General features: G+C 60.7%; 98 protein-coding genes and 1 tRNA gene (1 of these 99 running past the window's edge). 48 read left to right on the top strand and 51 right to left on the bottom strand.

Translation table 11 applies throughout. From position 1 onward, the window contains the following. The 6 genes from R3F07_19560 to leuS form a co-directional block, all read right to left on the bottom strand. On the bottom strand, positions 1-936 hold the 5' portion of the coding sequence (locus tag R3F07_19560) for a sialidase family protein (protein ID MEZ5278589.1). 189 nt of this gene lie to the left of the window's left edge; the window shows 936 of its 1,125 coding nt (coding positions 1-936); its start codon is at positions 934-936; its stop codon lies beyond the left edge, outside the window. 124 nt (positions 937-1,060) lie between these two features. Continuing rightward, positions 1,061-2,305, bottom strand: a complete 1,245-nt coding sequence (locus R3F07_19555) for a Gfo/Idh/MocA family oxidoreductase (protein ID MEZ5278588.1) — start codon at positions 2,303-2,305, stop codon at positions 1,061-1,063. Positions 2,306-2,328: 23 nt separating this feature from the next. Further along, positions 2,329-2,784: a bifunctional nuclease family protein gene (locus tag R3F07_19550; GenBank protein ID MEZ5278587.1), complete on the bottom strand. Its 456-nt coding sequence runs from the start codon at positions 2,782-2,784 to the stop codon at positions 2,329-2,331. A 69-nt stretch (positions 2,785-2,853) separates the two neighbouring features. Beyond that, a complete protein-coding gene (gene lpxI / locus R3F07_19545; GenBank protein MEZ5278586.1) occupies positions 2,854-3,708 on the bottom strand; it encodes a UDP-2,3-diacylglucosamine diphosphatase LpxI in 855 nt (284 codons plus the stop codon). 122 nt (positions 3,709-3,830) lie between these two features. Beyond that, positions 3,831-5,138 carry an O-acetylhomoserine aminocarboxypropyltransferase/cysteine synthase gene (locus R3F07_19540; GenBank protein MEZ5278585.1) on the bottom strand — a complete coding sequence of 436 codons (1,308 nt, stop codon included), beginning with the start codon at positions 5,136-5,138 and terminating at the stop codon, positions 3,831-3,833. 167 nt (positions 5,139-5,305) lie between these two features. After that, the gene (gene leuS, locus R3F07_19535) at positions 5,306-8,050 is read right to left on the bottom strand and encodes a leucine--tRNA ligase (protein ID MEZ5278584.1); all 2,745 of its coding nucleotides are present in this window, start codon (positions 8,048-8,050) and stop codon (positions 5,306-5,308) included. A gap of 17 nt (positions 8,051-8,067) precedes the next feature. Between leuS and R3F07_19530 the strand changes: the two genes are divergently transcribed. The 5 genes from R3F07_19530 (at position 8,068) to R3F07_19510 (ending at position 14,904) form a co-directional block, all read left to right on the top strand. Continuing rightward, positions 8,068-9,462, top strand: a complete 1,395-nt coding sequence (locus R3F07_19530; GenBank protein MEZ5278583.1) for a trypsin-like peptidase domain-containing protein — start codon at positions 8,068-8,070, stop codon at positions 9,460-9,462. Next, positions 9,459-10,850: a PDZ domain-containing protein gene (locus tag R3F07_19525; GenBank protein ID MEZ5278582.1), complete on the top strand. Its 1,392-nt coding sequence runs from the start codon at positions 9,459-9,461 to the stop codon at positions 10,848-10,850. Before R3F07_19530 ends, R3F07_19525 begins: the two co-directional genes overlap by 4 nt. 57 nt (positions 10,851-10,907) lie before the next feature. Then, the gene (locus R3F07_19520) at positions 10,908-11,546 is read left to right on the top strand and encodes an exopolysaccharide biosynthesis protein (protein ID MEZ5278581.1); all 639 of its coding nucleotides are present in this window, start codon (positions 10,908-10,910) and stop codon (positions 11,544-11,546) included. A gap of 255 nt (positions 11,547-11,801) precedes the next feature. Next, complete coding sequence (glpK, locus tag R3F07_19515; protein MEZ5278580.1) at positions 11,802-13,301, top strand: glycerol kinase GlpK; 1,500 nt, start codon at positions 11,802-11,804, stop codon at positions 13,299-13,301. Between the two features lie 7 nt (positions 13,302-13,308). Beyond that, positions 13,309-14,904 carry a glycerol-3-phosphate dehydrogenase/oxidase gene (locus R3F07_19510; protein MEZ5278579.1) on the top strand — a complete coding sequence of 532 codons (1,596 nt, stop codon included), beginning with the start codon at positions 13,309-13,311 and terminating at the stop codon, positions 14,902-14,904. On the opposite strand, the gene R3F07_19505 is transcribed toward R3F07_19510, so the two are convergent. Both R3F07_19505 and R3F07_19500 read right to left on the bottom strand, forming a co-directional pair. Further along, the gene (locus R3F07_19505; protein ID MEZ5278578.1) at positions 14,878-15,534 is read right to left on the bottom strand and encodes a methyltransferase domain-containing protein; all 657 of its coding nucleotides are present in this window, start codon (positions 15,532-15,534) and stop codon (positions 14,878-14,880) included. The two genes, R3F07_19510 and R3F07_19505, sit on opposite strands and share 27 nt — an antisense overlap. Further along, a complete protein-coding gene (locus R3F07_19500) occupies positions 15,534-16,427 on the bottom strand; it encodes a hypothetical protein (GenBank protein ID MEZ5278577.1) in 894 nt (297 codons plus the stop codon). Before R3F07_19500 ends, R3F07_19505 begins: the two co-directional genes overlap by 1 nt. An 81-nt stretch (positions 16,428-16,508) precedes the next feature. Here R3F07_19500 and R3F07_19495 point away from each other — a divergent pair, with 81 nt between their 5' ends. The 3 genes from R3F07_19495 to feoB are packed head-to-tail and all read left to right on the top strand — an operon-like array spanning position 16,509 to position 19,162. Beyond that, the gene (locus R3F07_19495; GenBank protein MEZ5278576.1) at positions 16,509-16,757 is read left to right on the top strand and encodes a FeoA family protein; all 249 of its coding nucleotides are present in this window, start codon (positions 16,509-16,511) and stop codon (positions 16,755-16,757) included. Positions 16,758-16,781: 24 nt separating this feature from the next. After that, positions 16,782-17,027 (top strand): FeoA family protein, encoded by a 246-nt coding sequence (locus R3F07_19490; GenBank protein MEZ5278575.1) that lies wholly within the window; start codon positions 16,782-16,784, stop codon positions 17,025-17,027. After that, the gene (gene feoB, locus R3F07_19485; protein ID MEZ5278574.1) at positions 17,024-19,162 is read left to right on the top strand and encodes a ferrous iron transport protein B; all 2,139 of its coding nucleotides are present in this window, start codon (positions 17,024-17,026) and stop codon (positions 19,160-19,162) included. Before R3F07_19490 ends, feoB begins: the two co-directional genes overlap by 4 nt. Before the next feature lie 251 nt (positions 19,163-19,413). On the opposite strand, the gene R3F07_19480 is transcribed toward feoB, so the two are convergent. The 3 genes from R3F07_19480 to R3F07_19470 are packed head-to-tail and all read right to left on the bottom strand — an operon-like array spanning position 19,414 to position 22,962. Beyond that, the gene (locus R3F07_19480) at positions 19,414-20,589 is read right to left on the bottom strand and encodes a carbohydrate ABC transporter permease (protein MEZ5278573.1); all 1,176 of its coding nucleotides are present in this window, start codon (positions 20,587-20,589) and stop codon (positions 19,414-19,416) included. A 13-nt stretch (positions 20,590-20,602) separates the two neighbouring features. Continuing rightward, entirely contained in the window at positions 20,603-21,502 is a 900-nt protein-coding gene (locus R3F07_19475) for a sugar ABC transporter permease (GenBank protein MEZ5278572.1), read from the bottom strand. Next, positions 21,499-22,962 (bottom strand): ABC transporter substrate-binding protein, encoded by a 1,464-nt coding sequence (locus tag R3F07_19470; GenBank protein ID MEZ5278571.1) that lies wholly within the window; start codon positions 22,960-22,962, stop codon positions 21,499-21,501. The genes R3F07_19475 and R3F07_19470 overlap by 4 nt, the downstream gene beginning before the upstream one ends. 528 nt (positions 22,963-23,490) lie before the next feature. On the opposite strand from R3F07_19470, the gene R3F07_19465 reads away from it, so the two are divergent. Both R3F07_19465 and R3F07_19460 read left to right on the top strand, forming a co-directional pair. Further along, positions 23,491-24,081 carry a hypothetical protein gene (locus R3F07_19465; protein MEZ5278570.1) on the top strand — a complete coding sequence of 197 codons (591 nt, stop codon included), beginning with the start codon at positions 23,491-23,493 and terminating at the stop codon, positions 24,079-24,081. A gap of 75 nt (positions 24,082-24,156) precedes the next feature. Beyond that, positions 24,157-24,834, top strand: a complete 678-nt coding sequence (locus R3F07_19460; protein ID MEZ5278569.1) for a hypothetical protein — start codon at positions 24,157-24,159, stop codon at positions 24,832-24,834. A 30-nt stretch (positions 24,835-24,864) separates the two neighbouring features. On the opposite strand, the gene R3F07_19455 is transcribed toward R3F07_19460, so the two are convergent. The 3 genes from R3F07_19455 to leuB are packed head-to-tail and all read right to left on the bottom strand — an operon-like array spanning position 24,865 to position 29,004. Further along, the gene (locus tag R3F07_19455) at positions 24,865-25,128 is read right to left on the bottom strand and encodes a hypothetical protein (protein ID MEZ5278568.1); all 264 of its coding nucleotides are present in this window, start codon (positions 25,126-25,128) and stop codon (positions 24,865-24,867) included. 16 nt (positions 25,129-25,144) lie between these two features. Next, positions 25,145-27,871 (bottom strand): alanine--tRNA ligase, encoded by a 2,727-nt coding sequence (alaS, locus tag R3F07_19450; GenBank protein ID MEZ5278567.1) that lies wholly within the window; start codon positions 27,869-27,871, stop codon positions 25,145-25,147. A gap of 29 nt (positions 27,872-27,900) precedes the next feature. After that, on the bottom strand, positions 27,901-29,004 hold the full coding sequence (leuB, locus tag R3F07_19445; GenBank protein ID MEZ5278566.1) for a 3-isopropylmalate dehydrogenase: 1,104 nt from the start codon (positions 29,002-29,004) through the stop codon (positions 27,901-27,903). Positions 29,005-29,283: 279 nt separating this feature from the next. Here leuB and R3F07_19440 point away from each other — a divergent pair, with 279 nt between their 5' ends. From R3F07_19440 to rdgB, 3 genes are read left to right on the top strand one after another with little or no spacing between them, the layout of a single operon-like run. Next, positions 29,284-29,919: an MBL fold metallo-hydrolase gene (locus tag R3F07_19440; GenBank protein ID MEZ5278565.1), complete on the top strand. Its 636-nt coding sequence runs from the start codon at positions 29,284-29,286 to the stop codon at positions 29,917-29,919. After that, a complete protein-coding gene (gene ribD / locus R3F07_19435; protein ID MEZ5278564.1) occupies positions 29,916-31,076 on the top strand; it encodes a bifunctional diaminohydroxyphosphoribosylaminopyrimidine deaminase/5-amino-6-(5-phosphoribosylamino)uracil reductase RibD in 1,161 nt (386 codons plus the stop codon). The genes R3F07_19440 and ribD overlap by 4 nt, the downstream gene beginning before the upstream one ends. Then, entirely contained in the window at positions 31,051-31,674 is a 624-nt protein-coding gene (gene rdgB / locus R3F07_19430) for an RdgB/HAM1 family non-canonical purine NTP pyrophosphatase (GenBank protein MEZ5278563.1), read from the top strand. Before ribD ends, rdgB begins: the two co-directional genes overlap by 26 nt. A 126-nt stretch (positions 31,675-31,800) precedes the next feature. On the opposite strand, the gene R3F07_19425 is transcribed toward rdgB, so the two are convergent. The 7 genes from R3F07_19425 to R3F07_19395 all read right to left on the bottom strand — a co-directional run bounded on the left by R3F07_19425 (position 31,801) and on the right by R3F07_19395 (position 39,524). Then, positions 31,801-33,519, bottom strand: coding sequence for a PQQ-binding-like beta-propeller repeat protein (locus R3F07_19425; protein ID MEZ5278562.1), 1,719 nt, complete (start codon positions 33,517-33,519; stop codon positions 31,801-31,803). A gap of 318 nt (positions 33,520-33,837) precedes the next feature. Then, the gene (locus tag R3F07_19420; GenBank protein MEZ5278561.1) at positions 33,838-34,695 is read right to left on the bottom strand and encodes an ATP-binding cassette domain-containing protein; all 858 of its coding nucleotides are present in this window, start codon (positions 34,693-34,695) and stop codon (positions 33,838-33,840) included. Further along, positions 34,692-35,501: an ABC transporter ATP-binding protein gene (locus tag R3F07_19415; GenBank protein MEZ5278560.1), complete on the bottom strand. Its 810-nt coding sequence runs from the start codon at positions 35,499-35,501 to the stop codon at positions 34,692-34,694. Before R3F07_19415 ends, R3F07_19420 begins: the two co-directional genes overlap by 4 nt. 40 nt (positions 35,502-35,541) lie before the next feature. Continuing rightward, positions 35,542-36,195, bottom strand: coding sequence for a hypothetical protein (locus R3F07_19410; protein ID MEZ5278559.1), 654 nt, complete (start codon positions 36,193-36,195; stop codon positions 35,542-35,544). Further along, positions 36,192-38,294, bottom strand: coding sequence for a hypothetical protein (locus R3F07_19405; GenBank protein ID MEZ5278558.1), 2,103 nt, complete (start codon positions 38,292-38,294; stop codon positions 36,192-36,194). Before R3F07_19405 ends, R3F07_19410 begins: the two co-directional genes overlap by 4 nt. 2 nt (positions 38,295-38,296) lie before the next feature. Next, the gene (locus R3F07_19400; protein ID MEZ5278557.1) at positions 38,297-38,974 is read right to left on the bottom strand and encodes a type II secretion system protein; all 678 of its coding nucleotides are present in this window, start codon (positions 38,972-38,974) and stop codon (positions 38,297-38,299) included. Between the two features lies 1 nt (position 38,975). Beyond that, positions 38,976-39,524, bottom strand: coding sequence for a type II secretion system protein (locus tag R3F07_19395; protein ID MEZ5278556.1), 549 nt, complete (start codon positions 39,522-39,524; stop codon positions 38,976-38,978). A gap of 271 nt (positions 39,525-39,795) precedes the next feature. Here R3F07_19395 and metG point away from each other — a divergent pair, with 271 nt between their 5' ends. The 4 genes from metG to menB are packed head-to-tail and all read left to right on the top strand — an operon-like array spanning position 39,796 to position 45,516. Then, positions 39,796-41,340, top strand: a complete 1,545-nt coding sequence (metG, locus tag R3F07_19390) for a methionine--tRNA ligase (GenBank protein MEZ5278555.1) — start codon at positions 39,796-39,798, stop codon at positions 41,338-41,340. A 39-nt stretch (positions 41,341-41,379) separates the two neighbouring features. Next, positions 41,380-42,828, top strand: coding sequence for an isochorismate synthase (locus R3F07_19385; protein MEZ5278554.1), 1,449 nt, complete (start codon positions 41,380-41,382; stop codon positions 42,826-42,828). A 40-nt stretch (positions 42,829-42,868) separates the two neighbouring features. Continuing rightward, the gene (gene menD / locus R3F07_19380; protein ID MEZ5278553.1) at positions 42,869-44,629 is read left to right on the top strand and encodes a 2-succinyl-5-enolpyruvyl-6-hydroxy-3-cyclohexene-1-carboxylic-acid synthase; all 1,761 of its coding nucleotides are present in this window, start codon (positions 42,869-42,871) and stop codon (positions 44,627-44,629) included. 53 nt (positions 44,630-44,682) lie between these two features. Continuing rightward, positions 44,683-45,516 carry a 1,4-dihydroxy-2-naphthoyl-CoA synthase gene (gene menB / locus R3F07_19375; protein ID MEZ5278552.1) on the top strand — a complete coding sequence of 278 codons (834 nt, stop codon included), beginning with the start codon at positions 44,683-44,685 and terminating at the stop codon, positions 45,514-45,516. A 13-nt stretch (positions 45,517-45,529) separates the two neighbouring features. Here the strand turns inward: menB and R3F07_19370 are convergent, their stop codons facing one another. The 3 genes from R3F07_19370 to R3F07_19360 all read right to left on the bottom strand — a co-directional run bounded on the left by R3F07_19370 (position 45,530) and on the right by R3F07_19360 (position 49,591). Beyond that, positions 45,530-48,064 (bottom strand): DNA topoisomerase 3, encoded by a 2,535-nt coding sequence (locus tag R3F07_19370; GenBank protein MEZ5278551.1) that lies wholly within the window; start codon positions 48,062-48,064, stop codon positions 45,530-45,532. An 88-nt stretch (positions 48,065-48,152) separates the two neighbouring features. Continuing rightward, positions 48,153-49,181: an alanine--glyoxylate aminotransferase family protein gene (locus R3F07_19365; GenBank protein MEZ5278550.1), complete on the bottom strand. Its 1,029-nt coding sequence runs from the start codon at positions 49,179-49,181 to the stop codon at positions 48,153-48,155. 56 nt (positions 49,182-49,237) lie between these two features. Continuing rightward, positions 49,238-49,591 carry an aspartate 1-decarboxylase gene (locus tag R3F07_19360; GenBank protein MEZ5278549.1) on the bottom strand — a complete coding sequence of 118 codons (354 nt, stop codon included), beginning with the start codon at positions 49,589-49,591 and terminating at the stop codon, positions 49,238-49,240. A 223-nt stretch (positions 49,592-49,814) separates the two neighbouring features. Here R3F07_19360 and lpxK point away from each other — a divergent pair, with 223 nt between their 5' ends. The 4 genes from lpxK to R3F07_19340 all read left to right on the top strand — a co-directional run bounded on the left by lpxK (position 49,815) and on the right by R3F07_19340 (position 54,314). Continuing rightward, positions 49,815-51,026 carry a tetraacyldisaccharide 4'-kinase gene (gene lpxK / locus R3F07_19355; protein ID MEZ5278548.1) on the top strand — a complete coding sequence of 404 codons (1,212 nt, stop codon included), beginning with the start codon at positions 49,815-49,817 and terminating at the stop codon, positions 51,024-51,026. 52 nt (positions 51,027-51,078) lie between these two features. Next, positions 51,079-52,191, top strand: a complete 1,113-nt coding sequence (locus tag R3F07_19350; GenBank protein ID MEZ5278547.1) for an aminopeptidase — start codon at positions 51,079-51,081, stop codon at positions 52,189-52,191. Between the two features lie 161 nt (positions 52,192-52,352). Then, the gene (locus tag R3F07_19345; protein MEZ5278546.1) at positions 52,353-53,327 is read left to right on the top strand and encodes an adenosine deaminase; all 975 of its coding nucleotides are present in this window, start codon (positions 52,353-52,355) and stop codon (positions 53,325-53,327) included. Then, positions 53,328-54,314 carry an RluA family pseudouridine synthase gene (locus tag R3F07_19340; GenBank protein ID MEZ5278545.1) on the top strand — a complete coding sequence of 329 codons (987 nt, stop codon included), beginning with the start codon at positions 53,328-53,330 and terminating at the stop codon, positions 54,312-54,314. 4 nt (positions 54,315-54,318) lie between these two features. Here the strand turns inward: R3F07_19340 and R3F07_19335 are convergent, their stop codons facing one another. The 5 genes from R3F07_19335 to ilvD form a co-directional block, all read right to left on the bottom strand. Beyond that, positions 54,319-55,266: a phosphatase gene (locus tag R3F07_19335; GenBank protein ID MEZ5278544.1), complete on the bottom strand. Its 948-nt coding sequence runs from the start codon at positions 55,264-55,266 to the stop codon at positions 54,319-54,321. Beyond that, entirely contained in the window at positions 55,263-55,973 is a 711-nt protein-coding gene (gene rsmI / locus R3F07_19330) for a 16S rRNA (cytidine(1402)-2'-O)-methyltransferase (GenBank protein MEZ5278543.1), read from the bottom strand. The genes R3F07_19335 and rsmI overlap by 4 nt, the downstream gene beginning before the upstream one ends. Positions 55,974-56,014: 41 nt before the next feature. Continuing rightward, on the bottom strand, positions 56,015-56,170 hold the full coding sequence (locus R3F07_19325; protein ID MEZ5278542.1) for a hypothetical protein: 156 nt from the start codon (positions 56,168-56,170) through the stop codon (positions 56,015-56,017). A gap of 6 nt (positions 56,171-56,176) precedes the next feature. After that, positions 56,177-56,947, bottom strand: a complete 771-nt coding sequence (locus R3F07_19320; protein MEZ5278541.1) for a hypothetical protein — start codon at positions 56,945-56,947, stop codon at positions 56,177-56,179. Between the two features lie 134 nt (positions 56,948-57,081). Then, positions 57,082-58,779 carry a dihydroxy-acid dehydratase gene (gene ilvD / locus R3F07_19315; GenBank protein MEZ5278540.1) on the bottom strand — a complete coding sequence of 566 codons (1,698 nt, stop codon included), beginning with the start codon at positions 58,777-58,779 and terminating at the stop codon, positions 57,082-57,084. A gap of 129 nt (positions 58,780-58,908) precedes the next feature. Here ilvD and scpB point away from each other — a divergent pair, with 129 nt between their 5' ends. The 4 genes from scpB to R3F07_19295 all read left to right on the top strand — a co-directional run bounded on the left by scpB (position 58,909) and on the right by R3F07_19295 (position 62,686). Continuing rightward, positions 58,909-59,733, top strand: coding sequence for an SMC-Scp complex subunit ScpB (gene scpB / locus R3F07_19310; protein MEZ5278539.1), 825 nt, complete (start codon positions 58,909-58,911; stop codon positions 59,731-59,733). Then, on the top strand, positions 59,730-60,797 hold the full coding sequence (gene pheA / locus R3F07_19305; GenBank protein MEZ5278538.1) for a prephenate dehydratase: 1,068 nt from the start codon (positions 59,730-59,732) through the stop codon (positions 60,795-60,797). Before scpB ends, pheA begins: the two co-directional genes overlap by 4 nt. 117 nt (positions 60,798-60,914) lie before the next feature. Beyond that, a complete protein-coding gene (locus R3F07_19300) occupies positions 60,915-61,553 on the top strand; it encodes a protein-L-isoaspartate(D-aspartate) O-methyltransferase (protein ID MEZ5278537.1) in 639 nt (212 codons plus the stop codon). A 62-nt stretch (positions 61,554-61,615) separates the two neighbouring features. Continuing rightward, positions 61,616-62,686 carry a Gfo/Idh/MocA family oxidoreductase gene (locus R3F07_19295; GenBank protein MEZ5278536.1) on the top strand — a complete coding sequence of 357 codons (1,071 nt, stop codon included), beginning with the start codon at positions 61,616-61,618 and terminating at the stop codon, positions 62,684-62,686. A 19-nt stretch (positions 62,687-62,705) separates the two neighbouring features. Here R3F07_19295 and R3F07_19290 read toward each other — a convergent pair whose 3' ends face one another. Further along, entirely contained in the window at positions 62,706-63,848 is a 1,143-nt protein-coding gene (locus R3F07_19290; protein MEZ5278535.1) for a mandelate racemase/muconate lactonizing enzyme family protein, read from the bottom strand. Between the two features lie 92 nt (positions 63,849-63,940). On the opposite strand from R3F07_19290, the gene R3F07_19285 reads away from it, so the two are divergent. After that, entirely contained in the window at positions 63,941-64,900 is a 960-nt protein-coding gene (locus R3F07_19285; GenBank protein ID MEZ5278534.1) for a ThuA domain-containing protein, read from the top strand. A gap of 1 nt (position 64,901) precedes the next feature. Here the strand turns inward: R3F07_19285 and R3F07_19280 are convergent, their stop codons facing one another. Next, positions 64,902-65,210 carry a hypothetical protein gene (locus R3F07_19280; protein MEZ5278533.1) on the bottom strand — a complete coding sequence of 103 codons (309 nt, stop codon included), beginning with the start codon at positions 65,208-65,210 and terminating at the stop codon, positions 64,902-64,904. A 154-nt stretch (positions 65,211-65,364) separates the two neighbouring features. Here R3F07_19280 and R3F07_19275 point away from each other — a divergent pair, with 154 nt between their 5' ends. From R3F07_19275 to R3F07_19265, 3 genes are read left to right on the top strand one after another with little or no spacing between them, the layout of a single operon-like run. Further along, positions 65,365-66,411: a Gfo/Idh/MocA family oxidoreductase gene (locus R3F07_19275; protein ID MEZ5278532.1), complete on the top strand. Its 1,047-nt coding sequence runs from the start codon at positions 65,365-65,367 to the stop codon at positions 66,409-66,411. A 39-nt stretch (positions 66,412-66,450) separates the two neighbouring features. Continuing rightward, complete coding sequence (locus R3F07_19270; protein MEZ5278531.1) at positions 66,451-67,188, top strand: hypothetical protein; 738 nt, start codon at positions 66,451-66,453, stop codon at positions 67,186-67,188. Between the two features lie 32 nt (positions 67,189-67,220). Next, complete coding sequence (locus R3F07_19265) at positions 67,221-68,612, top strand: c-type cytochrome (GenBank protein ID MEZ5278530.1); 1,392 nt, start codon at positions 67,221-67,223, stop codon at positions 68,610-68,612. Between the two features lie 10 nt (positions 68,613-68,622). On the opposite strand, the gene R3F07_19260 is transcribed toward R3F07_19265, so the two are convergent. From R3F07_19260 to R3F07_19240, 5 genes are all read right to left on the bottom strand, one after another. After that, positions 68,623-69,102, bottom strand: a complete 480-nt coding sequence (locus R3F07_19260; GenBank protein ID MEZ5278529.1) for a GNAT family N-acetyltransferase — start codon at positions 69,100-69,102, stop codon at positions 68,623-68,625. Beyond that, positions 69,099-70,232, bottom strand: coding sequence for a uroporphyrinogen decarboxylase family protein (locus R3F07_19255; protein MEZ5278528.1), 1,134 nt, complete (start codon positions 70,230-70,232; stop codon positions 69,099-69,101). Before R3F07_19255 ends, R3F07_19260 begins: the two co-directional genes overlap by 4 nt. A gap of 113 nt (positions 70,233-70,345) precedes the next feature. After that, positions 70,346-72,193, bottom strand: coding sequence for a hypothetical protein (locus R3F07_19250; protein ID MEZ5278527.1), 1,848 nt, complete (start codon positions 72,191-72,193; stop codon positions 70,346-70,348). A gap of 86 nt (positions 72,194-72,279) precedes the next feature. Beyond that, complete coding sequence (locus tag R3F07_19245; GenBank protein ID MEZ5278526.1) at positions 72,280-73,071, bottom strand: phytanoyl-CoA dioxygenase family protein; 792 nt, start codon at positions 73,069-73,071, stop codon at positions 72,280-72,282. Between the two features lie 94 nt (positions 73,072-73,165). Continuing rightward, positions 73,166-73,981 carry an alpha/beta hydrolase gene (locus R3F07_19240; GenBank protein ID MEZ5278525.1) on the bottom strand — a complete coding sequence of 272 codons (816 nt, stop codon included), beginning with the start codon at positions 73,979-73,981 and terminating at the stop codon, positions 73,166-73,168. A gap of 187 nt (positions 73,982-74,168) precedes the next feature. Here R3F07_19240 and R3F07_19235 point away from each other — a divergent pair, with 187 nt between their 5' ends. The 4 genes from R3F07_19235 to R3F07_19220 all read left to right on the top strand — a co-directional run bounded on the left by R3F07_19235 (position 74,169) and on the right by R3F07_19220 (position 80,407). Beyond that, positions 74,169-75,170, top strand: a complete 1,002-nt coding sequence (locus tag R3F07_19235; GenBank protein ID MEZ5278524.1) for an aminopeptidase — start codon at positions 74,169-74,171, stop codon at positions 75,168-75,170. A gap of 183 nt (positions 75,171-75,353) precedes the next feature. After that, positions 75,354-76,376 carry a right-handed parallel beta-helix repeat-containing protein gene (locus tag R3F07_19230; GenBank protein MEZ5278523.1) on the top strand — a complete coding sequence of 341 codons (1,023 nt, stop codon included), beginning with the start codon at positions 75,354-75,356 and terminating at the stop codon, positions 76,374-76,376. A gap of 282 nt (positions 76,377-76,658) precedes the next feature. Further along, positions 76,659-77,756 (top strand): 23S rRNA (adenine(2503)-C(2))-methyltransferase RlmN, encoded by a 1,098-nt coding sequence (gene rlmN, locus R3F07_19225; GenBank protein MEZ5278522.1) that lies wholly within the window; start codon positions 76,659-76,661, stop codon positions 77,754-77,756. A gap of 32 nt (positions 77,757-77,788) precedes the next feature. After that, positions 77,789-80,407: a heparinase II/III family protein gene (locus R3F07_19220; protein MEZ5278521.1), complete on the top strand. Its 2,619-nt coding sequence runs from the start codon at positions 77,789-77,791 to the stop codon at positions 80,405-80,407. 98 nt (positions 80,408-80,505) lie between these two features. On the opposite strand, the gene R3F07_19215 is transcribed toward R3F07_19220, so the two are convergent. From R3F07_19215 to rplU, 3 genes are all read right to left on the bottom strand, one after another. Continuing rightward, positions 80,506-80,838, bottom strand: coding sequence for a hypothetical protein (locus tag R3F07_19215; protein MEZ5278520.1), 333 nt, complete (start codon positions 80,836-80,838; stop codon positions 80,506-80,508). Between the two features lie 135 nt (positions 80,839-80,973). Next, on the bottom strand, positions 80,974-81,228 hold the full coding sequence (gene rpmA, locus R3F07_19210) for a 50S ribosomal protein L27 (GenBank protein MEZ5278519.1): 255 nt from the start codon (positions 81,226-81,228) through the stop codon (positions 80,974-80,976). A 32-nt stretch (positions 81,229-81,260) separates the two neighbouring features. After that, positions 81,261-81,575 (bottom strand): 50S ribosomal protein L21, encoded by a 315-nt coding sequence (rplU, locus tag R3F07_19205; protein MEZ5278518.1) that lies wholly within the window; start codon positions 81,573-81,575, stop codon positions 81,261-81,263. A 75-nt stretch (positions 81,576-81,650) separates the two neighbouring features. Between rplU and R3F07_19200 the strand changes: the two genes are divergently transcribed. Both R3F07_19200 and R3F07_19195 read left to right on the top strand, forming a co-directional pair. Continuing rightward, a complete protein-coding gene (locus R3F07_19200; GenBank protein MEZ5278517.1) occupies positions 81,651-82,385 on the top strand; it encodes a class I SAM-dependent methyltransferase in 735 nt (244 codons plus the stop codon). Positions 82,386-82,668: 283 nt separating this feature from the next. Then, a tRNA-Ser gene (locus R3F07_19195) sits at positions 82,669-82,759 on the top strand. Positions 82,760-82,874: 115 nt separating this feature from the next. Here R3F07_19195 and R3F07_19190 read toward each other — a convergent pair. Together R3F07_19190 and R3F07_19185 are read right to left on the bottom strand one after the other, a co-directional pair. Continuing rightward, complete coding sequence (locus R3F07_19190; GenBank protein ID MEZ5278516.1) at positions 82,875-83,204, bottom strand: type II toxin-antitoxin system PemK/MazF family toxin; 330 nt, start codon at positions 83,202-83,204, stop codon at positions 82,875-82,877. Further along, a complete protein-coding gene (locus R3F07_19185; GenBank protein MEZ5278515.1) occupies positions 83,201-83,410 on the bottom strand; it encodes an antitoxin MazE family protein in 210 nt (69 codons plus the stop codon). The genes R3F07_19190 and R3F07_19185 overlap by 4 nt, the downstream gene beginning before the upstream one ends. A 117-nt stretch (positions 83,411-83,527) precedes the next feature. On the opposite strand from R3F07_19185, the gene R3F07_19180 reads away from it, so the two are divergent. Both R3F07_19180 and R3F07_19175 read left to right on the top strand, forming a co-directional pair. Next, complete coding sequence (locus R3F07_19180; GenBank protein MEZ5278514.1) at positions 83,528-84,499, top strand: ceramidase domain-containing protein; 972 nt, start codon at positions 83,528-83,530, stop codon at positions 84,497-84,499. Continuing rightward, a complete protein-coding gene (locus R3F07_19175) occupies positions 84,496-85,374 on the top strand; it encodes an alpha/beta hydrolase (GenBank protein ID MEZ5278513.1) in 879 nt (292 codons plus the stop codon). The genes R3F07_19180 and R3F07_19175 overlap by 4 nt, the downstream gene beginning before the upstream one ends. 178 nt (positions 85,375-85,552) lie before the next feature. On the opposite strand, the gene R3F07_19170 is transcribed toward R3F07_19175, so the two are convergent. From R3F07_19170 to R3F07_19160, 3 genes are all read right to left on the bottom strand, one after another. Further along, a complete protein-coding gene (locus R3F07_19170) occupies positions 85,553-86,269 on the bottom strand; it encodes an NAD(P)H-binding protein (GenBank protein ID MEZ5278512.1) in 717 nt (238 codons plus the stop codon). Positions 86,270-86,293: 24 nt separating this feature from the next. After that, a complete protein-coding gene (locus tag R3F07_19165) occupies positions 86,294-86,701 on the bottom strand; it encodes a cupin domain-containing protein (GenBank protein ID MEZ5278511.1) in 408 nt (135 codons plus the stop codon). Between the two features lie 117 nt (positions 86,702-86,818). Then, positions 86,819-87,565, bottom strand: a complete 747-nt coding sequence (locus R3F07_19160) for a TMEM175 family protein (GenBank protein ID MEZ5278510.1) — start codon at positions 87,563-87,565, stop codon at positions 86,819-86,821. 177 nt (positions 87,566-87,742) lie between these two features. On the opposite strand from R3F07_19160, the gene R3F07_19155 reads away from it, so the two are divergent. The 3 genes from R3F07_19155 (at position 87,743) to R3F07_19145 (ending at position 91,513) form a co-directional block, all read left to right on the top strand. Continuing rightward, positions 87,743-88,603, top strand: coding sequence for a hypothetical protein (locus tag R3F07_19155; protein MEZ5278509.1), 861 nt, complete (start codon positions 87,743-87,745; stop codon positions 88,601-88,603). A 105-nt stretch (positions 88,604-88,708) separates the two neighbouring features. Next, on the top strand, positions 88,709-90,982 hold the full coding sequence (gene yicI / locus R3F07_19150; GenBank protein MEZ5278508.1) for an alpha-xylosidase: 2,274 nt from the start codon (positions 88,709-88,711) through the stop codon (positions 90,980-90,982). A gap of 33 nt (positions 90,983-91,015) precedes the next feature. Continuing rightward, entirely contained in the window at positions 91,016-91,513 is a 498-nt protein-coding gene (locus tag R3F07_19145) for a GDSL-type esterase/lipase family protein (GenBank protein MEZ5278507.1), read from the top strand. A gap of 137 nt (positions 91,514-91,650) precedes the next feature. On the opposite strand, the gene R3F07_19140 is transcribed toward R3F07_19145, so the two are convergent. Then, positions 91,651-93,750 carry a beta-galactosidase gene (locus tag R3F07_19140; protein ID MEZ5278506.1) on the bottom strand — a complete coding sequence of 700 codons (2,100 nt, stop codon included), beginning with the start codon at positions 93,748-93,750 and terminating at the stop codon, positions 91,651-91,653. Then, positions 93,747-94,823: a substrate-binding domain-containing protein gene (locus tag R3F07_19135; protein MEZ5278505.1), complete on the bottom strand. Its 1,077-nt coding sequence runs from the start codon at positions 94,821-94,823 to the stop codon at positions 93,747-93,749. The genes R3F07_19140 and R3F07_19135 overlap by 4 nt, the downstream gene beginning before the upstream one ends. A gap of 391 nt (positions 94,824-95,214) precedes the next feature. Between R3F07_19135 and R3F07_19130 the strand changes: the two genes are divergently transcribed. The 4 genes from R3F07_19130 to R3F07_19115 all read left to right on the top strand — a co-directional run bounded on the left by R3F07_19130 (position 95,215) and on the right by R3F07_19115 (position 100,294). Next, a complete protein-coding gene (locus R3F07_19130; GenBank protein ID MEZ5278504.1) occupies positions 95,215-96,552 on the top strand; it encodes an extracellular solute-binding protein in 1,338 nt (445 codons plus the stop codon). Next, positions 96,549-97,919, top strand: coding sequence for a sugar ABC transporter permease (locus R3F07_19125; GenBank protein ID MEZ5278503.1), 1,371 nt, complete (start codon positions 96,549-96,551; stop codon positions 97,917-97,919). Before R3F07_19130 ends, R3F07_19125 begins: the two co-directional genes overlap by 4 nt. Positions 97,920-98,014: 95 nt before the next feature. Then, complete coding sequence (locus R3F07_19120) at positions 98,015-98,827, top strand: carbohydrate ABC transporter permease (GenBank protein MEZ5278502.1); 813 nt, start codon at positions 98,015-98,017, stop codon at positions 98,825-98,827. Positions 98,828-98,830: 3 nt separating this feature from the next. Then, positions 98,831-100,294, top strand: coding sequence for a sulfatase (locus R3F07_19115; GenBank protein ID MEZ5278501.1), 1,464 nt, complete (start codon positions 98,831-98,833; stop codon positions 100,292-100,294). Positions 100,295-100,359: 65 nt separating this feature from the next. On the opposite strand, the gene R3F07_19110 is transcribed toward R3F07_19115, so the two are convergent. Beyond that, the gene (locus tag R3F07_19110) at positions 100,360-101,739 is read right to left on the bottom strand and encodes a sulfatase-like hydrolase/transferase (protein ID MEZ5278500.1); all 1,380 of its coding nucleotides are present in this window, start codon (positions 101,737-101,739) and stop codon (positions 100,360-100,362) included. Then, the gene (locus R3F07_19105; protein MEZ5278499.1) at positions 101,736-103,196 is read right to left on the bottom strand and encodes a sulfatase-like hydrolase/transferase; all 1,461 of its coding nucleotides are present in this window, start codon (positions 103,194-103,196) and stop codon (positions 101,736-101,738) included. Before R3F07_19105 ends, R3F07_19110 begins: the two co-directional genes overlap by 4 nt. A gap of 131 nt (positions 103,197-103,327) precedes the next feature. Here R3F07_19105 and R3F07_19100 point away from each other — a divergent pair, with 131 nt between their 5' ends. Continuing rightward, positions 103,328-105,763: a hypothetical protein gene (locus tag R3F07_19100; GenBank protein ID MEZ5278498.1), complete on the top strand. Its 2,436-nt coding sequence runs from the start codon at positions 103,328-103,330 to the stop codon at positions 105,761-105,763. 21 nt (positions 105,764-105,784) lie between these two features. After that, positions 105,785-107,089: a sulfatase-like hydrolase/transferase gene (locus R3F07_19095; protein ID MEZ5278497.1), complete on the top strand. Its 1,305-nt coding sequence runs from the start codon at positions 105,785-105,787 to the stop codon at positions 107,087-107,089. A 7-nt stretch (positions 107,090-107,096) separates the two neighbouring features. Here the strand turns inward: R3F07_19095 and R3F07_19090 are convergent, their stop codons facing one another. After that, complete coding sequence (locus tag R3F07_19090; GenBank protein ID MEZ5278496.1) at positions 107,097-108,575, bottom strand: sulfatase-like hydrolase/transferase; 1,479 nt, start codon at positions 108,573-108,575, stop codon at positions 107,097-107,099. A 124-nt stretch (positions 108,576-108,699) separates the two neighbouring features. Here R3F07_19090 and R3F07_19085 point away from each other — a divergent pair, with 124 nt between their 5' ends. After that, a complete protein-coding gene (locus R3F07_19085; GenBank protein MEZ5278495.1) occupies positions 108,700-110,202 on the top strand; it encodes a sulfatase-like hydrolase/transferase in 1,503 nt (500 codons plus the stop codon). A 16-nt stretch (positions 110,203-110,218) separates the two neighbouring features. Here R3F07_19085 and R3F07_19080 read toward each other — a convergent pair whose 3' ends face one another. Further along, positions 110,219-112,105 carry a glycosyl hydrolase family 28-related protein gene (locus R3F07_19080; GenBank protein MEZ5278494.1) on the bottom strand — a complete coding sequence of 629 codons (1,887 nt, stop codon included), beginning with the start codon at positions 112,103-112,105 and terminating at the stop codon, positions 110,219-110,221. A 415-nt stretch (positions 112,106-112,520) separates the two neighbouring features. Between R3F07_19080 and R3F07_19075 the strand changes: the two genes are divergently transcribed. Next, positions 112,521-114,617 (top strand): TonB-dependent siderophore receptor, encoded by a 2,097-nt coding sequence (locus R3F07_19075; GenBank protein ID MEZ5278493.1) that lies wholly within the window; start codon positions 112,521-112,523, stop codon positions 114,615-114,617. A gap of 81 nt (positions 114,618-114,698) precedes the next feature. Here R3F07_19075 and R3F07_19070 read toward each other — a convergent pair. Continuing rightward, on the bottom strand, positions 114,699-115,343 hold a 645-nt coding region (locus tag R3F07_19070; GenBank protein ID MEZ5278492.1), incomplete at its 5' end, for a family 20 glycosylhydrolase.

Raw genomic sequence — 115,343 nt, 5'->3', positions numbered from 1 at the left:
CGGCGTGGTCCATTGATGGGTGCCCGGCTCGCCGAGCGCCGCCGCCAGCGGAGTGCGGCCCCAGCTGGTGTTGGGTTGGTACTTCGACTCGGCATGGGTTTCCGCCGTCCACCGATCCGGATGGTGATCATTCCAGATGGCGAGATGGGTATTGAGCCGGGGGATGCGCTTGATCGACAGGGGGGCGTTCGGTGAATGGAACGGTGATGGTCGCGGCCGGCTCCAGGTCTCTCCTCCATCGCGTGAGCGCATTTCCCACTGGCGTCCGATGTCGGTCCGGCACCAGGCATAGAGCGAACCGTCCGGCAGTTCGACCGCGCCGGGTTCCTGGAGGCCGGATCCGCTCCGCCGGGGGAGAGCCCACCAGTCCCGGGCCTCGCGCCAGGTCCGGCCATCGTCATCGGAGAGGAAGAAGAAGGCCAGACCACGTGACTCGAAGGAGGTGTAGTCGATCTCCCTGCTCTGTTTCTTGCTGCGATGAAGCGCGGCCGGGAGGATCAGGCGGCCGGATTGGAGTCGGATGACCCGGTCGTTGTTCACGACCCAGTAGCCGGGCGCGGGAATGCACCGGACGGGTCGCGACCAGGTTCGGCCTTCGTCCCTGGAGCGCCGCAGGTAGGGAACGCAGTCGTTGAGGGAGTTCTTGCGGATGGTGAAGAGTCCGATGGCGCCGTCATTCATCCGGAGGAGGGAGACGCTCATGACGTTGCACCGGCCCTCGGCCTGGACGATTGTCCGGTCCCGTCGGCTCCAGGTCCGTCCGCCGTCCCTGGAAATCCGGGCGGCGATGACGGCGCTGGCGTGATCGCCCCACGAGCTGCCGGTGAACCGGGTGTAGGCAAAGAGGATGCCGCCATCCGCGAGATCGAGGAAGGCGCCCTCGGAATTGCGGGGGTTGCCGGGGCGGTGAGGAAGGGAGAGTGTGAGGGAGCTCATGGTGCGGTCCGGAGTCGGCGGGCAAGGTGCCGGGTATGGTGAGGTCTGCCGGGGGCGAAATGGCCAAAGCGGGAGGTCCCGGAACCGCCGTTTCGTTGAAACCGTATAGGAACGCCCCGGAACATCAGACTTCAGGAAGAAATATGCGCTTATTGGTCTTCCAGCGGTCGCGGGTGAAATCCGGTGCGAGGACCGGTTCGCTCCTGCGCCCGACGGAGGCCACGCTGAGCGGAAAGACGCTGCTCCAGGCGACGGCATCGTAAACATCGATGTCCGGGTAGCGGCCGATCTGGAGGGACTCGATCAGGCGGGACATCATGACGAAGTCCATGCCGCCATGTCCGCCGGTGACGGCTCCGTCGTCCTGTTTCTTCCAGAGCGGGCTGTCGAAGCGGGCAAGATAGGATCTGAGCTTGTCCTCGGGCAGCCATTCATGGGCGCCTTCCCGGTCGAGGGCCAGGCGATCGGGAAAGCCGAAGAAGGAACCCCTGGTGCCGACCATCCCGTTGATGCGGGAATAGGGTCGGGGGCTCACCACATCGTGCTGCACCATGATGGTCCGGCCGAGGGCTGTCTGGATGAGAGTGGTGTTGACGTCGCCACAGACGAATTCCTCGGTCTTGGCGGGATGGATGTCCGGGAGGGACCGGGCCGCCTCGGCGAGGGCCCGCTGAGGTGAACTCATCGAGACGATCCGTTCGATCCGGTCCCCGCGATTGAGATCAAGGCATACGGAAACAGGACCGAGGCCATGGGTGGGATAGAGGTTTCCGTTGATCCGGGTGTGCGGTTCCCTGCGCCAGCGGCCTTCGCCCTTGAGGTCAAAGAGGACTGTCCGCAGATCGTGGATATACGCGCACTCCGCATGGGTCAGCTCACCGAGGAGCCCTGAGCGGACCATGTTGAGGCCGGCCATCTCGCTGCGGCCGAAGCAGCAGTTTTCCAGGATGACGCAGTAACGCGCGGTCCGTTCGGAGGTGGCCACGAGATCCCAGCATTCGTCGATGGTCACGGCGGCGGGGACCTCGAGGAAGGCGTGCTTGCCGCCCTCCATGGCGGCGACAGCCTGGCTCGCGTGGAGACTCCAGGGCGACGCGATCACCACGAGATCGATATCGGGGTTGCGGCAGAGGGATCTCCAGGCGGCTCCCCCGCCGCAATGAAGTTCCGGACGGGACCGGCCGGCGTCCTTGAGCATTCCGGCCGCATTCTCCAGGGCCAAAGGATTCGGGTCGCTCAGCGCCCGGATATCGATGCCGGAGGGCAACTTGAGGAGTTCCCGGAGGAGGCTTCGGCCGCGCCCTCCGAGTCCAATCATGCCGATCCGGACGGTGGGGAGAGACGGGGCGGGGTGCTCAGGATTGAGCATGGTTTCTCCGAAATCCACTCGGATTATTCCTGTTCCTCATTCTGCTGACGAAGAACGCGTTCAAGGATTTCGGTCATGTCCTCAACCGATTCGAAAACGTGCTGGGCGACGAAGATGGGTTTCTCGGCCTGAAGGGCGATGACCAGAGAGTCGCTCGGTCGGGCGTCCACCTCGAGGATCTTCTTGCCCAGCTCATTCTCCATGCGGAGGATAATCCGGGCGTAGAAGGTGTTTTCACTGACGTTGTTGATCACGATGCGCTCGACCTCGACCTCGAGGCCGAGGAGGATATTATGCATGAGATCGTGGGTCAGAGGGCGATCCCGCTTCACCCCGTTCATGGTGAGGGAGATGGCATTGCCAACCGATTGGTCGACGTAAATGACGAAATTCTTGTCGTCGTTTCCCAGGAATACCGCGCAGCCGTTCCCGGTGGGCATGACACCCTTGACGGTTACTTCGACCACGTCGTTTTTCATTGAGAGAAACGATACGCCAGGGTCGGTGCGGTGAGCAAGTCCGATGGCGGGAAATCCGGTCCGGATGTCTCAGCCCGGAGTTCCCAGCAGGTGGATGCCCCAGGCGCGGGCCTGACGGATGACCGATTCCTTTTCGAGGACAAGGGTGTTTTCGGCCTCCAGAACGGCCATCTCGATGCCGCTTTCCCGCATGACTTCGAGGGTGCGATGACCGAAAACCGGGACGTCAAAACGGAAATCCTGCTTTGGTTTGACTGTTTTGACAAAGATGAGGCCGTCGGTCTTGAAGCCTCCGGCCCGCCTGAGCATCTCGTCAGTCCCCTCGAAAGCCTCAACCGCGACGACCGTTCCCTTGCGGACGACCACCCCCTGACCGATGTCAAGGCGGGCGACTTCACGGGCGATCTCGATCCCGTGATCGATATAGTCCTGTTCGACCCGGATGCGCCCTCCGGTCATTAGTCCCTCGGAAGCGAGGTGATCGTCGAGAAAGGAACGGGCATCGAGTAGGGAGACACCGATCCGGTCGATTTCCTCGGCGATCGCGCCGAAGATGGTTTCCGCGTTCTTCTTTTTCAGGCGGAGCAGGATGGCGGCTGTCTTCAGGTCGGGGCGAAGGCCATGGAAGAGGCGGCGGGGGGTGATCTGCCCGGCCATGATGGCCGCGCCCGCCTGAAAATCGCCGAGAGCGCGGAGCATTTTGCCAAGTTGACCGACGTGAATGATCCGGCGCTCGGACTCGGGGAAGGCGGCAATCAGCTCGGTTGCGGTTTCATCCTCAAATCCAATGAGCCGAACGGGAATTTCCCGCTTCCGCAGCGCCTCGGCCGTCAGGCGGGGGTAGATCCCGTTGCCGGCGATGATGGCAACCGGCCGGTTTCGATCGAAACCGGCCGGCAGGAAGCGGGAGAGCTCAGTGGTCATGCGTGGTCACATCGTGGTCACCCCTGATCCGGTGCAGTCGCGGTGTCGGGGGGCATGATTGCGGTCATGGCACTTCGACACGGCGAGGCGGCTGAACCGATGAGGGCGGAGGAGGCATCCGCCTATGCCTTCTCGAGGGCCTGGGTGACGTCGGCTTCGATGTCCTCGTAGTCCTCGAGGCCAACCGAGAGTCGGACATAGTCATCCGTCACGCCGGTTGTCTTCAGCTCGTCCGGAGTCAGCTGGGAATGGGTGGTGGTGGCCGGGTGAATGGCGAGGGACTTGGCGTCCCCGATATTGGCGAGGTGGCTGTGAAGCTCGAGGCCCTCGATGAATTTCTTCCCGGCTTCGAGTCCGCCCTTGATGCCGAAGCCGATGAGGGCGCCGAAACCGCCGGTCAGGTACTTTTTTGCAAGGGCATGGGCGTGGCTTGAGGCCAGCCCCGGGTAGTTGACCCAGGCGACCTTGTCATGGGATTCAAGGTAGCGGGCGAGTTTGAGGGCGCTCGAGCAGGCCCGTTCCATGCGCAGGTGGATGGTTTCGAGTCCCTGGAGCATGAGGAAGGCGTTGAAGGGAGACATGCAGGCGCCGATGTCGCGGAGCAACTGCAGCCGCATCTTCAGGATGAAGGCGACATTGGCATTGCCGGCCGGAGGAAAGGCCTTGAAGGCATCCCAGTGGACGAGGCCGTGGTAGCTAGGATCGGGCTGGGTGAAGCCGGGGAACTTGCCGCTTCCCCAGTCGAAGTTGCCGCCGTCGACCACGATACCGCCGATGGACGTGCCATGGCCGCCGATGTACTTGGTGGTGCTGTGGACGACGATGTTGGCACCGAACTCAAACGGACGGCAGAGAATGGGTGAGACCGCCGTGCTGTCGAGAACGAGGGGTACTCCCGCTTCCCGGGCGATGGCGGCCACCTCCGCGATCGGGAAGACATTGAGGCGCGGATTGCCGAGGGTCTCGCCGTAGAGAAGCTTGGTATTGGGGCGGATGGCCCTGCGGAAGGCTTCGGGGTCCTCGGCATCGACGAAAGAAACCTCGATCCCGAGTTTGGGCAGGGTGTAGTGGAAGAGGTTGTAGGTGCCGCCGTAGAGCTGGGAGACCGAGACCATGTGGTCGCCGGCATTGCAGATGTTGAGGACGGTGTCGGTGATGGCGGCCTGGCCGCTGGCGTGGGCGAGGGCGCCGGAGCCGCCCTCGAGGGCGGCGACCCGCTGCTCGAAGACATCCGTCGTCGGATTCATGATACGGGTGTAGATGTTGCCGAGCTCCTTCAGGGCAAAGAGATTGGCCGCATGTTCGGTGTCGCGGAAAGTGTAGCTGGTCGTCTGGTAGATGGGGACGGCCCGTGACCCGGTGGTCGGGTCGGGGGTCTGTCCGGCATGAAGGGCGAGGGTTCCAAGTCCGGGGGATCGTTTTGTGCTCATGATGGGTAGGTGTTGAGGTGTTGTTTTGGGAGATGAGGTAAAGAGAGAGAGCGGAGGTCGGAGATCGGAGGTCGGGGATCGGTTTTGAACTGGAAGGTAACGAAGGAAAGACGGGCGCGACTTGCTGGAAGCTGGACGGAGTTTTTTCCGGAAGGGAGTGCGGCCGGTCAGCTCACCACCAGGTTGAGGATGCGACCGGGAACGTAGATGACCTTCCGGACAGTCTTGCCTTCGAGGTGGGGCAGGACGCGGTCGTGAGCCCGGGCGAGGGTTTCGACCGTGGCCTGATCGGCGTCGCGGGAGACCATGGCCTCGCCCCGGAGTTTGCCGTTGACCTGGAAGATGACCTTGACTTCGTCGCTGACCAGGGCGGAGGGATCGAAGCGGGGCCAATCCTGCCGGAAAATCGAGGGCTCGCCGCCGAGCCGCGACCAGATCTCCTCGCAGAGGTGGGGGGCGAGCGGGGCGAGCAGGCGGATCATGATCCGGGCGGTTTCGAGATCAATTATATCCAGTTTTTGGATATGATTGAGCAGGATCATCAGCTGGGAGATGGCCGTGTTGAAACGCAGCGCCTCCATGTCCTCGGTCACTTTCCGGATGGTCTCGTGGAGCAGCCGATGGGTTTCCGGGTCGTTCCCGGCCCCGGCCCTGAGCTTGGGGGAGGCGCCGCCATCCCGTCCGATGCATTCCTTCCAGACGCGCTTGAGAAAACGATGGACTCCCTCGATGCCGTGGGAACTCCACGGTTTCATGCTCTCGAGTGGTCCGAGGAACATCAGGTAGAGGCGCAGGGTATCGGCGCCGTAGGTTTCGCAGACCTCGTCCGGGCTGACCGAGTTCTTGAGGGACTTGCCCATCTTGCCGAACTCGCGGCTGACCGGATCGCCATGGTGGAAGAATCGCCCGTCTTTCTCCTCGATCTCCTCTGCCGGGCGGTAGACGCCCCTCTCGTCGGTGAAGGCAGCCGCCTGGATATAGCCCTGGTTGAAGAGCTTGCCGAAGGGTTCCGGGGTGGAGACATGACCGAGGTCGAAGAGAACCTTGTGCCAGAAGCGGGCATAGAGGAGATGAAGGACGGCGTGTTCGGCCCCGCCGACGTAGAGGTCGACCCCGTTGGGCGTCATCCAATAGCGTTCGATTTCCGGATCGCAGAATGCGTTGTTGTTGGCCGGATCCAGGTAGCGCAGGTAGTACCAGCAGGAGCCCGCCCATTGGGGCATGGTATTTAGCTCTCGGGAATAAAGGACCCCGTTCTTCTCGACGTGAAGCCATGAGTCGGCGGCCCGGGCCAGCGGGGGCTGGGGCGGGGCGTTCGGGTCGTCGGATGCCCGTGGCGAGAAGTCGTCGATCGGGGGCAGGGTGACCGGGAGGTCGGTTTCGGCCACCGCTTCGACCTCACCGTCGGGTCCGTGCAGGATGGGAAAGGGTTCGCCCCAATAACGTTGCCGGGAAAAGAGCCAGTCGCGCAGCTTGAACTGGATGGAGAAGGTGCCGAGTCCTTTCTTCTCGAGGTCTTCGGTGATGCGCCGGGCACCTTCGGCAACCGGCAGGCCGGTATATGGGCCCGAAGCCACCAACCGGCCGTCACCGGAATAGGGAAGGTCGTCCCCGGAGCCGGAGTCCGACGCGATGACCCGGATGATGGGGATCTCGAAGCGGGTGGCGAATTCGTGATCGCGTTCATCGTGGGCCGGGACTGCCATGATGGCGCCGGTTCCGTAGCTCATCAGCACGTAGTCGGCGACCCAGATCGGGATCCGGGCCTGATTGACCGGATTGACGGCATGGGCGCCGGTGAAGATGCCGGTTTTTTCCTTGGCCAGGTCGGTACGCTCCAGTTCGCTCTTGTTGGCGGCGCGGCGGACATAGTCGGTGACGGCAACCCGCTGTCCGGGTGTGGTCAGGCGATCGACCAGGGGGTGCTCGGGTGACAACACCATATAGGTGGCACCGAAGAGGGTGTCGGGACGGGTCGTGAAAACCTTCAGGGTCTCGCCGGGAATGGACTCGAGACCGAACCGGATCTCCGCGCCTTCGGACCGCCCGATCCAATTGCGCTGCATCATCTTGATCGGTTCCGGCCAGTCGACCAGCTTGAGGTCCTCCAGGAGGCGTTCGGCGTAACGGGTGATGCGCAGCATCCACTGCTTGAGCGGCCGCTTGTAGACGGGATGGTTGCCCCGCTCCGAGCGGCCCTCGTTGGTCACCTCCTCGTTGGCGAGAACGGTCCCCAGGGCCGGGCACCAATTGACCGGGATTTCCGCCATATAGGCGAGGCGTTGGCGATCGAGCCATCGCCTCTGTTCGGCCGGGGCGACCGCCTTCCACGCGGCGACCTCCGCGGGAGTGGGCTCGGTCAGAAGGTCACCGGTTGCGGGATCGATGGCGTGCCGACCGCTTGCCAGGTCCCTTTCGAGTTCGGCCAGGGGACGGGCCTTCTGGTCGATGGGGTCCCAGGTGCTGTTGAAGAGCTGGACAAAGATCCACTGGGTCCAGCGATAGAATTCAACATCGGTGGTGGAGACGCTGCGTTCCTTGTCGTGGCCAAGGCCCAGCCGGTAGAGCTGCCGGCGCATATTGTCGATGTTGCGCTGGGTCGAGACCGAGGGGTGTTCGCCGTTCTCGATCGCGTACTGTTCGGCCGGAAGACCGAAGGCATCGAAACCCATCGTATGCAGCACATTGAGTCCGGTCATGCGCTTGAAGCGCGCATAGATGTCGGTGGCGACAAACCCGAGCGGATGACCGACATGGAGACCGGCTCCGGACGGATAGGGGAACATGTCCAGCACGAAAAAGCTGGGTTTTGTCGTGTCGGCGGTCGCCCGAAAGGTCTTGTGATCGTCCCAGTATTTTTGCCAATTGGGCTCGATCACAGTAAACTCATAGTCCTGTGGCGTCGTATCCATTTTGAAAGAAACCGGACATGTTGAAGGAAAGTCACTCACCGTCAATCACCCATCCCGGCCGGACCGCCCTGGTTGGCTTAATCATTCTGACCGCGGGTTTTCTGACCGGATGTCAGACTGCCGACGTGTCGAAATCGACCTCCGGCGTGGACGCCGGTTTCGCCAACCTGCTCGATTCGGTCGTGCGGATCGACGTGCGGGAACTCGATTTCGACAGCGGTTCGAAACGCTTTGTCTCCGGGGTCGGATCGGGCGTTATCCTTTCGGAAGACGGACTGGTCCTGACCAACGCCCATGTCGCCAGTACACGTGCGGTCGAGATTTCAGTCACCCTCGCGAATCTGGAGCGGGTCAACGCGACGCTGATCGGCTGGGATCACTGGACCGATCTCGCTCTCCTGCGCATCGACATGGACGAGGTGGCCAAGCGCAAACTTCATTTTGCCCATGCGGAGTTCGGTGATTCGGACCTCTTGCGCCCGGGGCAGATCGTCTTTGCGGTCGGCACGCCCCATGGTCTGACCCGCACCGTGACCAAGGGCATCATCTCCAACACCGACCGGTATTTTGAGACTTCGAACGGAATCAACGGATACGAAACCGGCTATTTCAACACCTGGCTGCAGACGGACGCGGCCATCAATCCCGGAAACAGTGGCGGGCCGCTGGTGACCGAGAACGGGCGGGTTGTTGGGATCAATTCCCGCACCTACATGGGAGCGGACAACCTGGGGTTTGCCATTCCTTCCAGCACGGCGCGGCGGGTTGTCGCGGAGCTGGTGGAGCACGGTGAGGTCGTCCGGAGCTATATCGGCCTGATCCCGGGGTCTTTGCGCGACCTGGAGTCGTTCTACAACCTGGAGATCAACACAGGGATGCTGGTCAACAGCGTGGATCCCGGTTCACCGGCCAGTTCGGCCGGGTTGCGGCCCGGGGATGTCATTCTTGCGATCGACGGAAAGAAGGTCGACGGGCGCTTCCCGGAACAGCTCCCCCCCATCCAGAATCAGATCGCCAGTTATCCGGTCGGATCGACGATCAAACTGACGGCCAAGCGGGGGGCGACCGAACGTGTGTTTGAAGTCACCAGTGAGCGTCTGGAAAGTCGGGTCGGAGAAGAATGGGCTTTTGAAGGTTGGGGCTTGAGCGTTCGCGAGGTCTCCCGGGCCTTTGCCCGTGAAAACCGCCTGGCCAGGGAAGGCGGCGTCCTTGTCATTGGCACCCAGTCGGCCTACCCGGCGGAAAAGGCCGGAATCAACCGCGGTGACATCATCACGAAAATCAACGATCAGACGATCGACGGACTCGAGGAAATGCGGGGGGTCTACGGTCAATTTGATGAAAATCCCCAAACGATGCTCTTCGAGACCTTGCGAAACCAGTCAGTCTCGTTCTTCGTCCTGAAACCATGAATTTTCGCCCGTTCGCACGCTTTGGCGTCGTCTTCTCCCTTTTCCTGACGGTTTTGCCGGTTCTCCGGTCCGCGTCGTCGATTCCGGAGCTTTTTGAGCAACGCATCCGCTCGGTTGTGGCGGTTGAGTTTTTTGTTGAGACGGAGACGGATCGGCGGCCCTCGACGGTTGTGGGTCTGGTTGCCAGTGAGGACGGATTGATCATTCTTCTCGACGGTGCCGTCCCGGGTTGGTTGCCCCCGACCGATTTCAAGGATTTCAAGATCTATGCCGTCGGCAGTTCGGAGTCGATTCCCGGAACCTATCTCGGTCAGGACAGCCTGACGGGGTGGCATTTTGTCCGGGCGGACAAAGCCCTCTGGAATCAGGTGGTGCCTTTCACCGCCTACGGCACGGCCCGGCCGGAACTGGGCGAAGAACTCTGGGGAATCGGGATCATGGGGAAGGATTTCGATTTTCAGCCCTTCTTCCTGGATGGGCGGCTCGCGGTCATCCAGAAACTTCCCCAGACCTTCGGGTTCTCTGTGGCCGGAGTGGCCAGTCCGGGCTCTGCGGTCTTCAATCGTGACGGAGTCTTTGTGGGATGGGCCAGCAATCCGATTCCCCAGGAGCGGGTCCTTTTCCTGGAAAACGAGCGTTACACGGTCGGCATCCAGACGACCAATGAGAGTGGTTCCTTCTTCCTCGCGGAGGAGGTTGTGCCCTTTATCGGCCGGGTGCCCGAAAGCCCGATGGGGAGGAAGAACCCCTGGTTGGGTGTTTATGGACTCCAGCCGGTGGCCAAGGAGGTAACGACCTTCATGTCGCTCGAGAATCAGTCCGCCATCGTGGTCAGCGACATCATTCCCGACAGCCCGGCGGAAGCGGCCGGAGTCGAGGCGCGGGACATCATCATCGCCGTGGACGGGGTGACCCTGCCCAAATTCAGTCCCGACCGCGTTGTCACGGGATACTTTGAACGCCGGATTCTCGAGCGTGAACCCGGGGATTCCCTTACCCTGGGCATTCTGCGCGGCACCGAGCGGGTTGAGGTCACGGTGAGTCTGGCCGCGCAGCCGACTACCCTGAAGGAAGCGGCCCGCCGGTATTTCCCTGACCTGGGGATCACTCTGCGCGAATTCGTGATCTTCGACCGAATCTCCCGGCGGATGGTGGACAGCGCTGAAACCGGGGTGATTGCGAATTTCGTGCGCCCGAACAGCCCGGCGAATACGGCGGGACTTCGGGCCGGCGACCTGATCCAGGAGATCGACGGTGAGCCGACGGTCAGTTATGAACAGGCGATCGCTCAGATGGCCGGGATTGAGGCAGATCAGGCACAGACGGAGTTTGTGCTTCTCGTCAATCGCAACGGCGAAACCTCGGTCATCCGGATCCGCAAGGGCTGAGTTGCGCACCCGCGAAATCCCTTGCAGACGGGCAGGTTCCCGTCGATAGACAATCCCGTGCACGTCGAGAGCCTATCGGAATCCCTGAAGCGCCTGCTGGTGGCGGAGCAGGATCATGAAATCACCCTGGGGGAGATTCTTGATCGCGTGGGAACGAAGGGCTTCGGGCTGCTCATGATGGTCCTGTCGCTTCCGAGCGCGCTGCCGGTGCCGGCCGCCGGATACAGCACCCCTTTTGGCATTCTCTTCGTTTTCCTCGGGATTCAGATGCTGATCGGGCGGCGCAAACCATGGCTCCCCAAATGGGCTCTACGGATCAGCTTCAAACCCGGCTTTGCCGAGAAGATGCTGGCGGGAGCGGCCAGGTCTTTTGCCCTGCTTGAACGCCTCGTCAAACCGCGATTTGAGTGGGTAGCCAGTCGTCCGGGTATGGCCCTGATGAGTGTTCTCGTCATCATCATGGCTTGTCTGATGATCCTGCCGATTCCGCTGACCAATACCGCGCCGGCCATGGTCATTTTTCTGATCGGAGTCGGAGTCAGTGAACGTGATGGCCTGTTTGCCGCCGCGGCCTCCATTCTTGGTGTTGTCGCGGTGGCCTTCTACGGATTCATCATCTATCTGCTCGCCACAGCCGGAGTCGAAGGGGTCCAGAATCTCAAGGATTGGATCATTGCCAAGCTGAAGGGCGGGTGAGGGGGCTGGAGGAAGACGGCGGAAGGTAGAGGGCAGAGGGCGGCAGCAGAGGCCCGCCGTGAGCCTGGCGCGCGGCTTTGCGCCGCATTGACCGTTGGATCGACGGGAAAGCCCCATCCTCCGGGATGGTCCGCCGAGGAAAACGGGGGAGTCCCGGATATCGACCGTCGAGAGCCGCTTTTTCTTGAACCGGTAACTTGCGCCTTCTGTCACCGTCATTCACGATCTCAGTCGCCCTTCGCCGTCCGCCCTCCGATGTCTCCCGACCATATCCTTGCCCTGGATCAGGGAACAACCAGTTCCCGGGCCATTCTGTTTGACTCCGCGGGACGGATACGGGCGTCCGCTTCGCGGGAGTTCCCGCAGCACTACCCGAAACCGGGTTGGGTGGAGCATGATCCCGCAGACATCTGGTCGAGCCAGGAAGCAACCGTGGCGGAGGTGCTTGCCCGATCGGAATTGCGGGCATCGGACATCGCGGCGGTCGGGATCACCAATCAGCGGGAAACCACGTTTGTCTGGGATCGGGCGACGGGCCGGCCGGTTCATCGAGCGATAGTCTGGCAGGATCGGCGCACGGCGGATCTGTGCCGTCGATTGAAGGGTGAAGGAGTGGAGCCTGAGGTGACGGAACGCACGGGTCTCCGGCTCGATCCCTATTTTTCCGCGACGAAGATCCGGTGGATTCTCGATGAAGTTCCGGGTGCCCGAAACCGGGCTGAGCGCGGCGAACTGCTGTTTGGAACCGCGGACACCTGGTTGATCTGGAATCTGACCCGGGGAGGCGTTCATGCCACAGATGCGAGCAACGCGTCCCGCACGCTTCTCTTCAATCTGGAAACCGGTGACTGGGACGGGCGGATGCTCGAGCTCTTTGGCATACCCCGGGCCATGCTTCCCGATATCGTGGATTCGAGTGGCGTGCTCGGACGGGTCGCCGACAGTTGTTCGGCCCGCGGGCTTCCGATTTCCGGTCTGGCCGGGGATCAGCAGGCGGCACTTTTCGGGCAGGCCTGCTTTGAACCCGGGATGGCCAAAAACACCTACGGGACGGGTTGCTTTCTTCTCATGCAAACCGGTCGGAAGCGCGTTGTTTCGAGGAACAACCTGCTCACGACGGTGGCGTGGCGGATCGGCGGTCAAACCGAGTATGCGCTGGAGGGATCCATTTTCGTGGCCGGAGCGCTCATCCAGTGGCTGCGGGACGAACTGGGAATCATCGGAACGGCCTCGGAGTGTGATGCCAGGGCGGCCGAGGTGGCGGATACCGGCGGGGTGGTTATTGTCCCGGCCTTCGCCGGACTTGGGGCGCCCCATTGGGATCCGCATGCCCGCGGCACCATCCATGGGCTGACCCGAGGGACGGGCAGGGCGCACCTTTGTCGGGCCGCGCTGGAGGCCGTCGCTTTCCAGTCGGCCGACCTGGTCGGTTGCATGGAGCGGGATTCGGGTCGGACGGTCTCGGAGATGCGGGTGGATGGAGGCGTGGCGCGGAGCGATCTGATGCTGCAGTTTCAGGCGGATCTTCTGGGTGTGCCGGTGGTTCGGCCGACCTGTGTGGAGACGACGGCTCTCGGTGCCGCTTATCTGGCCGGGCTGGGGGTCGGCTTCTGGCCGGACCGGAAGGCGATTGCCACCCAGTGGTCGATCGACCGGGTCTTTCAACCGGTCGGAGATGTGGCGGAGTTGGCCCGTGGTCGTGAGGCCTGGTCCCGGGCGGTCGAGCGATCGATGGACTGGTGTCGGGAAGACTGATACGTTCATGCTGAACCGCGACGCATCACTCGCCGAATTGCGATCGGGAAAGCGATTTGATATCGTGATCGTCGGTGGCGGGGCCACCGGTCTTGGTGCGGCGGTCGACGCAGCCAGCCGGGGCCATCGGGTCGCCCTGGTCGAGCAGTCCGATTTCGCCAAAGGGACCTCCAGCCGGAGCACCAAGCTGGTGCACGGCGGTGTCCGCTACCTGCGGCAGGGCAATGTCTCGCTTGTGCTCGAAGCCCTCCGGGAGAGGGGCCGGCTCTACCGCAACGCACCTCATCTCGTCCACAACATGGCCTTTGTCATTCCGAACTACCGCTGGTGGGAAGGCCCTTTCTACGGGATCGGCATGAAGGTTTATGACCGGATGGCCGGGCGGCTGGGGTTGAGCCCCTCGCGGACCCTGTCGAAAGAGGAGACCATGGCAATGCTTCCGACCGTCGAGAGGGACAACCTCGTCGGTGGCGTTATTTACCATGATGGGCAGTTTGATGACGCCCGGCTGGCGGTCAATCTGGCCCGGACTGCGGCCAATCACGGGGCGTTTCCGGTCAATTACGTCCGCTGCGACGGATTGCTCAAGGAGGGCGGCGAAATCTCTGGTATCCATGCAATGGATACGGAAAGCGGGGAATCCTTCGAGGTGTGCGCCGGTTGCGTGATCAATGCGACGGGGGTTTTCGCCGATGCCCTGCGACGCCGGGACGACCCGGAGGCCGCCGGACTCCTCGCGGTCTCTCAGGGGGTGCATCTGGTTCTGCCGAAGGATTTCCTTCCGGGGAACGCGGCCGTCATGATTCCCCGGACGGCGGACGGGCGGGTCCTTTTCGCCGTGCCCTGGCACGGCCGTGTCATCGTCGGCACGACGGATACGCCGTTGGCCGATGCGCGGATCGAGCCGCGGGCCCTAGAGTCGGAATGCGCCTTTCTCCTGGAGGAGGCTTCCCGTTACCTGACCCGCGACCCGCGACCCGGGGATGTTCTCTCAGTCTTTGCCGGACTCAGGCCGCTCGTCCGGTCGGGCCATGGCGAGAAGACGGCGGCGCTGTCGAGGGACCATACCATCGTCATCTCGGAATCGGGAATGGTCACCATTGTCGGAGGCAAGTGGACGACGTATCGGAAAATGGCCGAGGATGTCGTCGATCACGCCGAGGTGGTCGCGGATCTGGAAAACGTCCCCTGTCGGACGGTGGATCTGCCCATTCACGGATCGAGTGGCCCCGTAGTGGACTCACGGCTGGGGTTCTACGGTTCGGATGCCCGGAGCATCGAGGCGCTCATTGATGCGGATCCTTCCCTGGGGGCGGCGGTCCACTCCGGGATTGAGTTGTCGCGGGCGGAGGTTGTCTGGCAGGCCCGTGAAGAGATGGCGCGGACGGTGGAAGATGTGCTTGCGCGCCGAACCCGCTGGCTTTTGCTCCATGCGGCCCGGAGCATTGACGCCGCTCCGGCGGTGGCACGGATCCTCGCGGCGGAACTCGGAAAGTCCCGGGACTGGGTGGAGAATCAGATAGCAGCCTACACGGAATTGGCCCGTGGGTATGTCTATACCGATCCGAAGAGCCGGTCAGTCCGTTCGGTCCCAGATGGATGATCTGAGAATTCCGCAGAGGAGACTCCTGGTGTGGGTGACGCGCAGCCCGGCCGTTCCGCGCAGACGGTCGAGTGGCGGGAGTTCGCGGGCATGGAGGCCGGTCTGCCCGCGGAAGAACAGGTAGAGCAGTCGAACAACCGTCGGGGCGATGATCCGTCCGGGGCCTGCTTCGGGGATTACGAAATCCGACCAGAACCAGCGCCCGCGGGAGGTGAGCGAGGCGTTGACCTTGGCAAGGATTCGGGTGACTTCGATTTCGGTGAAGCAGTCTAGGAAAAAGTGCGCGACGACGGCGTCGAAGCTCCCTGCCGGGAGAGGGATGTCGAGAAGATCGGCGCAACGCCATTCGATCCGATCGAAGGCACGGACATCTGACTGGCGGATACGTTGGCGGGCTCGATCAAGCATGGCCGGGCTCGAGTCGATCGATACGATGCGGGCGCCGCGGTTTGCTCGCACCAGGTCGCTGAGGAAACGCCCGTTGCCGTCACCGAGGAGGAGGATGGATCCGGCGCCGGCCAAACGGTCGATCCAGGCTGTGCGCGCGCGGTGCAGACAGGGGCCGAAAGCGAGTGACTCGAGCAGTTCGTAGTGCCGGGCGAGGCGACAGAACGACGGATTGGAGGGCATCAGAAAAGTGCCGTCAATCCCAGGCCGAGCCAAAGGAGCCAGGGAGTCATCAGGGAGATGTCGGCCAGCGATCGCAGAATGGCGGGGGGAACCCGCGCCGAGGTTCGGTCCAGGACAAGCAGGAGAGCGGCGCTCAGGCCGATGGGCAGGCCGATCAGGGTGGAAGGGTGCTCAAGGAAGACCGGGGAAAGAAGAGCCATCGCGAGCAGGGCCCACAGAAGGGACCGGGTTGCCGGCAAGCTGAAGGGAACGTTGACGGCCATGGATGCAAATCGGTGGTGACGATCCGAGTGGGCTTCCCATGCCGCGATGAGCAGGCAGTTGCCGAGAAAGAGAAGACCGATTCCGATCAACAGAGGGAAGGGTGGGGAGCCGTGAGGCAGAAAAACCCGGATCCCAGAGACCAGGACGAGGGCGGTGACCGGTTCCTTGGGGATGGACCTCCGCAGGCGGGGTGGACCAAGGTGAACGGCTGCAAAGTAGGTGAGAACGCCACCCAGAAGGACAAACCCGCGCAGGAGATGATCGCGATCCAGAGTCGCGAAGGCGAGGGTCATGGCCAGACTGAGGACGGCGATCCAGATGGCAGCAATGGCGCGTCTGTGACGGACGGAAAAGGCATGCCGGTCGGTGGCGAAGGCCGGGGAGCGGATTCTCCAGGTGTCGAACCAGCGATCGGCTGCGTAGGCGAGCCAGACGGAGAGAAAGAGGACGACCGGACCGCCCGGAGACAGGTGAACCCCACCGATACGGGCAAAGAGCAGAAGCCATCCCAGGCAGACCAGGGGGGCATCGAGCGACAGTGACGGGAGAAATCGAAGTAGCCGACAGATACCCTGCCAAACGTGGGTCGGGGCGTCGGCTGGAGAAGAATAGGAGGGATCGAATGACACCGCGTCGGTTTGGCTTCAGTTTCTTATTGAAATCGAGTCTCAATTGCCTTCACATCCCTTATCTCAGTGAATTCCCCTCAAATGCCAAAGACAAACGCACCGGTTTCGCTTCAGGACATACCCGAAGGGGAGGATGTCCGGGTGGTTTCGTTGAGTGGGTCAAAGGAGGTGCACACCCGCCTCCGTGAGTTGGGTTTCTGTGAACAGGCCGTCATCCGGAGGGTTTCGGGCGGTTCACGGATTGTCTGCCAGGTGTGCGGGACCAAGGTGGCGCTTAACGGTGCGGTGGCCGGCAGGATCCAGGTGGAGCGGCTTTCCTGCGATCTCTGATCGGAGGGATTTTGCTGAAGCGCGATGGGTGCATTGAACTGCAGTCTGGCTGAACTGCCGGTGGGCTCATCGGGAAGGGTCCGGTCGTTCAACCCGGGTTCGAGAGGAGCGTTGCGGCTTCGGGAAATGGGAATCCTGCCCGGTACTCTTCTGCGGGTGGTTCGCCTGGCGCCGTTGGGGGATCCCATCGAGATCGATGTGCGCGGCTTTCATCTTTCCCTCCGGAAATTGGAGGCGGCTGAAATCCTTGTTGAGCCGGTCATTGAATGAGTGAACCGGTCGCATCAAGTCGGGTGCCCCCACGGGTGACGGATCGGCGTGAGGGACCGGTTTACGCCTTTGTCGGCAACCCGAACTGCGGGAAAACCACCCTCTTCAACGCCCTGACCGGTATGCGCCAGAAGGTTGGCAATTATCCCGGCGTCACGGTGGAGAAGAAGGTCGGCCAGTTTTATTCCCAGCATGGTCGTCCCATAAGGGTCATCGACCTGCCGGGAGCCTACAGCCTGGTCGCGCGATCTCCGGACGAGGCCATCCTTCGCGATGTCCTCCTCGGGCGACGGGCAGACACGGAGAGACCGGACCGGGTGGTCTGCGTGGTCGACGCCAGCAACTTGGAGCGCAGTCTCTACCTGGTATCTCAGGTGATCGATCTCGGGCTGCCGACCCTTGTCGTGCTCAACATGATCGATGAAGTCGAACGCAAGGGGCTGACCATTGATCAGCAGGCCCTTGAGGAAGCGCTGGGCGTTCCCGTAGTGGCTTGTCAGGCCAACTCCGGAAAAGGACTGCTCGGGCTCAAGGTGGCCATGAGCCGGGTTCAGCTGGATCCCTCCCGTTCGCCCTGGATGGTTCCGGCCAAGCTCAAGCCCGCGATCGACGAGATCGTGTCGGTGCTGGAAGGCGCTCCGGGTGAGGAACGACGGACCGCGAGGGCGGAGGCCATCCTGATGCTTTCCGAGCAGGCCCACGTGAGAGTGGCCGGATCGAAGCATGTCGGTGACCGTGCCCTGGAAGTGACCCACCGCTGGGAGACCGAGTGGGAAAAAGAGAATTTCGACTGGCGAGGGGAGATTGTCACAAACCGTTACGAGGCGATCGCCCGGATCTGCGGCCGGGTGCTTCGCAATCAGGGAGATCTGGGGCCGTCGGTCTCGGACCGGATTGATGCGGTGGTGGTTCATCCGTTCTGGGGATGGATCACTCTGGCCACGATCATGACGGTTCTCTTTCTTTCCATCTTCACCCTCGCGGAATACCCGATGAACCTGATCGATGACCTGGTCGCCCGGCTCGGCCAGGCGGTCACGGGATGGATGCCGCCGGGCGACCTGCGGTCGCTCATTGTGGACGGGGCCATCGCCGGAGTGGGCGGAGTCATCATCTTTCTGCCGCAGATTCTCATCCTCTTCTTCTTCAGCGGGCTCCTCGAGTCATCGGGCTATATGGCCCGGGCGGCCTTCATCATGGACAAAGTGATGAGTAAGGTGGGGCTGAACGGGAAGTCCTTCATTCCTCTGCTCAGTTCGTTTGCCTGCGCGATCCCCGGCGTCATGGCGACCCGGACGATTGAAGACCCGAAGGACCGTCTGGTCACCATTCTGGTGGCTCCGCTGATGAGTTGCTCGGCCCGGATGCCCGTTTATCTGTTAATGATCGCTGCCCTGATTCCTTCGGACCGGGTGCCGGTCTGGTCCAAGGTCGGGATCATGTTTTTCATGTATGCCCTGGGAACGGGAGCGGCATTTGGTTTTGCCTGGCTCTTCAAGCGGTTCCTCATGAGGGGGGAGCCGTCCTTGATGATCATCGAGCTGCCGCCCTACCGCCGTCCTTCGCTGCGCAACGTGGCATTGCAGATGCTTGATCGATCCTACCTCTTTCTGCGGAAGGCGGGCACGATCATCCTCGGTCTTTCCATTGTCCTCTGGTTCCTCTCGTCTTATCCCAAGGCACCGGAGACGGCGAACTCGGCGGAGGCGGTCGCCCACAGTTTTTCCGGACGGATCGGCCATGCCATCGAGCCGCTGATCGAGCCGTTGGGCTTTGACTGGCGGATCGGGATAGGGCTGGTGGCTTCGTTTGCCGCCCGGGAGGTTTTCGTCAGTTCTCTGGCGGTGGTCTTCAGCGTGGACCAGGAGAACGATGAAGCGATCCTGCCGCTCCGGGAAGCGTTGCTCGACGCGAACTGGCCGGACGGGGCACCGCTTTTCACGCCGCTGGTTTGCTTCACTCTGATGGTCTTTTACGTTTTTGCCATGCAGTGCATGAGCACCGTGGCGATCGTCAAACGGGAAACGAACAGCTGGCGATGGCCGCTCTTCCAGATCGGCTATATGACCGGAACGGCCTATGTGCTGTCCCTGATCATTTACCAGGTCGGATACAGCCTGGGTTTGGGGACATGACGGGGGATTGGCAGACCGTCGGTGCGCTTGTCGTGGTCATCACCACGGTGATTCTCCTTGTCCTTGGTGGCCTTCGACGGAAGCGCAAAGGCGGGGATGGATGTCCTGGGTGTCAGGAGAAGCCCTTGACTGTCCGGCGGGAGGAGAAGCGCCCAGCCGGGCGATGACCCCGGGTCCCCTGGCAGCATTCCGCCTTGATGGGGTGTCGAGATCGATCTGGCTTTGGGACGCGGTATTCCTCTTACACTACGCTAGCCTTTCGTCCCGGTGGTGGCGATGCCCTGGATGAAGGTTTTTTGGGCGAAGAAGAAAAGGATGATGATCGGAATGACGGTCAGGGCACTCGCCGCCATGAGGTGGTTCCACTGGACGCCGCCGTGCTGGGTCTGGTAGTTCTGCAGGGCGAGGGCCAGGGTGAAGGTCTCCTTGCGGGTCAGGTAGAGCAGGGGACCGAGGAAATCGTTCCAGGCGTAGAGGAAGTGGAAAAGGGCAACCACTGCGAGGACCGGACGGCTCAGGGGCAGGATGATCCGCCAGAAGATCCGCCACTCACTGCACCCGTCGATCCGGGCGGCCTCGCTCAATTCCTCGGGAATGGTCCGGAAGAACTGACGCATGAGGAAGATATTGAAGGCGCTTCCGAAAAACGAGGGCACCCACAGGGGGTAGAGGGTGCCGATCCACCCCAGTGATTTGAAGACCCCGTAAAGAGGGACCATCAGGACCGGGAATGGGATCATCATGGTGGCGAGGGTCAATCCGAAGAAGACATCACGCCCTCGCCAGCGCACCCGGGCGAAGCCATAGGCGATCAGGGCGTTGGACAGAACGGAGCCAAGGACCCCGAAGACGCAGACAATGACGGTGTTGAGCAGGAAGGTCCCGAAGCCAACCGGTTTGGCTTCGGCTGCTCCGGATTTGAGGGTTCCCTCGACTTCGGCCAATTGGCGCCCGCCCATGGTAGCGAGTGCTTTGGGGTAATTGTTCCAGCGGAATTTGAACTGGGAACGGATGGCTTCCTCAGGAACAACATCGCGCCGGAGCTCGGCCTTCAGGGTGATGGAATCGCTGCGTTCGCTCACCAGCCACCAGCCCGGTTCCGCCTTTCGGATCAACTGGAAGTTCGGGTCATTGGGGTCGTATCGCTGGACGGTGACGAGGGTGCGTTGCCCGGCTCTCTGTCCGGCGGTCTGCTCGACCAGGACGCTGGGTACTTCGATGCGTTCATCGAGGGTTACTTCGACCGGCTGGTTGTCCCAGACCACGGTATAGGCCATGGGCAGCCACTTGGGCGGAAATACCATGGTCTGCTCGATCGGCTTGAGGGAGGTCAGAATCATCCAGACCAGCGGGAAGGCGAAGAGAATCGTGCCGAGGCCGAGTCCGGCATAGACGGCGAAGCGACCGGTGGGTGTGAGTTTCAGCATCGGTGCCCGCCCTTCAGGTTGAATAGTGAACCCGGCGGTTGGCGATCCGGGTGGCGATCAGGGTCAGGCCCGCAATGAGCAGGAAGAGGATCCATGCCATGGAGGAGGCATAGCCCATCCGCAGGTCGTAGAAGGCGGTGGAGAAGAGGTAAAGGGCATAGAAGAGGGTCGAGCGGGCGGGTCCGCCGTCGGTGCCGCCGGTCATGACGAAGACCTGGGTGAAGACCTGGAGGGACCCGATGATGCCCATGACGACATTGAAGTAGATGACGGGCGAGATCATCGGCAGGGTGATGTGCCAGAAGCGCTGCCAGTTGTTGGCTCCGTCGATCGATGCGGATTCGTAGAACTCCCTGGGGACGTCCTGGAGGCCGGCAAGGTAGATGATCGTCGAGTTGCCCACTCCCCAAAGACTCATCAGGATGAGGGCGGGCTTGGACCAGTTCGGGTCTCCCAGCCAGGCCGGTGGATTGCCGCCCCAGAGGCCGAAGAGCGGACCGAGGATCCAGTTGAGCACGCCGTACTGGCCGTTGAAAATCCACATCCAGAGCATGGAGGAGGCAACGATGGGGACGATCGAGGGAAGGTAGAAAACGGTGCGGAAGACGGCCCGACCCCGGACTTCATGATTGAGGAGCAGGGCGAGGGAAAGCGAGACGACGAGACCGAGGGGCACGGAGAAGCCGGCGAAGATGAGGGTGTTTTTCAGCGAGATCCAGAAGACATCGTCTCCCGCCATGGTGCGGAAGTTGTCGAGGCCGGCCCAGACCGGGCGCTGCAGGATGGAGTAGTCGCAGAAGCTGTAAAAGAGCGATGCGGCAACCGGGTAGAGCGTGAAAACCCCAAGTCCGATGATCCAGAGGCTGGTGAATCCGAGGCCCACCCGCAGACTGCGCCATTCACCCCGGGTCATGGATGTTCTCCTGTAGATGTGGATTCGAGCATGTCAGGTTGCGTTGGGTCGTCGACTGCGCCTGCTCGTGCCGCCGCCCGCCGTTGGCGTTCGAGCGACGTCCGGTGCCGATCCCAGCTCCGGGCGATGCGGGCGTGGGCGTAAGCCAGGCCGGCGGCCGGTTCTACATCCAGAAGCCGGATACGATCAAAGACGGTTTGGATTTCCCGGAAGTATTCCTGCCAGACGCCGACCAAAGGAATGTGGGTCACCCGCGGACTCTGGGCCAGTTCGCGGAAGACTTCGATGTAGGGATGCGGGTGGGCCCGCAGAAAATAGGGGCTCCACAGCCGCAGCGGAGAATTTTTGGCCTGGAGCAGGCAGAGCAGTTCCATCCCGCCCAACTCATCCTTGCTCTCCGCCGCGGGGTTCTCCGAATTGACATACTTGACGAATTCCCAGGCCTCACGCGGGTGGCGGGTTCCACGGGGAATGACGAGCATGTCGGCGTCCGCCACCGCGAAGGGGGCGCCGGGGGCGCCGCCTCCGGCCTCCGGCCAGGGCGCGACACCGTAATCGAGGCCGGGAGCAAACTGGCTCATGTAGTTGTCGAACCAGACCCCCTGGAAGACCATGGCGACCCGCCGCGAGAAGAATCCGAATTGGGGAGAGGCAAAGGACCCGAATCCGCTGGTAAAGCGCCGGATGTCGTCGAGCCCATACTCGACGGTATAGCCGCGAACCCACTCCATCGCCTGCAGGTTTACCGGATCGGTGCCGAGAGAAACCTCCCCGTTTTCATCGAAGAGGCTGCCGCCGAACCAGGGAAAGAAGGCCCAGGGCCACCATCCGGGTTCCTGGGGAAGGAAGCCGAGTTGGGTGATGTCGCCGGTTTGTGGGTCACGCTTGGTCAGGCGGCGGGCGTAGTCGTCGAGTTCGGCCAGGGTGCGGGGTGGGCGTTCGGGATCGAGACCGGCTTCACGAAAGAGGGTCTTGTTCCAGTGGAGCGCCAGGGTTGCCGGCGTCGAAGGCAGGGCGTAAACGTGCCCGGCATTAAGGCACATGTCGGCGTAGATCGGTTCGTAACGTGAGAGAAATCCCTCCACGGTCATGCCGTCGGCTTCGATGAACCGGCCCATCGGAGTGAGTGCGCTGTTGTCGGCAAAGGTGGCGACCTGGGCAAGCCAGATTCCGGCCACATCCGGCGGATCGCCGCCGGCCGTGGCCACGATCGTCTTCCGGTCGATTTGGGATACGGCGAGGTATTCGACGAAAATGCGGTCCTGGGATACGTTGAAACGATCGACCACTTCCTGCATGGCAACCGCTTCGGCCCCTGTCCATTTTTCCCAATAGACGATGCGCACACGGCCGTCATCCGACCGTTCGTGCCGGCATCCGGTAACGGTCAAGGCCCCCAGTGTGGCGAGAAGGGCCGCGAAGTGAGCGAAGAGGGACTGAAGGCGGAGAGGGGTTAACACTTGGGACGGGACAGATCAGACGAGGGCAGATGGACGGGTCGGCTGATTGACAGGCCAAGTCTCGAATTTGTCGAGCCTGCGCAGTGGTTGACGCGAGAAAGAACCTCCCGATTCGGCGGGTTGAGACAATCCCATCCCCTGTTGTTTCGACTCCGGTGCATTGGCCGACCCATTCGCAAGACAGGAAAGCCCGCCTCAGGGGAAGGATTCCGGCAGCGCCGTGGAGAGATTCGGAGACGAAAGGAAGGACTCGGACCGCATCTGGCTACCCGGCGGCCCGACCGCGTCGTCACGGAGATGGCATGCGGAAAGGGTCTTCGTGGAGTTTTTTTAAGTGCATGCAATAGAATATATTAGAGTAGCTTCCAGCGAGAATTGCGCTCGTCTTTCGACAGATCCTCCATCAGAATTCCCTTTATGAAACAGGGGTGATTTCTGTTTTGAATCCCGAGTTTCATCGGTGGTATCCGGTTCGATTTCTTTCTCGGAGGGCTGTCGCTGGTGGAAGGATCCGGTTCCCTGGATCGATTGCGCATCACGACTCACCTGGGTGAGGATCCGGCGACGGTCGGCCCGAAGAATAATGCATCTTCAAGCGTGATCCTTGAGGTGACCGGCGACGGCAGTCTGGGTGGTTTGTCCACGGCCGTGATCGTTCCCAATATCGCGAAAGGCGAGGGTTGGTACAGCGGCATCGTGGAGGTGGGCATCAGTGAGCCGGCGGCCTCATTGTCGATATCACTTGCCGACGACAATGCGGCCATGGACAGTTTTGTATGGTTGGATTCCCTACGCGTCTCGGTGATCGCCCGAGGGCGGCTGTCCAACATTTCCAACCGGGGTGATGCGCTCACCGGGAACAAGATCCTTATCACCGGATTCGTGATGAGGGGGACAGAAAGCAAGTCGCTGCTGGTGCGGGCCATGGGGCCGCGGCTGGAATCTCCGTTCAATGTGCAGGGGTTTCTGGTCGACCCCAAGCTCGGTCTATTCCCGGGCGGTGTCTCGACATCCATCGCGTCAAACAACGACTGGCAGGATGCCTCGGACGTGACCGAACTTGAGCAGGGATTCGCCCGGCCGGGGGCATTCCCGTTCGAGCCGGGGTCTGATCGGTGAGGGCAGTCACCGTCCGATTCTATCCCGTGGATTTGGTTCGCCATTTCCGGAGCAGAACGCTGATACTCAGGTCAGATGCGTGAGAATCAATACCAGCTCTTCCGCGACCTGGACCGGCATTGCGTGGCCGAGGGATTCAAGGAGACTGTCTGTTTCGATATAGTCGAGCGAAAGAAGCAGAGCATTCGCGCTTCGATCAACCAGGACAATCCGGTGGTTCGCGAGGTTCTCGAGGGGCGGTCGACGTTTGTCGGGGTTTACGACGATTTCTCACGGGCCTTCCGAGGTATTCGCCGATTTGTCCCGCTGCGCCACGATGAGTCGGCCAATGCCCGTCTCGAGCAATTGGCCCGGATCGTCCCGAATGTCGGTCACTTTCGCCGCAGAAGCTTTCTCGCCACCGACAATCCGGTGACCTGTACCGTTTACGGGATGGTAGTGGGCCTGGCTGCGGACCTGGTCTGGCTGCAGCAGGTTTCAGATATTGAGCAGGTCGATTCGACGGCGGGCCATTTCGTTACGGGAGCCTACTTCTTCGCGGTCGGATTTGGCGCAGCGGGTTTTCTGGTCGGAGCCATGGCCATGATGCGCTACCGCACACGGGATCCCAAGCAGATCCATGCCCGGGAAGCGGCGGCCTACATGGATCTGAACTACGAATTCTTCCGGAGTGGAGACGACGAAGGTTGGGCGCACTTCATTCGGGCCGCAGCCGCCCCGAAACGGAATCCCGAGCGACCGTCGGCGGGATAATCCCGGGATGAGACCTGACGGGACCGACCTTCAAAGGGTTGGTTCCTCGGCTTCGTCGGCGGTCTCGCCCCAGACCGAGTCGGTCTCATTCGCTCCGGTGGCGAAAAACTCCTCTTCGTCGAGGATCTGCAGGACCCGTGCCATCACAATCAATCGGTCATCGGGATCCAGCTCCGGGTGGTTCTCCTTCAGGTATTCCGTGAGGACGGGTCGGGCCTCTTTGCGCGAGGTTACTTCGGCAAGAATGTCGTCTGCCTGATCGGCTGTCTCATTGATGATCAGTTCCAGATCCATCAGTCAGTTTCCCAATTCAGATACTGAATGATTTCATGACTTCAGGCAAGCGCGATGCGTCTTTCCCGCCTCCCATGGCGAAATCCGGCTTGCCGCCGCCGCGGCCGTCGAGGTCCTGGGCCAGGCGACTGATGATCTTGCCGGCCTGGTGACCGGCCTGAACGGCCTTGGGCGAAGCAAAGGCCACCACGGTTGCCTTGCCGGCGATTGAAGCGCCCAGAACCACGACTCCCTCGCCAAGTCGGCCGAGGATCTCGGCCCCGAGGCTGCGGAGGGAATTGGGATCGTCGGCTTCCGTCACGGCAGAGACCCACCTGAGGTCGCCTTTGACCTGGGCCCGGTCGGCCAGTTCTCCAGCCTTCCCAGCGGTCGCCTTCTGGTTGAGGGTGCGGAGGGTTTTCTCGGCCTCAGCCCGTTGCTCGAGCAATTGCTCCAGCTTTCGGTCGAGATCGCCGATCGGGGCGCCGAGTTTTGCAGCCAGTTCGGCCAGATGGCGCTGATTTTCTTCGACCAGGCGCAGGGCCGCCTTGCCCGAAACCGCCTCAATCCGGCGGATGCCGGCGGCTATTCCGGACTCGCCGAGCAGCTTGACCAGGCCCAGTTCGCCGGTGGCGCGCACATGGGTGCCGCCGCAGAGCTCCTTGCTGTAGCCCCCGATGTCGACGACCCGGACCCGGTCGCCGTACTTTTCACCGAAGAAGGCGATGACGTCGTCGGGCTTTTCATTGAAGGCCACCTCGGACGTGGCCACGGGACTGTTCTCGAGAACACGGCGATTGATGATCGACTCGATCTCGGCCAGTTGGGCGGGACTGACCGGCTCGAAATGGGAAAAGTCGAACCTCAGATGGTCGGTGGCCACGAGTGAACCGGCTTGCCGGACATGCTTGCCGACGACCCGCCGAAGGGCGTGGTGGAGTAGATGGGTCGCGGTGTGGTGGCGCTCGATTTCGCGGCGATCTTCCAGGTTGACCCCGACTTCGACCCGTTTCCCCTTGAGCTGCTCGACGGATTCAGGAGGGACAAGCTCGCTGCCCGTCGGCAGAGTCGCGCTGCCCGAGCCGGCGAGATTGGCGACCCGGTGCAGGAAACGACCGCCCCGGTCCTTGATTGTATCCGAAATTTGGATTGTCCGGGTTCCGGCCCGGACGACCCCGCGGTCCCCGATCTGGCCGCCCATTTCGGCGTAGAACGGTGTCTGGTCGAAGACGAGGTAGGTGCTGTCGGCAGAGCGGACGACGTCGATGACTTCGGCATCGAAGGAAGCGGCCGGATGGATTTCGTATCCGACAAACGGGGTGGGTGTGCTCTCGGCGGCGTCTTCCTTGCTGACTTCGATGACTTCCTTCTTCTGGGCGGCCCGGCCCCGCGATCGCTGGAGTTCCATCGCGGCGTGGAATCCGTCGGAGTCCACGCTCAATCCGCGTTCAAGGGCGAGGAGGGCGGTCATGTCGAGCGGGAAGCCGAAGGTGTCGTAGAGCTCGAAGGCGAGGGCTCCGGGAATGGTCGTGGTCGTTCCAAGCTCCGCGAGACCCCGTTCGAAGATCTGGAGGCCACGGTCGAGGGTGCGGCCGAAGGATTCCTCCTCGTTCCGGATCACCCTGCGGATGACCGTTTCCTGCTGACGGATCTCGGGAAAAACGTCTCCCAGGGTGGCCACCACCGGATCAACCAGGGATTCGAAGAAGCCGGTTTCCAGGTCCATCTTGCGTCCGTAAAGAATTCCCCTCCGAAGGATCCGCCGAATGACATAGTTGCGTCCCTCGTTACCGGGCAGAATGCTGTCGGCGATGGCGCAACAGATGGTCCGGGCGTGGTCGGCGAGGACCCGGAAGGCGACATCGGTCTTCTCCTGGTCGCTCAGGTTGTTGCGCGTCCGTGGTACGGTACCACGATAGGTCAGCCCGGAGAGTTCCTCGATCCGGGCGAGGATGGGTGTGAAATGGTCCGAAGCATAGTTGGAGGGTTCGGCGCTGAAATCGGTGAAGTGCCGGGTTGCCGCCATGATGCCCGCCACGCGATCAAAACCCATCCCGGTGTCGACATGGCGCTGGGCGAGGGGGGAAAAGGAACCGTCGGCTGCGGCGTTGAACTGGATGAAGACGTGATTCCAGATCTCGATGCAGCGCGGTGAATCCTGATTGACCAGGCGGCCACCGGCGTTGCCTTCCGGGGTCAGGTCGAAGTGGATCTCGCTGCAGGGACCGCAGGGGCCGGTGTCACCCATCATCCAGAAATTGTCTTTCTTGTTTCCGGTCAGGATATGAACCGTCGGATCGAGTCCCTCGGACTCGAAGATCCCGGCCCAGATGGCGTGAGCCTCGTGGTCGAAGTCGGCTGGGTCTCCGCTGGCGGGCTGGTAGACGGTGGCGTAGAGACGGGCGGGAGGGATGCCCCAGACCTTGGTCAGCAGTTCCCAGCCCCAGGTCAGCGATTCCTTCTTGAAGTAATCGCCAAAAGACCAGTTTCCGAGCATCTCGAAGAAGGTGTGGTGGTAGGTGTCGAAGCCGACGTCCTCGAGGTCGTTGTGCTTTCCCCCGGCCCGGATGCATTTCTGGGTGTCTGCCGCCCGCGCGAAAGGCGCTTTTGTCTCCCCGAGAAAATAGGGCACGAACTGATTCATGCCCGCGTTGGTGAAAAGAAGATTGGGCGAACTGGGCAGGAGGGAGGCCGAGGGCACCACGGTATGGCCACGCTCGGCGAAGAAATCGAGGAAGGATTGACGGAGCTCGGTGGAGGTCATGGAGGAAAGGGTTCTGGCCGGTGGACGGATCAGGACAGGTTGGCAATGACGGCGTCGGCCATTTCGACCGTCCCCACCGCCGGGCCACCGAAGGCGATGTCGCCGGTGCGGACTCCGGAAACCACAGCGTCGCGGACCGCTTTCTCGATGCGGGCCGCCAGGTCGTTCAACCCGAAGCTGAACCGAAGCATGAGGGCGGAGGAGAGAATCTGGGCACAGGGATTGGCGAGGTTCTTTCCGGCAATGTCCGGGGCGGTGCCGCCGGCCGGTTCAAAGAGACCATAGGGGAGCCCGTGACTGTTCATGGCGCTGCCGAGGCTGGCCGATGAAAGCATGCCGAGTGAACCGCAGACCACGGCCATCTCGTCCGACAGGATATCGCCGAACATGTTCTCGGTCACGATGACGTCGAACTGGTTGGGATCGCGCACCAGTTGCATGGCGGCATTGTCCACGTAGAGATGGGAGAGCTTCAGTTCCGGGGCGTTTTTCCTGACGAAGTCGGTCACGGTCTTGCGCCAGAGGACACTGGTCTCGAGCACGTTGGCCTTGTCGACCGAGCAAATCCGGCCCTGGCGGCGGCGGGCGGCCTCGATCGCCACCGTGGTGATGCGTTCGATCTCGGAACGCCGGTAAACCATGGTGTCGACGGCTTCGACATCGCCGTTGTCAAGGATGCGGGTTTCCTTGGGCAGGCCGAAGTAGAGGCCGCCGGTCAATTCGCGGACGCAGAGAATGTCGATTCCGTCCGGTATGCGGTCATTCTTGAGGGGCGAGGCCGGTGAGAGCTCGGGGTAAAGCAGGCCGGGCCGCAGGTTGGCAAAAAGTGAAAAATGCTTGCGCAGAGGGAGGAGGGCGGCCCGTTCCGGTTGTTCCTTGGGAGGCAGGCTCTCCCATTTGGGACCGCCGACGGACCCGAACAGGATGGCGTCGTGGGCCCGACAGACCTCCAGGGTGCTCTCGGGCAAGGCGGAACCCTGCCGGTCAATGGCGATACCGCCCACATCGGCCTCGGCAAATTCGAGTGCGATACCGGCATCGGGCGCAACATGTTGGAGAACCCTCAGGGCCTGAGCCATGACTTCAGGTCCGATCCCGTCTCCAGGTAATACGGCGAACTTGATCGACTGCATAAGGGGCGGAGTGTGTGACATCCGCGCCCCGGAAATAAAGGGAAAACTTTACGGATCATGCCGGATCCGGTCGTGCTGCTATCGTCATCCGTCGGGTCGGCAGGAGGGGCCTGACGCCTCCGTGACCTGCCGCTCATCCGTCCGATTGAGGCGTGAAGCCCTTGGCGATGCAAAGAACTCCGGAGTTCCGTGGGAATCCGCGTTCTCCGATCGAGCCTCTTGTATTCTCTAATCAAATGGTTGCTTCTGCCCTCCCAGTCGGGACATTCTGGAGGTGGCATGAAGATCACCACCTTTGAGGCGGGCTATATCGGGACCAACGCGTTCCTCCTGACCGATTCGGTCCGCGGCGAAGCCGTCCTCATTGATGCCCCGCACGACGTTCTTGACTTGGTGCGCCCGGTCCTCGATGCGGAGGGATGCCGTCTGACCACCCTGATCCTGACCCACGGCCACTGGGATCATACCGGTGATGCGGCCCGGGTCCGGGCCGCCGGAGCCTCGGTCCTGGCCCATGAGGCGGATCGGCCTTTGATTGAAACTCCGGGCCTGATGCGGGCTTTTCTGCCTCCCGGTATTCAGGTGGATCCCGTGACGATTGATCGTGTGATCGGAGAGGGCGACAGGGTGGAGATCCTTGGCCAGACCGGGGAAGTCCGCCACGTCCCGGGACATTGCCCGGGAAATATCCTCGTTTACCTGCCCGAAGAGGGCGTGGCGTTTGTCGGTGACGCCCTCTTCGCAGGGAGCATCGGCCGGACGGACCTTCCTGGGGGGGATTTTGATACACTGGCCCGGGGTATCCGCAGCCGGATTTACACCCTCCCGGAGGCGACCCGAATCCTTCCCGGACATGGTCCGGAGACCACGGTTGGCCGCGAAGCCCGGTCGAATCCCTTTGTACCCAATCGATGAATTCGATGGAAAAGCAGCGCATCATGGCGCGGTGTCTCGAACTCGCGCGAAAGGGCTGGGGACTGACCCATCCCAACCCGATGGTGGGCGCGGCCATTGTTGAAAACGGCGAAATCGTGGCCGAGGGATGGCACGAACAGGCGGGCGGTCATCATGCCGAAGTGGCAGCCCTTAAGGCGCTCGGTCGCCTGCCCAATCCGGGCGCCATCCTCTTCTGCACGCTGGAGCCCTGTTCGACCACCGGCAGGACCGGACCCTGCACCGAGGCGATCGTCGAGGCGGGCATCCGCCATGTGGTGGTCGGAGCGACAGATCCGAATCCGGCGCATGCGGGGGCCGGTCTCGAGTGGCTGAAGACGCATGGGGTAACGGTGGAAACCCGCGTGCTTATCGATGAGTGCGAGGATCTGAATCTTATCTTCAATCACTGGATCACGAAGGGCCTTCCGCTCTTCGCGGGCAAGATCGCCACCACCATTGACGGGCGTATCGCCACACGAACCGGGCAGTCCCAGTGGATCACCGGCGAAAGTTCCCGGGCGGACGTCATGCGCTGGCGGCGGCTCTTCCCGGCCATCGCGATCGGGGCGGGTACTGTCCTGAAGGATCAACCCAGGCTCACTTCCAGGATCGACGGACTGGAGGAGTGGAGCCCTATCCGGTTTGTCTTTGACGGACTGCTGCGCACTGCCATGGAGCGGATTCTCCCGACGATCTATACGGACGAATTCAAGACGCGGACGGTCGTCGTGACCACGAACCAGGCCGGAACCGGATATGCCCGTCGGATCGAAATGGAAGGGGCCCGGGCTTGGATCCTGCCGTCGCCCAATACCCAGGTACCGATGGTGGAGTTCCGCAAGCGGTGTGTGGACGAAGGGATCGTCGGCGTCTATTTCGAAGGAGGACCGCGCCTGCTCAGCGAAATCGTTCGCGAGCGTCAGCTGGACTATCTTTTCTCTTATCGGGCGCCGATCCTTTTCGGGGACGACCGTGCACCGGCAGTGGTGCGCGGCCTGCGAACAGAAAAGCTGGAACAGGCACTCCGGTTGGAGAATGTGCATCACGAGACCTTTGATGGTGATGAATTGATGCGGGGGCGCCTGGTCTATCCGGGACGATTGAATGTTGATGAAGCTGTTTTTGGCCTCGGGTAATCGGCACAAGCTTGGCGAGGTGGCGGCCATTTTGCGGGATGCCGGTTTGACCGTCGACTTGAACGGCGCGGACGCGATCGGCGGGATGCCGGACGTCGATGAGGATGCCGGCAGCTTCGCGGGCAACGCGCGCAAGAAGGCGAGGGCGCTGGCGGATCGCGTGCCGGCCGGTTCCTGGGTTCTGGCCGACGACAGCGGATTGTGCGTCGATTTCCTGAAGGGAGCTCCAGGGGTCATTTCATCGCGATTTGCGGGTCCCGATGCGAGCGACTGCGACAATACCCGTCTGCTGCTTGAACGGTTGTCGGGGATCCCGGAGGCGGAAAGATCGGCGCACTTCCGGTGCGTTCTCATTCTGCTCGGACCGGATGGTGAAGAGGCCTTATTTGATGGCCGTTGCCATGGCCGGATTGCCGCGGAGCCATCGGGCTACGGTGGCTTCGGTTATGATCCGGTATTTGTGCCGGACGGTCACTCCGTCAGTTTTGCCGAACTGGATGCGGATGCCAAGAACCGGATCAGTCACCGGGCGGTCGCGTTGGCACAGATGGTCGATTGGTTGCTGCAATCCTCACCTTCGGAAACCGGAAGCGCCTGATCCGGACGATGGATCGCTCCACGGATGGGTTGCCTGGAGACTTGAGCCGAATCGGATCCAGTTGCTCCCCCGATCGAGGGCGAAATGATCGGGCTGTCTTCGCTTTTCCGCAATTCGTTGAGGGTGTCAGAAGTCGTAGGCGATGATCTCCTTCTGGTCTCTGAAGTGGTAGACCCGGTTGGTCAAATTATCCACCATGAACTGGGGTTCCTTTTCGTCCATCGGTATCTCACCGATCTCCTCGCCGGTGTTCAGGTCGATCCCGACAAGGGAGCGCTCTTTTTCTTCAACCGTCACGAAGAATGCGACGTCCCGCGCAGCCTCCGAGGCAGCGAAGCGTTCGGCCACAGACTTCTGAAAGCTATCGTTGAGTCGAAGGGTGGAGTCCGCAGCCGCGCTCCGGGCCCAGCTCCCGCTGTTGTAACCGTAGCCGGCATTGCCGACGGCGACGGCCGCAGTCACCGCGCCCATCGCCACGAGCGCGAAGCTGTCCATCCCGGGTGGGGAAAACTCGATCGACCACGGGTTGTTGCGCTGAGCGACGTTGTGGGCGAGAAGGTGGTATTGACCACGGACAATCAGGTTGTCGCCGACCTGCCGGATATCCAGAGGGGGGTCGGATCGGTCGCCGCCGCCCAAGCCACGCAATCCGCCCGAGAGACCTCCGCTGAGAAATCCGGTAGCTGCTCCGAGGCCCTTGGCCGCGACTTCCGTGGATCCCATTCGGCGGCGGAACTCCAGATCGAGTTCGTAGGCCAGCACGGGCTTTCCTTTCGCGCTGATTTTCAGCGCATAGAGTTTCGCCTTGTCTGCCAGGACGACCAAATCCTGATCCGGGATGATCTGAAGATTCGTGATGGAGTCGCGGGCCTTGGTCCAGCTCCAGGTTTCTTTTCCGCTTGAGCGTTCAATGGCGAAAGCTCCGAACGGCTTGACCTGGACATAGGTTTTTCCATTTGAGACAGTTCCCCCGATCCGGCCGATGAGCAGGTCGCCGACCACCTCCAACTCCGGCAGCAATCCCTTCGGAGCCTTCCCTTTCCAGATTTCATTCCCGGTCGCCAGATCAAGAGCCACCACGGAATTCCGGCCGGTGGCATAGACGACGCCATCGGCATGAACGGGTCGGGCGTAGGCAAGCTTGAAGCCGGGGTCGTATGCGCCGAGCTTATACCGCCATTTCTCCTTACCGTCCTCGAGATCAATCGCGATGATCTGTTCGCCCGTCAGAATGAGCGTGTCATCAACAATCAGGGGGAGGGGATGCCCGCTCAGGTCCATATTCGGCATGAATCCACCGGTCTCAGTCTGGTGAAGTTTCAGCGAACCCATCCGGCCGAGACGACACTCCCAGACTTTCGAGCCGTCCACCAGACTGAACGCCACCAGGAATGTGCCCTCCTGGATATCACGGCCACCCGGTCGATCGATCGCGAAAAGGACGATCGGGCGACCGGGTATCGGGTAGGCCCCTAGATTGTTGCCGGGAACCACTCCTGAATCGAAGAAAGTCTCTCCGCTTGTGTAATCGATGATCTGTAGTCGGGCCTTCGGCGGGATCTTGCTCTTGTGTTCGTTGATCAGCAGGTATGGGGTCTCCGGGACGGGGTTGACGTTGAAGGGGGCCAGGTCACGCAGGTCATCGCGGTTCCAGAGGTTATCACCCGACGGTGAGAAAACACCGAGTCCGTTGGAATAGCCGACAACAAGACTGCCGTTTGGAGCGAGCTTGGTCCAGGTCACTTCGGAGGGCAAAGGCCGGGTCCATGACTCTTCGGCCGCAGACAGGCCGATGGTGATGGTGGAAAACAGCGTAACAAACAGACGGGAGGTATTTCGAAGCATCAATCTTGAAGGTTCAGATGTTCATTGGGGTTATTTGTCATCGCAGCCGGGGTGGCGGCGAGAGGAAACAGAAGCCATTCCATCGCTTCCGGATGCGACTTTCACACGGCTATTTTTTTGGGAATGTCCAAATGGCGTGCAAGCATAAGTTTTGTCGAACTTCCCTAATCCGGGAACGATCTGGTATCAGCTCCTCTTGTCGTTTGAGCAGAGGAACGCACGGTCCCCTGATGTCTGCCATTGCGGGAGGGGCAGCAAGTATTTGATCGAGCCTCTCTCACCGGGTGAAACCCGTGTGTCGCACTCTGGCGACTCCGGCTACCGGAAGGAACGCTTGACCGGGTCCGGGTTGGGGACCGCCCTGATCAGGGTTCTAGTGTATTCGTTTTCAGGATACTCAAAAAGCCGGTCAGGTGGTCCCTTTTCGACGATGCGGCCGTGGCGCATGACAAGGACGGTGTCACTGATCGATGCGACGGTCTGGAGATCGTGAGAGATGAAGAGCAGGCTGATTCCCCGCTCGTGCCGGATCTGTCTCAGCAGGTCGATGACCTGTTTCTGGGTCCGCGTGTCGAGCGCGCTGGTCACTTCGTCGCAGACCAGGAAGGCGGGATTGAGCACGAGCGCCCGGGCGATGGCGATTCGTTGGCGTTGGCCGCCGGAGAAGGCATTGGGCAGGCGAAGCATGTGGTCTTCCTCCAGTCCGACCTGCTTGAGGATGGCCGCGACCCGCTCGCGGATTTCCCCGCGGCCCAGGCCGCCTTCGATGATCAATCCCTCACCGACGATTTCCCAGACCGGACGGGCCGGGTTCAGGGAATGGTAGGGGTCCTGAAAGACGATCTGGAGAGGCCGTCGAAAGGACCGGAGGCGAGCCTGACTCAGCGCGGCGATCTCCTCACTCCGGCCGTCGGGGAGGTGGATGCGGATGGTGCCGGCATCGGGTTCGATCAACCGCAGGATGCACCGTCCGAGAGTCGATTTGCCGGAACCGCTTTCACCGACCAGTCCGACCACCTGGTTCAATCCGACTTCGAAACTGACATCGTTGACCGCGGCCACCCGGCCGCGTGCCGGGGAAAAAGGACCGCCGGAGCGTCCCCTGAATGTCTTGGATATGCCTGAGGCCCGCAGGAGAGGAGGTGGTTTCCCGACGGGAAGCGATTCCGGTTTCATGACTGTGCAAACGGGCGGGGGATCGCCTCGAGCAATTCTCGGGTATAGGAGGCTTCCGGTCTGGTGAAGAGTGATTCGACGCTGGCGCTTTCCACCAGTCGGCCGCCCCGCATGACGACGACCCGGTCGGCCATCTCGGCAACGAGGGCGAGGTTATGGGTGACAAAGAGGATGGCCATGCCCATCTCCCGCTGAAGCTCGGCGATCAGTTCGAGGACCTGGCGTTGAACGGAGGCGTCAAGGGCGGTGGTGGCTTCATCGGCGATCAGCAGGTCCGGACGGCAGGCGATGGCGGCGGCGATGACCACCCGCTGAAGCATCCCGCCGCTCAACTCTCCCGGATAGGCATGGAAGCGGTTGGCGGCGTCGGGGATGCGAACGTGGCCGAGCAATTCAATCGCCCGGCGGCGGGAATCGGCACGCGATGCCCCGGAATGGACGCGAATGACCTCGGCGATCTGGCTTCCCACCTTGATGGCGGGATTCATCACGCTGGAAGGTTCCTGCCAGACGGTGCCGATCTCCCGGCCGCGGATCCGGCGCATGGCCGATTCGGGCAGGGCGAGCAGATCGGTTCCCTTCCAGCGGACGGATCCGCTGACCGTTTCTCCAGGCGGAGGGATGAGGCGCAGGATGGCCAGACCGGTCAGTGACTTTCCGGCGCCGCTTTCGCCGACCAGGGCGAGGGTCTGGCCCCGGGCAAGGGTGAAGGAGATGCGATCGACCACCGGAACCGGGGTTCCCGGAAAGGCGACCGTGAGTTCCTTCAGGTCGAGGAGGACAGGAGCCTGTGCAACGATTTCCACCACGGCCAGCTAGGCCGGTGGGCGGGTTCAAGGCAACGGCTTATTTCTGGCGATCCAGGCCGACGAGGAAGGATCGCATGGTTTGAGCCATCGCTTCGAAATAGTTCTCGGGCGCCTCAACGGAAGCCACCAGAAGCCGGTCCTTCATCATGATGAAGGTCTCGCGCCGCATCATGACGGGGCCCTCTTCCTCCATCCTGAAACTGAAGGTGAGTTCGCGATAGGGGGCGCCCATGATGGGAACGCCCTTCGCGGTTTCTTCGGGAGGGCGATCGGTGACGATCGTCAGTTCGAAGGGGTAGCGCGCCTTGAGGGTTGCGGGATAAGCGTTCCAGGCGCTGCTCTCGATGGAGGAGACGAATTCGGACTTTCCAAAGAGGGCAAGGCCTAAGGTGGCGCCGGGATAGCGGGTACTCTGAAAGAGGATCGAGTATTGGGAGTCCGGATCGGCCGATCGCAGGGTGACGTCGTTTCCGGTACGGAAGAGAACGCCATCGCCGTCCAGGGTGAGGTGTTCAATTTCTCCACCGTCGAAGGCCTCGTAAGTGACCGTTGGGGTGAGGACGGGCCGGGCAGCGGACGGCCACCCGGCAGCTGAAGCGATCGTCGCGAAGGCGGAGACCGCCAGGGTGGCGAAGAATGTGGCAAGGGGCATCCGATAGTTCATGACGTTGAGTCCGGTATTGATCTTCAAGGCGTCATCGCTGCGACGGCGGCGTCAAATTCCGATTTGTTCAATTCGCGGTAATCGACGCGACGGAAGGACCTCACGTTGGGGGTTCCTGGCGGAAAGCGTCTGGTGCCGGATCCAAAAAGTGTATTGAACCCCCAATTGCGATTGGGCGGGTCGTAGACGTTGCTCTTGCCCCATCGGCCGGTGGCGACCTCGCTCTGGAACAGGGCAACCATCGAACCGCGGTAGGCGAGGTCCACTCCCGACCATTTCTCAAGGAACCGGGGGAAGTTCTCGACTCCGCCGCTGTACCGGGTGCTGCCGCTAGCGTTGGGATCGGACGGGACATTTCCGGTCAGAAGGGCTGCCGATATTTCGGTCGGTGCGGCCAACCTGCCGGAGTCACTAAGGCTGAGTGCGGCATCCCCGTCGTTCCAGGCGGAAGAGAGGATGTTGATCGCGTCCGCCATCACGGCGGCGGGTGCTTCGCCCGAGTCGGGCGTGGTCGAAGACGCCGCGGAGATGCTGCCGTTGGCGTTGAAATGTCCCTGGACATAAAGGGCGCCGTTGGTGACGAGGCTGAACCCGTCGATCCCGCCGGCGTCGACCTCTTTGCGGTTGGGAATCTTCTTCCCGTTGTGAAGGCGAATGGCGGGGGCTCGACTGGTGTCGCCGAGAGAGGTGTTGGGATTGCTCAACTCGACATAGACGACGCCATTCCAATCGCCGGGTGTGCTCTCGGTCACGCTGGCTTCGTCGTAGTTGCCGAAACCGGTTCCGGTTCCGTTGATCGCTTCGCGAAGGACGCCGACATCGATGCTGTAGAGGTCGACGTTCTTTTCCCAACGACGATCGTAGAAGGTCTGGTCGTGGACGGTGTTGGCGTAGGCTGAGCCGTCTGCGTTGGTGATCGTCGAATCATAGGAAATCGGAGCGGTCGTGATGAGCGGGCGCGTCGGATCCTCGGTGTAGGTGACCACCCCCGAGGCGTCTCCCGAATTGATATAGGCATTGCGGGCGGCGGCGCTCTTGAAGATGGTCACGTTCTGAGTGGTCGAGTCCACATAGAGGTAGAGGCCGGCCTTGTTGGCCATCTTCTCGTTCTCCATGGTTGTGCCGGCGGCGGCGGTATCGGGGGGCTCGACAATGCTGTGGGCCGGGTTCTGCAACTCGTTTGCCGCGGTCGAGGGATCATCCGGGACGTAGTCGCCGGAGCCAAGGGTGTTGTGAACCTGGACACCGTGGGCGGCGGACTGAACGTAGCCATCCCAGCGTTGGGATGAGTCGGCCCGCCAGCTGTCCATGCTGCTGTTCAGCCAGTTGGTGCCGTCATTCATGCTGACGAGCGTTCCGCTGCCATCGCGAAAGGCAACGTCGGCATTGTCGGTGCTCTTGCCGATTCCGGGCAGGGGACCGTGGTTGATGGCTCCGGCCGAGGTCACGGTATCATAAAAGTTGAGCCCGGATCCCGCCTGGATGTACATGTCATTGTTCGAATGAACGGGCCCCCGGACATCCATGGAGGGTCCGGGCGCGATTTCCATCGGGATATTGTAGAAGATGGCGTGGGTGAAGAGCGGGGCATCACGGGCCTGTATCCGTTGGGAAGCGTAGGAGGTTATGGGCGGGCCGAGCGGATCCGTCACCGTGGCTGATCCATAGACCGTGACCTCATAGAGATCCATGGTTCGCCCCTTCATCGGATCGAATTCATTGGCCGGGTCGCTCGGGTCGATGTATTCCCGGGTCAGATTCACCATCGATCCAACGACGCTCATATTCGCCGGATTGACATGGCAATTTGTCCCGGGGGTTCCATAGGTGAATAGGGTGGAGGCCGAAGCGGGCATCGACAGGGGATTTGTCTGCAAGGCGTCAGCGGGCATTGAAGCAACCCCTTCAAACCGTGAGACAAGCTCCGAAAAGCCGTATTCGACGACTGCTTCGGAGGCGTTCTTCGCCTCAAGGCGAAGGAAGTGACGGCGGTTGATGGTGCGCTCATTCATCGAGTACTTGAGCGCGCTCCCTCCGGTTATGGAGGCAACGATGGTGAGAATGAGGACCACGACAATGGCTGTGCCCCTGTTCTCCTTGAATCTCCTGGTCCGTTTTGAATTCATGTTTATCCCCTTGGTGAGACCGTGAAATTGTAGGTGTTCGACACCCGTTTGATTGCGTTGCCGTGCAGGATCTCCCCCTTTACCATGATGCTTCGATTTGAGAAATTGTAGAAGAGGGTCTGGTTGGCCAGGCCTCGCGACAGTTCGACCACCTGGGTGAAACTGCCCGCGAGGGATTCGTCGGGCAGAAGGGTTTCGATGTCGTTCGTATTGGGAAATGAAATCCCCCAGGAATCGGTGTCCGAATCAAATTTCCGCACCGGCCCCGGACCGGCTGGATCGAGCGGATCGGTGCTTGCCCGATAGTAGCCGACAATCCGGCTGACCGGACGGGTCACGAGCGGCGGTGATCCGGTCGGGGCGTCATAGTAGATGAGAATCATCAGATCCCCCGATTCATTGTCTCTCTGGCGGTCGGGCTCTCCATCGCGGTCCGTGTTGGCGAAGGATGGATAAATGATGAAGTGATTGGCCTCGCGGGCCTGATTGGCCATTTCGTTGGTGAATTTCCGTATATCATTGTTCACCTTCAGCTTCTGCTCGGTGACAAAGAAGGAGATCGAGCTCTGGAGGAAGAAAGGCATCAGGCCGGCAAAGAGAAATCCCAAGACCCCCATGGTGATGAGGATCTCGACGAGAGTGTAGCCGCTGCTGGATTGGGATGGGGTCCTGGGTTTCATATCAGTAGGTCGGGACATAGGAACGGACGAAGCGGATGGTTGACCGCTTGATATCTCCGACATTTCGATCATTGCCTTCCCATTCGAAGAGGGCGGTGAATTCGATGGCCTTGCGGCCGGTCCCGGCGAGGTCCGTAGCTGTCGGTGTGATCCAGAAACGCATGAAGCGGGTCGGGACGCCTGCGTCCGAGCTGTGGATGACCAGGGTCTTTTGATTGCGAACGTTCAGGAGGATGGGATCGTCGGTCGTCGAATCCGTCTTGGTCGGAAGGGCGATCGTGCCGGGGGCCGCGACCGCGTCGACAAGAGCCGAGTATTCGATGGACTTGATCTGTTCGAGATAGCCCTGGGCGACGGTGGCGGCAGTGTTTTCGCGGATGGCGCTCTCCGCCATTCGCCGGCTTTGGATGACGAGTCCGATCACGCCGGCAGCGATAAAGCTGAAAACAGTCATCGCGACCACGGTTTCGACGAGCGTCATGCCCCGACAATTCCGGCCGCCAGTTACCCGACCGGACCCGGAGGCCCATGATTCTGGAGCAGATTTCATCGGTATGAGCAACGGCACTTGCCCATCAGGATTAAGGCACGAGCCCCCTGATATCCAACGTTTTGCCGATGCATCCGGGTGTATTTACAGCCGCTTAGCAGGGGCTGAGTGGTTTCCGCAGGATCGCAGGGAGAACCCCTTGAATCCTTGTGCCCACCCCCATTGAGGGGTTTCCTTCATCGCGGCAATCGGATGTCCGGCCGGTCGGTTTTTGCGGTTGCGACCGGGTTCAGCCCGTCTACTGTTTTCCGTTTCCCTTCAAACACGTCCGATGAACACGTTCTATATCACCACGGCGATCGATTACGCCAACGGAACTCCCCATCTCGGTCACGCCTATGAAAAGGTGTTGACCGATGTTATTGCCCGATTCCGCCGGATGATGGGGGACGATGTCTTTTTTCTGACCGGATTGGATGAGCATGGTCAAAAGGTGCAGCAGTCGGCCCGGGATCGCGGGATCGAGCCGATTGAACTCTGCAATGAGGCGGCCGGGCAATTCCAGGACCTCTGTCGCCGCCTGCTCGTTTCCAACGACGACTATATCCGGACCACCGAGGAGAGGCACCAGAAGGTGGTCACTTCGCTGCTGCAGAAGCTTTACGACGAGGGGCAGATTTATCAGGCGGAATACAAGGGATACTACAGCGCCCGGGCAGAGCAGTTTCTCCAGGAGAAGGACCGGGTGGATGGCGAATGGCCGGAGATCTACGGCGATGTGGTCGAGATCAGCGAAAAAAACTATTTCTTCAAATTGAGTCAGTACCAGGACTGGCTGATCCAACACCTGAAGAACAACGAGGATTTCATCTTCCCGAGGTTTCGCGCCAAGCAGGTGCTCGAGTTTCTCAAGGAGCCGATCAACGACCTCTGCATCTCCCGGCCCAAGGAACGCCTTTCCTGGGGTATCCCGATGCCCTTCAATCCGGATTACGTGACCTATGTCTGGTTTGATGCGCTGACCAATTACATTTCCGGCGCCGGCTACGGGACCGATGGCTTTGAACGCTATTGGCCGGCCGACTACCACGTGATCGGCAAGGATATCCTCGTGCCGCCCCATGCCGTTTATTGGCCGATCATGCTGAAGGCCTGTGGGATCGAGCTTCCCCGGTCGCTTCTTGTTCATGGATGGTGGCTGACGGCCGGCCGAAAACTCTCGAAGAGTACGGGAGTGGTCGTCAACCCGCTGGACCTGATCGATCAGTTTGGTGCGGATGCCTTCAGGTATTTTGTCACGCGCGAGATGAATGTCGGGCAGGACAGCGAGTTTTCGCCGGAGTTGTTCCAGTCGCGTTACAACAGCGATCTCGCCAACGACCTGGGCAATCTGGTCAACCGGACTCTCAATATGACCGGACGTTATCTTGAGGGCCGGGTGGCGGCGGAGGCTCCCGGCGACGAACTGGAAGCCGAGGTGCGCGCTCATTGGGAGCGCACCCGGGATGAAGTCATCGACCTCTACGGCGAGTTTCAGTTTCACACCGGTCTGGACCGCGCCTTTGCCTTCATCAAGTCGATCAACCGCTACGCGGAGCAGCGGGCGCCGTGGAAGCTGGCCAAATCCGAGGATCCTCTCGATCGTGAGCGCCTTGGCACCTGTCTGGCGGTGATGGCGGAATCCCTTCGTCTGGCGACGTCGTTGGTGGCACCGGTCATGCCGGGGATAGCGGACCGGGTGGCAAGTCTTCTCGGGCACGAACGCAAGTCCACCTGGAGCGAGGAACTGGTCTGGTCCGGTGTGCTTGCCGGCAACACCCTGGCGGAACCGACGATTCTTTTCCCGCGCACGGAGACCCGGGAGCCCAAGGCCTGAGTTTCGGTCCGTCCCGATTGGTTCACCCAGATCCATCGCGTGAAGAGGATTCCGATCAACCCGCAGGCCGACCGATCCCTTGAAGCGCTGATCGGATTCCTTGCCGATTGCCGGAGGGAAGCCCTTTCGGACGGGCAGGCTCGGTTGGTCAGCGTATCGCTGGATGCGGACCATCTGGATCCTCTCGCTGTTCTGGAGTCGATTTACGAGCCCAGTGATCTCCATTTTTACCTTGAGCAGCCGGCCAGGCGGATGGCCCTGGCCGGCGCCGAGGCCGTCATCATGCGTGAGTTCTCCGGAAGGGAACGCTTCCGCGATGCCCAGCGCTTCATCCGCGCGACCTTTGACCGGACAATCGCGACCGGTGACCTGGACAGCCCGCCGGCCGGTCCCCGGTTCTTCTGCAGTTTCAGTTTTGCCGACGGGGATGATCCGGCTTCACCGTTTCCACCGGCCACCGTGTTTGTCCCTCGGTGGCAGGTCGTCCGGATGGGAGACCGATTTTCTGCGGTGGCCAATTGCCTGGTGGAGGTCGATTCGGATCTGGAAGCGTTGGCCGGACGGATCTGGCGTGCGCATGGTCGTTTCCGGACTTTCGGGGAGACCTCACCGCGTGATCCTGCCGGCTCCCGGCCCGACGTGCCCTCGATCGCGGGCACCGCCTGGGATCCGGTCGACGTGGGCCCCCCGGGCGGTTATGCGGCCTCGGTGATCCGGGCTCTTTCGGATATCGAAGCGGGTCTGTATCGGAAAATCGTGCTGGCCCGGGCGGTCGATCTGAAGACCGAAACAGATCTGCATCCCCTGGCGGCTCTCAATCGTCTGCGGGTGAGTTACCCCGATTGTTTTTCCTTCTCGGTCGCCAACGGTCGGGGCCAGAGTTTCATCGGAGCCACTCCGGAGCGGCTGGTCAGCCTGTCCGGCAGGCGCATCCGCACCGAGGCGCTGGCTGGGTCGGCCCGCAGAGGGAACACCGCACTGGAGGACGCCATCCAGGTGCGCCACCTGCTTCGCAGCGAGAAGGATCTGAGAGAACAACGCCTGGTCATGGAGTCCATCCGGCGACGGCTCGGGAATCTCGGTATTCAGATTGACGAGACCATGAGGGTGGGGGTTCTTCAGCTTTCCAACGTCCAGCACCTTCATACGCCGATCGAAGCCGAACTTCCCGACGGGCTGGATCTCCTGCGCCTGGTCGAGGAACTGCATCCGACTCCGGCGGTCGGCGGGACTCCGCGCGATGCGGCCTGCCGGCGGATCGCCGAGTTGGAGCCCTTTTCGCGCGGCCTCTATGCCGGACCTCTCGGATGGATCGATGCCGATGGGAACGGGGAGTTTGTCGTGGCCATCCGGTCCGCCCTGATCGACGGCTCAAAGGCCCGGGCCTATGCCGGTGCCGGTATTGTCGAGGGTTCGGACGCCGAAAGGGAGTACGGGGAGACTTCACTGAAACTGCGGGCGCTTCTCGACAATCTGGGCGTGCTTTGATTGATTCGGGCCGCTTACCATCCCTTCGATCGGGTTGCCCATGATCCGATTGCTGGATGCCTCCTTCCGCCTGATTGCCGTGACCTCCTTCCCCAATCCCAACGCCGCCGCCTCGTGGGTGCTGGCGGAAACCCTACACCGCCGTGGTCTGGAGTTTGCCGTCATTTCGCCGGGATCGCGATCGACGCCTCTGACCGTGGCCCTGGCCGGACATCACGGGATCGAGGCCATACCGGTGCTCGACGAAAGGTCTGCAGGTTTCTTTGCCCTTGGTCTGGCCCGGAGGACCGGACGTCCGGTGGTTCTCGTCTGCACCTCGGGTACGGCGGCAGCGAACTATTTTCCGGCCGTGATCGAGGCACGGGAAAGCGGGGTCCCTCTGATCGTTCTGACGGCGGATCGCCCGCCGGAGATGCGGGAATGTTCGTCTGGTCAGACAATCGATCAGGTCAAGCTCTATGGGGACTACCCACGCTGGCAGGTCGAAATGGGTGTGCCGGATGCATCGGAGAAGGGACTGCGATACGTCCGGCAGACGGTGGCGCAGGCCTGGAGGCGGGCGCTTGATCCGGTGGCCGGGCCGGTCCATCTCAATCTGCCCTTTCGGGATCCCCTCGAACCGACTCCGGAGGCAAACGGCGTGACCTGCGACTTCCTCGGCCCTTCGCGGGGGTTCTTTACGCATCTCTCCGAGGTCCCGCCGGCGGCCGCTGGGACGGTCCGGCTTCCGGCCGGATTCCTCCGGACCCGGGGGGTCCTCATCGATGGTCCGGGTGTGGTCGAGAATCCGGAGACCCACGCCCTCGCCATCCTCAAGCTTGCCCGCCGGTTGCGTTGGCCGGTCCTCGCGGACGGGGTGTCTCCGGTCCGGCAATACAGAAAGAACGGTGATCCGGTGGTGATCTCCCATGACCGGATTTTTCGCGACGCCGGCTCGCGCGATTTCCTGAAACCGGATTGCGTGATCAGTTTCGGCCCGCTCCCGACCAGCAAGGCTCTTCGCGGCTGGCTGGCGGCCTCGAATGCGGGGATTGTCTTTGTTGATCCCGGCGATCGTAATCTGGACCCCGGCCATGGGCGCTCGATCCACCTGCGCGGCCGGGCCGGAGACCTTCGTGTTCCCGGATCGGGCAGGGCGGGCGAGGGCGCGTGGTGTGCCTCCTGGCTCAAGGCCGAGCGAACGGCGGCACGGCACCTGTCCCGGGGGCTTGCCGCGCCGGCATTTCCCTTTGAAAGCTCTGTTATCCGGACGGTCGGCAGATGCCTCCGCCGGGGAACGGTGGTCTTTGCCGCCAGCAGCATGACGATCCGCAATGTGGAATACTTCTGGCCGGCCGGTCGAGGCCATCGCTTTTTCTGCAACCGTGGCGCCAACGGGATTGACGGAACACTCTCGACGGCACTCGGGCTGGCCCACGGAGGCCGCCCGACCTGGCTCTTGACCGGCGATCTCGCCCTGTTGCACGACGCCAATGGATTCCTTTGCCGCCCGCAGTTTCGGGGCAGTCTGACCATCCTCCTGATCAACAATGATGGGGGAGGAATTTTCGAGCATCTGCCGATTGCGGCGTTTGAGCCTCCCTTCGAGACGTTTTTCGCCACCCCGCAAACGGTGGATTTTGAGCGTCTGAGTGCGGCCCACGGAATTGGATACCGGCGAATCCGGTCTCAATCGGAACTCGAGCAGGCAGTCCGGGCCCGGCCGGAACCGGGCATCCGACTTCTGGAAGTCCGGACCGACCGGAAAGCGGACGCCCGGAATCTCAGGAACCTCTTTCGCGGGACGGGCAGGGGATCCTGAACCGGATTCATCCGGGTGCTTGCGCGCGGAGAAGGGGACCGTTTAATACCGGCATGTCTCCGGAATGGAAATCGGTCAAAACCTATCAGGATATCCTCTATCACAAATGGGACGGGATCGCCCGCGTGACGATCAATCGTCCGGAAAAGCGCAACGCCTTCCGACCGCAGACCGTCTTCGAGATGTACGATGCGTTCTGCGATGCCCGGGAGGATCCCACGATCGGGGTGGTGCTCCTGACCGGGGCCGGACCCCATACCGACGGGAAGTATGCCTTCTGTTCGGGTGGCGACCAGAGCATCCGAGGACACGCGGGTTATGTCGGTGATGATGGGGTGCCCCGTCTCAATGTCCTTGATCTGCAGAAGCTCATCCGCTCCATGCCCAAAGTGGTCATTGCGCTGGTCGCGGGCTACGCCATTGGTGGCGGGCACGTCCTGCATGTCATCTGCGACCTGACGATTGCGGCCGACAATGCGATTTTCGGACAGACCGGACCCAGGGTGGGCAGCTTCGATGGAGGATTCGGTTCGAGCTACCTCGCGCGAATTGTCGGCCAGAAGAAGGCGCGGGAAATCTGGTATCTGTGCCGGCAATACAGTGCGGCGGAGGCGCGCGACATGGGGCTGGTCAACCGGGTGGTTCCGGTGGCGCAACTCGAAGCCGAGGGGGTTAAATGGGCCCGGGAAATCCTCGAAAAAAGCCCCCTGGCGATTCGTTGCCTGAAGGCCGCGTTCAACGCGGACACCGACGGCCAGGCCGGTCTGCAGGAACTGGCGGGCAACGCCACGCTCCTCTACTATATGTCGGAAGAGGGCGCCGAAGGAAAGAACGCCTTCCTCGAGAAGCGGAAACCGGATTTTCGGCGGTATCCCTGGCTGCCCTGAGAGGGCGGAAGCCCTATTCTTCGGCCGCGTCGGCCGTCTGGACGGTCGCCTTCTTTCTTGCACCACCGGCTTTACCCGGTTTCTTCGGAGCGCGGGGCGGGAATTCGAAACTGCTTCGTCCTCCTTCCTTCAGGACGAGGAAGGCATCGAACGGTCGCTTGGTGCGATTGGATATGAACCCCTTGATCAGATCGGTCTTTCCGTTTCTGAGCATGGTCATGAAGTTCTCGAGGGTGAGTTCCTTGCTCAGGATCTGCCGACTCAGCTTGTAGGGAAAGGTGTCTTCACCGTCTTTCTTGACCCGGACGACAAAGGCCGACGTCAGCTCAAAGATGTCACCACCGGTGATCGGGCAGGTGCCGACCGGTTCGGCATCCGGGCCCACCGCGATGCCGCCTTCGTCGCCTTCCCTGCGATCCAGCGCCATCTTGACCTTGTATTCGGAAGTGATGGTGAGGCGGGCGAAATAGTCGGTTCCACGCTTGGAGCGGAATTTGAGCGGCCCGATGGTCGAGCGGATTTCGTCCTCGCCGATTTCATCGGTCCGGCACTTGCCGACGAGTTCCCTGACCTCCTCGGGATCAATGTTCCGGCCACCGACCGTCTTGTAAACCGTCAGCTTTTCATCCTGGGAGATATAGCGGTTGAAGTTCTCCAACATGGGCTTCCCATCGGTCGGGCAGATGATGTCGGTGAGGCTATCGGGCTGCGGGGCCTTGATCCGCTCGATCAATTCCCGGGTAAGCTTGGCGATTTCGGCGATGAAGGTGTCGCCATCGAGCTCACCGTGTTCGATCTTGCGGAGCTTGAATTCCCATTCACCGGTCAGGTCGGGGCGGGTCAGGGCTTCGGCTTCGATCGACGTGAGGAAGGAGAAGAGTCGGTCCGCCTTGTCGGTCGGGACGAGGTCCCTCCGATCCCGATCCATGTATTTCTCGTTGATGAGGCGCTCAATGACCTGGGCCCGGGTGGCCGGGGTGCCGAGTCCCTTTTCCTTCATGGCATCGGCGAGATCGTCGTCGTCGACCAGTTTGCCTGCGCCTTCCATGGCGGAGAGGAGGGTCGCCTCGGTGTAACGCGGGGGCGGTCGAGTGGCTTCCTCATCGATCCGATGATTCCGGATCAGGGCCCGGGCGGGATCCCCGTCTGCGGGGCTGACTGGAGGAAGGTGTCCGTTTTCGTCGTTCAGTTCGCGTCCATAGACGGCGAGGTAGCCGGGCTCGACCAGAATCTTGCCTTCGGTCTTGAAGGCATGGGACTCAACTTGGGTCAGGCGGGTGGTGACGTCGAACTGGGCGGAAGGGTGAAAAATCGCGATGAAGCGACGGGCGATCAGGTCGAAGATCCTGGCTTCTTCCTCTCCGAGCTTCTTCGGCTTCTCCGGCGTGGGGATGATGGCAAAGTGATCGCTGACCTGCGCATTGTCGAAAACCCGTTTGTTTGGCCGTACCCAGCCGTTTTCGAGGACAAGCCTGGCGTGGGGGGCGAGGTCTCCCTGCATTGCGTTGAGCACTTCCCGGCAGACCGGAATATAGTCCTCGGGCAGGGCCTTCGAGTCGGTTCGTGGATACGTGATCATCTTGTGGCGCTCGTAGAGAGCCTGGGCGATCTGGAGCGTTCTCCGGGCGGGATAACCGAAGCGGTTGTTTGCTTCGCGCTGGAGGGTGGTCAGGTCGTAAAGGCGGGGCGCGGCCTGGGTGGTCCGCTTTTTTTCGTCCTGCACCCGGGCATGGGTTGCGTTGCCCAGGGCGGTGGCCACGGCTTCGGCCTGCGCCCGGGTCCAGATCCGGTCAATCCGGTCCTGATCGTCGGTGCCGCCCCGTTTGAAATCGGCGCGTTGAAGGACGCCCTCATAGGAACCGGCCTTGAGGCCGAATTCGGCGACCACCCGAAAATAGGTCCTCGGGATGAAGGCACGGATCTGCTTCTCCCGCTCGTGGACGATGGCGAGGGTCGGAGTCTGTACGCGGCCAACCCCGGCCACATTGCCCGCCCTCGAACCGAACATCCGTTTGGTCGCACCGCGGGTGCAATTGATCCCGATCAGCCAATCCGCCTCGGAGCGACAGCGGGCGGCGTCGGCGAGGTGCCTCATCTGCTTATCGGAGCGGAGGTGTTCGAAGGCTTCGCGGATTCCGGCGGAGGTCATCGACGACATCCAGAGGCGGCGGACCGGCTTCTTCGACTTGGAGAGTTTGTAGGTGTAGTTGAAAATCAGTTCGCCTTCACGGCCGGCGTCGCAGGCATTGATGACGTCGCCGACATCCTTGCGGTTGAGCAGGCGTTTGAGTTCCTGAAAACGCTTCTTGGTCTTTTCGATCGGCTTCAACTCGAAGCTGTCGGGCACGATCGGAAGATCAGCCAGCCGCCAGAAACCCAGCTTCTTGTCGTAATCCTCCGGCATGGCCAGCTCGACCAGATGACCGACTGCCGAGGAGACAACGTATTGGTCGTTTTCGTAGAAGTCGCCGTTCTTGGGCAATTTGCCGAGGGCTCGGCAGATATCGGTGGCAACGCTCGGCTTTTCGGCAATTATCAGAGTCTTCATAACGGGTCGGCGGCCCGGCAGCGGGGGGCACCGCCGGGAAAACATCAATCGGAAAAACCTTCCGTAAGTTGATGCGTCCGGGGTTTTGTCAAGCCTTCGCGGTCAAGACCTCGTCGAGAGAAGCGTCCAGATACCCGATCAATCGGCCGATGGTTTCATCGGTTTCGTCGCCCATGTTGGAAATGCGGAAGGTCTTGCCCTTCAACTTGCCGTAGCCTCCGTCGATGATGCATTCGAAGCGGGATTTGAGGACCTTGTTCATGGCGGCCACATCGATCCCGAGATTATTTTCGACACAGGACAGGGTGACACTGGCATCGGCCTTGTCCGGGAATAGTCGGAAGCCGCGGCGTTCGAGCCAGCCATGAATCATCCCGTTGAGGCGGGCATGGCGTGAATGGCGGGCTTCGACACCTTCAGTGAAGATGTCGCCCAATTTGGATTGCAGGGCGAAGATCAGGGAGATTACCGGAGTCGACGGAGTCATTCCCTTTTCGTGATTCTGCAGGAACTCGATGAAGTCGAAGTAGTAGCCGCGGTTGGAGACGGAGGCGGCCCGCTTGAGGGCCCGTTCGGACGGCGAGAACAGGGCGAGACCGGGAGGCAGGGCGAGGGCTTTCTGCGATCCGGTAAGCAGGACGTCGATGCCGAGTTCGTCCTTGGGAATGGGGAGGGCGGAGAAGGAACTGACGGCATCCACCACGGAAAGGACATCCGGAAACTCACGCAGGACCTCTGCTATCTGATCGAGATGGCTCATCGTGCCGGTCGATGTCTCGTTGTGGATCAGGGTGACCACATCATAATGACCGGTCGCGAGTTCCCGACGAAGGGCTTGCGGGTCGACCGGTCGGCCCCAATCGAATTGCAGGGGCGACGCGGCAAGACCGCATCGTAGCGAGACGTTGTGCCATTTGTCGGAAAAGGCACCGTTCATGCAATTGAGAACGCGCTTTTTCGTCAGGTTGCGGACGGATCCTTCCATCACACCCCAGGCGCTGCTGGTACTGAGAAATACCGGGTCCCTAGTTCCGAAGAGCTCCTGCAGGCGGGGCTGAATCGACTGGTAAAGAGCGACGAAATCGGCGCTGCGATGCCCCATGGGGGGGGTTCCCATGGCTTTGAGGGTGCGGTCAGAAACCTGGACCGGGCCGGGAATGTAGAGACGAAGACTCACTTTTTTCCTTTTCGGATGATACGGGTGTTGTGGTCGGCGAGGACGATGACCTTCGGTCGGTGACCGGCGACTTCGTCTTCACGGAAAAAGCCGAACGACATGATGGTCAGGAGGTCGCCTTTTCCGCCGAGGTGGGCGGTTCCTCCGTTCAGGCTGATGGTGCCGGAGCCGGCCGGGGCTTCGATTGCGTAGGTCTCAAAGCGCTGTCCATTGGCCATGTTCCCGACAAGGATTCTTTCGTAGGGATGAAGGTTCACTTCCTTCATCAAGTCCGCTGCGATGGCGAGACTGCCTTCGTAATTGAGGCTGCGATCGGTCACTTCAGCCCGGTGGATCTTGGACTTGACCATGGTGATCATCATAAGGTGCCTTTTGAAGGATGTCGTTGAGGACGGTCTTAAGATTAATGGTGACAGGAATTGCGCAAAAGGCCAAAAAAACCAGAATCCGTCCCCCGGCGTCAACAGGCAATCCTGAGGCTCTTGCGCACATCGGGCTCGAAAGATCGGATGGTTTTGTGTAAGAGTCGCGTCATAAAAGGGTTATTCAATCGAAAATGGTCGAACCTAGCGGATGCTCCTGAGCAGACTTAAAAAGAGCCTGCAGGTGTTTGAGCAGTACACCATCGACGTGATTTTCGAACGTCGGCGGGGTAAGCGGGCGGCCGTGTTCAAAGCCTTCCTCCACGCCAATTCGCTCCTTTTCAGTGGAATTGTCCAACTGCGACTGTGGCTCTATCGCCAGAGAATCCTTCATGACCAGCACCTTGGTTGCCTGGTCGTGGTTGTCGGAAACCTGACGGTTGGGGGCACCGGCAAGACGCCCGTCGTCGAGAAATTCGCCCGTTCCCTGGCCGAGCGGGGGCGCAAGGTTGCGATTCTCAGCCGTGGCTACAAGAGCCGGGCCGAACCACTTTACCGGCGACTCTGGCGCACCATCGTGACAGGCGGGAAACCCCCGCCCCCCCGGATTGTAAGCGACGGGAAGAAGGTTCTCCTGGACAGTGATCAGGCCGGAGATGAACCTTATATGCTGGCGAGGAATCTGCCCGGGGTGATTGTCCTGGTGGACAAGAATCGGGTAAAGAGCGGATCATATGCGATCCGGAATTTCGGCTGCGACACCCTTGTTCTCGATGACGGATTTCAGTACCTGCCGCTGAAAGGGCGTCTCAACCTGCTTCTTGTCGACAAGACGAATCCGTTTGGCAACCGGCGTCTGCTGCCTCGGGGGATCATGCGGGAACCGGTCAAGCACCTGAAACGGGCCTCCTATGTTTTTCTGACCAAGTCCGATGGGACTCCCGACCCGGAACTCGAGGCACTGATCCGACGCCACCATCCGGCTGTCGACATCATCGAGTGCGCCCATCGACCGCAGTATCTTCAGGAGGTCAATGGTCCACTGCGCCGCGACCTTGATTATCTGCGAGGTCGGCGGGTGGGGGCCTTCAGCGGGATTGCCGCCCCGGACAGTTTTGAGGCTTTTCTACGGGATTTCGGAGCGCAGCTTCTCTATACCCGCCGGTTTCTCGATCACTACCGGTTCAGTCCCGGCGAACTCGACCATATTTTTGACCAGGCTCAGGAGGCGCGCCTGGATTTCCTGGTAACGACGGAAAAGGATGCAGTCCGGATTGACCCGAATCATCACTTTCCCATCCCCCTCTACTTCCTTCGCCTTGAGATCGATATTCTCAGTGGAGATGCGGATTTCGAGAAAGCGGTGTCGCGGATCTGCTTTCCCGAGCAGCAGGGGAGTGGACGCCGCGACCGGGCTGGTTGAGCCGTCTCCACTTGCCTTATCCGGCGCCCCGTCCAGATTGTCGGCGTATATTATGAAAGATCCCCGTTGCGACAGACTGGCCGAGGTTCTCGTCGGTCATTCCACTCGTCTGGAGGCCGGCCAGCATCTTCTGATCGAGGCACAGGACGTCCCTGATCAGATTGTGGTCTCCCTGATCGAGGCCGCTCGGCGCCGCGGGGCTCATCCTCATGTCGAGATCACGCGGGGAACGATCACTCGTGCGCTTTCCCTTCAGGCCACTGAAGCGCAGATCCGTGCGAAGGCCGCTCTCGACCTTCATCGTTTCAAGAAGATGGATGCCTATATCGCGCTGCGGGGCTCAGAAAACACCTTCACGATGAGCGATGTGCCGGTTGAGCGGCAGAACATGATCTCGAGGCTGATGCGGCCGGTCCAGGATCAGCGGGTCAATCACACCAAATGGGTGGTGCTGCGTTGGCCGACATCGAGCATGGCCCAGCAGGCTCGGATGCCGACCGAGGCCTTCGAGGATTTCTTCTATCGGGTCTGCACCCTTGATTATGGACGGATGGCGGCGGGAATGAAGGCGTTGAACGCCCTGATGACGCGGACCGACCGGGTCCGGATCGTGGGCCCCGGAACGGATTTGAGTTTTTCCCTGAAGGGACTTGGGGCGGTTTCCTGCGGTGGGCTTCGCAATATCCCCGACGGAGAGGTCTTCAGTTGCCCGGTTCGCGACAGCGTCGAGGGAGTGATTCAGTACAACGTGCCGTCCCTTTACCGGGGTGTCGTCTTTGACGGCATCAGGTTTGTCTTCCGCAAGGGAAGAATCGTTGAGGCCACCAGCAATCGCACCGACCAGCTCAACGCCATCCTTGATGCCGATCCGGGGGCACGGTATGTCGGTGAGTTCTCCCTCGGTTTCAATCCGCATATCCGCGAGCCGATGCTGGATACGCTGTTTGACGAGAAGATCGCGGGTTCCTTCCACTTCACTCCCGGCCAGGCCTACAAGCAGGTCGACAACGGCAATCGAAGCCAGGTCCACTGGGATATTGTCTGTATCCAGAGGCCTGATCACGGAGGTGGTGAAGTTTATTTCGACGGAAAACTGATCCGCAAGGACGGGCTCTTTGTTCCGGCGGGCCTCCGGAAACTGAATCCCGAATACCTGGTCGCCTGATGGAATTCCGGAGAAATACCATTGTTTGCCTTGACGGTGCGCCGGCGACTTTACGCCCTGCCATCCGCGGACCGGGTTGGGCTGGACATCTGCGGCCAGCCGCTGCGACGAATCCTGTGCACCCTGTTGCTTCTTCGAAATGAACGACCGGCCGGACCTCCATTCCTTCATCCGACGCCTGCCAAAGACGGAAACCCACCTCCATATCGAGGGGCGCTTCCTACAGACTGATCCAGAAACTCGAGCCGGAGCGGTTTCGCGAGAATCCGCCGTTTTGGGCCGATGATTTCCGTTATCCTTCATTCGAGGAGTTTGAGAAAACCCTGCTCGATCATGCCATACTCTGGTACACTTCTCCCGAGCGTTACCATGAGGCGGCCTCGATCATCTTCGAGGGATTGCGGAACCGGAACGTCCGCTATGTGGAGACCAGCTTTCATCTGGGAATCGTGGAGTACTTCGACATACCGGGTCCGGCCATTGTCGATGCGATCCGGTCGGCGGCCCCGGTCGGCATGGAAGTCCGGGTCTTCGCCGGCATGCTGCGCAACAATTACACACCCGTCATGAAACCGATCATCGACGACCTTCATCGATGGGAACACCTGGCCGGGGTTGATCTTCATGGTGTCGAGGTGTGGGATCTCGAGGCCTGGACGGCGCCGGTCTGGCGGGAAGTCCGCGCCGCCGGGAAGGTGACCAAGGCGCATGCCGGTGAGTTTGGCGGGGCGGGCAACGTCCGCCAGGTCATTGAGGAACTCGGTGTGCGGCGGGTTCAGCATGGCGTCCGATCGGTGGAGGATCCGGCGGTGGTCGAACTGTTGGGCGAGGTCGGTGCGACGCTTGATATCTGTCCGATCAGCAATCTGAAATTGGGCGTGGTCCCATCTCTGCGGGAACATCCCATCCGGCAGCTCTTTGATGCCGGTATCCGCTGCACAGTCAGCACGGATGATCCGTTTTCATTTGGAAACACCCTGAGTGAGGAATACGAGGCACTTGCCCGGGATCTCGGCTTCACTCGCGCGGAGCTGATCCGGATTGCCCGAAACGGCTTTGAGGTGGCGGATATTTCGGAGGTTCTCCGGGCCGAAGCCATGGCTGAACTGGATGTGTTGGAAAACGCCCTGGCCTAGATGACGGATCCCGAGCATGTCGCGGCGGGGCCATCGGCAGATCCCGGCGCCGAGCCGATCGGAGAATTGGGATTCGAGGTGCCGGAAGGCACCCGGGACCAGCGGGCGGACAAGTCCCTTGTCGCTGCCTTTCCAGGCCAGAGCCGGGCGGGTCTTCAGCGCCTGTTGGCGGAGGGTCTGGTCCGGCGGGAAGGTGCGGTCCTTTCCAAGAGCGACCGGGTTCGGGCAGGTGACCGGATCACCATTACCTTCCCTCCGCCCACACCTTCCGCCCTGGAGCCGATCGATCTCGATCTGGAGGTGCTGCTCGACGATCGCGAGTTTCTCGTGATCAATAAACCAGCCGGACTGACCGTGCATCCGGGGGCGGGAACCCGTGGGGATACTCTCGTTCACGGGCTTCTGGCACTGTGCCGGGGACAACTCAGCGGGATCGGCGGAGTCGAACGGCCGGGAATTGTCCACCGATTGGACCGGGAGACCAGCGGGGTGCTGGTGGTGGCCAAGACCGATGCAGCCCATCGGGGGCTGGCCGGGCAATTCGCCCAACGAAGCCTGCGCAAGGAATACCTGACCCTGATCCGGGGAATCCCGAAAACTCTGCAAGGACGGATCGACCTGGCCATTTCCCGTCACCCGACCGAGCGGCACCGCATGACCACCGGGCAACAGGGTCGATCACGTCCTTCCCTGACGGAATGGACGATCGAGAGGACCTTTCAGGGCAGATTCAGTCTGTTGCGCTGTCGTATCCATACTGGAAGGACGCATCAGATCCGGGTCCACCTCAGTGCGATCGGGCACCCGGTCCTCGGAGACCGGGTCTACGGTTTTCGACCAAGGCCTGAGGATCCGATCCGAATCCCACGGGTCATGCTCCATGCGGCGCTCCTCGAGTTTGCCCATCCGATGACCGGCGATAACCTTGTGGTCGAGGCTCCGCTCCCGGAGGATTTCCGGGAAGTTCTGGCGGCCCTGGACTCGTGAACCGTCAGTCTGCGGAGAGCATCTCCCAAGCAACACCGTAGCGCAGATTGCAGAAGGAGTGCTGGAATTCCCCGATCCGCCCCATATCGAGAACGGTCATGAGGGTGACCAGGGCCACCGGAAAGACATCCGCACGGGACGGCGGCAATCCGGGATAGCGCCGTCGGCGTTCAAGGGGAAGCGGACTGATGTCCTGGAGTATCTGGTCGAGCTGTTGTCGATTGACCCGGGAGGGATGGGTCGATTCGTCCGAGGGAGCGAGCAGGCGTGCGATGGCGGCCGTGCCGCCCGTGATCACGGTCCGGGTGTTCGCCGCGAGATCGAAGGCGAAGCGGGCGTTTTGGAGCACGGAACGCACGTGGTTGGCCACCTGTTCCTGCTGCATCTTCGAAAACGGGGCTTCCCGGTCGGGCACGAATACCTCGGTCAGCCGAACGCAACCAAGAGGAAGGCTGTCAACGTGGCGGAGGTGGTCTTCCTCAATCGCCAGGGTCTCCAGGCTGCCTCCACCCAGATCGAAGAGATAGAAGTCGGTCAGGTCCTGCAGATCCGGATCGCATCGGATCCCAAGGGCGATGAATCGGGCTTCCTCGCGCCCGGTCAGGATGCGTAGCGGAAGGCCGAGATCGGCTTCCAGCCGCTTGGCGAATTCCGCGCGGTTCACAGCGTCACGAACGGCGCTGGTGGCGGTGAGGGCGATTTCTCCCGGGTCATGGGTGCAGGCGACATCATGAAGGCGACGGACGGCCTGCAGACCGGGTGTGATCCCCGATTCGAGGAGCTCGGGGATTGAGCGGGAGATACCGGCCCCGATCCTCGTCTCCTCGGTGGCCTCCCGCAGCACGGTGAGAGGCCGGTTGGGAGCGGTGCGTTCAGCGACGAGCAGTTTGATCGAATTGCTCCCGATGTCGATGACGGCGACGCGGTTGCGCCTTCTGTCGGAAGGGGTCACAGGCTGAATGAGGCTGGCGCGACCAGCACGGCGAATTCGCCCTTGATCGCGAGCCCGGCCAACGTGTCGCGGACGGTTCGGGCCTCGCCGGTGAGGACGGTTTCGTGCATCTTGGTCAACTCCTTGCCCACGCAGACCAGGCGCTCATCTCCCAGGACGTCGATGATATCGTCGAGGCATTTGAGGATGCGGTGACACGATTCGTAGAGGGCCAGGGTATAGGGGGAGTCGGCCTGTCTGGTGAAAAAGGTCCGCCGGGCGGAGGTCTTCGGCGGGAGGAATCCGACAAAGAGAAAACCATGGGTGGGCAGCCCCGAAACACTCAGGAGGGCGGTGAGGGCGCACGGTCCGGGCACCGCTTCCACCGGCAATCCCTGTCGGCGGCATTCCCGAACAAGGCGAAAGCCCGGATCGCTGATTCCCGGGGTGCCGGCGTCGCTGACGAGGGCGATCGACTTGCCGGCCCTGAGGGCGTCGGCCAATTCCAGGGCTTTGGCCTGCTCATTGTGCTCGTGATAGGCCACCAGCGGGGTCGACGCCCCCAGATGGCGCAGGAGCTTGGCCGTGGTCCGGGTGTCTTCGGCCGCGATCAGGTCGACTGTTTCAAGCAGGTGACGCGCGCGCTCCGTCAGATCGCCAAGATTGCCGATCGGAGTGGCGACCACATAGAGTCGGCCGGGTTCGGGAGATTTGAGGGCGTGTGCCACGGGAAGGCCGGCCTGAGTATGAGGTCCGGTTCACCCGGGCATCACATGCCCATGCCGGGCGCCTTCTGCTCCCATTCCTGGGGACGGCTCCATGGAACGGAGGTGTCTGACGGTTCGTCCATGGTGGTGCAGCCGGTGACGGCCAGCCCGACGAGGGCGAGGAGAGAAAGGATGAATAAGGTCTTCAGGACTTTCATAATGGATCAACGGGTGGCGATATCGCCGACGATGACAGTGCCGACGGGAAATTCTGGCATTATATGAGCGATGCTATAGCCGGTGCGGACGTCCGTCAACTGCACGCGTGCGACGGTTCGCTCGCGGCGGCGCAGGAACATGTGCAATCCCTTGAGCGCTCCTTCGTCCACACCGATATCGAGAACGACGAAGGAGGAGCCCGGTCCGACCTGGACCACGGTGCCCCTGAGTCCGGGAGGAGCGATTTCTTCCGGGTCGGGCAGGGGAGGTGCGCCGGCCGGGTTGGAGCGGGCGGCGGCTTCATTCTCGAGAGTGAGGATGCGGGCATTCAGGCCGTCAATGATCGTCTCGTAACGGGTGACGAGGCTCTGGTAGTCCTCTTCGTTGAGCGGGGAAGCCGTCTTCATTTCGATCAACTCGCGCTTAACCCGGGCCACGTCGCTGTTCAGGCGGGCGTTGGTGCGTTCATGCGCCTGGATCAGGGTCCGGGCTTCGGCGATTTCACGGGCGAGCTGCCGATTTCGTGCGTCAAGGGAGACATTCATCCCCTTGGACTCCGAGGTTTCATCTTCGATGATCTGCAGTTGGTGACGCAGGGAATCGCGCTCGATCCTCATGTCCGTGATGAAATCCCGGCTTTGTTTCAAGTCGAAGGACCTTGACTCCAATTCCTGTTCCAGACCCAGGCGGATGTTGCGGTGCCACAGGTAGAGTCCCACGAGGCTGACCAGGCCGGCTATGGCAACCAGATATGGGAGCAGGACAGATTGCTTCATAGCCTTGGAGACTGTCTCTTGGTCATAGGAATGGTGGATCCCCGTGGTCGGAAACGAAGAGACTCACCACCTCTGTCCCGGAGTCAAGGACGTGATGTGAGTCGGTGGTCCGGCTGTATCCGCACTGGGAAAGATCAAATCCGGAGATCGTGGTCGGTGACTGCGCCGAGGGAGGCCGAGGTGACCAGCGCGGCGTATTTGGCCAGAGCCCCCCGGGTTTCCTTGGGTGCGGGCTGTCGCCAGGCGGCCCGGCGTTTCGTCCATTCCTCTTCCGTCAGGGAGAGGTTGAGCTGGTTGACCCGTGCATCAATCGTGATCTCGTCCCCGTTCCGGACCAGGCTGAGCGGCCCTCCGACCCAGGCTTCCGGGGTGATGTGGCCGACCACGAATCCGTGGCTGCCTCCGGAGAATCGGCCGTCGGTAATGAGGGCGACTTCCTTGCCGAGTCCGCGGCCCATCACGGCGGAGGTCGGGGCGAGCATTTCGCGCATTCCCGGCCCTCCCTTGGGGCCTTCGTTGCGGATAACGATGACATGGCCGCTCTGCACGGTGCCGTCGAGGATGGCGGCAAGGGCTGCCTCCTCAGACTCAAAAACAATGGCCCGGCCGGTGAAAGTCAGGCCCTCCTTGCCGGAAATCTTGGCCACGGATCCCTCGGGGGCGAGGTTGCCGTAGAGGATGCGCAGATGGCTGTCCGGTTTGATCGGGTGATCAAACGGCATCACGATGTCCTGACCCTGGGGATACGCTCCGACCTTCTCGAGGTTTTCCGCGAGGGTCTTGCCGGTCACGGTCAGGCAGTCTCCGTGGAGTAGACCCCGATCCAGCAGCGTCTTCATCAGCGGGGTTATGCCTCCGATGGCGGAGAGGTGGGACATCCCGTACTTGCCACTCGGTTTCAGGTCGCAGAGAACCGGAACATTCTTCCCGATCCGCGTGAAATCGTCGATGCCGAGCTCAACGTCCGCGGCGTGGGCGATGGCGAGGAGATGGAGTACGGCATTGGTCGAGCCACCAAGGGCGATGACCACCGTGATGGCGTTCTCGAACGCCTGGCGGGTCATGATGTCGCGCGGGCGAATACCCCTGCGGATCAACTCAAGGACGGCGGCGCCGGCGTTGGCGCAATCGGTCAGTTTGTCTTTGGAAACGGCAAGTTGGGAGGCACTGTTGGGCAGACTCATCCCCATGGCTTCGATGGCCGATGCCATGGTATTGGCGGTGTACATGCCTCCGCACGAACCGGCGCCCGGAATGGCGCAGGATTCGATCGCCTTGAGTTCGTCCGAATCAATCTTCCGGTTGGCGTGCTGGCCGACGGCTTCAAAAACCGAGACGATGTCGACCGGCTTCTCGCGATGGATGCCGGGCAGGATGGTGCCGCCGTAGACAAAGACGGCCGGACGGTTCATCCGGGCCATGGCGATGACGCAGCCGGGCATGTTCTTGTCGCACCCGCCGATGGCCACGAGACCGTCGAATCCCTCGGCACCGGCCACCGTTTCGATCGAGTCGGCAATGACTTCGCGGGAAACGAGCGAATAGCGCATCCCCGGGGTCCCCATGGAAATGCCGTCGGAGACGGTGATGGTTCCAAAGATGATGGATTTCCCCGACGCCGCATCGACCCCGCGACCGGCCTCCCGGGCCAGTTCGTCGATATGCATGTTGCAGGGGGTGACCATGCTCCAGGTCGACGCAATCCCGATTACGGGCTTGGCAAAATCTTCGTCCGTGAAGCCGACCGCCCGCAGCATGGATCGGTTGGGAGCGCGGTCATCGCCGTCCACCACGATGGCGGAATAGGTCCGGGTTCTGTCGTTTTCGTTCATTGTCAAGGGCTTGATCTTCTGGATTTCCGGGCACGTCAATGCGGCGAACCGGTCCTGCGGTTAGAGCAAACATTTGGTTTGCGATCAAGTTCTTGTTGGCCCACAACCGGTGGGTTTTTACCCAAATCCATGGCCTTCGATCTCACGCGCGTACTGCGTGCCCTTCTTTTCGCTTCTCCCGGTCCGCTTTCCACCCGGGATATTCAGGCCGTCTTTACCCGTTTCCATGAGCAGGCTACTCAGGATCCTGAACCCGATGTGGACGACGCCTCCGGGGAATCAGGGCATCGGGACATCTCCGATGTCCCATCTCTGGTCACTGATTCGCAGATCCGTGAAGCGATGGATGCGATCGGAAACCAGTTGGACGAGTCGAACGAAGTCTTTCGGTTGCAGGAGACCCATCAGGGCTACCGCCTGGTCACTTCCGGCGACAGTGCCGATTGGGTGCGCCTGCTGCGGAATGCACCCAAGCCGGCCCGCCTGAGCCGGGCCGCTCTGGAAACGCTCGCCATCATCGCCTACCGTCAGCCGGTTGTCAGGTCGGAGATCGAGAGCATCCGCGGGGTTTCCGCCGATAATGCCCTCAATCGGCTGCTGGAGCGCGAGTTGATTCAGATTACCGGTCGGGCGGATCTGCCCGGTCGACCCCTGCAGTATGGGACGACGGACGCCTTTCTTGAGTTGGTCGGCGTGCGCGCCCTCGAGGAACTGCCGGCCTCTGATGTCCTGACCTCCCGCGAGATCGATGACTGGCTCCGTAAGGACAAGGAACTCAGACCGTTGACCGGCAGTGAGTTGGGCCTCTCCGAGGAAGACGGTGGAGCCGAGGAACATGAGGAGGCGGCGCCGGATCGGTTTCCAGAGGCCGATGGTGCGGATCCGCAGACTGAGCCGAGGGTAGCCGATGGCGAAGTGAAATCCAACGAACCGACGGAAGGGGTTGTACCGTGAATCTTGACGAATTGAGGTCGGAGATCGATGGAATCGACCGCCAGGTCCTGCAATTGCTCAATGAGCGGGTCCGCCGGGCGGCGGAAATCGGTCGAATCAAGCATCAGCAGGGGCTGGCGGTGTATGCTCCGCAGCGGGAGGCGGAGGTTTTCCGCAAGCTCGAAGCGATGAACAGCGGTCCGCTCGACGCCAAGGCGATCCGCTCGATCTACCGGGAGGTGATCTCCGCGGCCATCGCATTGGAAAAGCCGATGGTCATCGCCTATCTGGGCCCGGCGGCGACCTTCACCAACCAGGCCGCGCTCAAGAAGTTCGGCTCGAGCGTGGGCTATCTGGCATTGTCGACGATCAATGACATTTTCACGGCGGTGGAGAAAGGGGAGGCGGATTACGGAGTCATCCCGATCGAGAATTCCAATGAAGGCGCCGTCATCCATTCCCTCGACACCTTTGTCGAATCAGACCTGAAGATTGTGGCCCAGGTGTTCCTGGAGATCTCCCACCACTTGATCTCGCAATCGGGTCTGGACGGAATCAAGCGCGTCTATTCGAAGGATCAGGCCCTGGGCCAATGTCGTCGCTGGCTGCAGCGCTACCTACCCCACGCGACCTACGTGGATGCGGACAGCACCTCACGGGCGGTCGAGATTGCCCGGGATGACCCGAGCGCGGCTGCGGTGGCCAGCGAACTCGCCGCGGAGCTCTACGGGGTTCCCATCGTGGCCCGGAATATCCAGGACAAGGCGGATAATGTGACCCGGTTTCTTGTCATTGGGCCGGAATCGGCCGGACCCTCGGGCTTGGGACAGGACAAAAGCAGCTATCTCTTTTCGATCAGGGACGAACCGGGCGCGTTGCAGCGTGCGCTCGAACCCTTCAGTCAACGGGGCATTAATCTCTGCAAGATCGAGTCACGTCCCAGCAAGCGCAAAGCCTGGGACTATTATTTCTATATCGACATCATGGGTCATCACAGTGACCCGAATGTCCGTGAGGCGATCGCGGAACTTGAGCGGCGCAGTCCGATGGTCAAGTGGCTCGGGAGTTTCCCGAACTCGGATTGAGGAGTTCCCGGTAAAGCGTCCGAGGCGGAGATACAGATTCGATTCGCAAATCGAGAAGATCGCCCTTAGGTTTTGGAGGGTTGATCGATGGGTTTTCCGTTGAAACAGGACAGGGAGATGGCGGAAGCACGCGCCCGGATGGTGCAGCGGCAACTGATTGGCCGGGGTATCCGGGATAAGCGTGTTCTTCAGGCCTTTCGCGAAGTGCGGCGTCATCTTTTTGTGGAAAGCGCGTTCCTGACGGAGGCCTACTCGGATTTCCCGTTACCCATCGGTCATGCCCAGACGATTTCCCAGCCCTATATTGTGGCTGCGATGGTTGAAGCGATGGAAATCGGGCCGGATTCCGTCGTCCTGGAAATCGGAACCGGCAGCGGCTACGAGACGGCCATCCTCGCCGAGTTGGCCTCACGGGTCTACACGGTCGAAGTGATTCCCGAGTTGGCTGAGGAAGCCCGGAAGCGGCTCACCGGGATGGGGTATTCGAATATCCACTATCGGATCGGCGATGGCGCCGCAGGCTGGCCGGAGGCGGGTCGCTTCGACGGGATCATCGTTTCGGCCGCACCGCGCCGGGTGGACCCGAGGCTTCTGGACCAGTTGGCCGATGGCGCCTGCTGCATCGTGCCGGAAGGCGACGAGCGGCAATTGCTGAGAAAGTACCGTCGCAGGGGCGACGACTGCAGGGTTGAGACCCTGATGCCGGTCCGGTTCGTTCCGCTGGTGGGAACTCCGGATTCATCGAGAGAGCGCTGATTCCACCCGAGTTTCCCAACCTGCGGCTTTACGCCCGGGGAGTTGTCCGCTTGAATTCGGTCATGACTGACCGGAACCAGACAATACGAATCGGAATCATCGGAGCCGGAGCCAACACCCGACTCATGCACCTTCCCGGATTTCAGGCGATCGAAGGCGTGTCCGTGGATGTGGTCTGCAATCGTTCGGAAGCTACGTCCCGGAAAGCGGCCGAAGCGTTTGGCATCCCCCGGATCGCCAAGGACTGGAAAGCCGTGGTTGGAGATCCTTCGATTGACGCGGTCATGGTCGGGACCTGGCCTTATCTGCATGCGGAGGCCACCGTGGCGGCGCTGGAGTCGGGCAAGCATGTGCTGACCGAGGCGCGGATGGCGCGCGACCTGGCGGAGGCGGAGGCCATGTTGGAAGCATCCGTGCGTCATCCCGAACTCGTGACGCAGATTGTGCCTGCACCGATGTCGCTCGATTTCGACGCCGTCGTTCAGGATCTGCTCACCAGGAAGACTCTCGGAGACATCCGGGAGGTCTGTGTGACCCATACCGGGGCGCAGTTTGTCCGTTCGGACACGCCGGCGACCTGGCGGCAGAGCATCGAGTTGAGTGGATGCAATATGCTGACCATGGGGATCTACTACGAGATTGTCCGCCGCTGGCTGGGGACGGATCCGGAATCGGTCATCGCCTCGGGGGCGGTCTTCACACCAACCCGCCCGGGTTTCCTTGATGGATCGCCCGAGTCGATTGGTATTCCGGATTCCGTGACGATCCTTGGCCATTATGCAGAAGGTGCGCGATTCATCGGGCACTTCAGCGGCGTCGAGAGCGGCCGACCGCGGAATGAGATCCGCCTGAACGGATCCAAGGGAAGTCTTCGGGTTGATTTTGCAGCAAAGGAGCTCTTTCGGGCTGAGGCGGGAGTGGCCGAAGAAAGACCGGTGGATGTCCCCGTCGCATCGAGGCGCGGATGGCGGGTTGAGGCGGATTTCGTGGATAGTATCCGGACGGGCGCGCCGGTGCGGTTGACCTCCTTTGCGGATGGGGTGCGCTATATGGCTTTCACCGAGGCTGTTTTCAAATCGGTGGAAGCGGGTGGGGTGGCTCAATCCGTGTCGCCGCCAAGCGGTCCGGGTTGAGCGGATTTGCTGCCGTCTCTCACCAATTGGTGACGGAACCGTCCTCGCGCCGCAGCTCCGGCAGGTTAGGGTCGACCATGGGATGCCGGGCGGCGGCTTCAGGATCGAAGGTGATACCGAGACCGGGCCCTTCCGGGGGGAGCAGGCGCCCGTTCCGGAATGGGACCTGGACCGGGAAGACGTCGGTCAGGAGCGTCCCTGGAGCCCGGACCAGCTCCTGAACCGCGAAATTGCTGGTTGCCAGATCGAAGTGCAGGCCCGCGGCGGCGGAGACGGGTCCCAGGGGATTGTGCGGAGCGATCCGGATCTGGTGGGTCTCGCACCAGCCGGCGATCTTCTTCGCCTCGGTAAAGCCGCCTGCGATGGACAGATCGATCCGCGCATAGTCCAGCAGGTCCTCCTCGATCATGGATCGAAACTCCCACTTCGAGCTGAACTGTTCCCCCGCCGCGAGAGGGATCCGGGTGTGTTGCCGCAGGTTCCGGTAAGCTTCCGGGTATTCGCACCGGAGCGGGTCCTCGAGAAAGAAGAGATCAAAGGCCTCGGCCCCGCGGCAAAGGTTGAGGGCATCCGGCAGATCCAGCCGGGTGTGGGCATCGAGACAGATCTCGATCTCGGGGCCGACTGCGCCACGCACGCTTTCGAGTATTTCCAGGGCCTGCCGGACGCTTCGGCGCGGATCGAAGGAGTCGCCGCCGCCATCGGGAATTCCCAGCCTGAGGTAGCGCCATCCCTCCTTGACCGCATCACGGGCCTGTTCGGCCACGTCGTCCGCATCGGAGAGGTGCCTGCCGACATGCACGTAGGCGTCGACATGATCCCGACACAGGCCGCCCAGCAGCTGGTAAACCGGGACGCCGAGGGCCTTGCCCTTGATATCCCAGAGGGCCAGGTCGATGGCCGCCATGGCGGCCCCGGCGATGCGTTGGGCCGGAAAAAAACCACCTCGAGAAAGACGCTGCCAAAGGTGTTCGGTCCGGAACGGATCCTGCCCGACGAGAAGCGGTCGGAAATGTTCGAGGCAGCCGATGACGGCGTGTTCGCGCCCGGTGATGCCGGCTTCGCCCAATCCGATAGGACCGGCGTCGGTTTCGACGGTCACGATGAGCAGGTTGCGGGTCCCGAAGCCGATAACGTGGGGTTCGATGGCCGTGATTTTCATTTGACGTAATGGAAGGAAAGAATTCCCGATTCTCGGGCGGGATGCGATTGATTGGCAATGCTGACCTGAGCTACAATACTGTAATCAAATCCATGAAAGGACACTCCGACTCCATCCGTAGACTCTTCTTCGCCGCAGGGCTGGCTTCCCTGACGGTTCTGTTTTCCCCGGCCCAGGCGCAAGCACCGTCTCATTCTGCCGATGTTCCGATCATCAAGGTCATGTTTCTGACCGGGCAATGCAGCAAATCCCATGATTGGACAAAGAGCAGTCCGATTCTCAGGGAGATGCTCGATTCCGCCGGGATTTTCGCCGTCGACGAGGTGATCACGCCTCCCGCCGGTGCCGACATGTCGGGTTTTTCTCCCGACTGGTCACGTTACGATGTAGTGGTCATGGATTATGATGGGGATGACTGGCCGGAAGCGACAAAGGAGGCCTTTGCGGCGTTCGTCCGAAACGGCGGTGGACTGGTCTCCTTTCATGCGACCAACAATGCCTTTCCCGACTGGAAACCGTTTCTGGAGATGACCGGGGTCGGCGGCTGGCGGGGACGCAATGAGAGCTGGGGGCCGATGATCCGTTGGGTTGACGGAAAAACAGTCGCGGTTGATTCGCCCGGCAGCTACTGGCATCCGCCAAAGCATGATTTCCTGATCACCACTCGGGAACCCGATCATCCCGTGATGCGCGGCCTTCCGGATGCGTGGATGCACGCTCACGATGAACTCTACGCCCAGTTGCGGGGCCCGGCACAGAATGTCACAATTCTGGCGACCGCGGTGGCGGATCCGGCTCAGTTTGAGCGATCGACCGGTGAGAATGAGCCCATGCTGATGGCGATTGCGTACGGGAGCGGAAGGGTCTTTCACACCACCCTGGGGCACGTCGGTCAGGGTGATGAAGAGCCGATCCGATCCGTCCGCTGTGTCGGGTTCATGACGACCCTGCTCCGGGGGACGGAGTGGGCCGCCACCGGGGAGGTGACCCTGCCGGTGCCGGAAGATTTTCCGACGGACAAGGCGACATCCGTGCGGCCGGCCGGCGATTGAGTCAGAATCCGATCGTGTTTTCCACGGTGTCTTCCGCGGTGGCGAAGTCTTCGTACTCTTCCAGAGGGGCGAAGCGATCCGACCGGAATCCCAGTTCCTCCCCGCCGACATGGTGGGGGTCCGGCTCATTATGGAGCTCGTGAAGCAGTAGCCTCACCTCCGCACTGTCACTGCCAACCAGGGTGCCCCGGCCGAGACTGACCGACCGGATGGTATAGGTCACGTCCTTGACCGGCAATTGGTCATAGTATTCGTGAACCCAGGGTTCAAAGGTGTCATTGACACAGACAACACGTTGTCCCACTTGCATGAACCAAAGGATAGGACAGGCGGTCTGACCCCCGCAAACCTCATTTGGCGGGTCCTTCAGGGGTCTCGGGTCGAAGGTTTCCGGCATAGAACGGATCCGACAGATTTGGACAGGCATGGATTGACCCCGGGCAATTCCCGAAAAGGATCGCGCAATGGATACCCCAAGCCTGAACCCGGTGAAAGTCGCCATCGTCGGACTCGGCCGCGCCGGTTGGTCCATTCATGTGGAGGCGTTGAAAGACCGAGCTGATTTTCGAATTATTGATGTCGCCGATCCGAATGAAGAACGACGGGCCGAGGCGGCGGCGCTGCTTGGTTGCGGGACTCATTTGACGATCGACGGCCTGCTTGCCGCCACCGAGGCCGAAGTCGTGGTGGTGGCGACCCCGAGCCATACGCACGAGGCGGATGGACTGAAGGTCCTGGAATCGGGCCGGCACTGCATTCTGGAGAAGCCGATGGCGACCTCGCATGCCGGGGCGCTCAATCTGCTGGAGGCCGCGGGTAGGGCGGACAGAAAGCTGTTTGTCCACCACCAGCGGCGATTCAGTGATGAGTTCCAGTTTCTCCGCGAGATCATCGACAGCGGCGTCCTCGGGGCTGTCTTTGAAATCGATCTCGCCTGGGGCGGATTTGCCCGGCGCAACGATTGGCAGACTCTGAAGAAGAATGGCGGGGGAAACATCAACAATACCGGTCCCCACATTGTCGATATCGCCCTCAATCTGGTCGACTCGAGGGTGAATGCTCTTTTTGCCGACGTGCGCCACGTAAAGGACGCCGGTGATGCGGATGATCACGCCCATCTCTTCATGAAGACCGAGGGAGGCCAGACCATCGACCTGCTGGTGACGACCTGTCGCGCCCTGAACGGTCCCCGGACGGTTCTGTTGGGCAGTCAGGGCACCCTGCAGGCGATGGACGATCAGAAGGCCATGCTCAAGACCTTCGACGCGGCAAGTCTGCCCAAGCTCGAAGTGATCGACGGCCTGGCTCCCGGGCGGAAATATGGGAATGACGATGTGCTTCCCTGGACTGAGGAGGAACGGACAATGAAGCCGACCCGGCAGATCGGCGGGTTCCACGACAATGTCCGGGCGGTTCTCCGCGACGGCGCGGCCATGGTCGTCACGGCCGAAAGCGCGGCCGAGGTCCTTCGGGTGATCGAGTGGGCCAAGCGCGAGGGTGAGGCCACCTGAAGTCTGGTCATCCCCGTCGGTTCCTTCAGAGTCCGCGAAATGGTCCGCCACTCCCTGCTCCTCCTCTGCACCCTGGTCTCCCCGTTTGCCTGGACCTCCGAAGGGACGGGCGGGAGTGTTGATTGGCCCGTCTATCTGGGCGATGCGGAAGGAACCCACTATTCGGAACTCAAACAGATCAACCGGGAGAATGTTGATCGGCTGGTGGAGGTCTGGCGATGGACCGGGAGCGGGAATCGGGAGGACGGGCGGACCCAGATCCAGTGCAACCCGCTGATCATTGACGGGATTCTCTATGGGACAACGGCAGACCTGCATGTCGTCGCCATCGATGCGTCCACCGGGTTGTTCCTCTGGCGTTTTGATCCCTTTTCGGGAGAGGGAAACCCGTCGGGCCTCGGGGTGAACCGGGGGCTTTCGTATTGGATTTCTGATGACGGATCAGACCGCCGCCTCTTCTTCAGCGGCCATTTCTTTCTCCATGCCCTGGATCCCGCGAATGGCCGCTTGATCGAGAGTTTTGGTGAAGGCGGAAAGGTGGACTTGAGGAAAGGGCTGGGACGTCCGTCGGAAGATCTTTTTGTCATTTCCAACACGCCCGGCGCGGTTTTTGGCGAGCTCATCATCATGCCCGTCCGGGTGGGGGAGGGCCCCGGTCCGGTCCCGCCCGGCCATATACGGGCCTTCAATGTGCGCACGGGTGAACAGGTCTGGCGGTTCAACACCATACCCCAGCCGGGCGAGCCCGGGTACGAGACCTGGCCACCGGAGGCCTGAAATACATCGGCGGCGCCAACGTCTGGGCGGGAATGACCGTCGATGTGGACCGCGGCCTGGTGTTTTGTCCGACCGGTTCCGCGGCGTTTGATTTCTGGGGAGGGGGTCGTCTGGGCGACAATCTCTACGCCAACTGCCTGATCGCACTGGATGCCGCGACGGGCGAACGGGTCTGGCACTATCAGTTCGTCCGGCACGACCTTTGGGACAGGGATCTGCCGGCTCCTCCCAATCTCGTGACGATCCAGCGGGATGGCCGGGAGATTCCCGCCGTGGCCCAGATCACAAAATCCGGCCATGTTTTTGTTTTTCACCGCGAGACGGGTGAACCTCTCTTCCCCATCGGGGAGGTTCTGGTTCCCGGCTCCGATCTGGCAGGGGAAGTCGCGTCGCCGACCCAGCCTCTCCCGCTCATCCCGGCTCCGTTTGCGAGACAGGTTTTCTCGGCGGCAGAGAATACGGACATTTCGCCGGAATCAACCCTGGCGGTCCTCGAGCGGTTTGTCACGCTCCGGCCTCATGTGCCCTTCTTGCCGCCCAGCTGGGAAGGCACCATCATCTTTCCCGGTTTTGACGGTGGAGGCGAATGGGGCGGGGCGGCGGTTGATCCTTCCGGGATTCTGTTTGTGAATTCCAATGAAATGCCCTGGGTCTTGACCATGCTGGAGGTTGCCAAGGGCGAGACGGCCGGGGCGCGCCTGTTTCTCGGTTATTGTGCCGGATGTCATGGTGCGGATCGGAACGGGAGTCCGGCCCAGAACATCCCGGAGCTGGCGACTCTGCGTGCCCGGATGTCGGTCGATGAAGTCAAGACCCGCCTGATGGAAGGCAAGGGATTGATGCCGAGCTTCGCCCACGTGCCTGAAAGGGATCGGGATGAGATTGTTCAGTATCTCCTGGGCTTCGACGATCGATCGACCGGGAGTCCTTTGGGTCAGGGGACCACGGAAAGCGCTGCTTCACCCTACACCCACACCGGTTATCGACGGTGGAAGGACCCCTCCGGTTATCCGGCTGTCAGGCCGCCGTGGGGAACGCTCAATGCCATTGATCTCAATACGGGAGACTATCGCTGGAAGGTTCCACTCGGCGAGTATGAGGAACTCACCGCGAGAGGTATTCCGAAGACCGGCACGGAGAACTATGGCGGTCCGGTCGTCACCGCAGGTGGGCTTCTCTTCATCGCGGCAACCCTTGATGAAAAGATCCGTGCTTTTGATACATCGACCAGCGAAGAGATCTGGAATTCGACCCTTCCCGCCGGCGGCTACGCGACTCCGGCCACCTATGCGATCAATGGCCGGCAGTTCCTCGTCATCGCCTGCGGCGGCGGGAAAATGGGGACGAAGAGCGGAGACAGCTATGTCGCGTTTGCCCTCTCCGACGAAGACCGGACAAGCCCGGGCGCAGGGTCTGGGAACTGAGCTTGCGAGATCACGGTTCCCATCGGTAGGTCACATCGGGTGCGGATTCAGGAGGCGGACTGACCCCAAAGCGGACCGCTTTGAAGCCGTGCTTTTCGTAGAGAGCTCGGGCCATCGTGTTTTCCTGGTGGGTGAATAGCCCGAGCCCGTTCGGAGACACACTCTTTGCGAATTCGACCCAGCGACTCCCCCAACCCTGCCGCCAATGCAACGGGTCGACGTAGAGTCGGTCGATGGTGGAACCACTCATGGCAAGAAAGGTGACGATGGTCTTGCCATTGAGACCCACCCAGATACGGCATCTCGGGGCGACGTGCTCGCGAAAGACGAGGGTGGCCTGATGGAGGGTAAATGACTGCCAGGTCGAAAGGTAGGGGTAGGCGGCCCGGCCGGATCGGTGCCAGACCCCGGCCACCGCGTCGGCATCTTCTTCGCGGAAAGCCCGGATCGGGTGGTCGGCTGTCTGCCCTTTCCGACCGGGACTCGTCATAGCCGGATGGGATAGCCTCCGAATTCGAGTCCGGCCTCGATGTAGGCTTCCACGTTGGCGATGATCCGGTCCAGTTGGGTCCGGTCCAGATCCGGATCGATCCCGGCGTGCCCACCGGTGGTCCGCAGCGAAAAACCGCCGCCGGGAGCACCTTCCCTGATGGAACGGCGGACCGACGAACGAACTTCATCCCGGCTGATTCTGTTGAAGAACTGGGAAGGAACATTGCCCGAGAGCATCATGCGATCGCCGACCTGCCGCTTGGCCCGGGCGAGGTCGATGTCCCCGAAAGGGTCGGGTTCCAGGGGTTCGGTGGCGTCGATGCCCATCTCAACCATCGTTTCGAGGTAGCCCATGCACCTGCCGTGGGAGTGGCTGCGGTGCCTTCCGCCAATCCGGTGGATGGCATCGTTGACCATCTTGTCGTAGGGGAAGACCAGTTCATTGAACCGATCGCGACCCAACCACGGCGGAATAAGCATTTCGATGGCCCAGGTGCCGAACCACCCGGTGATCCCGGCCTGTCCGAGGGCGAGAATCGTGTCGCGGGTCTGCCGATTGGCGCTGTCGAGGAACTGGTGGATGATCTCGGGTTCCGTGGCCAGCCAGATATAGACTTCCTCCATTTTCGACCATCGAACCAGGGTGCCGAGCGGGTGGGCCACGCCCATGAGGGCGACGCCGCGTGTGCCGATCTGATCAACTGCCCGCCGGTGGCCTTCGATATCCAATGGTCGGACTTTCCGGGGCGCCCCGGCCAGACGCGCCAACTCATCAAGGGTCTCGATGTAGCGGCGATCCCAATGGTAGTCGGCCGATTCGAGCTGGGAGTAGACATGCCGGGTGATCGCGTGAAAATCCCCGACCGGGGTCCGGTGCGTTCGCCGGATTCTCCTGTAATCTCCCGGTATATCCTCGATCACTTCCTCGGAATACTCCGAATCAAGACCAAAGAATCCCCAGTCGACCGATGGAGTTCCCAGGAAATTGTCTGCCTGGTTGTCAATGAAAGCGACGATCCGTTCCATTCCAGCAAGACCGCGGGCTCGGTCCGATACCTGCAATTCGATCGGAACCCGGTCGGGCTCGCGGAAGGCGGCCGCCGTATCCAGTCGTTCTCGGGAGGTCATGGGCGTTTCCTTTCTATCTAGAGAGCCTTCAGAATACTGACAGGTTCCGGTTCCGATGTCGCCCGTCATTCGTGCACCGGCGGCAATGCCGGAAGGAAAAGGCGCCGAAATCGTCAGATTCCCGCCTCTGCTTCAATCTTCAGGATCGACCAGAGATCCACGGATGGAACGCGAATCACCAGGGCGTCCGATCTGTTTTCAGTGGGCAGCTCCAAAGGATCTTTGCCCGGGGAATGCAGGGTCGCCACCGCGTTGACCGGATGGCCGATCAGTTCGGGGCTGATGAACAGAACGTTCCCGGTGACCGGAATCATGGAATCGGACTCCGGATCGTAGTCCTGATTGAGAAGGTGGATGGCAAAGGTGGTTCCGGATGGACCGGTCTTCTTGCGGGGGAGCGTCCAGAGGCGGCCGGGACCTTCACGTCGGATCCACGGTTGGATGGTCTCGGCCAGCTCGTTTATGCCGTTCCAGATTCGGGCTCGACCGTCGGCCAGTCGACGATTGACGATGGAACCTTGGGCGCCGTCCGGGATGGCACTCTCCGGAACGATCAGGTGGGACCATGAGTCCGATTCGTCTGCGGTCAACTCGTGCTGCAACCACGAATCACCCGCCACGGCCAGGGCAAGGGAATAGCCGGCATCATGCAGTTGCCGGGCGATTTCGCGAACGGACCAGTCGTTATCCCTGCAGGTCGCATTGTTGTAGAGCAGGCCGATCTGGGCGACCGGCTCGAATCCGTCAAAGAGTCCGCGGTTGGTTCTTATGAAATCGGTCAACGGTCTGAACGTCTCGATCGGTGTGGCATACCATTGGGTGCCGGTTTCCGGCGTGAATCCCCATTTCTCGTAGGCATACATGAAGTAGTGGCCGAAGGCATGGGCGGTCGCGATCCAGCGCCTGACCCGGACGACATGGTCATTGGCCCCGATCCGGATCCAGTCCTCCCCGGTCCCGGTGGCGAAGACAGGTTTCCCGAGGGCGGACGCCAGCAGGTAGCCCACAGGTGGTATCCGATCCTCCTCGTCGTACTGCTGGACTTCGTTGGCAAAGTAGTCCGCCTGGTGAGCGGTGGCCATCTGGGTGGGCGCTAGATTCCAAGCGTTGACGCCGACCGGGATCGGGCTACCGGCTTCGTCAGCCACGATACCCTTGAGTTCCTTGACAAAGGCTGCGGCGGCCTCGCGCTGAAAGGTCAGGAATTCTTCGCGGAGCGGAATGGCATGATCCCTGATTCCGGATCGGTAATCCTCCAGGGTGGTGAATCCGGCATTCCTTACCCACTCACGGTAGTTGAAATTCGAGAGTTCGGGAAGCCCTTGGACCATCCGGTCGGTCTGGGTGAGACGCCCGTTCAGCCAGACACGGAACCCGTCCATGCAGGCGTCGCAGAAACACCCGCCGGCGTGGTCCGCCGCGGCCGCTGTGCCCATATGGTCGTCAAGGTGGAGCAGGTTGGCGCCGGCTGCGATTCCGGCGCGGGCGCGCATGATGATCTGTCGTCGAAAGAGAGGATGATTGGTGCACCCCCAATAGGAGGGCGTGCCTTCGTAGAAGCCATCGGCCAGCCAGTTCGGGACGATCCGGTCGCCGGCGATATCGAGGCAGACCGCGTCCTGGAATTCCGGTTGCTCATGGAGAATCCTGGGTGTGGCCGTCAGCATCCAGACATTCACGGCACGGCGGGTGACGCCCAGCGACCGGTAGGCTTCGAAGCGTGCCTTAAGCCCATCAAGGTCTTCCAGGTGAAGAACGGGATCGATCCCCCAGGCCATCACGGTCGGATGGAGAGGGGCAAAGGCTTCCACCTTCTCCGGTTCTGCTTCCGGCATCAGGGCAATGGCCGAGTGTTCGAAGCTCGCACGGGTAGACCAAGCTGCGTTCTCGTCAGCTGAAAGATTCACGCTGCTCATGAAGGTCATCAGAGCGATTCCTTGGACGAAGGTTGATGATGTCATGTGAGGAATCCGATCATGATGCGATGCCTCTCGGAGCCATGACCCGGGCGATCGGCCGGAGGGCCCTGTCAATCGGCCGAACCGGGTCAGTTGGTCCGGCAGCGAAGGAGCGGGTGACTGAAGTCCACCGGAATGATCCCCGTGCGGTGTTCGCTCGTGGTTCCCGGAGGCATGAAGTGGATGGCGAGGGCCCGGCGCTGATGGTCGGTAGTGTTGGGCTGAGTGTAGTGGAGGGTCTGGCAGTGGTGGAAAAGGCATCCACCGGCGGGGAGGTCGACCACCACCGCCTTGGACTCATCGACCCCTTTCAGATCCAGGAGGGCGTTAGTCGAAGCATTCTGTTCATGCCAGACCGGTTTGAGGTGGCTGCCCGGGATCAACTGCATGGCTCCATTCTCCCGGACGACATCGTCGAAGGTGAGCCAGCAGGAGATCAGATTGGCGGGGCGGCATTTCCAATAGGCGTTGTCCTGGTGCCAGCTGACCGGGCCGCCGACCTGGGCCGGTTTGAAAAGAGCCTGATCGTGAAACAGCTGGATATTGGGCCCCATCAGGTCGGCCATGAGGTCGAGGATGCGGGCGTCGTAGATCAGCTTGCGGAAGTGAATGTTGCGCTCGCACATCTGCATGATCTGCAGCATCTGCTTTGAGGCGCTCTTCTTTGTTTCGACATCTGAACCGTTGTCGATCGAGAGATTGCGCAGGCTGTCGGTTTCCCAGGCTCTCGCGAACTCTGCATCGTATTCCTTCTGATAGAAGAGGATTTCCTCGTCGGTCAGGATCTTTCCGATCCTGAGGAATCCCTGTTCGTGAAAGGTGTCGATCTGGGATTGGTCGAGACGCGATTTTAGGGGAGGATTGAGTGTTGCGGTGGACATGGGCAGGTTGGGTTTCCAGGTGAGGGATGAGAGGAACAAATCGGGCGGGGGGATGCCCCGGCATGTCTGGTGAAAGTGACGGAAAGGCAGGACGCTATCCGGAGCGACCGGAAACACGCAATTCCCGATTGAGCCAGTTGACCACCGAAGGCCAGATCCGGACCGTCCACGGGTGTTCGGGGTTGTAGATGAATCCATGCCCGGACCCGGGGCTGGGGATGAACTGAACCGGTCGCCCGGCCTGCACAAGAGCATCCACCAGCAGGCGGGATTGCTCGTACGGCACGATCGGATCTTCGGGGTCGTGGACGATCAACATGGAAGCGGAATCAGTGTTGACCCGGAGCGCCGGGGAGGCGGCCCGCCATTGCCGGCTGTATTGATCATGGGTACCCCCGAGAAAAGCCATCCAGTTCGGATTGATTCCGCCGCTGGCGTCACGAAGAGCCAGGAAATCGTGGATACCGTGGATGTCGACCACATGATCAACCCGCGTCGGGATGCCGTCGACCTCCCCGCCGATCACTCCAAGGCAGGCGGCCAGATGACCTCCGGCAGAACTGCCGATGGCCCCGATACGATTCGAATCAATTCCGAACCGGGCGGCTTGCCGGCGGAGCCAGACGACGGCGGCAAGGCAGTCCTCTACCGCAGCCGGATACGGCGAAGCCGGTGCCAGTCGGTAATCGATGGTCAGCGCGACATAACCGAGGCTGGACAGGTGATGGGCATGCCAGCGAAAAGTCTGCCGTTCCCCGGCATGCCAGCCGCCGCCGTGAATCAGGATGATACCGGCGCCGTTGCCCGTTCCTTCAACGGGAAGATAGAGATCCAACGGGAGGTCGTTACCGTTGCGGGAAACGTAGATCTCGGTCTGGTCAGGTGGAGGGGGCGTTGTGTGGGGCTTCATCGGAAGTGGCAGGACGGACGAACGGTTGGAAGAGTATGTCCCGTCCCCCCAGCCGCGGCCAGTCCTCTTTCGGTTTCAGCGATGAATTCCTCTTTTCCTCGTTGCCAGCGTCCCCTGCTCAGGACAGCCAAGTTGTGCGGTGAACGCAATGATGGATAGAGGACCGGACCGATGGGTGTGTCTTGGCATGGGCATTCTCTGTCTGCTCACCTCGGGTTGCAGCACGGTGGGTTACTACGGTCAGGCCATGTCCGGGCAGGTGGAGATCTGGCGTAAACAGGTTCCCATCGATTCGGTCGAGAGCAGCGGAGATGCTGATCGCGAATTGCGCCGGAAACTCGATCTCGTCAAGGAGATGACGATGTTTGCGGAGAGCCGGTTGGGACTTCCGGCCAATGGAGATTATACCCGATACGCCGATCTCGGACGCGAGCATGTGGTCTGGGTCGTCTTTGCCGCTCCCGCCTTGTCGCTCGAGCCAAAGACATTCTGGTATCCGGTTGTCGGTTCCCTCCACTATCGCGGGTTTTTCAAAGAATCCGCCGCTGAGGCGTTCGCCGGGCAACTCAGATCCAAGGGCTTCGACGTTTACGTTGGCGGAGTGGACGCTTATTCGACGCTCGGGTGGTTCTCCGATCCGGTGCTCAACACGTTCATGCACTACGACGACATTGACCTCGCGGAACTCATCTTCCACGAATTGACCCATCAGAGGGTGTTTGTGCCCGGCGCAACCGCCTTCAATGAGGCGATGGCCACGGCGGTCTCCGAGGAGGGTACCCGGCGCTGGTTGGCCTCACGCGGCGATGAACAAGGGGTGAATGAATATGCGGAACGCCTCGAACGCCAGGCCGTGGTCTTTCAGATGATAGAGTCCGTTCGGACCGCACTGGGCGAACTCTACGCTTCGCCACTTGCCGACACGGAAAAGCTTGAGAGAAAGGCCGGTCTGATCGTCGCTCTGCAGAATCAATTGCGTCCCCTCTCGGAACACTGGGGAGAAGCCACGCGTGAGGCCTGGCTGGAGAATCCGCCGACGAACGCGCTGTTCAACGCCACCGCCGCCTACTACGCGATGGTGCCTTGTTTCTCCCGCTTGATCGAGGATCTGGATGGAGACCTCGACCGCTTCTTCCTCGCAGTCAGCGAGCTGGATCCGGACGCCATACAGGCCGGGGCTTGCGAGTAAGGCGAGCGGTACCCTGCTTTTCGATTCGAGCGAAGGGCTTCCCTGATGCTTTCACCCATCGGTCTGTCAGGGTTCTGCTGATACCCATTTCCCGCCCGCGGGTATAGGATGATGGATGCGGCTCCGGAGATTCTCCCGGATCCGTCGCCCCGTTGAGTCGTTCCTCTCTTTCCCACCCCGGACATGCGAACCCTGCGTTACCTCCTCTCGATGACCCTGCTTATGGGCTGCGCGGTTTCGGGAATCCAGGCCGGAGTCGAGGGCTTGACCGAGATCCGGGTCGATGACCTGGAGAGTCTGCGGTCGGCGCAGCAGTTGGTCGGTCCATCGGCTCCCCAGCTGGGAGGAGCCATCACCATCCGCCTCGGCCCGGGGGATTTCCTCCTGGAGGACAGTTTTCACATTGCCCGTTCCCGCGTATCCCTTATCGGGGAGGCGGGAACCCGTCTGATCCTCGCCGACGGCGTCAACAAGCCGGTCCTCGCCATCGGGAGCCAGGTGGAGCATCCGGTCGCATCCGATCAGATTGAACGGATCGTTGTCGCGAATCTCGAAATCGACGGGAACCTGAGTGAGCAGGATTCCGAGGTCAGTCGGATGCAGCCCTGGATTCGGAACAACGGGATCGATGTCCGCGCCGTGCGTCATCTCACGGTCGCGGGCGTCTCCGCCGGCAATAACCGCTCGGGAGGGCTCGTCATCAGTTGGGATTCATCCGATGTCCGCGTGGAGGATTCCGTCTTCGAAGGGAATTTCTTCGATGGCGTCGCCTATTACGCAAGCGCGGACGTCGTCACTCGGAACTGCACGATGCGGGGCAACGGCTTTGCGGGGATCAGTCTGGACAACCGCATGGTCAAGAGCCGTTTCGAAGGATGTCGGGTGGAGTCAAACGGTGCGGTGGGCGTGTTTGCCCGCAACTCAGTCGGGCTGAGATTCGACAATTGCGTGATCGAGGATTCGGCCGACTGGGGAGTCTTTCTGGCTCACGACGAAAAGGCCCGGGGTGTCCATGACATCGAATTTGCCGTCTGTGAAATTGCGAATAACCACGGGGGACTCTTCATGGCCTCGGTGGATGATGATCAGTCGAGCGGCACCCGGGTCGTCAGTTCGGCATTTCGGGGAAATGGGAAGGATGGTCGGAGCAACATCCAGACTTCGGGCTCCACCATCTGGACGGTGGGGTTGGTCGAGTTGCCCTAGAGTCTGGGTTGTAGGCTGTTTTGGTGACCATTTGTCGAGAGCCGGATGGGCCGAGGGGAGCATCCACTGTATGGCGAGTGGCACTTCGACACAACGGAGTGGTTGCACGCGGATTCTTCGGTTTGGTTTAGCAACGCCGCTGTGTCGGCGTTTTGGTCGACGGGTCCATGGAGAATATCAAGGAGTCGCACTCCAGTCGATACGCCGTCACTGGCGGGTGGAAAGTGCATGACAGCCTCTTAGGCTTGGAATAGGCACCTGGTTCGTCCATGGGTGGTGGTGATGTCCGGCTCAGGTGCCATCTCCAGAACAGCAAACGATCGCCCGAATCCGAGTGGTTCCGACTCTCGGGACCTCCTGGATTGGACACAGGTTCAGCTGGAATCCTTCCTGTTGAAGGCGGGACACAAACCGATTCATGCAGAGACGATCCGGGCCATGCTGTTCCGACGGCTCGTCACGGATACAGGGGAGATGGACGGACTGCCGGGAAGAATTCTCCGGAGCCTGAAGGATGCCGATCTGTTCGTCGGGCGCCCGGCCATCATCCGGGATGAGGCCAGTTCCGATGGCTTCACCCGGAAATTCCTCCTGCAATACCCGGATGGTGAAGCCGTTGAAACAGTTCTGATGCGCTACCGCGGCCGGTCAACCGCTTGTGTGAGCACGCAGGCGGGTTGCGCAATGGGGTGCGTGTTCTGTGCCACCGGTCAGGCTGGATTCCGTCGTCAGCTCACCACGGGCGAGATCCTCGCCCAGATTCTGCTGGTTGCGCGGGTCCTTCGAGCGGACGGCGAGCGTCTGCGAAATCTGGTTCTGATGGGGCAAGGGGAACCTCTTCACAATTACGATGCGGTCATGCAGGTGGTCGATGAAGTCATCCAGGAAAAGGGTCTGGCTCTGGCCGCTGACCGGGTCACCCTGAGCACGGTCGGCTTGGTGCCCGGCATCCGGCGCCTTGCCGATGAAGGCCGGCCCATGTCGCTGGCGGTCAGTCTCCACGCGGCCACCGATGAGGAGCGCAGGGCCTTGATTCCGGTCGCGCGACGCTGGCCCTTGGCCGAGCTGATGGATGCGTGCCGTTATTTCACCCGGTCCACCGGCAGGGAAATCTTCTTCGAGTGGACCCTGATCGAGGGTGTCAACGACGGCCCCGACCAGGCGGCGAAATTGGTGGACTTGCTCCGCCGCCAGTCCGCTCACGTCAACCTGATCCCCCTCAATCCAACTGCCGGATTCACGGGATCCCCAACCGGCCTCGTCCGCGCCCGGCGGTTCCAGGAGGTTCTTCGATCCGGAGGGATCGTCTCGACCATCCGACAACGGCGCGGCATCGATATTGCCGCCGGTTGCGGTCAATTGGCGGCCTCCGCTTCCTGAACGCGACTTTACAAGAGAGACCTGTCACCATCATGAAGAAAAGCAGCGTGTTCTTTCCGCCAGAACTGGTTGAGCGGGCTCGAAGGAATTGCGAACGGTTTCCCTGGGCGGCCGACATCCGGGATGCGGTCATTGCGCGGGCGGAGCCATGGCTCGGGTATTCGTGGGATGAACTCTGGGAGTCGGTGTTTGGTCCGGGAATCACCCGAAGCTGGATGGTCTGGTCGCACGGCTTCTGTCCGGCCTGCTCCAATCCCGTCACCATGTACAACTGGGAGATCGATCCGTTCCGCCACCCCTGGAAGGTATGCTGCCCGCATTGCCGGGAGTTTTTTCCGAAGAACGATTTTCAGCAGTTTTACCGCTCGGGAATGGATCGGGCAGGTTGGTTCCGCCCGGAGTTGGCCGACCGGAATCTGCTGGTTCCCTCCGAGGAGGGGTCTTCGGGACCTCCCGGATTCGGGATCGATGATGGCGAGGGTTATGTGGACGGGGGGCACCGCTGGCGCTTCATCGGGGCCTATCTCATCTATGGGCAATGGAAGAAGCTTGTTCTGGGCGGGATCCAATCCCTGTCGGAGGCCTGGCTGGTCAGCGGGGATGTCGAGTACGGGAGAAGGGCGGCCATCCTGATCGACCGGGTCGCCGATGTTTACCCGGAATTTGACTTTGCCGAACAGGGGCTGGTTTACGAGGAAAAGCCCCGCTCCGGATATGTCTCGAACTGGCACGATGCCTGCGCGGAAACCCGCCAGTTGGTCGAAGCCTACGACCGTATCTTCCCGATACTGGAGGACGACGCACTCATTGCCTATCTGAAGTCGAGGGCCAATCGTCATGGCCTGGCGAATACCAAGGAGTCGGCGGGCGAGATCCGCAGGAATATCGAGGACCGGATACTCCGGGATGCCCTGGCCAACCGGGACAAGATCTACTCCAATTTCCCCAACGAAGAACAGACCTGCCTGGTCGTCGAAACGGTTCTCGGTTGGCCGGACAATCGGGAATACATTCTCGAGTTGATCGATGCCATCTTGGTCGAGGGTACCGCGATCGACGGCGTGACCGGGGAAAAGGGCTTGATGGCCTATGGAACCATCGGTCCTCGGGGAACGGCGGCCATTCTCGGCCAGTTCGGGCGGCTGGATCACGATTTCCTGCGGGAGATCCTCCTCCGGCATCCACGGATCCGGGATCATTTCCGATTCCATGTCGATACCTGGTGCCTTCACTCTTTCTACCCAAAGGAAGGCGATGGCGGAGGCTTCAATCAGAACAGGGCGGATTGCTTCGGAACGGTTTTCGGGTTCCGCGGTGCGCCGGCTCCGGGCCTTGCGCCCAGTCCCTATGCGTTCCTCGGTCAGCTTTATCAATTGACGGGTGATCCCGCCTTTGCGCAGATCCTCCACGAGGGAAATGAACGAACAACCGAGGGACTGCCCCACGATCTCTTCGCGGAAGATCCGGATGCCTTTCAGCGGATGATCCGCGGGGTGATTGCCGAAAATGGATTCCTGCCGACAGTGGGGAGTGTCAACAAGCAGCAATGGCACCTGGCCGTTCTCCGGTCGGGCGACGGAGACATGGCGCGGGCCCTCTGGGTCGATTACGATTCGATGGGGCGCCACTGTCACTTCGATGCCATGAACATCGGGTTCTTCGCCCATGGATTGGATCTGCTGCCGGACTTCGGGTATCCACCAGTGCAATACGGAGGCTGGTATTCACCCAAGGCGGATTGGGTGAAATCGTCCGCCGCCCACAACACCGTGGTTGTCAACGGTCTCAATTCGAAGGAAGGGGCGGGTTTGACGAAACTCTGGGTCGATCGCGGGCCGGTCCAGGCCATCCGGGTCTCGGGCCCGGATCTGACCGCTGCCCACCGTTTTGAGCGAACAATCGCCCTGATTGATGTTTCGGCCGAAAACGCCTACGCCATCGACGTTTTCCAGGTTGAAGGGGGAAACGACCACGCCTGGCTCCTGCACGGTTATGCCGGCGAGATGCGCACCGCCGGCCTGGCGCTTCAGCCGGGTACCGATTTCGGAAACGGTGCCCTGATGCGGGACTTTCGAGGTGATCCCGGCCCGGCGCCGGGATGGCAGGCCGAATGGACGGTCGACCGGGAGATGGCGGACCTGGGTGATCGACCAGATGTTTTTCTTCGGTTCCACGGGCTGACCACGGGTGCGGCAGTTGACGTGGCGCAATCCTGGGTTTCGCTCGGCTATGGCAAGGAGAACCGGGACGCCTGGATTCCACAATTGCTGGTCCGTCGGCGCGCTCGAGATGACTTGAAATCCACCTTTGTGGGTGTGTTTGAACCCCATACCGGTCACCCGGAGATCACGGGAATTCGCAGATTGGCTCTGGAAGATGACTCGGGCAACGACTGTGGAGCTTCATCGGTCGCCCTGGAAATCCGACTGCGGGACGGCCGGCGCGATCTCATGGTTCTTGCCGATTCTGCCGGGGAGGGGAGATCCCTTCATCAGCCGGATTGGGGCCTGTCCCTGTCAGGCGAGCTGTGCTGGATCCGCCGCAGCCGGGATGGACAAATCTCGGAATTAACGGTGGCCGGCGGCCGGGCGACAGTGAAGGGACGGGTTTTTGAGTCCAAATCCGCCGGGTTCCTGACCACCAGTCTGTAGGGCCGACGCTGGTGCGCCGCCGCCCGAGGCAACTTTTTTAGGCGCAACCGGGAAGTCTTTCATTCGGTCGAGCGTGACCGCTGTGCGCGCCTTCCAGTCTACCTGTAGACAAGGTAGACGATACCGACCACCGCCAGGAGTAGAACCCAGGCGATCCCGAAGTAAAGAAGACATCCTTTCCGCACTTCGCTCTTGAGGGAATGGACATGGCTGTCCTCCAGGGGGTCGGGGACGATGGCGGGCGGCTTTTCGACCACCGGGGCGGGTGTGGCCGGTCCGGGTCCCGTCGGCTCGACCGAAGCGGGTGTTGGTTCGCAGATTTCGGTTGTCGATGATTGCGGCGCCTCGAGGGCAATCTCCTCATCCAGCCACTGCAAATGCCTGAGGATGAAATCCCTTTGTTCCCTGAGTTTCTGGAGGCGGTCGGTCATTTCATCGGTGTTCAGGCAGCTCGTCCGATCACTGGATTCGGCGCGAAGTGACGGGTATTTTAGCCCGGGCACAAAAAAAGCCCCACACGATGGTGGGGCTTTCCAGTCCGGATACCCGGAAAAACAGGGAGGCCGTCAGGCCGCCGATGTCGCGACTACGCCGACTTTGCGGTGGGCCTTGTCGAACTCGACGGTGCCGTCGACCAGGGCGAAAATCGTGAAATCTCGTCCGAGACCCACATTCTTGCCCGGATGGAATTTGGTGCCGCGCTGGCGGAGAATGATGGTGCCGGCCGTGACGGCCTGACCGCCGAAGCGCTTGATACCCAAGCGCTGGGCGTGACTGTCGCGTCCGTTCTTGCTGGTTCCCTGTCCCTTCTTATGTGCCATGGCAAAAAGTCCTCAAATCAGTTGTTCGTAAATCAGCCCTTGATGGATTCGATCTTGATGACCGAAAGCTCCTGGCGATGGCCCCGCTTGCGGCGGTAGCCCTTGCGCTTCTTCTTCTTGAAGATGATCACTTTGTCACCGCGCTTGTTCTCGACAAGGGTGGCGCTGACGCTGGCCCCGTCGACGAGGGGCGTGCCGAACCGGATATCCGAGCCCTCACCGACCGCGAGAACGTCGTTGATTTCGATGGTCGCACCCGCTTCAGTGCCGGGAAATTGGTTGACGACAAGGACGTCACCTTCCTGGACGGTGAACTGTCTGCCTTGGGTCTTAATAGTCGCTTTCATGAGAGATAAACCGGTGAATAAGAAGGTCCGGAGAGTCGAAATCAAGGATTTTATTCACAATCACGGGATCATTTGATGGATGGAGAGACAGTCAGGCGCTATTACCGGGATCCGGTCGCCGTCCGGCATTATGCAGACGCGGCCGCCCGAATCGGCCTCTGGGCGTCGGAAGAGGTGGTCTTTACCCAGGTCTTTGACCGGAACGACACGCTCCTGGATTGTGGTTGTGGAGCGGGGCGGATCGCTCTGGGCCTGTGGGAACTGGGCTACCAGAAGATCCTCGGGTTCGATTTCTCCCGGGAAATGATCGAGGAGGCCCGTCGACTGTCCCGGTTGCTTGATTATGGTATTCCGTTCCGGGTGGCCGATGCGACCCGTCTGAATTTCGAGGATGGAATCTATGATGGGGCCATTTTCGGCTTCAACGGTCTGATGCAGATCCCCTGGCGGGCGAACCGGCGCAAGGCGATGATCGAGATCGCCCGGGTCCTCAAGTCGGGGGGGCTCTTCGTCTTCACGTCCCACGACCGGGACCTTAACCGTTATCGCGAACTATGGGAGGAGGAGAGGGCGCTTTGGGACAGCGGACGGCAGGGAGACGGCTTGCTCGAGTTCGGCGATCGTCATGCGGAAACTCCCGAGGGGATGGTCTTCATTCACATTCCACGACCGGCGGATGTGAAGGAGGACCTGGAGTTGACCGGGTTCGAGTTGTTGGAGTCGCACCTGCGGTCGGAGATCGCGAGCGAGTCGGAGGCTGTTCGCGCATTTTCCGAAGAATGTCGTTTCTGGATCGCGAGGCGGATCTGAAGAAGAAGCGGGTAGGGGGAGCCTCTGGGTTCGGGGCTACCCCATCCGTCCCGCGTTGACTTCCTCCTAAAGTGTCGGTGGCAGAAGGGAAGTGTAGCAATGCCGCTGTGCCGTCGTTCCCGGAGGTTATGGGGCACTTCGACACAGCGAAGTGGCTACACTCTGACTGATTGACCTGATGCGGACGATAATGCCGTGAATCGGTGTCGGATGAGCAGGTCGAATTTCACACTTGTCAGCTCCGGAATGGCCGTACACGTTGGTGCCAGTTCCGATACCCTCAGGAGAGATGGCTGAGCGGTCGAAAGCAACGCTTTGCTAAAGCGTCGTACCTCAAAAGGGTACCGAGGGTTCGAATCCCTCTCTCTCCGCCATTTTTCCAGATTCGGTAGCCGCTGAACTGGAATCAGTTGCGGGGTCTACACCAAAAGATGGGGACAGTGGGTCTATTTGGGTTGATGTTGGGGTCTACACCAATAGTTGGGGACGTCAGCCAATCCCCACCACGAAGGCCAAGGTTCGGTTCAGCTGAAGCGTCTGTTCGTCGGTAATCGAGCCGATCCGTTGTCCGATCCGCTTCAATGCGACCGCTTGGACCTTGTCGACCATGATCTGAGATGGTTTCGAAAGGCCGTTTTCCGGGGTCGGGTTCACCAGAATTCTGAATAGGGGAGCTTCCCGGACTGTGCCCGTGAACGGGCATATGATGACGCTGGCGAAGTCGCGTTGATTCAGCGCATCAGTCTGCACGATCACCGCTGGGCGGGGTTTGCCGAAATCGCCAGGAGCCGAGACGGAAAAGATCTCCCCGCGCTTCATTCTTCAGGCCAGTCCGCCGCCTGTTCAAGAAAGTGAAGGGTCTCCTGTTCATCTTCCGGGTCCAGATTGCGCACCTGCTGCTTCAGCTTCTCCTCAAATCCCGGAGATCTTTGATCTGGGACCCAGATCTGAACTGGTCGCAGTCCCTGACTGCGCAATCGAGCCCGATAGTCGTTCATCCGCTCGGCTGTTTCCTTCTTTGCCATCTTTGTAACATGTTACAATTCGAGTCTGCTGTGTCAACGTGAAATCGCAGGTCCCACGACGGCATGTCAGTATCGACAGGGAGTGGGTGTGAACAGGAATGCATTGCGAAGTCATGGATGATCGGGCTGCTGACCCCATCTTTCACCTCGAAGATCTGGAAATCGCTGGACGAGTCGCACATGAATACACACCGTCCTGCAACAGATCGCATCGACATGGGCCGGGCACTTTTCCTCACAGCGGTGGTTTCCGCGATCCTGGCGGTCACGCTCGTATGCATTGGGTCCGGTTCGGGCTGGCCGGAACCCGAACAACCGCCAAGGCAGGGGGAAGCCCTGGATCCGGTCGCCTTGCCGGGCGATACAGCCGCCCATTCAAGTAAGGCTCTGGGGCGCCTGGTCCGCGAACCTCAAAACACTTGGTCGAATCTGGCGTTTGTCGCGGTCGGTGCGTATCTCGTTGCAATTGGATCGAACAGAGTACGCGGACTGGCCGGCGCATCGTTGATCTGTGTCGGTATCGGCAGTTTTCTCTATCACGCCTCGGCCTCGCGTACCCTGAGGCACGTCGATGTCGCCGCCATGTATGGGCTCTATTTTGCGACCTCGGCGCTGGCGGTCGGCTCTTTCCACGGTGTGGTTGGTCGGTTGTTCGATCGGCGGATTTCTGTCGTGGTGATCGGCACAATCCTCTTTGGAGCCGGTGCGGCTACTGCTCGGAATTGGGTCGTCTTCGGTGTGAAGCCCCTGGCCCTGACGAACCTGACATTTGTGGCCGCGACTTTGTTGATCGGTGCCGTCACGGTGGCGGTGTTGCGGCGAAAGTCACGGCGAGTGACGCTGAAGGGTATTGGAGCCGTCGCGCTGTTCGGGATGGCGGTTGTCTTCCAGGTTGGGGATCGGCCGGGCGGGTGGCTCTGCAATCCTGGCGCCGCAATCCAAGCACATGCGATGTGGCATGTGTTTTCGGCTCTTTCGCTTCTTCTTGCTGTATGTGTGATTGCAGGTGGAGGATTCGGTCGCGAGCGCGGGGAAGTCAGGCCACTTCGACATTCTCTCAACATGGACAACTCGGCTGATCTTGAATGATGAAATTGGTGGCTGTTGTTGTTCTTATCTCTGCCGCCGTGTTGATTTCGGGGGCCGTCGTGGTTGGGGGCCGCCTCGTCTCTCCGCACAGGTTGGAAATAGGCCCTCCGCCTGTCGATTTTCCATCGCATGAATTGATCCTACAGAATGATTCGGGCTCTGAAATACGTGGCTGGGTCCACATGATTCCGGAGCCAACTGGAACCCTGCTGCTCCTTCACGGCATTCGTTCGGATCGACGGAGCATGCTTGGAAGGGCGAGGTTCCTCTCTGCGGCGGGTTTCAATACGGTTGTCATCGACCTTCGGGCTCATGGAGAAAGCGGAGGGAATCAAATCACGTTTGGAAAACTGGAAGCATTGGATGTATCCTCCGTCCTGCGATTCATCCGGTCGGAGTTCCCGAGAGATCCGATCGGAATCATCGGGTGTTCGCTTGGTGGCGCGGCGGCCATTCTCTCGGAGAGCGAAGTGGAGGTTGCCGCCCTGGTCGTTGAAGCGACTTTCACCAGCATTGAAATGGCCACAAACAACCGAATGAAGATCAAACTGGGACCGGGGGGCTCGGTGCTGACTCCGTTATTGACCGTCCAGTTCAGGTTTCGCTTGGGATTTGAACCGGAGGAAGTCAGTCCTTTGGCTCGAATTTCCAGCGTTGCGGCGCCCATTTTGATCATCAACGGATCGGAGGACGGGAGGACGACTCCCGCTGAAGCCCAAGCGCTGTTCGACGCTGCGTCAGGTCACAAGGAATTGTGGATCGTCGAAGGCGCCGGCCATGTCGACCTGCACCGCTTCGCACAGGATGAATACGAGCGCCGGGTGCTCGGGTTTCTGCGCGCGCATATGTTGGGAGCCGGCAGCAGAACTCGGTGACGGGAATTGCCATCATCGAAGTAACAGCAGCTGTGGATAAGGTATGGCGGAGGCCTTCACCAAAGTTTGTTCATCGCGTCCATGCCACTGAGAAGAGTGATGGGCGGAATTGATCAACTCTGTTTGCCAATCGATCATCGACCCTCCTCGGCCGCCCCAAGGCAAAGGGTTGGGTCGATTACCTCTCGGGGCTTCCTGGTGTCGTTCGCACCTCGCCAGCATGGGCGAGGGCCGACGGAGTCCGGCACCCGACAATGGCCGGGGCCTCCTGGATGAGCGCGTCATTGGTGAGCGCCTCGACCATGAACAGGGCAAAGTCAATGCGTCGCGTCCGGTTGCTTTCAAGAACGGGATCTCCGACGTGTCGACTCCACACGGGCAGTCCCTCGCTTTCGCCTTCCTCCAGGTCGCTGGCACGCACGACCGTCCACCGGGTCTTGCTGGCAAAGACCCGCCGGCAGGCCTCCACCTGATCGTCCAGATCCGCAAAACGGATACGCTTGGCGATCCAGCCGAAAACCTTGACAAAGATCTTGAGCTTTCGCGAATAGACATCCTGCCCGTCGCGGCTGATATGCCAGCCGCACGAAAAGACCAGGCGAGCACCAGGGCGCGCGTGATCGAGGACCGCCTGGGCCGTCCCGGCTGCATAGTGGTTCACCCCCCAGGGAACAAGCACGGTCAGGACACCGTCACACCCATCGACCGCTTTGCGGATGACCTCGGGGTCGTCCGTCGCCCCGGTGAAGACGGTGATCCGATCCCGGAACGCAGCGAGTTTTCCGACGCTCTTTTCCCGGCAGACGCCAACGACCTCGTAGCCCCGGTCCAGCGCGTGCTGCACCATGTAGCGACCGAGTTTTCCCGAAACACCCACGATGCAGACCTTCTTCATGCTTTCTTCTCCCATGGTGCGCGACTATGCCTCAAGTTCGGGATCCTCCAAATCGGTCTGTATCCAACTCTTCGATTGATGGATGTCGGTTGTTTCGAGCCTGCCCGGCCCGAGATTGTGGTACTTGTGGGGAACCTCCGCCGGACCGAGAAGAATATCTCCGGTGGCCGCCTCGATTTTTTCGTCTCCTATCGTGAAGAGTGCGCGCCCGGCACGAATAATGAAGACCTCGTCGTACGGGTGAACATGCCAGCGGGGGCCTTCACCGATCTCATCGGTAGCGTAGAACAGCACCGTGATTCCCGTATCGATGTCCTTGCCCTCGAATCGGCCTTTCCAGATCTGATCGTTTGAGGCCCAGGCGGAACGACGAAGCAGAACAGGTCTGCGACCATCGGGCTTGCGGGCAGGTGTTGTCTGTCCTTTCTTCACGACTTCCTCCGTGGTTGAACGAAGCGGGACAGCATTGGAAAGTCAATCTGCCCGTCGGATCGGCGGTATGGTTGGCTCCTCGTCAATGTGCAGGCGAGAGTTTCCGCAGCGTCCGGATTATTCGGGTTGGGTGCTGACCTCCGTCAGGACAGCCTGTTTTTCTCTCCTGGTCCGCCAGGTGATGAGGGGGATGACGATTGGAATCAGACAATAGACGAATCCCGCGAGGTAACCCAGGGACGTGATGAAGATCCAGGCGAGCACTGCCGACAACAGTCCGGCGGTGGCCTGGACCGACCAGACCAACTGTTCCTGTTTGACCAGTATTCGTTCGAGCCGGCTCAGGCAGAGGTCATCCGCCAGGGACGCGACCCTGAGATAGAGGCCGAGTTGGATCGACGCCAACGCGCAGAAACCTGCGCCGTAGATCACGACCAGACCGGCAACCTCGGCAGAACTCGAGAGATCGAATTCGGAGGGAAACCAACCTCCCGAAAGACCGAAGAACATGATGTTCATGATCAGCTTCAAGGGGTAGACATAGACGAGGATGATGAAAACAAGCGCGAGCGTCAGGAAGGTCGATATTCCGTCATCCAGTCCGAAACGCCGGCTCCAGCGTCGATGGGTGACCCAGAAAACCATGATGACGCTGAAGCTCGCGGCGAAGGCCGGAACGCCTTTCATGGCCTCAGTGAGTTCCTTGAAATTCTGCGGGATCGAGCTCAACGATATCACCAGCATGGTGACGGCGAAGGCAAAGGCCGCGTCCGAAAAGACCTCGATCCGGGTCATGGCTTCGCCCCGCAGCCTGTATCCGCCGGCTGTGGGTAGGGAGGAAAGGCTTTCTTCGGTCCACTTCATGACGAGGAGTGAATCGGATCTGCAAGCCAAGCCAACCTCAAATGCCGGAGCTCGAGCTTCGAAAAGCGGATTCGGCGGCACACTGGCGGGAAAGGTTCTACGGTCAGTCCGATTATTCATGTCTCGCATCCGGGCCGGAGGTGCCCCAGGTTTGACTCAGGGCAATTAGTTGAATCGATGGCACCCGGACTCGAAAAAGGAACCGACTTCATATGGCGGAATGCCCGGGCGCTTGAACGAGCCGTCTTCGAGCATCGCTTCGGTGGCGGGCCGGCAGATCGTATCGTTCGGATCATCGGGTCATATCAGAATGAAGATGGAGGTTTCGGATACGCTCTGGAACCGGATCTGCGGGCACCGGACAGCCATCCCCTTTTTATCGAGTTCGGCCTGAAGTTGCTCCATGACTGCGGTCTCCGTTCCCCCGGAATCGCAACCCGGGTCTGTGATTTCCTCCAGCGGCATGCGAGTCTCGAAGACGGCATTCCCGCCATCCTGCCGACGGCGCGCAACTACCCCCGGGCGCCTCATTGGATCGTTTCGACTGGAGAGACGCCGTCCCTGGATCGGTTGATCGGGCTGGTCGGCCTGGCCAGCTGGCAGGGGATTGAACACCCATGGCTCGGGCCGGCTGTCGAGGCCTGCGTCCGGCTGATGGCCGTTACACGGTTTTCCGATGCGCATACGATCCTGACGGCATTCTGTCTGCTCGAGAGGCTGCATTCAGGAACTGCGGAGGCTCTGTTCGAGAAACTGGCCCGGGAACTCCCCACAGCCGGTTGCTACAACGCAGATGCACCCGTTTCAGGATATGGCCTGACACCGCTCGCTTTTGCACCGTCACCGGATTCCTTCTGCCGGAGACTGTTCTCCAATGCCCAGCTTGAAGCTCATCTGGACGACCTGGCAGCGGCCCAGGCAGAAGACGGTGGATGGCCGATCAGTTGGGATCCACCGAGTGAAATGGCTCGCTGGGAATGGCGGTCCATCCTCACAGTGAACGCTCTGTCGACGCTGCGTGCCTATGGCAGGATCTGAAGGCCAAGCCGAAACGATTTGCACGGTGGCATCGGATTCTGCAGGTTTCGCATGCACCGTCATCCTGGTTGAAACCTCCGGACAGATGAGCGCTCAAGGATCCTCATGAAATTCACCGACGGCCAATGGCTGCACCAGCCCGGAATCACCGCGCATTACCCGGCGGAAGCCCATGACATCAGCGAGGAGGCGGATGGCCTGGTCATTCATGCGCCGACCCGCCCGATCAAGCACCGCGGCGACACGCTTCAGGGACCCTTGCTCACGGTCACGCTCAACTCGCCGCTTGAAGGTGTCATCCGGGTGCGAATCGAGCACTTCAAGGGAGGGACAGGGTCCGGCCCGACCATTCCCCTCCAGACTGAAGGCAATGCCGCGGTTTCCTTCGGGCGCGATGAGGAATGGGAGCAGGTTTGTTCCGGTTCGATTTCCGCGCGGGTCAGGCGCAGGAACGGTTGGGGGATTTCCTTTGAGTCCGAAGGTCGGGTCCTCACCACGAGCGGTTCCCGCGGCATGGGCTATATCCGGCGAGCCGATGGGAAAGCGTTTGTCCACGATCAACTCTCTCTCGGGGTTGGCGAAAACGTTTATGGCCTGGGCGAACGCTTCACGGCATTTGTGAAGAACGGCCAGGTTGTCGAGAACACCAACAAAGACGGAGGGACCGCCTGCGAGCAGGCTTATAAAAGCGTTCCCTTTTACCTGACCAACAGGGGCTACGGCGTGCTGGTCAACGAAGCCGGGCCCGTTTCCTTCGAGGTGGCCTCGGAAAAGGTTTCCCGCATCCAGTTCAGCATCCCGGGCGAGAGTCTCGAATACTTTGTGATTGCCGGTCCCACGCCCAGGGAGGTGCTGGGTCGCCTGACCGCACTCACCGGCCGCCCGGCTCTACCGCCTGCCTGGTCCTTCGGGCTCTGGTTGTCCACGTCGTTTACGACCAGTTACGATGAGGCGACCTGCATCCGGTTCATCGAGGGCATGCGTGAACGGGATCTCCCGCTGCATGTCTTCCATTTCGACTGCTTCTGGATGCGCGAATTCGATTGGTGCAATTTCGAGTGGGATCCGCGGGTTTTTCCCGATCCGGCCGCCATGCTCTCACGATTCCACGATCGGGGTTTGAGAATCTGCGTCTGGATCAATCCCTACATCGGACAGCGCTCGAGACTGTTCGCGGAGGGCGCAGGGAAAGGGTATTTCATCAGGCGAACCGACGGCAGTGTCTGGCAAACCGACCTCTGGCAGCCCGGCATGGCGATTGTCGACTTCACCAATCCCGAGGCGCGCGCATGGTATGCCTCGCATCTCCGGCGCCTGCTCGAGATGGGCGTGGATACGCTGAAGACAGATTTCGGCGAACGCATCCCGACCGAAGATGTCGTCTATCACGATGGTGCAGACCCGGAGAAGATGCACAACCTCTACTCGGTCCTCTACAACGAATGTGTCTTCGACTTGCTTCGCGAGGCGCACGGCGAGGGCGAAGCGGTTCTCTTCGCCCGTTCCTCCTACGCGTCCGGTCAGCGTTTTCCCGTCCACTGGGGCGGCGATTGCTGGTCGACCTTCGAATCCATGGCCGAGAGTCTGCGCGGCGGACTTTCATTGAGCCTCTGCGGGTTCGGCTTCTGGAGTCACGACATCGGCGGTTTCGAGGGGACTTCCCCGGCCTCCGTCTACAAACGCTGGACTGCCTTCGGCCTCCTGTCCTCCCACAGCAGGCTTCACGGCAGCAGCAGCTATCGTGTGCCCTGGGTCTACGACGAGGAAGCCTGCGACGTCCTGCGCTTTTTCACCAAACTGAAGTGCACCCTCATGCCTTATCTGTGGTCGGCGGCGGTTGAGGCGCACTGCGGGGGTATCCCGACCCTGCGCGCCATGTTCCTGGAGTTTCCCGGAGATCCGGCCTGTGAAACCCTCGAGCGCCAATACCTGCTGGGAGGATCCCTCCTCGTCGCACCGGTTTTCGCGGAAGACGGTGTGGTCGACTACTATTTGCCCCGTGGTCGGTGGACACACCTGCTGACCGGCGAAGTGCGGGAAGGCGCACGCTGGATCCGCGAACGTCACGGGTATCTCTCACTGCCGCTATACGTGCGGCCAGGCTCCCTGTTGGCAATCGGAGACCGCGACGATCGACCCGATTATGACTATGCCACGGGCGTTTCCCTGAGAGTTTATGAACTTGTCGAAGGCACCCGTGCCACCTGCCAATTGTTCGACCTGAAAGGGAATGTCCGCGCGACAGTCGCCGCCGAGCGGGAAGGAAACAGGGTGATCTTCGAGATCGATGGCACCCTGAGCGACGCAAAGGTTCAAATCGTCGGCGGTCCTTCAGGCAGAATTCCGGACGGCGCCACGCGCTTTGAACTGTCGTATTAGGCGATCACCGGCTTTGGCGCGGAAATTGAACCGATGATCTCGGCCCCCTCCATTCCCCGAACGGACGAGAACTCGCGGCTGGCCCACGCGCAATTGGTCGAAAAGGCCCGGCAGGGCGGGATCGATGTCTGTTTTGTGGGCGATTCCATAACCCGCCGCTGGGGTGCCACCGACTACCCGGAACTCCTGGATCACTGGAGGCAATGTTTCCACGGCTGGAATGCCGCCAATTTCGGATGGGGAGGAGACACAGTAGCCAACATCCGCTGGCGACTCAAGCATGGCGAACTCGACGGAGTTCATCCCCGGGCCGTGCCGACTCTTGCTGGATCGAATGATCCGCGACCCTATCCAATCGGCGGCCGACCGATTCGCGGTGTGATGGTCCTGACCCAGGCGCTAGTCACACGTTGCCGGGAATACGCACCTCAAGCGAGGGCAGTCCTGAACGCCAACTATCCAGGGAACGGCGCGAGAGAGCTGGTGCCGGTGATCCGCCGGGCGTTTGTCCTGGTTGACCGCAATCGATAGGGACAGAAGGGCCGGAAGCGCTCCTGATTTGTCGGCAGACAGGCTGCAGCCCGGCACCTGCTTCATGAACATTCGTGCGCGGATGATGGTTACCGCATTTCATAACTTCGATTCCTGGGTTCGACTATGCGAAGCGACTAAGGGACGAAGGGAGGCGGACCAAGCGATTGGCAATGGTTCAGTTGTCTGGGGCAGGCGACATTCCTCACCCGGCCAATCAACCGAAATAGCCGGGTGCACGGAGCAACAGACGACCGTGGCCTTCCAGACGAAAGCCCTTCCCGTCTACTGGCTCGAGTTCCCAGTTGTCTGGAAATCGAATCAATTTCTCCGGGGGCGAGAAAAGGAAAGGAACTCACCGTCAAATGGAAGCCGTTCATCGATGATATCAATCTCAAGCGCTTTCTTACCGGCAGGTAGCGGAGCAGTGTCAAGTGCAGATCGCAACCCTTTCGCAGGGGAATGGCATCGATGGAGGACGGCAGGTGGACATCCAGAAGCGGACTACCCAGCAGTCTGTGCAGGCACTCGCACCAGATATCGCCGAGATAAACCTGGCCGCTCTGGCGGAACTCACGGAAAACGGGATCCGCAAAGTAGAGGAAACCCTTCCCGGCAATCAGCGCCGGATTGGCATCTGCCTCCGGCCGGGGCGGAGCCTGGAAGTGGGAACTGAACTGCGCGTCCGTCCTTTGGAAACAGGGAAGAACACGCTGAACCAGGATTTCCGCGCCCGCTTCCAGATGAGTGTTCATACCCTCCGAGTACACCACCCGATCGGAGTGCGACCATCGTTCGCAGAGTTCGGGGGTCGTCCTCCAGTAGGTTGGTTTGGAGCCTGAAGGTAAACCTGGACGAATTGGAAGGAAGCCAAGCTTCCAGTTGCCGGCTTCGTCAAAACCCGATCGAAAGGAAAGGACCAGTTTCCCTCCGTTTTCATAATAGTCCCTCAATCGCTTTGCCAGCGAATCGGAAACTCTCACTTCATCCGGAAGGATCACTGCCGGAAGCGACTCAAACGCCGCGGCATCATCGAGCAGGACGGGATTTCTCCGGGATCGCTGACACAGCATCACGGCACCGGATTCGCTCCTCTGGATGACCGGCCAATCGCACCCCGGCGAACCGGCGGCGAAAACGCCGATGTCAAACAAGGGCTCCGCGCCCTCGTAGAACGGTTCAGCCGCCTTCACCCTCTGGAATACTTCACCAATCAGCTTTATCGCATCCGGATCGAACTGACCCCTGGGGAGAAGTTGATCCCCGACGCCGATGGCTCCTCCGAGAGCCTGGGTTCTGAAACATTCGTATTCGAGGGCGGGAACCGGCTTGATTCCACCGAAGTCGCCCCAGCCTTTCTGGAATCGTCCGGTTTGTCCGATCCACGGCAAGTCCATGCCTGCCACGAAGCGCGCGATGCGCGGAAAGTGATGGTAACCCCAATGGCCCGTCGGGAGGGATTCAATCTCGTAATGAGTCTGCTCCCGGGCTCGCATCCGGATGCCCATGTTGCTTTCGGTGGTCAGGACCGCCGCTGCGTTGTAGAAGACACTCGCTTTCGGGTTCGTATTCCTGATAAGGCGGATAAAGTGCCTGGCAAATCGCTCTTGTGCGGCGACCTGGAAGCGGTCGAATGTTCCCGGATCTTCGCGGTGAAGGCCGTGGGCCAGACGGAATTCGGCGGCTTTGGGAGACCAGCCGCCCGAAGGATCAAAGACGACAATGTCGAAAAACATCCCGTCCACCTCGTAGCTGCCCAGCAGTTCCCGGACGTGGGTCTCGATCAATCCGTGATAGTCGGGATGGAGCCAGTTCATGAAGTACCATCCGCCGGCCAGCAGATCGTCTCCCAGGGTTGGCCTGGCTCGTATGGAATGACCTTCACGAGTCAATTGCCGCCAATCCAGGTGAGCATGGGCGGCTTGTTCATCAAGGCCGACCGTGAGATAAAGCGGGCAGCGGATTCCCAGGCGGTGGAGTGCTTCGATTTGCTCCCCCAGCAGATCGCGCCCCTTCAGTGCCGGGTGTGGCGTGCCGCAGTGCGTCGGGTAGTAGCACATGCCGTGGTGGCACTTGGCAAAGAGGGTGATGCTCTGCGCGTCCGCCGCCGATGCTTTTGCGGCAAAGGCGGCTGCATCAAAGTCCGCCCCGATGTCGGAAATCGCGGGCGAGTTGTGAAAATCGAGATGGATCTGGCGGTTCGGGACTCCCCCGATCGGGCGGATCACCGACTTCATGTGGTTTCGCGCCGGATCAGTTTCGGGGTGATGATTTCCTCCGCGGGAGCTTCCGCCCTCAGAAGATCAACCGCGCGGATCCCGATCAGCGCAAAGTCGACGCTCAAGGTGCTCAGATGGGCGCCCTCCGCGGTTGGGGTGCCGGTGCCGGAAAGTATCCCCAGCTTGCCCGGTACGTCGATTCCCAAAAGACGTGCTTCCGCCTGAATGAGCTGGGCGTGATTCTCCTCGGGGCAGAAAATCCCGGTTCGCGCGCGACCTTTGCAGATTTTCTGCAGGACTTCCCTTCGTGTCTTTGAATCGCTCACCACCAGACAATGCGATTCATCCAGAGTCGCTCCGATCTCCCGGGCCGTTTCCAGGAGTGTTGCCCTGAGTTCCTTTACGTAGGAGTCCTCGTAGGAGGTGATGAAGTAGATCCGGCCGAAACCGGCGGCGAGAAAATGGCTCAGGGCAAGGGTGGATCCAAGACGGTAGTCGACGCAAACGCACGAGGCGAAGGGCAGTTGGGTCGTGCGATTGATGATGACTGCCTTCTTGAGCTCCTTCGCGAACGGCTCGATCGCTGCGTCGGCCCAGATGTTGTCAAAAATGATCCCTTCGCATTTCTCTCCATGCAGCTTGAGGAAGGCGTCCAGCATAGCGTGCTGTTCCGTCACGCTGGCATAGACCGGCTTTTCGCCGATGGCGTCCTGCTGGATCAGCTTGTCCTCATGGAAGAGCAGGGTGCCCCGCCGATAGTGACGGGATCGCTCGGTGAGGCCGTTCAGGATTCCCTGGAGAGCCGTGCTCCAGACGTCGATTCGTGGGAGCAGGCAGGCAAAGGACTGTTCGGTCTGTCGACCGGTGATGTCGTCCGTGCTGGGATAGAAGCGCCCATTGGTGTGCTGGTGGATGATATTCTCGTCAGCCAGCTTCAGCAGAACACGGTAGACCATGGAATTGGACAAGCCGGTCTCCCGGGCGAAATCCCGCGTCGGCGGGAGAGGGGTGCCCGGGGCGAATCCTTCCTTCGCGATCTTGCGCCGGATCATGTGTTCGAAGGCCTGGTGTTCTTTGGAAGGTTGTCTCACGGGTTGGTGTGGATGCAGGTTATTCGATTCTTGTTGTATTCTGAATCATTTTAAGAAACAAAAATCAACTCCAATTGAAACAAATCAATTGCCTCTGCCCGGTCGATCCTCATCAATCCAGTCCCGTAAGCATGAAAGCCAGAACCATTTGCTTTTCCGGGTCACACAAGCCGTTCCTTCGAGCTTCCGGTCATTTGTTTCAAAAGGAGATGTGAATTTCGCCAGCTGGCGCATGCCTTGAATATTCTTTCAGATGAAGCGCCTTTTCTTCTGCCTGCTTGTGTTCCTCCTCGCTGCCGGCGGCATCACCTGGTGGATTCAACCCTCGCATCTCAGCGATGTTCCAACTCTTTTCTGGGTTACCACGAACAGCCCCATACGGAACAGACAGGTGGCTTCTTTTGAAAACTGGCTGGTGGAAAAGGGATACCCTCCCGTCCACTTGCGCATTGATGCCGCGAACAACGATCCGTCCAAGAAACTCATCCAGGGGATATCGGGAGTGGGGGGCGATCTCTTTGACAACTATGCGGACCAGACCTACCTCATGCAGAGTACGGGCATTCTGGCCGACTTGACCGGCCCGGCCCGGCAATATGGCTTTGGTCCAGAGAGCACCTTCGAGTCGATCCGGAGCAATTTCATGATTGACGGTCGGCAATGGGGCTACCCGGCGAGTACCTCGATTGCGCTGCTTCTGGTCAACGTGGAAGCCTTTCGGGATGCCGGGCTCGGGATTCCGCCGAGGGCCTGGGATATTGAGACCTTCGAGGAGTGGGGGCGTCGCTACGTCGCGGCGAATCGGTTGCCGGGCGAACGGCAGCGCCGCTTCTTTGCCAATTCGGTCGAGCGCTATGAATTGATGCGAAGCCTGGGCCTGTCCATTTACAATGAAACCCTGACGGCATGCTGTCTGGATGATCCCCGCTATATCCGGGTTCTGGAGAAGGTTCACCAGTGGATCTTCAGGGACCATCTTCTGCCCGGACCGGAGGAGGAGAGCACGTTTGCTGTGGAAGGAAGCGGTCTGGGTGTGAGCATGGCTTTGTTCGCCCGCGGCAACTACGCCATGCTCAATCTTGGGCGTTTCGCGCTGGTTCGCCTGCGAAACTATGGCAGGCAGGATTACTCGGCTTCGTTCATGCCGCATTTCGAGTATATCAACTGCCGGGTGGCCGGTGGAACCGTTGGCCTCTACACGAAGTCGGAGAAGAAGGAGCATGCGTATCGATTCTTCGAATACTTGGCGAGCGACACCCACAACCGGATGATCGTGGAGACCGGTGACGCCCTGCCGGTCAATCCGGACTTCCTGGATAGTGAGGAATTCCTCCGTCCGCCGGAATTCCCCAATGAGTGGCGAGTCCACGAGGCCTACGCGGAGGCGATGAAGAAACATTCCATCAGCCGTTCCAGCAGTCCCTTTATCCTGCCGGAGATCGGGCGGCGGGTTGAAGTGGACACCTATCGGTCCTTCATCGCCGACCAGATCAGCGCCGCTCAAGCGGCAAGCCTTGTGCAGGAGCGCATCAACGATGAGATCACCCGCAGCCTGAAGGAGCGGCCCTCATTGATGCCTGAATACGAACGACGGGTGCGGATCCAGGAGAGGATCGAAGATCTCAAGAGGGACGGGCTGCCGATTCCGGAAGCCTGGCTCTTCAATCCCTTTCACAGGCGTTATTACCAGGACATGGGGTCGGTGAGGGAAGGGGACGTGGTCCAATGAAGTGGTATCAAAAGTTCCACAACGAGTTGACGGGCATCGCCTTTCTCCTGCCGAATATAATCGGGTTCTGCGTCTTCATCATGGTTCCACTGGTGGCCAGCTTCATTCTGGCCTTCTCGAATTGGAACGTGCAGTTGCACAACATGTTCAAGGACCACCCGTTGCAGTGGGTTGGGCTCGAGAATTTCCGGACTCTGTTCGAGCAGCCGCGCTTCTGGCAGTATCTTGGCAACACCCTCTTCCTGATGATCGGCATTCCGTTCTCCATTGCCGGCAGCCTTATGGCGGCTCTGCTGCTGAACAGGGACCCGCGGCCCGTCAATCGGCGGGTCAGGGGGTTCTTCCTGGCCGGCGCAGTTTTGCTCGGGGCTTGTCTGATCCTGGTCGCGGCGGGATTCGGGCTCTCGGCGGTCTGGATGCTGCTCGCGGTCATGGTCTCGGGCATCCTGGTGATGGGTGTGCTCAGTGGCACGGTGGTGCACCGGACCTTGTTCTACACGCCCCATTTCACCGCCGGAGTGGCGACCTTCATCCTCTGGAAGAAACTCTACAATCCGCATTCCGGCCCCATCAACGCGGTCCTGCACCCCCTTCTTGAATGGTTCGCCGTTCTGGTGAATGCGTTTCCTGCCTGGATGGGCGATGCCGGATATGTCTTCCTTGGTGCGCTTGTCCTGCTTCTTGTCTGCTGGCGCATCCGGGTGATTTTCGCCAACCTGCGGGACCGCGATGCCGGAGTGGTAACGACGGTGGTTTCCGGTGGGCTGATCCTGCTTCCTGTTGTTCTGTCGGTCTTCTGGCTGGATTCCCATCGCCTCGGCCTGACCATGCTCCTGACCTCCTTCGCTGTCATCGGAAAGGGGTTGTTTCGCAAAGGAAACGGCATGGCTGGCAGAAGGGTCGCCCCCGCCTACCGACTGGGTGAGAACCTCATGTTTTCACTCGGCCTGATGGTGCTGGCCTTCATCCTGATCGGGTTTGCCCGGGTTACGCTGCATCTTCCAGCCATGGCTGCTGACGGTTTGCATCCCCCGGACTGGCTCATTGACTTCCACTGGGCCAAACCGTCGATCATGATCATGGCGCTCTGGGCAGCGATCGGTTCCAATAACATGATACTCTATCTCGCCGGCCTGAAGAATATCCCGGTTGAACTCTACGAGGCGGCCGAGATCGACGGTGCCAGTCCCATTCAGCGCTTCTGGCACGTGACCTGGCCGCAATTGGCACCCTTTACGTTCTTTATTTTTGTGATGAGTATCATTCACGGCCTTCAGGGTGGTTTCGAGATGGCGCGTGCCATGACGCACGGGGCCGGCGGGGGCCACGACAACCCTGAGTTACTTCATCTATATCGAAGGATTTGAGACGGGAAGGCTTGGCTTCGCGAGTGCCGTTGCCTGGGCACTTTTCGCCCTTGTTTTACTGATGACCGTCATCAACGTCAGATTCGGCAACCGTTATGTCAACGACTAGGCAGGCACTCTACCACCTGCTGCTGGCGCTGCTGGGTCTGGCAATGGTGCTGCCCTTCGTCTGGATGGTTCTGGCCAGCCTGAAGACCCTGAACGAGGTCGATTTCGACACGTGGCTTCCCGCGAAACCGCAATGGGGCAATTACCTGGAGGTGTTCCGGGTCATTCCTTTCGCCAGGTTCTACTGGAACAGCCTGTTCATAGCGGGCTGGGTGACATTTCTGCAGGTCCTGACAAGCGCACTGGCGGCGTTCAGCTTCTCACGTTTGAAGTGGCGCGGCAGGGACAGGATATTCTTTCTTTACCTGGCGACCATGATGCTGCCGGGGCTCGTCATGATCATCCCCAACTACCAGATCATGGTGGCCCTCAATCTGGTCGACAGCTACCTCGGGCTGATCCTTCCGGCCGCCTTCAGTGCTTTTGGAACCTTTCTCTTGCGGCAGTTCATGCTGACGATACCGACATCCCTGGATGAGGCCGCCTGCATCGACGGGGCTAACAGCTGGCAGCTTTTCTGGGAAGTGATTCTCCCATTGAGTCGGCCCGGCCTGATCACGCTGACCATATTTACTTTCATGGGCAACTACCACAATTTCTTCTGGCCCCTTGTCATGCTCAGGACGCAGGAGAAATACACACTCCCCATCGGATTGCTTTTTTTTGATACACAGAGCGGCCAGTTGACGCATCTGCTGATGGCGGCCGTGACCATGTCGGTCCTGCCTCTGGTGTTGGTCTTCGTTTTCCTTCAGCGGTATTTTGTGGCTGGAATTCAGGCCGGTGCAGTGAAAGGATGAAGAATGAGAATCCTCTATATCGATATTGATGCCTTGCGCCCGGACCATCTGGGGTGCTATGGGTACCATCGCGAGACTTCCCCGAATATCGACGCAATTGCCCGGGAGGGAATGCGATTCAATCAATACTATTGCAGCGATGCGCCGTGCCTGCCCTCGCGCACCGCCCTCTACACGGGGATGTTTGGCATACACTCCGGAGTAGTGGGGCACGGCGGAACGGCCGCAGATCCCCGAATTGAGGGTCCCGAGCGCGGATTCCGTGACCGAATCGAGAGTGACGCACTGGCGACCCGTCTCAACGAGGCAGCCGGTCTGCACACCGCGCAGATCAGTCCCTTCGGGCACCGACATGCCGCCCGGCAGTTTCTCGCAGGCTTCAATGAGATCCACAATACCGGCAAGGGCGGGATCGAATCGGCCGGTGATGTCCAGCCAATTCTCGAGAAATGGCTTTCCGAAAACGCCTCCCGGGACAACTGGTACCTGCATGTCAACTACTGGGATGTCCACACACCCTACCGCGTCCCGAAGGAGTATCCCTGTCCATTCGAAGACGTGCCGATTGCGGACTGGCTGAGCGAGGAGATCCTGACGGAGCACAGGCGGCATCCGTCCCCGCACGGCGCCTGTGAGCTCGGGATGTTCACTGATGCCAACAATTGCCACTACCCCCGGGAGCTTGGGGAACTGAAGAATCTGGATGACCTGACGGACTGGATCAACGGCTACGACACGGCGATCCGTTACGTGGACGACCATGTCGGCCGGATTGTCCAGTGCCTGAAGGAGTCGGGTGTCTACGAGGATACCGTCATCATCATCACAGCGGATCACGGGGAGAACCAGGGTGAACTCGGAATTTATGGTGAGCACGGCACTGCGGACGCCATCACCTGCCGGGTCCCCATGATCGTGAAAGGGCCGGACGTGGTCAGAGGCGGTACGGATGACGGTCTGCACTATCAGATTGATCTGGCGCCGACCCTGGCCGAATGGCTCCGGTTCGATGCACCGGCCTCCTGGGATGGATCAAGTTTCCTGGCCAGCCTGCAGCACGCGGAGAACAGGGGGAGGGAGTTCCTTGTCCTCAGCCAATGCGCGCACGTCTGCCAGCGGGCGGTCCGCTTCGGGGACCATATCTATATACGCACCTATCACGATGGATTCCGCCTGTTCCCGCGGGAGATGCTTTTTGATCTGGAGAAGGATCCACATGAGCAGCATGATCTGGCGAAACAGCATCCCGAGCTCTGCAACCTGGCGCTTCGTTACCTGAGCGATTGGCACGACGCGCTGATGGAAAAATCCGGCAGTGATGTGGATCCTCTCTGGACAGTCATACGGGAAGGCGGGCCATTCCATGCACGGGGACAGTTGAGGGCTTACATCGAGCGCCTTGAGGCCACCGGGCGTGGATACGCGGTACCGGAACTGAAACGGCGCCATCCCAGGGAACTCGAATAGACGCGCAGATCAGGCTGAGCAGTCTCAAGAGTGATGAGGCGGCGAGACGCGCAGCAGGGCCGATGTCAGGGATCGCCTCGACCGGGCCTGTATCCGTGTTCGCCCGGAAACCACGGGCTTTCCCGGCGAAGTTCGATCAGCAGGGCGGCTGAAATGTCCGCATACTCAGGTTGGTGGACGAGGTTTTCCAGTTCATCCGGATCCCTGAAGCAGTCCCAAAGGCTGATCGAACCATCCATCCATTCCGTCAACTTGTGGCGTCCATCAAAGATTGTCCGCCAGGAATTGAGAGCGGAGATCGTCGTTGCGCGGTGGCCTGCGTCGGGATTGAGCAACAGGGGCGCAAGGGAACGTCCGTCGGAACCCGGGAGCGGTCCAAGTCCGGCCAGCTCGAGGAAGGTCGGATTGAGGTCGATCAGTTCGGCAAGGGCATCGCATTGTCTTCCGGCCGGTATGCCGGGCCCCGCGATGATCAAGGGGACATGGATGGATGCCTCATAAGGCAGCTGTTTGTACCATTTCCCATGGTCGCCCAGCATTTCTCCGTGGTCGGATGCGAAAATCAGGTAGGTATTGTCCAGGTCGCCCCGTGCCTCAACGCACCCGATCAATTCGCCGATCCAGCGGTCGATATGCCCAATCATGGCTGCGTAGTTCCTCCTGACTCCCTGGTCGTCTTCCTCAGTTCCCTTGGCAGGGTCAATCGGCGCAGGGAATCGCGTTTCCAGGAAACTCTCCTGATAGGATTGGGGCGGATCGAATGGCTCGTGCGGGCCGGGAAAGTTGATCCACATGAACCACGGTTTGTCGTCTGCCGCATCCTGCAGGAGGCGCAGGCTTTCGCGACCGCAGAAGGCATCCGTCGTGGCCGTTTCCGGCAGGGGCGATGGGGCTGTTGAAAGCCGGCCGGTTTTGCGATCGCGACGCTGGCGATCCCTTTGCCGCATGTCTTCAAGGTAAGGCTCCGCGAGTCCCTCCATTTCAAGGAAGGCCCCGTAGGCATCGGGCCGTCCACTCTGCATGAGGTTGACCCCCCGCCACTTGCCCGCGTAATCAACACCGGAAGTGAAGCCAAGCTTGTCGAGATGAGGATGCCATCCGGAAGTGGTGAAATTCTCACTAGCGGTGTGAAGGTCGCTCTTCCCCGAGGTCATTACCTGATAGCCGGCCCGGGCGAGTTCCCTGATGAAGTTGGGACGGGCCGGGTCAAGCTCGTCGTTGTTGTTCTTGACCCCGGCGTGGTGGAACCGCAGCCCCGTCGCCAGGCCTGCCCGGCTGGGTCCACTGAGGGGGCAGTTGACCCGCATTTCTCGGAACAGGATGCCCTGGCCGGCCAGACGGTCCAGGCAGGGCGTCCTGACCGGGACCCGTCCAATGGCACCGAGCCAGTCCCAGCGCCACTGGTCGGGGAAGAAAAACAGAAAATTCGGTTGTGAGCTCTTCACGACACCCGGAATCGTTCCTTCTTCAGCATTTGCGTGACTTGCGGACCCAAGCGATCGTGATTGGTGGTGATCTGTCTCAGCAACTCGGCGCGGAATTCCTCCCGGATGTCGTCGAGGCCGGGATCGGCGATGCGGTTGTGCAGTTCCGCCGGATCTTCCGCCAGATCATGCAATTCGTCTGTGTCGGACAGGTTCCATACGTATTTGTAGCGGTCCCCCCAAAGGATCCGCTGTCCGAACGGAACCCGGTGCCCATGGTCCTCCGAGAGGAGAAAGGAACGGCCCTCACAATCCCCGTGATCCAGCACGGGCCAGAGACTCCGGGCATCAATGCCGTCGAGGGAATTGCCTGCGCAGTCGCAGAAGGTTGGGGCCAGGTCAAAGAGACTGACCAGAGACTGCCGGGATTCACCGGAATGCCGGCCGCCCGGAAGCTTCACGATCAGTGGAATCCGATAGATTTCCTCGTAGGCCATGCCGCCCTTGTCGAAGGCCCCGCCATGAACACCGATGGATTCTCCGTGATCGGAACTGAAGACGATCAGGCAGTCATCGTAGAGTCCTTTTGTCCGTAGCCAATCCATGAGGCGACCGACCTGGAAATCCACCATCGCCGCCTGGGCGTAGTACCGACTGATGACTCGGGACCACTCTACCCAGGAGGCACTCGCCGCAGCCGGGAATATGTCCTCACGCAGCATCCGGTGCAGCGCGGGACGTCCATCAAGATTGTCGCGGAAACTCGCCCATTCACGAATCGCCGCCGGATCGTAAAGGTCCCTGTAGTCTTCGGTCGGAAGATAAGGGGCATGGGGTTCCCAGAAATTAACGGCCATGAACCAAGGTTCACCTTCGGAAGTTCGGTTCTCGAGGTGTTCAATGGTCAGATCCGTGATGTAGTGACAGGGGGAGGATTCCACGGTTCCGCTTATCCAGCCACTGGTATTGCCGCCGCTTGCTTCCGGCTGACCGCCTTCGGCGACAAACTCAATATGGCGCCGGGGGGCTGTCTGTCCAATGCGCTCCAGATGGCCAAGGTAGCCCGGATCCATGCGGATGGCCCCGTAGTCGGGCAGGCTGAATCCTTCCAGCCCCAGGTCCGCGGCCGTGCGGGTGATGCCGGCGTGCCATTTGCCTGTGTAGGCGGTGTGGTAGCCGCCTCGCCTCAGAAGGGGCGGGTAGGTGGCCAGTCCCTGTCCGGTTTGCTCTTCGCTGAAGCGTGAGTAGGCACCCGTATTGAAGAGCGCTCCGTGGTTGTGCGGGTAGAGTCCGGTCAGGAGGCTGGCCCGCGCCGGCGTGCAAAGCGCGCAGGGGGTATAGGCCCGGTCGAATCGGACGCCGTCTGCAGCCACGCGGTCGATATGGGGGGAGCGGGCCACGGGAGCCCCGTAACAACCCAAGGTGTGGGTTGCCTGCTGATCGGTCAGGATAAACAGGATATTGGGTTTTTGTTTCATTATAATCTTGAGACAAATTGAAACAGGTCTCGCAATTATCGATTGCATTCTTTGAACCCGGCTGGCTATTGACAATCGTGAAATGTCCAAGGCTGCGGATGCCTTCGCTCAATCCCAGGGTTTCCACCCAGATGAAACAAAGGAGAACTGTTCACCTCATCTGCCAGGCTCATCTGGATCCCGTCTGGATATGGCATCGCAGGGATGGTTACTCGGAGGCCCTGACCACCATCGGCAGTGCCGTGAAGTTTCTCGAGAACGAGCCGGACATGAGATTCACAAGATCTTCAGCCGCTGTTTATCGCTGGATCGAGGAGGCTGATCCCGGGCTTTTCAGGGCCATCCAGAATCTGGTCAAGGCCGGTCGCTGGGAAGTCGTCAACGGCTGGGAAGTTCAGCCCGACTGCAATCTGCCCCTCGGTGAGAGCTTTGTCCGGCAATCGCTCTACGGAAAACGCTGGTTCCAGGACGCTTTCGGGGTGGACGTTAGAATCGGATACAACGTGGATACATTCGGACACTCCGGCAACCTGCCCCAGTTGCTCGTCCTTTCCGGCATGGATGCTTATGTTTGCATGAGGCCGTTTCGGAATACCGCCGGATTACCTTACCCGAACCTGTTTTGGTGGGAATCTCCGGATGGTTCGCGCGTGCTCTGCTGGCGCATTCCGCGCAGCTATGGCCAGAGTCCCGCCGCGACTGCTGACGACCTCGAGAGGCAACTGCGCCATGAAGCCGGGACCAGTTTCCCTTCCGGAATCGACCACGCCCCCTTCTTCCTTGGCGTGGGGAATCACGGGGGCGGCCCAACCCGCCGGCTCATCGACCGGATCAGGGAACTGCAGGAGGATCCCTCGCTTCCTGAAATCCGCTTCTCCACCTTGGGCGAATATTTCTCGGAGGTACGGCGGGCTGAAGCCATTGCCTCCATCCCGGTGCTGCGGCAGGGGCTGCAGTACGTCAACATCGGCTGTTATGCCGCTCACGGCATCATCAAGCGGGCGAGTCGGCGTACGGAACGAAGCTTGCTGAAAGCGGAGTTTGCCCGGTCCATGGTGCGCATGACGGGCCTGAAATCGCAGCCGGATCTCGAGAGATCACTGCTGCCGGCGTGGCGCAGTCTTCTTTTCAATCAATTCCACGATATCCTCGGCGGAACCTGCGTCGCATCTGCCGATACGGGCATCAGCGATGAGTTCGGGCACGCCGCCCATATGGCGGATTCCTCACTTGATCATGCCCTACACCGCCTGGCGCGCAACGTCGATACCAGCTGGGCGGAAAAGGGTGTATTGACGCTCTTCAACCCGCTGCCCTGGAAACGGCAGGCCAGCGTCGCCTTCGACACCTTCGTTGTCCCCACCGGCGAGGCGCCCATCACACATTTGCGGGATGCAATAGGCCGGAAGGTTGCCATCCAGTGGACTGCAGCGGAAACCTGCTTCGGACCCATGGGAATGGAATGGAGAAAACTTCAGGTGATCGCGAACCTTCCGGCATTCGGCTACCGGGCCTTTTCGCTTGGCGAGGGCACGGCGCCGCGACTGCCAAAGTCTGACTTTTCCCATGTCCGCATCAGCAGGCGCCACCCCGGTCTCAGCCGCCTCGGTCTGAAGGGCGAGGGGAATCTCCTTTCCCGATCCATGCGTCTGGAGATACTGAAAGACAGTGGTGACACCTGGGGGCACAATCTGACCGGATATGACGAAGCTCTGGGTGAAGCAGAGCTGATTGAAACAAAGATCATGGAGGCGGGCCCCCTGGTCCGGATCACTCGGCAAGAGGCCCGTTGGCGGGATTCGTCGATCGTCCTCTATTTCACGCTCCGGCGAGCCCGACGGGAGGTTGACCTGAGGATTGTAATGAACTGGCAGGAGCCGCGCCAGCTTCTCCGGCTGGTGATACCGACCTGTTTCCGGGATGCTTCCCAGACCCTGGCCAGCGAACCGGGAGGGCAGGTTTCCCGTGAGGCCGATGGCGGGGAGAAGCCTGCGCACGAATGGCTCGCCATAGGCGGACGTGTGGGCGGGAGGGCCCGCAGTCTGGGGCTGGTGGCCGATCGGCCAATCAGTTATTGCTGCCGGAAGGGCGTCATCGGGGTCACCCTGGCCCGGTCCAGCTTCTATGCGCATCATCATCCAAGGGAGGTTGCGGATCCGATCGAGAATCCCTGTCTGGATACCGGGAGGATGGAATACCGGATGACGCTTGTCGCGGGAACATCGATACAAAGCCTGAATCTTCACCGCCTGGCTTGGGAAGCCGACTGTCCCGCCGAACGGGTGGTCGATCATGGTCACCAGGGCGCCCTTCCCGCCGAGGCCTCGCTCCTGGAGGTTCATCCCGCTTCGGTTGCCATTTACGCGATCAAGCCCGCGGAGGACGGACGGGATCTGATTCTCCGGATTCAGGAAACGCGCGGGCGCCGCACGGAAGCCCGGGTGAAAGCGGGTTTCGCCGGCAGGCTGACCTGGGAAGGGCGGGTGTCGCCCTGGCAGATTCTCAGCTTGCGGATTCCTCTCGACAAGCGTGGGCGCCGAATCCGTGAAACGGGGCTGCTGGAGTGAGACATCAACCATGAGAATTCCATGAACCCCAGTCGGCCCAATATCCTTGTTCTGATGACGGACCAGCATCGGTATGACGCGTTGTCCTGCCGGGGCCACCCGCATGTCCGGACGCCCCACCTCGACGCTCTGGTTTCCCGGAGCGTCGACTTTCGTTCGGCCTACACCCAGGCTCCCGTCTGTGCCCCCGCCCGCTACAGCCTGGCAACGGGACAGTATGTGGCATCGCATGGCGTCCGATTCAACGACGTCAACCCATTGGGTCCGATTCGCACTCTCGCGCACCTTTTCCGGGACGAGGGTTACCGTTGTTTCCAGGCAGGCCATATGCACTGGAGCAGCGCAACGACTGATACCGGTTATGAGCCGCTGATCTCCCGGGAAATGTGGCTGGAATCCCTGCCGGTGCAGTGGAGTGAACGTTTCCGCCTTGAGCATGAAACCCCGTTTGTGCGCACCGCAATGGGGGGACCCTCACCACTGCCGGAAAGTGCATTCTGGGGGCACTTTGTCGCCAGGAATGTCAACAGGCTGATCGACGAGGCGGTTGATGGCGATGAACCGTTCTTTTGCTGGGCGAGTATCTATGAACCGCATCCACCGTTCTTCCCACCGGTCGAGGCTTACGCGGCCCATCAGCAGGATTCGATTTCCCTGCCCGCGCAGGATCCGGAGGACGCAGCGCCTCCGGAACTGCGGCAGCTGGACCGGCGCCGCAAGTGGGAGCATCTGACCGACGTCGAGATTCGCCAGATGATGGCCGGCTATTTCGGCATGGTGGAGGTGGCTGACCGCAGCGCGGGTGCCATCCTTCAGCACCTTCGGGATCGTGGTTTGCTCGACAACACCTGGATCATCTGGACCAGCGACCACGGGGAGCAGTTGTTCGACCACCGGCTCTTCCTGAAGTTCTGTATGTACGAACAGAGCGTGCACGTTCCCTTCTGTGTCAGTGGTCCCGGAATCTCCCCGGGTGGGCGTGATGAACTGGTTGAACACGTTGACCTTCTGCCGACCCTGTGCGACATCGCAGGCATCGGGATTCCGCAAGGGGCCGGCGGCCGTTCACTCGAGCCCCTCCTTCATGGTCGTCCGGCAGGAGGCGGGTGGCGGGAGGCGGTATTCTCGCAGATCAACGACCTGTTCATGATCCGCACCCGCGACTGGAAGCTGATCGTTCGCGACGGAATTCCGGTCGAGCTCTATGACTTGAATGCCGATCCGGGAGAATTCGAGAACCGGTTGGGAGATCCGACCTGTGCCGGTATCGTAGATCAGCTCGAGGCCGAATCAAGACAGCATCCGGGGCGGCGTCCGAGGGAGTGACCTTGGATTAGTGGCGCGTATCGACATCCTTGTATTCAGTGGAGAATCCCGGGAAGTCCCGGCTGCGACGTTCGTCCAGACTGTCGCCCTGCCGGGCGTATTCAGGCAACTCGCCATCGGCAAGGTAGGCTGGACCCCTTTTTCTCAACTCTTCCAGAATGAGGTGTCGGAGACGATCGATCGTGGCCACATGCGTCGCACGATCCCTGCGGCACAACTCGGTCTGCTCCAGTGGATCCGCCGCCAGGTCAAAAAGCTGTTCGGTCGGGCCTTCCGGATAGTAGAGATACTTCCATCGTCCGTCCGTGATGGAGATGTGTTCAGGCCGGGATGAGGGGCCTGAAAGGCCGACGACGAACTGACGCGGCGTCACCGATCCCTCCAGCATGCCGATCAGGTCGAGGCCATGAGCGGAATCCGCCAGGTCCCCTCCTGCGGCCCGCACCAGTGTCGGGTAGATGTCCGCCAGGCTGACGAGACGGTCATCCACCCGGTTGACCAGAGTGCTCCCATCCCGCTGTGGCAGGCGGAGGACAAACGGAACGCGGGATGATTGTTCATGGAAGAAGGTCTTGGCGCAGCACCGGTGGTCCCCCAGGTATTCGCCGTGATCGGAGGTGTAGACGATCAGGGTATCCTTGAGGATCCGCGATTCCTGCAACGCAGCCAGAACCCTTCCCATATTGTAGTCGATCTGGGTGATGAGTCCATAGTAGGCGGCCCGGGCGGCCCTGATCACCTCCGGATGCATTGTGTCGAAACCGCGCCGCTCAATGAAGCGCCGGATTGCAACCGGACAGTCCTCGCTGCTGCTCCAGTCGCTGGTGACCGGATCCGGGATGGCGCTGTCCAGATACATCGAATAATACGGTTCCGGCGGATCGAGCGGGGGATGGGGCTTGGAGAAGGAGCACCAGAGGAAAAACGGCAAATCGGGATCCCGACGGTAGCGGATGTAGTCGACGCACTGCTCGGCGGTCCAGGCTGTCAGTGTTTTCGCCTCCGGCACCGTGGAGAGGGCAGGGTAGAGTTCGTTCTGACCAATGCCGTGCCGCATCGGCTGGCATTCGGTTCCCTGCTTCGCCATTTCACGGTAGTAGTCGTCCGGCAGGATCATTTCCTGGAAACCGTGACGCATCCGCTGTGGGCCAAAATGCATCTTGCCGATGGCGACTGTCTGGTAGCCCAGTCCGCCCAGTAGCCCAGGCAGGGAACTCTTCCGGTCAATCACACCTCGGGTGGGTCCGTTTTCGCTGAGGCCGTGGGAATAGGCCGGCTGGCCTGTCATGATGGTGGTCCGCGCGGGAACACACAGGGGGCAGTCACTGTAGGCGTGGTCAAATCGGATTCCCTGGCTGCACAAGTGCTGGAAATGCGGCGTCCGCAGGAAGCCAGGCCCGGTCAATCCGGTGGCATCATGACGCTGCTGATCCGTGGTGATGAGCAGGATGTGGGGAGGCGTTCGGTTTTTGGGGTCTGTCCTCATCGGTGCTTCAGGGGCGATACAGGCTAGATTGGTCGATCGGCAAATAAAAGGATTTTCCTTTTCAACGTTTCGAAAAGATGGTCTCTTTTGTTTCATTTAGCCATTTAGCTCTTGATACTGGCAGATGAGAAGCCGTCCCAACATCCTCCTGATCAGCACCGACCAGCAGAGGGCCGACCACCTTGGGGTCAAGGGTCTGCGGGCGGTTCGCACGCCGCACCTTGATCGCTTGGCCCGGGGGGGGGTCCACTTCGACCGGGCGTATTGCCCGTCTCCGATGTGCACGCCGACGCGGGTTTCGCTATTGACGGGACGTTATCCGTCTTCGCATGGGGCCTACTCGATCGGCGTGAGTCTGCCCTCGATGCCAGGTCGAACTTTGCCCGCGCAGCTGGGGCACAACGGCTATCGGACGGCACTTTTCGGGAAGTCGCACTTCGTGAGCCGTCAGGATGAAGAGCGCCATATGGCTGGAATGGATGCCCCCCCCCCTCCGGAGTTTTTCCGGGGATGGAGGGGGCCCTACCTCGGTTTTCAGGAGTTTGAGGGATCGACGGGGCACACCATCAACGCCTGGCCGGCCCAGCACTACCGGGTGTTTCTGGAAGACTCCGGGGTGGATTGGCACGACTGGTTTCCCTGCCGACGCGAGGACTACGATCATTACGCCTGCGGGCCTTGGAACATTCCGGAGCAATACCACGATACGGCGTGGGTCGCAGAGCGCACCCAGGATTTCATCGGGCGACAAGCCGGAGAGCACGAGCCGTGGTTCTGCTGGGCGAGCTTTCAGGACCCGCACGAGCCCTTTGTCTGTCCGGAGCCGTGGTTTTCTTTGGTGGACCCGGCATTGATGGATATCCCTGAAGACTACCGGGAGGGTGAGTTCGCCGACCGCCACTCGGTCTATGAGGCGTGCTACCGCCGTGAGCTCGGACCGTGGAAGGACGGACAGGGTGTTCCCTGCGTCTACGGATCCGGGAAACGCTCGGACCGCAGAAAGGCCGCCCTCCAGGCCACCTTGGGTATGCTGGCTTTCATCGATGATCGCGTGGGTCTCCTCATTCAGAAGCTGGAGGAGACCGGGCAGGTGGAGGATACCATCATTGTCTTCACAAGCGACCATGGCGAAATGCATGGGCATCATGGTTTGTGGGGAAAAGGCGTGACGGCCTACGAGGATTGCCAGCGCGTGCCTTTGCTGGTCTGGGGGCCGGGTCGGGTGGAAGCCCTCGGTACGATTGCTCCTCTGGTCAACCTCGTCGACCTGCCGGCGACCGTGCTCAGCCTGGCCGGAGTGACTGCCCCCGTGGGGATGCAGGGCGTGGACCTTTCACCGGTTCTTCGCGGCGAGAAGGAAAGCGTGCAGGATTGCACCCTCATCGAGTGCCGTCCGACGACCACCACACTTTACCAACAGACATTGGTTACTTCGCGTTACAAGCTTGTGCTTTATCGGGATGGAGAGGACGGCGAGCTTTATGACCTTGAGACGGATCCTGACCAGTACCGGAACTGCTGGAGTGAGCCTTCGATGCGGTCACTGAGGGAGGCCCTGCTCCTGCGCCTTGGCCGGTTCCAGATGGAGCGGGAGGGTCGTGTGGAATCCCGGGTTTCTTTCAGCTGAAGGCCCGCGAAGTTTCCTACCTGCCATCATGGTCGACCTGCCAGTGATAGAGGGAAGGAACGGCAGGCTCCGGCAATGCCGGCCATGCCGCCTCAGGATAGGGCGAAGTCGAGTTGAATTTGCTTACGGTGTCGGAAACTTCCCCGCCCAGCACCTGAACTGCATCCGCCATGTAGAAGCGGTTATTGATGACTGAATGTCCGGTATGCCCAGCTCCGGTGAACTCGACTCCGGCCGAACCTGGATTGGCGAGAACGAAGACATTGCCAATGATCTTGTGGCCCGAGGCGGGCCCGGCCACCAGCATGCCCGGGCCATCTTCGACGACAAACCGGTTGTAGAGGAATAACCAGCCATCGTTCATGCCACCCAGCCAGACCCCAGCCTTGGGGGAGTGCACGTCACAATGGAAGATGACGTTGCGCGGCCCGTTGGGGCCGTGGCCAGGATCATCCGGCGGTGTGGCGTACATTCCGTAGCCATAACTCCCTGTTTCTGGCCGGGAGACGATGAGACAGTTTTCAAAAAGGTTTTCGTTCGACCAGCCGGCGTGCCACTGGGCATCACTGCCGAAGAACCGACTATTTCGGATCACGTTCCCGGCCGCCGAGTATTGGACAACCGGACCATGCCGCATGTCCATGGCGATGACATTGTCCATCAGGCAGTCGTAGGCGTCCTGGAAGCCGACATAGTCGGTGCCGCCTCCCTTTGATCGCCGGTCCCTGAAAAAACAATCCTCCAACCGGCACCACTTTGCTCCGCTGAAGAGCATCTGGTGACGGCCCGCATTGAGGACGCGAACGTCGCGGGCCCGGCAGGCCCATACGTTCAGAAAGACAACTCCGTTCAGGCTGGGGATTTCGCTTCGGACCTCCAGCTCCAGCGACTCGATGGCCGCATTCTCGAGCGGATCAAGCCTGCGGACGAACGATCCGTCAACCACTGGAAAATCCAGTCGCAACGGCTGGTCGATCTCTAGGCGTTCGCCGGCAGTGCCGGTGACCAGGAGATGATAGCGACGGTAATCCGGTTTTTCCGGTCCTTTGCAGCCGATCTCCCTGAACCAGCGTTCGGTATTCGGCGCGACCAACTCGATCTTTGAACCTGTTCTGAAACCATGCGCCGCAGTGGAGAGGGTGAGTTCCCGATCGCCGCGTTTGCCGTCGTGCGAAAGGGCAGTCTGTTGTCCGTGAGGGCGCGCCCCAAGGAAGGTGATGGCCCCGATTCCGACCATCTGGGGGAAAATCGGGGGGCTCTCCATGGTTTCGTCCAGGACGGCCGGCAGGCTGGCTTCGAGGAGGGTTCCATCTTCGTATTCCGCCGTGGCCCGCAACATGACGGAGCCAGACGTTCGTTTCCCCGGGAGGCGCCCGCCCTGCAGTCGCAAGGCAAACGATTGTTGCCACGAAGCCAACGGCGCAGCCTGTTGCGACTTGATCAGTCGGTCGTCCGAAAACAGTGAGAATCGGACAAGGCCGCGGGGGTCCGTCCGTGCTTCGATCCATGTGCCCGGGCCGATGGTCCCGCCCGCCTCCGGGTAGACAAAGTGCAGTCCATCAGTCAGTTTGCCATAGCGGAAGACAAGGCGTGTGCGGGACGGACCGTCACCTCGGATGGTTATCTGGTCCCCGGTGACAAGGACCGGTTGGTCGAGGTAATACATGCCCTCGGGCAAATAGACGACACCGCCTCCAGACTTTTTCGCCGCCTCTATGGCAGCCTGCAGGGCGATGGAATCATCTCTGCCGTCGTTGGCGATGGCCCCGAAGCTGTCCACCGGGAAGATTCGCTCCGCAGGTGGGTGGTGGGCCTCCTTGTTGCCGGCGTGCGACCAGTCGGATAGGACGGGTCGATCGTCGGATTTCCTCGTCTCCGCCAGGCTGACGGGAACGGCAAGCATGATCAGCAGCGAAGACCGGTCATCGCTCGTTTGTTTCGATTTTGGTTCGTGTTTAGTGAAACAGGGATTCCTGCAGCATGGGTGTTGCGGACCATACTGAATCGAATATCGGAAAGACGGCAATTTCGAATGTATTCCGAACCCGTCTAATAGCTCTAAAAACCGCCATGGGAACGGTGCAACAAGGTCTTGCGTGTTTCTTTTCCAAATGAAACGAAATCAAAATCTGTATTGACACAAAAAACGAATCTTTGTCATCATGCGACAATTCTTTCCGAGGGAGATTCGCATCCCGCCACCCCCGAAAAATGCAAATCAGATGAAAAACAGATCCGTGGAAACAACATGTATGCGCCCGGTCCTGATGTGTAAGGTCTCGTTGGCCGCTTGTTCACTAGTGCTTGGAGTGTTCCGCGTGCAGGCACAGGAAGACCCGTCCGGATCGGGAGAGGTTGTCGAATTGAAACCGTTCGAGGTGAACTCGGCCCGTGACTTCGGCTATTATGCGGGCAGTTCGGTCTCGGCGACCAAGACCTCGGTTCCGATTAGTGACATTCCCATCAACATTCAGGTGATGACGCGGGACTTTCTGGACGATGTGCAGGCGCGCTCCATTGACGACGCCATTTTCTATTCTGCGGGAGCCTCTCCGGACACAAATGAACCGGGCCGCTATTCGCTTCGCGGGTTCACCAGTCCCGAGCCGCTCCGAAACGGGGTCAGCACCCTTTCGGAGTTCTATCAGGGTTCGACACTGATCGAGCGAGTCGAAGTGGTGAAAGGGCCGGTCTCAATTCTTTACGGCATTTCCGAACCGGGCGGCGTCATCAACTACATCACCAAGCAGCCGCTGTCCGCATTCGCAGGCAGCTTTCGGATGGCAGGCGGCTCGTACGGCAATCTCCGAGCCGAGGCTGACGTGACGGGTCCCCTGGTGGAGGGTAAGTCCGTCGACATGGACTATCGATTTGTGGCTTCTTATGAGAACTCGGACAGTTGGGTGGACTACGCAGGCCTCGAGGAAACCATTATCGCGCCCATGGTGAAGTGGCATTTTGGGGAGCGCGCAAGTCTCCTTGCTTCAGTCGAGTACTACAACGTGCACCGGAATATTGAAGGGTCACGGATCAGGAACAGCGATCTCTCCGGATGGTACGAGGGCCTGCCTCGGGAGTTCAATCCTGCCGGCAGGTCCTACAAGGACACCTCGACCATCTTCGCCAGCACGGATTTCCAGTTTGGGATTAGTGAGAATTGGACCTTCCACAATATTCTGAATTATTCCGAGAACGACTACCTGCAGGACACGCGCCTGGGCTTTGCCACGGAAGCGGCCGGCCCGGCCAATGAGGACGAGATCCGCATATCCTTGCTTTATCGTGACGTTCTGCGAGAGCAGTTTACGATCCAGTCGGAGCTTGCCGGGAAATTCGAGACGGACAGCGTGAATCTGAATATCCTGGTGGGTCACGAGTACGAGGACTACGAGCAACGGCAGCTCGCCCGGAGGGCCAACAACGTGATGATCTGGGACCTGAAAGATCCCTCAACCTGGGATATCAGCTTCCCGATAGCTCCGGAGGATCGAAATCTGACTCCTTCGGATTTCCTGCAGTCGAACGCCCAGAATGCCCTATACGGCATGGTTCAGGCCGGCTTCCTGGAGGACCGATTGCACACCCTAATCGGTCTTCGCTACGATATACTCAATGGAGATCTGGTCAACTATCTGTCGAATGGCACCAAGACCGAAAATCCCGAGATCACCAATACGACCCCGCAGGTCGGTGCGCTCTTCAAGATTACGGACAGTATCTCGACTTATGCACTCTACAGCGAATCCTTCACGCCAAACCTTCAGGTGAATCCGGACGGATCAACCTTCGATCCGGCCACCGGCGTCGGAAAGGAATTCGGGTTCAAGTTTGACCTGATGAAAAACAGGTTCTCCGCCACTTTGAGTTTTTATGAAATTCAGAAGGAGAACATCGTCCGGATCGACCGGGATGCACAAGCGGCCGATCCCCCGGTTCTTCAGTATGTCGCCTCGGGCACCGAGAAGAGCCGTGGTGTCGAGCTGGACTTCGTCTACCAGCCGGATGAAAAATACCAGCTCGTGTTGAGCTATTCCTATATCGATGACGCCTACGTCGTTTCCAACACGGATGCCCCGGAAACGGAAGGTATGCGGCTGCCCTCTGCGCCCGAGAATTCGATCTCGATCTGGAACAAATACACCTTCCGTGACGGACCGTTTGACGGGTTTTTCGTCGGTGCCGGCATCGTGCATCGCGACGAGAGTTTCCTGAGCAGCAGTCCGAACGATGTCAATATCACAACGCCGTCCTTCGAGAGGATCGACCTGCTGGTTGGCTATTCCGGGGTGGTGAGGGATTACCCTTTCCGGATTGAGGTGAAGGCAAACAACGTGACGGACGAGTTATATAACGAGCGTCAGGACATCATTGCGCCGGGCCGCAATTTCCTAGCCTCTCTGAAGGTGTTCTTCTAGGGCGAATCAGTCCAGTCGCAATTGCCCGGGATCCGTATGGGCCCGGGCAGCTGCGTTTTCCAGGACGGGGTTTCGGTTGTCTCAGCAGTCGAGCAGGTGCCGGGCGACATTGATGCCCTTGCTGCTCAGCCAGGTGAGGTGGTGCCGGGCGCGTCTCCTGAAGTCGTCGAAATCTCGATCCGGTCGACCGGTCCAGACAACCTCTGCTAGGGCCAGCATTCGCGGAACGACCATGTATTCCACATCTTCCGGTTTTTTTAGATACTCTGTCCAGACGTTGCCTTGCGCACCGAGAACATGCGCTGATTCTTCGGAAGTCAGGGAATTCGGGATCGGGTAGAAATTGAAGACGCTATCCAAAGTGACCAGATTTCGGAAGGCCGGAGGCTCGCCGTCCGGGCCGGCCTGGTAGGCGTCGAAGTAGCAGTGCTCCGTCGGGGTCATGATGACGTCGTGCCCGAGCTTGGCGGCCTCGATTCCGCCTTTCTCTCCCCGCCAGCTCATGACGGTGGCGTCCGGGGCCAGTCCTCCTTCAAGGATCTCGTCCCATCCGATCAGTCTGCGTCCGTGTTCGTTCAGGAACTTTCCGATCCGGCGGATGAAATATGACTGCAGTCCATGCTCGTCCTCGAGGTGTTCGCGCTGGATGATCTCCTGACAGAGGGGGTTCGTCTCCCACTGGGTTTTCGGGCACTCGTCGCCGCCTATGTGGATGTGGCGGGAAGG

The organism is Opitutaceae bacterium (assembly GCA_041395105.1).
GTDB lineage: Bacteria > Verrucomicrobiota > Verrucomicrobiia > Opitutales > Opitutaceae > B12-G4.
This window is presented reverse-complemented; position numbering and strand designations above follow the sequence as displayed.

Coding starts and splice junctions, on each gene's coding strand:
- R3F07_19475 (MEZ5278572.1), bottom strand. CDS start 21,502: ATGACCCGGGGTGAATGGCGCAGTCTGCGGGTGGGCCTCGGATTCACC.
- R3F07_19525 (MEZ5278582.1), top strand. CDS start 9,459: ATGAATTTTCGCCCGTTCGCACGCTTTGGCGTCGTCTTCTCCCTTTTC.
- R3F07_19240 (MEZ5278525.1), bottom strand. CDS start 73,981: ATGAAGCCCCACACAACGCCCCCTCCACCTGACCAGACCGAGATCTAC.
- R3F07_19365 (MEZ5278550.1), bottom strand. CDS start 49,181: ATGGGAACCCCCCCCATGGGGCATCGCAGCGCCGATTTCGTCGCTCTT.
- R3F07_19480 (MEZ5278573.1), bottom strand. CDS start 20,589: ATGCTGAAACTCACACCCACCGGTCGCTTCGCCGTCTATGCCGGACTC.
- menD (MEZ5278553.1), top strand. CDS start 42,869: ATGATCCGATTGCTGGATGCCTCCTTCCGCCTGATTGCCGTGACCTCC.
- R3F07_19200 (MEZ5278517.1), top strand. CDS start 81,651: ATGGATGGAGAGACAGTCAGGCGCTATTACCGGGATCCGGTCGCCGTC.
- R3F07_19360 (MEZ5278549.1), bottom strand. CDS start 49,591: ATGGTCAAGTCCAAGATCCACCGGGCTGAAGTGACCGATCGCAGCCTC.
- R3F07_19230 (MEZ5278523.1), top strand. CDS start 75,354: ATGCGAACCCTGCGTTACCTCCTCTCGATGACCCTGCTTATGGGCTGC.
- glpK (MEZ5278580.1), top strand. CDS start 11,802: ATGTCTCCCGACCATATCCTTGCCCTGGATCAGGGAACAACCAGTTCC.
- R3F07_19095 (MEZ5278497.1), top strand. CDS start 105,785: ATGAACCCCAGTCGGCCCAATATCCTTGTTCTGATGACGGACCAGCAT.
- R3F07_19235 (MEZ5278524.1), top strand. CDS start 74,169: ATGGGCATTCTCTGTCTGCTCACCTCGGGTTGCAGCACGGTGGGTTAC.
- R3F07_19180 (MEZ5278514.1), top strand. CDS start 83,528: ATGATCGGGCTGCTGACCCCATCTTTCACCTCGAAGATCTGGAAATCG.
- R3F07_19215 (MEZ5278520.1), bottom strand. CDS start 80,838: ATGACCGACCGCCTCCAGAAACTCAGGGAACAAAGGGATTTCATCCTC.
- R3F07_19405 (MEZ5278558.1), bottom strand. CDS start 38,294: ATGAATTCAAAACGGACCAGGAGATTCAAGGAGAACAGGGGCACAGCC.
- R3F07_19190 (MEZ5278516.1), bottom strand. CDS start 83,204: ATGAAGCGCGGGGAGATCTTTTCCGTCTCGGCTCCTGGCGATTTCGGC.
- R3F07_19295 (MEZ5278536.1), top strand. CDS start 61,616: ATGACTGACCGGAACCAGACAATACGAATCGGAATCATCGGAGCCGGA.
- rdgB (MEZ5278563.1), top strand. CDS start 31,051: ATGAAGCTGTTTTTGGCCTCGGGTAATCGGCACAAGCTTGGCGAGGTG.
- R3F07_19455 (MEZ5278568.1), bottom strand. CDS start 25,128: ATGGATCTGGAACTGATCATCAATGAGACAGCCGATCAGGCAGACGAC.
- R3F07_19270 (MEZ5278531.1), top strand. CDS start 66,451: ATGGTCCGCCACTCCCTGCTCCTCCTCTGCACCCTGGTCTCCCCGTTT.
- ilvD (MEZ5278540.1), bottom strand. CDS start 58,779: ATGAACGAAAACGACAGAACCCGGACCTATTCCGCCATCGTGGTGGAC.
- R3F07_19275 (MEZ5278532.1), top strand. CDS start 65,365: ATGGATACCCCAAGCCTGAACCCGGTGAAAGTCGCCATCGTCGGACTC.
- R3F07_19555 (MEZ5278588.1), bottom strand. CDS start 2,305: ATGCTCAATCCTGAGCACCCCGCCCCGTCTCTCCCCACCGTCCGGATC.
- leuB (MEZ5278566.1), bottom strand. CDS start 29,004: ATGCAGTCGATCAAGTTCGCCGTATTACCTGGAGACGGGATCGGACCT.
- R3F07_19175 (MEZ5278513.1), top strand. CDS start 84,496: ATGATGAAATTGGTGGCTGTTGTTGTTCTTATCTCTGCCGCCGTGTTG.
- R3F07_19285 (MEZ5278534.1), top strand. CDS start 63,941: ATGAAAGGACACTCCGACTCCATCCGTAGACTCTTCTTCGCCGCAGGG.
- R3F07_19530 (MEZ5278583.1), top strand. CDS start 8,068: ATGTTGAAGGAAAGTCACTCACCGTCAATCACCCATCCCGGCCGGACC.
- R3F07_19170 (MEZ5278512.1), bottom strand. CDS start 86,269: ATGAAGAAGGTCTGCATCGTGGGTGTTTCGGGAAAACTCGGTCGCTAC.
- lpxI (MEZ5278586.1), bottom strand. CDS start 3,708: ATGACCACTGAGCTCTCCCGCTTCCTGCCGGCCGGTTTCGATCGAAAC.
- feoB (MEZ5278574.1), top strand. CDS start 17,024: ATGAGTGAACCGGTCGCATCAAGTCGGGTGCCCCCACGGGTGACGGAT.
- R3F07_19290 (MEZ5278535.1), bottom strand. CDS start 63,848: ATGAAAATCACGGCCATCGAACCCCACGTTATCGGCTTCGGGACCCGC.
- R3F07_19220 (MEZ5278521.1), top strand. CDS start 77,789: ATGAAGAAAAGCAGCGTGTTCTTTCCGCCAGAACTGGTTGAGCGGGCT.
- R3F07_19490 (MEZ5278575.1), top strand. CDS start 16,782: ATGGGTGCATTGAACTGCAGTCTGGCTGAACTGCCGGTGGGCTCATCG.
- R3F07_19440 (MEZ5278565.1), top strand. CDS start 29,284: ATGAAGATCACCACCTTTGAGGCGGGCTATATCGGGACCAACGCGTTC.
- R3F07_19120 (MEZ5278502.1), top strand. CDS start 98,015: ATGTCAACGACTAGGCAGGCACTCTACCACCTGCTGCTGGCGCTGCTG.
- R3F07_19280 (MEZ5278533.1), bottom strand. CDS start 65,210: ATGCAAGTGGGACAACGTGTTGTCTGTGTCAATGACACCTTTGAACCC.
- R3F07_19340 (MEZ5278545.1), top strand. CDS start 53,328: ATGACGGATCCCGAGCATGTCGCGGCGGGGCCATCGGCAGATCCCGGC.
- R3F07_19320 (MEZ5278541.1), bottom strand. CDS start 56,947: ATGAAGCAATCTGTCCTGCTCCCATATCTGGTTGCCATAGCCGGCCTG.
- R3F07_19540 (MEZ5278585.1), bottom strand. CDS start 5,138: ATGAGCACAAAACGATCCCCCGGACTTGGAACCCTCGCCCTTCATGCC.
- R3F07_19255 (MEZ5278528.1), bottom strand. CDS start 70,232: ATGACCTCCCGAGAACGACTGGATACGGCGGCCGCCTTCCGCGAGCCC.
- leuS (MEZ5278584.1), bottom strand. CDS start 8,050: ATGGATACGACGCCACAGGACTATGAGTTTACTGTGATCGAGCCCAAT.
- R3F07_19250 (MEZ5278527.1), bottom strand. CDS start 72,193: ATGACATCATCAACCTTCGTCCAAGGAATCGCTCTGATGACCTTCATG.
- metG (MEZ5278555.1), top strand. CDS start 39,796: ATGAACACGTTCTATATCACCACGGCGATCGATTACGCCAACGGAACT.
- R3F07_19505 (MEZ5278578.1), bottom strand. CDS start 15,534: ATGCCCTCCAATCCGTCGTTCTGTCGCCTCGCCCGGCACTACGAACTG.
- R3F07_19085 (MEZ5278495.1), top strand. CDS start 108,700: ATGAGAAGCCGTCCCAACATCCTCCTGATCAGCACCGACCAGCAGAGG.
- rpmA (MEZ5278519.1), bottom strand. CDS start 81,228: ATGGCACATAAGAAGGGACAGGGAACCAGCAAGAACGGACGCGACAGT.
- yicI (MEZ5278508.1), top strand. CDS start 88,709: ATGAAATTCACCGACGGCCAATGGCTGCACCAGCCCGGAATCACCGCG.
- R3F07_19420 (MEZ5278561.1), bottom strand. CDS start 34,695: ATGAAACCGGAATCGCTTCCCGTCGGGAAACCACCTCCTCTCCTGCGG.
- R3F07_19265 (MEZ5278530.1), top strand. CDS start 67,221: ATGACCGTCGATGTGGACCGCGGCCTGGTGTTTTGTCCGACCGGTTCC.
- R3F07_19140 (MEZ5278506.1), bottom strand. CDS start 93,750: ATGAAGTCGGTGATCCGCCCGATCGGGGGAGTCCCGAACCGCCAGATC.
- R3F07_19080 (MEZ5278494.1), bottom strand. CDS start 112,105: ATGCTTGCCGTTCCCGTCAGCCTGGCGGAGACGAGGAAATCCGACGAT.
- R3F07_19125 (MEZ5278503.1), top strand. CDS start 96,549: ATGAAGTGGTATCAAAAGTTCCACAACGAGTTGACGGGCATCGCCTTT.
- R3F07_19495 (MEZ5278576.1), top strand. CDS start 16,509: ATGCCAAAGACAAACGCACCGGTTTCGCTTCAGGACATACCCGAAGGG.
- R3F07_19460 (MEZ5278569.1), top strand. CDS start 24,157: ATGCGTGAGAATCAATACCAGCTCTTCCGCGACCTGGACCGGCATTGC.
- R3F07_19145 (MEZ5278507.1), top strand. CDS start 91,016: ATGATCTCGGCCCCCTCCATTCCCCGAACGGACGAGAACTCGCGGCTG.
- R3F07_19550 (MEZ5278587.1), bottom strand. CDS start 2,784: ATGAAAAACGACGTGGTCGAAGTAACCGTCAAGGGTGTCATGCCCACC.
- R3F07_19370 (MEZ5278551.1), bottom strand. CDS start 48,064: ATGAAGACTCTGATAATTGCCGAAAAGCCGAGCGTTGCCACCGATATC.
- R3F07_19350 (MEZ5278547.1), top strand. CDS start 51,079: ATGAAAGATCCCCGTTGCGACAGACTGGCCGAGGTTCTCGTCGGTCAT.
- R3F07_19395 (MEZ5278556.1), bottom strand. CDS start 39,524: ATGAAATCTGCTCCAGAATCATGGGCCTCCGGGTCCGGTCGGGTAACT.
- R3F07_19260 (MEZ5278529.1), bottom strand. CDS start 69,102: ATGACGAGTCCCGGTCGGAAAGGGCAGACAGCCGACCACCCGATCCGG.
- R3F07_19300 (MEZ5278537.1), top strand. CDS start 60,915: ATGGCGGAAGCACGCGCCCGGATGGTGCAGCGGCAACTGATTGGCCGG.
- R3F07_19115 (MEZ5278501.1), top strand. CDS start 98,831: ATGAGAATCCTCTATATCGATATTGATGCCTTGCGCCCGGACCATCTG.
- scpB (MEZ5278539.1), top strand. CDS start 58,909: ATGGCCTTCGATCTCACGCGCGTACTGCGTGCCCTTCTTTTCGCTTCT.
- rplU (MEZ5278518.1), bottom strand. CDS start 81,575: ATGAAAGCGACTATTAAGACCCAAGGCAGACAGTTCACCGTCCAGGAA.
- ribD (MEZ5278564.1), top strand. CDS start 29,916: ATGAATTCGATGGAAAAGCAGCGCATCATGGCGCGGTGTCTCGAACTC.
- R3F07_19425 (MEZ5278562.1), bottom strand. CDS start 33,519: ATGCTTCGAAATACCTCCCGTCTGTTTGTTACGCTGTTTTCCACCATC.
- R3F07_19105 (MEZ5278499.1), bottom strand. CDS start 103,196: ATGAAACAAAAACCCAATATCCTGTTTATCCTGACCGATCAGCAGGCA.
- R3F07_19100 (MEZ5278498.1), top strand. CDS start 103,328: ATGAAACAAAGGAGAACTGTTCACCTCATCTGCCAGGCTCATCTGGAT.
- R3F07_19090 (MEZ5278496.1), bottom strand. CDS start 108,575: ATGAGGACAGACCCCAAAAACCGAACGCCTCCCCACATCCTGCTCATC.
- menB (MEZ5278552.1), top strand. CDS start 44,683: ATGTCTCCGGAATGGAAATCGGTCAAAACCTATCAGGATATCCTCTAT.
- lpxK (MEZ5278548.1), top strand. CDS start 49,815: ATGCTCCTGAGCAGACTTAAAAAGAGCCTGCAGGTGTTTGAGCAGTAC.
- R3F07_19245 (MEZ5278526.1), bottom strand. CDS start 73,071: ATGTCCACCGCAACACTCAATCCTCCCCTAAAATCGCGTCTCGACCAA.
- rlmN (MEZ5278522.1), top strand. CDS start 76,659: ATGTCCGGCTCAGGTGCCATCTCCAGAACAGCAAACGATCGCCCGAAT.
- R3F07_19510 (MEZ5278579.1), top strand. CDS start 13,309: ATGCTGAACCGCGACGCATCACTCGCCGAATTGCGATCGGGAAAGCGA.
- alaS (MEZ5278567.1), bottom strand. CDS start 27,871: ATGACCTCCACCGAGCTCCGTCAATCCTTCCTCGATTTCTTCGCCGAG.
- R3F07_19185 (MEZ5278515.1), bottom strand. CDS start 83,410: ATGGCAAAGAAGGAAACAGCCGAGCGGATGAACGACTATCGGGCTCGA.
- R3F07_19155 (MEZ5278509.1), top strand. CDS start 87,743: ATGGCACCCGGACTCGAAAAAGGAACCGACTTCATATGGCGGAATGCC.
- R3F07_19400 (MEZ5278557.1), bottom strand. CDS start 38,974: ATGAAACCCAGGACCCCATCCCAATCCAGCAGCGGCTACACTCTCGTC.
- R3F07_19325 (MEZ5278542.1), bottom strand. CDS start 56,170: ATGAAAGTCCTGAAGACCTTATTCATCCTTTCTCTCCTCGCCCTCGTC.
- R3F07_19160 (MEZ5278510.1), bottom strand. CDS start 87,565: ATGAAGTGGACCGAAGAAAGCCTTTCCTCCCTACCCACAGCCGGCGGA.